The 115,343-nt window shown below is 41.2% G+C and carries 107 protein-coding genes, 1 other RNA gene and 9 pseudogenes (2 of these 117 only partly in view); 94 read left to right on the top strand and 23 right to left on the bottom strand.

The window, feature by feature from the left end; translation table 11 throughout:
- Nucleotides 1-640 carry the 5' portion of an integrase core domain-containing protein gene (locus VZF35_RS07740; RefSeq protein ID WP_407312498.1) on the bottom strand. The gene continues 92 nt to the left of window position 1, outside the view, so 640 of the gene's 732 nt are visible here — the first part of the coding sequence; the start codon lies at nucleotides 638-640; its stop codon lies off the left edge, out of view.
- A gap of 63 nt (nucleotides 641-703) precedes the next feature.
- Between VZF35_RS07740 and VZF35_RS07735 the strand changes: the two are divergent.
- The 12 genes and pseudogenes from VZF35_RS07735 to VZF35_RS07680 form a co-directional block, all read left to right on the top strand.
- Nucleotides 704-832 (top strand): annotated as a pseudogene (locus VZF35_RS07735) (YwbE family protein); the annotation flags it as partial.
- Nucleotides 833-1,031: 199 nt separating this feature from the next.
- Nucleotides 1,032-1,462 (top strand): annotated as a pseudogene (locus tag VZF35_RS07730) (GNAT family N-acetyltransferase).
- A 53-nt stretch (nucleotides 1,463-1,515) separates the two neighbouring features.
- Nucleotides 1,516-1,968, top strand: a complete 453-nt coding sequence (locus tag VZF35_RS07725; RefSeq protein WP_407312496.1) for a DinB family protein — start codon at nucleotides 1,516-1,518, stop codon at nucleotides 1,966-1,968.
- A 223-nt stretch (nucleotides 1,969-2,191) separates the two neighbouring features.
- On the top strand, nucleotides 2,192-2,563 hold the full coding sequence (locus tag VZF35_RS07720) for a RidA family protein (RefSeq protein WP_407312494.1): 372 nt from the start codon (nucleotides 2,192-2,194) through the stop codon (nucleotides 2,561-2,563).
- A gap of 634 nt (nucleotides 2,564-3,197) precedes the next feature.
- On the top strand, nucleotides 3,198-3,758 hold the full coding sequence (locus VZF35_RS07715; RefSeq protein WP_407312492.1) for a GNAT family N-acetyltransferase: 561 nt from the start codon (nucleotides 3,198-3,200) through the stop codon (nucleotides 3,756-3,758).
- A gap of 239 nt (nucleotides 3,759-3,997) precedes the next feature.
- A complete protein-coding gene (locus VZF35_RS07710; protein WP_407312490.1) occupies nucleotides 3,998-4,486 on the top strand; it encodes a GNAT family N-acetyltransferase in 489 nt (162 codons plus the stop codon).
- Nucleotides 4,487-4,637: 151 nt separating this feature from the next.
- Nucleotides 4,638-5,252 carry an SGNH/GDSL hydrolase family protein gene (locus VZF35_RS07705; protein ID WP_407312488.1) on the top strand — a complete coding sequence of 205 codons (615 nt, stop codon included), beginning with the start codon at nucleotides 4,638-4,640 and terminating at the stop codon, nucleotides 5,250-5,252.
- A 182-nt stretch (nucleotides 5,253-5,434) separates the two neighbouring features.
- Nucleotides 5,435-6,061 (top strand): CatB-related O-acetyltransferase, encoded by a 627-nt coding sequence (locus VZF35_RS07700; protein ID WP_407312486.1) that lies wholly within the window; start codon nucleotides 5,435-5,437, stop codon nucleotides 6,059-6,061.
- Nucleotides 6,062-6,506: 445 nt separating this feature from the next.
- Complete coding sequence (locus VZF35_RS07695) at nucleotides 6,507-7,265, top strand: alpha/beta fold hydrolase (protein ID WP_407312484.1); 759 nt, start codon at nucleotides 6,507-6,509, stop codon at nucleotides 7,263-7,265.
- Nucleotides 7,266-7,713: 448 nt separating this feature from the next.
- Complete coding sequence (locus tag VZF35_RS07690; protein ID WP_407312482.1) at nucleotides 7,714-8,301, top strand: DJ-1/PfpI family protein; 588 nt, start codon at nucleotides 7,714-7,716, stop codon at nucleotides 8,299-8,301.
- Between the two features lie 1,099 nt (nucleotides 8,302-9,400).
- The gene (locus VZF35_RS07685; RefSeq protein ID WP_407312480.1) at nucleotides 9,401-10,180 is read left to right on the top strand and encodes a hypothetical protein; all 780 of its coding nucleotides are present in this window, start codon (nucleotides 9,401-9,403) and stop codon (nucleotides 10,178-10,180) included.
- A 17-nt stretch (nucleotides 10,181-10,197) separates the two neighbouring features.
- A complete protein-coding gene (locus VZF35_RS07680; RefSeq protein ID WP_407312479.1) occupies nucleotides 10,198-10,461 on the top strand; it encodes a hypothetical protein in 264 nt (87 codons plus the stop codon).
- 227 nt (nucleotides 10,462-10,688) lie between these two features.
- On the opposite strand, the gene VZF35_RS07675 is transcribed toward VZF35_RS07680, so the two are convergent.
- From VZF35_RS07675 to VZF35_RS07665, 3 genes are all read right to left on the bottom strand, one after another.
- Nucleotides 10,689-10,778: a putative holin-like toxin gene (locus VZF35_RS07675; protein WP_407312477.1), complete on the bottom strand. Its 90-nt coding sequence runs from the start codon at nucleotides 10,776-10,778 to the stop codon at nucleotides 10,689-10,691.
- A gap of 187 nt (nucleotides 10,779-10,965) precedes the next feature.
- The gene (locus VZF35_RS07670; protein ID WP_407312475.1) at nucleotides 10,966-11,277 is read right to left on the bottom strand and encodes a hypothetical protein; all 312 of its coding nucleotides are present in this window, start codon (nucleotides 11,275-11,277) and stop codon (nucleotides 10,966-10,968) included.
- 173 nt (nucleotides 11,278-11,450) lie between these two features.
- Entirely contained in the window at nucleotides 11,451-12,011 is a 561-nt protein-coding gene (locus tag VZF35_RS07665) for a phospholipase D family protein (RefSeq protein WP_407312473.1), read from the bottom strand.
- Nucleotides 12,012-12,571: 560 nt separating this feature from the next.
- Between VZF35_RS07665 and VZF35_RS07660 the strand changes: the two genes are divergently transcribed.
- The 12 genes from VZF35_RS07660 to VZF35_RS07605 all read left to right on the top strand — a co-directional run bounded on the left by VZF35_RS07660 (nucleotide 12,572) and on the right by VZF35_RS07605 (nucleotide 23,782).
- Nucleotides 12,572-13,474: a hypothetical protein gene (locus VZF35_RS07660; protein ID WP_407312471.1), complete on the top strand. Its 903-nt coding sequence runs from the start codon at nucleotides 12,572-12,574 to the stop codon at nucleotides 13,472-13,474.
- A gap of 458 nt (nucleotides 13,475-13,932) precedes the next feature.
- Nucleotides 13,933-14,724, top strand: a complete 792-nt coding sequence (locus tag VZF35_RS07655) for a hypothetical protein (RefSeq protein WP_407312469.1) — start codon at nucleotides 13,933-13,935, stop codon at nucleotides 14,722-14,724.
- An 80-nt stretch (nucleotides 14,725-14,804) separates the two neighbouring features.
- A complete protein-coding gene (locus tag VZF35_RS07650; RefSeq protein ID WP_407312467.1) occupies nucleotides 14,805-15,149 on the top strand; it encodes a transposase in 345 nt (114 codons plus the stop codon).
- Between the two features lie 759 nt (nucleotides 15,150-15,908).
- Nucleotides 15,909-16,823 (top strand): polyprenyl synthetase family protein, encoded by a 915-nt coding sequence (locus VZF35_RS07645; RefSeq protein WP_407312465.1) that lies wholly within the window; start codon nucleotides 15,909-15,911, stop codon nucleotides 16,821-16,823.
- A gap of 110 nt (nucleotides 16,824-16,933) precedes the next feature.
- Complete coding sequence (gene comX / locus VZF35_RS07640) at nucleotides 16,934-17,095, top strand: competence pheromone ComX (protein WP_407312463.1); 162 nt, start codon at nucleotides 16,934-16,936, stop codon at nucleotides 17,093-17,095.
- A gap of 212 nt (nucleotides 17,096-17,307) precedes the next feature.
- On the top strand, nucleotides 17,308-19,503 hold the full coding sequence (locus tag VZF35_RS07635; RefSeq protein WP_407312461.1) for a sensor histidine kinase: 2,196 nt from the start codon (nucleotides 17,308-17,310) through the stop codon (nucleotides 19,501-19,503).
- A 15-nt stretch (nucleotides 19,504-19,518) separates the two neighbouring features.
- The gene (locus VZF35_RS07630; protein ID WP_407312459.1) at nucleotides 19,519-20,178 is read left to right on the top strand and encodes a response regulator; all 660 of its coding nucleotides are present in this window, start codon (nucleotides 19,519-19,521) and stop codon (nucleotides 20,176-20,178) included.
- Nucleotides 20,179-20,701: 523 nt separating this feature from the next.
- Complete coding sequence (locus VZF35_RS07625) at nucleotides 20,702-21,145, top strand: hypothetical protein (RefSeq protein WP_407312457.1); 444 nt, start codon at nucleotides 20,702-20,704, stop codon at nucleotides 21,143-21,145.
- Nucleotides 21,146-21,147: 2 nt separating this feature from the next.
- The gene (locus tag VZF35_RS07620) at nucleotides 21,148-21,519 is read left to right on the top strand and encodes a hypothetical protein (RefSeq protein WP_407312455.1); all 372 of its coding nucleotides are present in this window, start codon (nucleotides 21,148-21,150) and stop codon (nucleotides 21,517-21,519) included.
- A gap of 415 nt (nucleotides 21,520-21,934) precedes the next feature.
- Complete coding sequence (locus VZF35_RS07615; protein ID WP_407312453.1) at nucleotides 21,935-22,282, top strand: hypothetical protein; 348 nt, start codon at nucleotides 21,935-21,937, stop codon at nucleotides 22,280-22,282.
- 47 nt (nucleotides 22,283-22,329) lie between these two features.
- The gene (locus VZF35_RS07610; protein WP_407312451.1) at nucleotides 22,330-23,124 is read left to right on the top strand and encodes a transposase; all 795 of its coding nucleotides are present in this window, start codon (nucleotides 22,330-22,332) and stop codon (nucleotides 23,122-23,124) included.
- 145 nt (nucleotides 23,125-23,269) lie between these two features.
- Complete coding sequence (locus VZF35_RS07605; RefSeq protein ID WP_407312449.1) at nucleotides 23,270-23,782, top strand: permease; 513 nt, start codon at nucleotides 23,270-23,272, stop codon at nucleotides 23,780-23,782.
- Nucleotides 23,783-23,907: 125 nt separating this feature from the next.
- Here the strand turns inward: VZF35_RS07605 and VZF35_RS07600 are convergent, their stop codons facing one another.
- The gene (locus tag VZF35_RS07600; protein ID WP_407312447.1) at nucleotides 23,908-24,375 is read right to left on the bottom strand and encodes a ferritin-like domain-containing protein; all 468 of its coding nucleotides are present in this window, start codon (nucleotides 24,373-24,375) and stop codon (nucleotides 23,908-23,910) included.
- A gap of 516 nt (nucleotides 24,376-24,891) precedes the next feature.
- Nucleotides 24,892-25,134 (bottom strand): DUF2249 domain-containing protein, encoded by a 243-nt coding sequence (locus tag VZF35_RS07595; protein ID WP_407312445.1) that lies wholly within the window; start codon nucleotides 25,132-25,134, stop codon nucleotides 24,892-24,894.
- 341 nt (nucleotides 25,135-25,475) lie between these two features.
- Between VZF35_RS07595 and VZF35_RS07590 the strand changes: the two genes are divergently transcribed.
- From VZF35_RS07590 to VZF35_RS07570, 5 genes are all read left to right on the top strand, one after another.
- Nucleotides 25,476-26,378, top strand: a complete 903-nt coding sequence (locus VZF35_RS07590) for a PhzF family isomerase (RefSeq protein ID WP_407312443.1) — start codon at nucleotides 25,476-25,478, stop codon at nucleotides 26,376-26,378.
- A 345-nt stretch (nucleotides 26,379-26,723) separates the two neighbouring features.
- Nucleotides 26,724-27,074, top strand: a complete 351-nt coding sequence (locus tag VZF35_RS07585) for a hypothetical protein (protein WP_407312441.1) — start codon at nucleotides 26,724-26,726, stop codon at nucleotides 27,072-27,074.
- A gap of 203 nt (nucleotides 27,075-27,277) precedes the next feature.
- On the top strand, nucleotides 27,278-27,616 hold the full coding sequence (locus VZF35_RS07580; protein ID WP_407312439.1) for a hypothetical protein: 339 nt from the start codon (nucleotides 27,278-27,280) through the stop codon (nucleotides 27,614-27,616).
- 64 nt (nucleotides 27,617-27,680) lie between these two features.
- A complete protein-coding gene (locus tag VZF35_RS07575; RefSeq protein WP_407312437.1) occupies nucleotides 27,681-28,907 on the top strand; it encodes an anion transporter in 1,227 nt (408 codons plus the stop codon).
- 368 nt (nucleotides 28,908-29,275) lie between these two features.
- Entirely contained in the window at nucleotides 29,276-29,422 is a 147-nt protein-coding gene (locus tag VZF35_RS07570; protein ID WP_407312435.1) for a hypothetical protein, read from the top strand.
- Between the two features lie 58 nt (nucleotides 29,423-29,480).
- Here VZF35_RS07570 and VZF35_RS07565 read toward each other — a convergent pair whose 3' ends face one another.
- On the bottom strand, nucleotides 29,481-30,107 hold the full coding sequence (locus VZF35_RS07565) for a TetR/AcrR family transcriptional regulator (protein WP_407314522.1): 627 nt from the start codon (nucleotides 30,105-30,107) through the stop codon (nucleotides 29,481-29,483).
- Nucleotides 30,108-30,261: 154 nt separating this feature from the next.
- Between VZF35_RS07565 and VZF35_RS07560 the strand changes: the two genes are divergently transcribed.
- From VZF35_RS07560 to VZF35_RS07550, 3 genes are all read left to right on the top strand, one after another.
- Nucleotides 30,262-31,506 (top strand): macrolide family glycosyltransferase, encoded by a 1,245-nt coding sequence (locus VZF35_RS07560; RefSeq protein ID WP_407312433.1) that lies wholly within the window; start codon nucleotides 30,262-30,264, stop codon nucleotides 31,504-31,506.
- 306 nt (nucleotides 31,507-31,812) lie between these two features.
- Nucleotides 31,813-31,968, top strand: a complete 156-nt coding sequence (locus VZF35_RS07555; protein ID WP_407312431.1) for a hypothetical protein — start codon at nucleotides 31,813-31,815, stop codon at nucleotides 31,966-31,968.
- Between the two features lie 668 nt (nucleotides 31,969-32,636).
- Entirely contained in the window at nucleotides 32,637-33,575 is a 939-nt protein-coding gene (locus VZF35_RS07550; RefSeq protein WP_407312429.1) for a DUF2935 domain-containing protein, read from the top strand.
- Between the two features lie 210 nt (nucleotides 33,576-33,785).
- Here the strand turns inward: VZF35_RS07550 and VZF35_RS07545 are convergent, their stop codons facing one another.
- The 3 genes from VZF35_RS07545 to VZF35_RS07535 form a co-directional block, all read right to left on the bottom strand.
- Nucleotides 33,786-34,049, bottom strand: coding sequence for a cupin domain-containing protein (locus VZF35_RS07545; protein ID WP_407312427.1), 264 nt, complete (start codon nucleotides 34,047-34,049; stop codon nucleotides 33,786-33,788).
- 182 nt (nucleotides 34,050-34,231) lie between these two features.
- Entirely contained in the window at nucleotides 34,232-34,873 is a 642-nt protein-coding gene (locus tag VZF35_RS07540; protein ID WP_407312425.1) for an MBL fold metallo-hydrolase, read from the bottom strand.
- A 141-nt stretch (nucleotides 34,874-35,014) separates the two neighbouring features.
- Nucleotides 35,015-35,248: a hypothetical protein gene (locus VZF35_RS07535; RefSeq protein WP_407312424.1), complete on the bottom strand. Its 234-nt coding sequence runs from the start codon at nucleotides 35,246-35,248 to the stop codon at nucleotides 35,015-35,017.
- Nucleotides 35,249-35,463: 215 nt separating this feature from the next.
- Here VZF35_RS07535 and VZF35_RS07530 point away from each other — a divergent pair, with 215 nt between their 5' ends.
- From VZF35_RS07530 to VZF35_RS07445, 18 genes and pseudogenes are all read left to right on the top strand, one after another.
- Complete coding sequence (locus VZF35_RS07530) at nucleotides 35,464-36,168, top strand: alpha/beta fold hydrolase (RefSeq protein ID WP_407312422.1); 705 nt, start codon at nucleotides 35,464-35,466, stop codon at nucleotides 36,166-36,168.
- Nucleotides 36,169-36,390: 222 nt separating this feature from the next.
- Nucleotides 36,391-36,659: pseudogene (locus tag VZF35_RS07525) on the top strand (Ku protein).
- The gene (locus tag VZF35_RS07520; protein ID WP_407312420.1) at nucleotides 36,656-36,880 is read left to right on the top strand and encodes a DUF1801 domain-containing protein; all 225 of its coding nucleotides are present in this window, start codon (nucleotides 36,656-36,658) and stop codon (nucleotides 36,878-36,880) included. Before VZF35_RS07525 ends, VZF35_RS07520 begins: the two are co-directional and overlap by 4 nt.
- 10 nt (nucleotides 36,881-36,890) lie before the next feature.
- A complete protein-coding gene (locus VZF35_RS07515; RefSeq protein ID WP_407312418.1) occupies nucleotides 36,891-37,136 on the top strand; it encodes a YdeI/OmpD-associated family protein in 246 nt (81 codons plus the stop codon).
- A 266-nt stretch (nucleotides 37,137-37,402) separates the two neighbouring features.
- A pseudogene (locus tag VZF35_RS07510) lies at nucleotides 37,403-37,561 on the top strand (SDR family NAD(P)-dependent oxidoreductase); the annotation flags it as partial.
- A gap of 12 nt (nucleotides 37,562-37,573) precedes the next feature.
- Nucleotides 37,574-38,746: a twin-arginine translocation signal domain-containing protein gene (locus VZF35_RS07505; RefSeq protein WP_407312416.1), complete on the top strand. Its 1,173-nt coding sequence runs from the start codon at nucleotides 37,574-37,576 to the stop codon at nucleotides 38,744-38,746.
- 393 nt (nucleotides 38,747-39,139) lie between these two features.
- Complete coding sequence (locus VZF35_RS07500) at nucleotides 39,140-41,113, top strand: histidine kinase (RefSeq protein WP_407312414.1); 1,974 nt, start codon at nucleotides 39,140-39,142, stop codon at nucleotides 41,111-41,113.
- Entirely contained in the window at nucleotides 41,110-41,970 is an 861-nt protein-coding gene (locus tag VZF35_RS07495) for a response regulator (RefSeq protein WP_407312412.1), read from the top strand. The genes VZF35_RS07500 and VZF35_RS07495 overlap by 4 nt, the downstream gene beginning before the upstream one ends.
- A gap of 258 nt (nucleotides 41,971-42,228) precedes the next feature.
- Entirely contained in the window at nucleotides 42,229-42,444 is a 216-nt protein-coding gene (locus tag VZF35_RS07490) for a carbon storage regulator (protein WP_407312410.1), read from the top strand.
- Nucleotides 42,445-42,693: 249 nt separating this feature from the next.
- Nucleotides 42,694-42,870 (top strand): carbon storage regulator, encoded by a 177-nt coding sequence (locus tag VZF35_RS07485; RefSeq protein WP_407312408.1) that lies wholly within the window; start codon nucleotides 42,694-42,696, stop codon nucleotides 42,868-42,870.
- Between the two features lie 86 nt (nucleotides 42,871-42,956).
- The gene (locus VZF35_RS07480; protein ID WP_407312406.1) at nucleotides 42,957-43,913 is read left to right on the top strand and encodes a flagellin; all 957 of its coding nucleotides are present in this window, start codon (nucleotides 42,957-42,959) and stop codon (nucleotides 43,911-43,913) included.
- A gap of 3,229 nt (nucleotides 43,914-47,142) precedes the next feature.
- Nucleotides 47,143-47,424: pseudogene (locus VZF35_RS07475) on the top strand (flagellin); the annotation flags it as partial.
- Nucleotides 47,425-47,596: 172 nt separating this feature from the next.
- A complete protein-coding gene (fliB, locus tag VZF35_RS07470) occupies nucleotides 47,597-48,820 on the top strand; it encodes a flagellin lysine-N-methylase (protein WP_407314520.1) in 1,224 nt (407 codons plus the stop codon).
- Between the two features lie 7 nt (nucleotides 48,821-48,827).
- A complete protein-coding gene (locus VZF35_RS07465; RefSeq protein WP_407312404.1) occupies nucleotides 48,828-49,211 on the top strand; it encodes a hypothetical protein in 384 nt (127 codons plus the stop codon).
- 93 nt (nucleotides 49,212-49,304) lie between these two features.
- Nucleotides 49,305-49,457 carry a hypothetical protein gene (locus tag VZF35_RS07460; protein WP_407312402.1) on the top strand — a complete coding sequence of 51 codons (153 nt, stop codon included), beginning with the start codon at nucleotides 49,305-49,307 and terminating at the stop codon, nucleotides 49,455-49,457.
- 481 nt (nucleotides 49,458-49,938) lie between these two features.
- Nucleotides 49,939-50,448: a hypothetical protein gene (locus VZF35_RS07455; protein WP_407312400.1), complete on the top strand. Its 510-nt coding sequence runs from the start codon at nucleotides 49,939-49,941 to the stop codon at nucleotides 50,446-50,448.
- Nucleotides 50,449-51,110: 662 nt separating this feature from the next.
- The gene (locus VZF35_RS07450; RefSeq protein ID WP_407312398.1) at nucleotides 51,111-51,557 is read left to right on the top strand and encodes a DUF523 domain-containing protein; all 447 of its coding nucleotides are present in this window, start codon (nucleotides 51,111-51,113) and stop codon (nucleotides 51,555-51,557) included.
- 144 nt (nucleotides 51,558-51,701) lie between these two features.
- On the top strand, nucleotides 51,702-52,244 hold the full coding sequence (locus tag VZF35_RS07445) for a YfiT family bacillithiol transferase (protein WP_407312396.1): 543 nt from the start codon (nucleotides 51,702-51,704) through the stop codon (nucleotides 52,242-52,244).
- 32 nt (nucleotides 52,245-52,276) lie between these two features.
- Here VZF35_RS07445 and VZF35_RS07440 read toward each other — a convergent pair whose 3' ends face one another.
- The gene (locus VZF35_RS07440; protein WP_407312394.1) at nucleotides 52,277-52,879 is read right to left on the bottom strand and encodes a class I SAM-dependent methyltransferase; all 603 of its coding nucleotides are present in this window, start codon (nucleotides 52,877-52,879) and stop codon (nucleotides 52,277-52,279) included.
- Nucleotides 52,880-53,078: 199 nt separating this feature from the next.
- Between VZF35_RS07440 and VZF35_RS07435 the strand changes: the two genes are divergently transcribed.
- Nucleotides 53,079-53,780, top strand: a complete 702-nt coding sequence (locus tag VZF35_RS07435; protein ID WP_407312392.1) for a protein-L-isoaspartate(D-aspartate) O-methyltransferase — start codon at nucleotides 53,079-53,081, stop codon at nucleotides 53,778-53,780.
- 88 nt (nucleotides 53,781-53,868) lie between these two features.
- Here the strand turns inward: VZF35_RS07435 and VZF35_RS07430 are convergent, their stop codons facing one another.
- Nucleotides 53,869-55,041: a YCF48-related protein gene (locus VZF35_RS07430; RefSeq protein WP_407312390.1), complete on the bottom strand. Its 1,173-nt coding sequence runs from the start codon at nucleotides 55,039-55,041 to the stop codon at nucleotides 53,869-53,871.
- Between the two features lie 254 nt (nucleotides 55,042-55,295).
- On the opposite strand from VZF35_RS07430, the gene VZF35_RS07425 reads away from it, so the two are divergent.
- Nucleotides 55,296-55,502: a helix-turn-helix domain-containing protein gene (locus VZF35_RS07425; RefSeq protein ID WP_407312388.1), complete on the top strand. Its 207-nt coding sequence runs from the start codon at nucleotides 55,296-55,298 to the stop codon at nucleotides 55,500-55,502.
- 146 nt (nucleotides 55,503-55,648) lie between these two features.
- Here the strand turns inward: VZF35_RS07425 and VZF35_RS07420 are convergent, their stop codons facing one another.
- The 5 genes from VZF35_RS07420 to VZF35_RS07400 form a co-directional block, all read right to left on the bottom strand.
- The gene (locus VZF35_RS07420) at nucleotides 55,649-56,149 is read right to left on the bottom strand and encodes a hypothetical protein (protein WP_407312386.1); all 501 of its coding nucleotides are present in this window, start codon (nucleotides 56,147-56,149) and stop codon (nucleotides 55,649-55,651) included.
- Between the two features lie 139 nt (nucleotides 56,150-56,288).
- On the bottom strand, nucleotides 56,289-56,594 hold the full coding sequence (locus VZF35_RS07415) for a zinc-ribbon domain containing protein (protein ID WP_407312384.1): 306 nt from the start codon (nucleotides 56,592-56,594) through the stop codon (nucleotides 56,289-56,291).
- Nucleotides 56,595-56,830: 236 nt separating this feature from the next.
- On the bottom strand, nucleotides 56,831-58,444 hold the full coding sequence (locus tag VZF35_RS07410; protein WP_407312382.1) for an ABC-F family ATP-binding cassette domain-containing protein: 1,614 nt from the start codon (nucleotides 58,442-58,444) through the stop codon (nucleotides 56,831-56,833).
- A gap of 230 nt (nucleotides 58,445-58,674) precedes the next feature.
- Nucleotides 58,675-59,031 carry a carboxymuconolactone decarboxylase family protein gene (locus VZF35_RS07405; protein WP_407312380.1) on the bottom strand — a complete coding sequence of 119 codons (357 nt, stop codon included), beginning with the start codon at nucleotides 59,029-59,031 and terminating at the stop codon, nucleotides 58,675-58,677.
- 72 nt (nucleotides 59,032-59,103) lie between these two features.
- On the bottom strand, nucleotides 59,104-60,489 hold the full coding sequence (locus tag VZF35_RS07400) for an ATP-binding protein (RefSeq protein ID WP_407312378.1): 1,386 nt from the start codon (nucleotides 60,487-60,489) through the stop codon (nucleotides 59,104-59,106).
- Between the two features lie 230 nt (nucleotides 60,490-60,719).
- On the opposite strand from VZF35_RS07400, the gene VZF35_RS07395 reads away from it, so the two are divergent.
- From VZF35_RS07395 to ssrA, 34 genes and pseudogenes are all read left to right on the top strand, one after another.
- Entirely contained in the window at nucleotides 60,720-62,540 is a 1,821-nt protein-coding gene (locus tag VZF35_RS07395) for a MutS-related protein (RefSeq protein ID WP_407312376.1), read from the top strand.
- 347 nt (nucleotides 62,541-62,887) lie between these two features.
- Nucleotides 62,888-64,903, top strand: a complete 2,016-nt coding sequence (locus tag VZF35_RS07390) for a methyl-accepting chemotaxis protein (RefSeq protein ID WP_407312374.1) — start codon at nucleotides 62,888-62,890, stop codon at nucleotides 64,901-64,903.
- A 103-nt stretch (nucleotides 64,904-65,006) separates the two neighbouring features.
- On the top strand, nucleotides 65,007-66,398 hold the full coding sequence (gene asnS, locus VZF35_RS07385; protein ID WP_407312372.1) for an asparagine--tRNA ligase: 1,392 nt from the start codon (nucleotides 65,007-65,009) through the stop codon (nucleotides 66,396-66,398).
- A gap of 398 nt (nucleotides 66,399-66,796) precedes the next feature.
- Nucleotides 66,797-67,552 (top strand): GntR family transcriptional regulator, encoded by a 756-nt coding sequence (locus VZF35_RS07380; protein WP_407314517.1) that lies wholly within the window; start codon nucleotides 66,797-66,799, stop codon nucleotides 67,550-67,552.
- A 20-nt stretch (nucleotides 67,553-67,572) separates the two neighbouring features.
- Nucleotides 67,573-68,208 carry a B12-binding domain-containing protein gene (locus tag VZF35_RS07375; RefSeq protein WP_407312370.1) on the top strand — a complete coding sequence of 212 codons (636 nt, stop codon included), beginning with the start codon at nucleotides 67,573-67,575 and terminating at the stop codon, nucleotides 68,206-68,208.
- 439 nt (nucleotides 68,209-68,647) lie between these two features.
- Nucleotides 68,648-69,856 (top strand): MFS transporter, encoded by a 1,209-nt coding sequence (locus tag VZF35_RS07370; RefSeq protein WP_407312368.1) that lies wholly within the window; start codon nucleotides 68,648-68,650, stop codon nucleotides 69,854-69,856.
- 96 nt (nucleotides 69,857-69,952) lie between these two features.
- On the top strand, nucleotides 69,953-71,314 hold the full coding sequence (locus tag VZF35_RS07365; RefSeq protein ID WP_407312366.1) for a uroporphyrinogen decarboxylase family protein: 1,362 nt from the start codon (nucleotides 69,953-69,955) through the stop codon (nucleotides 71,312-71,314).
- A 136-nt stretch (nucleotides 71,315-71,450) separates the two neighbouring features.
- Complete coding sequence (locus tag VZF35_RS07360) at nucleotides 71,451-72,083, top strand: B12-binding domain-containing protein (protein WP_407312364.1); 633 nt, start codon at nucleotides 71,451-71,453, stop codon at nucleotides 72,081-72,083.
- Between the two features lie 97 nt (nucleotides 72,084-72,180).
- Nucleotides 72,181-73,026 (top strand): dihydropteroate synthase, encoded by an 846-nt coding sequence (locus VZF35_RS07355; RefSeq protein ID WP_407312362.1) that lies wholly within the window; start codon nucleotides 72,181-72,183, stop codon nucleotides 73,024-73,026.
- A 31-nt stretch (nucleotides 73,027-73,057) separates the two neighbouring features.
- Nucleotides 73,058-74,887: an ASKHA domain-containing protein gene (locus tag VZF35_RS07350; protein WP_407312360.1), complete on the top strand. Its 1,830-nt coding sequence runs from the start codon at nucleotides 73,058-73,060 to the stop codon at nucleotides 74,885-74,887.
- 321 nt (nucleotides 74,888-75,208) lie between these two features.
- Nucleotides 75,209-75,856 (top strand): DUF2284 domain-containing protein, encoded by a 648-nt coding sequence (locus tag VZF35_RS07345; RefSeq protein ID WP_407312358.1) that lies wholly within the window; start codon nucleotides 75,209-75,211, stop codon nucleotides 75,854-75,856.
- Nucleotides 75,850-76,647, top strand: a complete 798-nt coding sequence (locus VZF35_RS07340) for a dihydropteroate synthase (RefSeq protein WP_407312356.1) — start codon at nucleotides 75,850-75,852, stop codon at nucleotides 76,645-76,647. Before VZF35_RS07345 ends, VZF35_RS07340 begins: the two co-directional genes overlap by 7 nt.
- A 62-nt stretch (nucleotides 76,648-76,709) precedes the next feature.
- Nucleotides 76,710-77,882 carry a uroporphyrinogen decarboxylase family protein gene (locus tag VZF35_RS07335; RefSeq protein WP_407312354.1) on the top strand — a complete coding sequence of 391 codons (1,173 nt, stop codon included), beginning with the start codon at nucleotides 76,710-76,712 and terminating at the stop codon, nucleotides 77,880-77,882.
- Between the two features lie 20 nt (nucleotides 77,883-77,902).
- The gene (locus VZF35_RS07330; protein WP_407312352.1) at nucleotides 77,903-78,076 is read left to right on the top strand and encodes a hypothetical protein; all 174 of its coding nucleotides are present in this window, start codon (nucleotides 77,903-77,905) and stop codon (nucleotides 78,074-78,076) included.
- A gap of 48 nt (nucleotides 78,077-78,124) precedes the next feature.
- On the top strand, nucleotides 78,125-78,751 hold the full coding sequence (locus tag VZF35_RS07325) for a B12-binding domain-containing protein (protein WP_407312350.1): 627 nt from the start codon (nucleotides 78,125-78,127) through the stop codon (nucleotides 78,749-78,751).
- Between the two features lie 500 nt (nucleotides 78,752-79,251).
- Nucleotides 79,252-81,528 carry a DNA helicase PcrA gene (gene pcrA / locus VZF35_RS07320; RefSeq protein ID WP_407312348.1) on the top strand — a complete coding sequence of 759 codons (2,277 nt, stop codon included), beginning with the start codon at nucleotides 79,252-79,254 and terminating at the stop codon, nucleotides 81,526-81,528.
- Nucleotides 81,529-81,572: 44 nt separating this feature from the next.
- The gene (locus VZF35_RS07315) at nucleotides 81,573-82,502 is read left to right on the top strand and encodes a putative manganese-dependent inorganic diphosphatase (protein ID WP_407312346.1); all 930 of its coding nucleotides are present in this window, start codon (nucleotides 81,573-81,575) and stop codon (nucleotides 82,500-82,502) included.
- 60 nt (nucleotides 82,503-82,562) lie between these two features.
- Complete coding sequence (gene ligA, locus VZF35_RS07310) at nucleotides 82,563-84,536, top strand: NAD-dependent DNA ligase LigA (protein ID WP_407314515.1); 1,974 nt, start codon at nucleotides 82,563-82,565, stop codon at nucleotides 84,534-84,536.
- A gap of 162 nt (nucleotides 84,537-84,698) precedes the next feature.
- Nucleotides 84,699-84,989, top strand: a complete 291-nt coding sequence (gatC, locus tag VZF35_RS07305) for an Asp-tRNA(Asn)/Glu-tRNA(Gln) amidotransferase subunit GatC (protein WP_407312344.1) — start codon at nucleotides 84,699-84,701, stop codon at nucleotides 84,987-84,989.
- A 19-nt stretch (nucleotides 84,990-85,008) separates the two neighbouring features.
- Nucleotides 85,009-86,490 (top strand): Asp-tRNA(Asn)/Glu-tRNA(Gln) amidotransferase subunit GatA, encoded by a 1,482-nt coding sequence (gatA, locus tag VZF35_RS07300; protein WP_407312342.1) that lies wholly within the window; start codon nucleotides 85,009-85,011, stop codon nucleotides 86,488-86,490.
- A gap of 10 nt (nucleotides 86,491-86,500) precedes the next feature.
- A pseudogene (gatB, locus tag VZF35_RS07295) lies at nucleotides 86,501-87,930 on the top strand (Asp-tRNA(Asn)/Glu-tRNA(Gln) amidotransferase subunit GatB).
- Between the two features lie 416 nt (nucleotides 87,931-88,346).
- Nucleotides 88,347-89,480 carry a homocitrate synthase gene (gene nifV, locus VZF35_RS07290; protein WP_407312340.1) on the top strand — a complete coding sequence of 378 codons (1,134 nt, stop codon included), beginning with the start codon at nucleotides 88,347-88,349 and terminating at the stop codon, nucleotides 89,478-89,480.
- Between the two features lie 62 nt (nucleotides 89,481-89,542).
- Nucleotides 89,543-90,544: an isocitrate/isopropylmalate dehydrogenase family protein gene (locus tag VZF35_RS07285; protein ID WP_407312338.1), complete on the top strand. Its 1,002-nt coding sequence runs from the start codon at nucleotides 89,543-89,545 to the stop codon at nucleotides 90,542-90,544.
- A gap of 632 nt (nucleotides 90,545-91,176) precedes the next feature.
- On the top strand, nucleotides 91,177-92,505 hold the full coding sequence (locus tag VZF35_RS07280) for an acetyl-CoA hydrolase/transferase family protein (protein WP_407312336.1): 1,329 nt from the start codon (nucleotides 91,177-91,179) through the stop codon (nucleotides 92,503-92,505).
- 172 nt (nucleotides 92,506-92,677) lie between these two features.
- Entirely contained in the window at nucleotides 92,678-93,403 is a 726-nt protein-coding gene (locus tag VZF35_RS07275; protein ID WP_407312334.1) for a CPBP family intramembrane glutamic endopeptidase, read from the top strand.
- A gap of 268 nt (nucleotides 93,404-93,671) precedes the next feature.
- Entirely contained in the window at nucleotides 93,672-95,042 is a 1,371-nt protein-coding gene (gene rlmD, locus VZF35_RS07270; protein ID WP_407312332.1) for a 23S rRNA (uracil(1939)-C(5))-methyltransferase RlmD, read from the top strand.
- Between the two features lie 133 nt (nucleotides 95,043-95,175).
- Nucleotides 95,176-96,039, top strand: a complete 864-nt coding sequence (locus tag VZF35_RS07265; protein ID WP_407312330.1) for an RCC1 domain-containing protein — start codon at nucleotides 95,176-95,178, stop codon at nucleotides 96,037-96,039.
- Nucleotides 96,040-96,108: 69 nt separating this feature from the next.
- Nucleotides 96,109-96,711, top strand: coding sequence for a putative immunity protein (locus VZF35_RS07260; protein ID WP_407312328.1), 603 nt, complete (start codon nucleotides 96,109-96,111; stop codon nucleotides 96,709-96,711).
- Between the two features lie 56 nt (nucleotides 96,712-96,767).
- Nucleotides 96,768-97,133 carry a hypothetical protein gene (locus tag VZF35_RS07255; RefSeq protein WP_407312326.1) on the top strand — a complete coding sequence of 122 codons (366 nt, stop codon included), beginning with the start codon at nucleotides 96,768-96,770 and terminating at the stop codon, nucleotides 97,131-97,133.
- Nucleotides 97,134-97,162: 29 nt separating this feature from the next.
- Nucleotides 97,163-97,630: pseudogene (locus VZF35_RS07250) on the top strand (flavodoxin).
- A gap of 226 nt (nucleotides 97,631-97,856) precedes the next feature.
- Nucleotides 97,857-98,105, top strand: a complete 249-nt coding sequence (locus VZF35_RS07245; protein ID WP_407312324.1) for a VOC family protein — start codon at nucleotides 97,857-97,859, stop codon at nucleotides 98,103-98,105.
- A 647-nt stretch (nucleotides 98,106-98,752) separates the two neighbouring features.
- The gene (locus VZF35_RS07240; RefSeq protein WP_407312322.1) at nucleotides 98,753-99,958 is read left to right on the top strand and encodes an RtcB family protein; all 1,206 of its coding nucleotides are present in this window, start codon (nucleotides 98,753-98,755) and stop codon (nucleotides 99,956-99,958) included.
- Between the two features lie 141 nt (nucleotides 99,959-100,099).
- Nucleotides 100,100-100,417: a CGGC domain-containing protein gene (locus tag VZF35_RS07235; protein ID WP_407312320.1), complete on the top strand. Its 318-nt coding sequence runs from the start codon at nucleotides 100,100-100,102 to the stop codon at nucleotides 100,415-100,417.
- Between the two features lie 164 nt (nucleotides 100,418-100,581).
- Nucleotides 100,582-100,933: a transfer-messenger RNA gene (ssrA, locus tag VZF35_RS07230) on the top strand.
- 226 nt (nucleotides 100,934-101,159) lie between these two features.
- Here ssrA and VZF35_RS07225 read toward each other — a convergent pair.
- From VZF35_RS07225 to VZF35_RS07205, 5 genes are all read right to left on the bottom strand, one after another.
- Entirely contained in the window at nucleotides 101,160-101,846 is a 687-nt protein-coding gene (locus VZF35_RS07225) for an alpha/beta fold hydrolase (protein ID WP_407312318.1), read from the bottom strand.
- 856 nt (nucleotides 101,847-102,702) lie between these two features.
- Complete coding sequence (locus VZF35_RS07220) at nucleotides 102,703-103,254, bottom strand: SDR family NAD(P)-dependent oxidoreductase (RefSeq protein WP_407312316.1); 552 nt, start codon at nucleotides 103,252-103,254, stop codon at nucleotides 102,703-102,705.
- A gap of 649 nt (nucleotides 103,255-103,903) precedes the next feature.
- On the bottom strand, nucleotides 103,904-104,833 hold the full coding sequence (locus VZF35_RS07215) for a DUF2935 domain-containing protein (protein WP_407312314.1): 930 nt from the start codon (nucleotides 104,831-104,833) through the stop codon (nucleotides 103,904-103,906).
- Nucleotides 104,834-105,025: 192 nt separating this feature from the next.
- Nucleotides 105,026-105,910, bottom strand: coding sequence for a hypothetical protein (locus tag VZF35_RS07210; protein WP_407312312.1), 885 nt, complete (start codon nucleotides 105,908-105,910; stop codon nucleotides 105,026-105,028).
- 137 nt (nucleotides 105,911-106,047) lie between these two features.
- The gene (locus VZF35_RS07205) at nucleotides 106,048-106,590 is read right to left on the bottom strand and encodes a CBO0543 family protein (protein WP_407312310.1); all 543 of its coding nucleotides are present in this window, start codon (nucleotides 106,588-106,590) and stop codon (nucleotides 106,048-106,050) included.
- Between the two features lie 416 nt (nucleotides 106,591-107,006).
- Between VZF35_RS07205 and VZF35_RS07200 the strand changes: the two are divergent.
- From VZF35_RS07200 to VZF35_RS07180, 5 genes and pseudogenes are all read left to right on the top strand, one after another.
- Nucleotides 107,007-107,588: pseudogene (locus VZF35_RS07200) on the top strand (transposase); the annotation flags it as partial.
- A 680-nt stretch (nucleotides 107,589-108,268) separates the two neighbouring features.
- Nucleotides 108,269-108,928, top strand: coding sequence for a hypothetical protein (locus VZF35_RS07195; protein ID WP_407312308.1), 660 nt, complete (start codon nucleotides 108,269-108,271; stop codon nucleotides 108,926-108,928).
- Between the two features lie 126 nt (nucleotides 108,929-109,054).
- The gene (locus tag VZF35_RS07190; RefSeq protein WP_407312306.1) at nucleotides 109,055-109,441 is read left to right on the top strand and encodes a hypothetical protein; all 387 of its coding nucleotides are present in this window, start codon (nucleotides 109,055-109,057) and stop codon (nucleotides 109,439-109,441) included.
- Nucleotides 109,438-110,052, top strand: coding sequence for a hypothetical protein (locus tag VZF35_RS07185; RefSeq protein WP_407312304.1), 615 nt, complete (start codon nucleotides 109,438-109,440; stop codon nucleotides 110,050-110,052). Before VZF35_RS07190 ends, VZF35_RS07185 begins: the two co-directional genes overlap by 4 nt.
- Nucleotides 110,053-111,170: 1,118 nt before the next feature.
- Nucleotides 111,171-111,554 (top strand): hypothetical protein, encoded by a 384-nt coding sequence (locus VZF35_RS07180; protein WP_407312302.1) that lies wholly within the window; start codon nucleotides 111,171-111,173, stop codon nucleotides 111,552-111,554.
- A gap of 101 nt (nucleotides 111,555-111,655) precedes the next feature.
- Here the strand turns inward: VZF35_RS07180 and VZF35_RS07175 are convergent.
- Nucleotides 111,656-112,806: pseudogene (locus tag VZF35_RS07175) on the bottom strand (IS3 family transposase).
- Nucleotides 112,807-113,112: 306 nt separating this feature from the next.
- Here VZF35_RS07175 and VZF35_RS07170 point away from each other — a divergent pair.
- The 3 genes in view from VZF35_RS07170 to VZF35_RS07160 are tightly spaced (each overlapping or abutting the next) and all read left to right on the top strand, a layout consistent with a single transcriptional unit that may run on beyond the window.
- Nucleotides 113,113-113,496, top strand: coding sequence for a GntR family transcriptional regulator (locus VZF35_RS07170; RefSeq protein ID WP_407312300.1), 384 nt, complete (start codon nucleotides 113,113-113,115; stop codon nucleotides 113,494-113,496).
- The gene (locus tag VZF35_RS07165) at nucleotides 113,489-114,352 is read left to right on the top strand and encodes an ABC transporter ATP-binding protein (protein WP_407312298.1); all 864 of its coding nucleotides are present in this window, start codon (nucleotides 113,489-113,491) and stop codon (nucleotides 114,350-114,352) included. The genes VZF35_RS07170 and VZF35_RS07165 overlap by 8 nt, the downstream gene beginning before the upstream one ends.
- Nucleotides 114,345-115,343, top strand: partial view of an acyltransferase family protein gene (locus VZF35_RS07160; RefSeq protein ID WP_407312296.1) — the 5' portion only. Its footprint extends 705 nt past the window's final position; 999 of the gene's 1,704 nt are visible here — the first part of the coding sequence; it begins with the start codon at nucleotides 114,345-114,347; its stop codon lies beyond the right edge, outside the window. The genes VZF35_RS07165 and VZF35_RS07160 overlap by 8 nt, the downstream gene beginning before the upstream one ends.

Below are 115,343 nucleotides of genomic sequence, written 5' to 3'. Positions count from 1 at the left end.
GGTTTCGATTATAGTGCTTTATGAATTCAGATACAATTTTATAGGCTTCTTCATAAGACTGAAACACATAACGAGATAAGCATTCATCTTCCAAAATAGAGTTAAAAGATTCGATATGAGCATTTTTATTAGGTGTTTTAACAGGAATTCGCTCATGCTCCAAGTTGTGTGCTGCACAGAATTCACCAAATGCCCTGCTTATAAACTGCGGTCCATTATCCGTTCGAATGATTAATTTTTCCACTTGTTTATAGAGTTTCCGTCGAAGCAACGAACTGGAAATTGTTGTAGCAACATCTTGAGCCGTAAGTGTGGGTTCGTTTTTTTTTAGCAAATCTTTAAGAATAGCAATTTCAAGATCCTTTTCTCCAATAATCTTTTTTAGCCGTTCATTCTCTTGAGATTCACTTAATTGTTCAAGTGAGGCTGCGTTCGTACCAGATGAATTATTGGCAGTATCTTTATCTGAAGAATTTTTGCTATTCTTTGTTGTTTTATGTGCTCTTACCCAGTCCCTAACTGTGTATTCAGCAATTTCATGCCTTCTTGCTACGAGAGCACAGTTACCTGTTTCAAGAGCCTCCTTAATTACTTTGTCTTTCAATTTTGATGAATAATTATGCCTAGTCACCCAAACCATCCTCTCTAAAATAATTTTATCAATAGAGAGTTGATCTGTCCAAGTTCATTAAGGGGCTAAAGAGAAAGAACAGGAAAACTGACAGAAGGAATAGTTAAAGATATTCTAACGAATTCTTCTACACATCCACATGGAATAAAAGTTCGACTTATTAATGGGATTGTTGGCCGAGTAAAACAAATTCTTCCTTAAGATTCGAATAAGGGCTGGTGTTTTGCCTGAGAAACGGTGCAGTCCTTCTACCCACTCGCTTCCGGTGTGTCATGAAGGAATTTAAATCCCCCGATTTCCAAAAGAAGGCCCCTTTCGGGAGTTGATTTGTAGGTGGGAGTGAAGGGATACTGGTGGAAAACTTTTTATATCTATTCGGACAGAAAGGATTAAAGATAAGATGATAGTCCGTGAAATGGTTATTGGGGACATCCCTCAATTGGCTAATTTATATAAGCAATTTTGGAATGAAGACTCTTGTGTTGATACAATGTATCAAAAATATAACCAATTCCTAAAAGAAGGTTCGCACATTTTGCTCAGTGCTGTTGAAAATAATCAGCTAATTGGTTCAGTAATGGGGGTTATCTGTGGGGAACTATATGGGGATTGTAGACCATTTTTAGTTCTTGAGAATATGATCGTTAATAAGGATTATAGGAATAAAGGGGTAGGAAAAGAATTAATATCCAAGCTTGAGGAGATTGCTACTAAAAGAAATTGTACTCAAGTGATACTTGTAACGGAAACAAATAGAACTGACGCCTGTAAATTCTATGAATCGGCAGGATATAGCAGTCTCATAAAGGGTTTAAAAAGAAGCTCAAGTAGTTTTACTGGTTGAAGGCCCTTTTCGAAGAATATTTATATGTGAGGAATAAGGAATGAAAAAGATTATCGAAAGGTTAAATTACTTAATCGAAGTACTTCCAATTAAGGCAAATCGGTTTTCGGAAGAAGAATTTTCATCTAAGCCAATGGACAAATGGTCTAAGAAAGAAATTCTTGGGCATTTATGTGATTCTGCAACAAACAATTACCATAGATTTATCAGGATTCAATTTGAGGAGCAACCGTTTGTTGTTGTGTCATATAAACAAAATGAATGGGTATTAATTAATGACTATCAGAATATGCCAACGGATGATGTCGTTGGATTTTGGATTGTTATAAATAGACAAATTGTTAGAATTATATCAAAGATTCCAGAAGAGAAATTGTCGTACCTATGTGATGATGGGGATAATAAATTCTTTACTTTTTCGGAGCTGATTGAAGATTATCTGAGGCATATGGATCATCATTTGGTTCAAATCTTTGGAACAGTTGAATTATAGACGGCCACCTCATCGATTTCCCAACCCTGCCCACTTCTGCCCCCCTTGCCAAGTTCAAGAAGCCGTCTTGATAAAGCCTAGGTAGCAGTTGAGTACCGCAAGTCTTGCGTGGTGCGGGGGATTCTGATGGTGGGGGCGCTTGGGACATGAGGGTAAAAAGTCAGGATGAATAATAATAGTAAATGAAGGGAACGTGCGTTCTTTAATTAATGGAGGTATTTAAGTGATTAGAAGAGTAGTAATTCCGCCTTACGATGGATATGAGTTGTCAACATTTGTAATTAATAACGATACAGTATATATAGGCCATTTTGGAGGAGTTGTGGACAAAGATGGTAATTTGCTAACCACAATTGAACAGCAAATTGAGCAAACATTAATGAATCTTTCCGAGTCATTAGAAAAAATAGAACTTACTCTCAAGAATATCGTCAAATTAACTGTGATACTAAGAGATATCAAAGATTTTCATAACATGCATAGCGTGTGGACCAAATATTTTAAGACAGATAATTACCCAGTAAGAACCGTAATTACTTCTGATTTTGTCAGTGAAAATTGCTTAGTGCAAATTGAGGGTATTGCTTGTTATTAATTGAAAGTGCGCCTTGCTAAGTTCAGGCATTTTATTTCCATATTGTTGTAAGAGAGAAGGGTTAAACATGTGGGAATCCTTTGTTGCGAAACTAACCATATTGGTAACTTTATGCCTAGGAACTTTGTTAATAGTCTTGTTCCCTATTATTAAGAAAGATAGCATTATTTTTGCAAGGATCAGTTTGGCTATTGGTTCGTCTGTGCTTATTATTTTAGGTTACTTTATTTTAAGTAATCCGGTCATTATGGACCAAATTATAAGATATGGTTTTCGTTAGCATCTCATAATCTCCAATCTTGATAGACAATTTCCCGAGGGCATTACCCGTTCACGCCGTGCGATTTTGCCCGCAATACTCTAACCAACTCTCATCCGGTGACGGTTTTCCTGATAATAACATGGACACCGGCAACGACGGGGTTTGGCAGCGTTAGTGTCGCAAAAGAGTTAAACCCAGCCAAGCCCCCTCGCCAAGTTCAAGAAGCCGACTTGTTTAAAGGGTAGCTGGTGGTCAATGGGTGTGGAGTTACAGAAGGTGGCACTTCTAGCCGGAACATTGAGGTGTGGAACGGTGAGTTAGTAAAGACTTGTATTTATAGATCAACCGAAAGAAATTTTCGAAGGAGACAAAATGACAAAGCCGATTAATATAATTCTAAGGGAATTGGAAATTAAGGATTTAGAGGATTATTTTTACTGGAATCTTCCGTCGCGTGAATTTCATAAATTCAATGGTCCATATTACGGAAAGAGTAACGAAGAAGAACTAAGCAAACAGATCGAAGATTATAAAACACGGTTACTAAAAGGGGAAAGAAACGTTCTCAAGAATAAGAAGATAATAGTGAATAAAGATACGGATGAAATAATCGGTCAAGTAAATTGGTATTGGAAATCACAAGAAACTCTCTGGATGGAGGTTGGAATTGTAATTTTTAATGAGAATTATTGGGGAAATGGTATAGGCTATAAAGCCTTAAAAATGTGGATTGATGAAGTGTTTGCAGACAATCCAAAACTCGTAAGACTTGGATTGTCAACTTGGTCTGGAAACGAAAGAATGATGAAACTGGCGGAGAAATTAGGGTTAATAAAGGAAGCTGTTTATAGGAAGGCAAGGATTGTTGATAATCAATATTACGATTCCGTGAGTTATGGTGTATTGAAGGAAGAATGGCTACCACAGCCATAAAAACGCTTGCTTATTCCGGCCACTTGCCCCCCTTGCCAAGTTCAAGAAGCCGCCATTGTGTAAAGGTTAGCTGGTTGTCAAGTGCCGAGTCGATTTCACCGGTTTCTCAAAAGAAGGTCCCTTTCGAAGATTGGTATGGTTGGGGTGAAGGGATACTGGGTGACTTCGAAAAGAGGTAGGGTGATAAGGACGGGAATTGAGAAAAGCTGGGTATAAAAAATACACGAAGGGATTGTTTAATGAACATATCTTTAACTATAGCAGAGTTGAAAGATGCAGAAGCCATTCATGAGATGCAGATAAAATCATTTGTGCCATTATTAGTAAAATATCAAGACTTTGAGACTAGTCCTGCAAATGAGCTAATAGAGAAAATAATTACCCGAATTAATCAGCCTTTTACAGACTATTATGTTATAGAAAATGACGGTGTTACTGTTGGCGGTATTAGAATAGTAAAAATGGGTAACCAACGCTATCGTGTCAGTCCTATTTTTATCTTACCTGAATACCAAGGAAAAGGGATTGCTCAGAAAGTTTTTGAACTAATAGAAAAGGTATATTGTGATGCAAGAGTTTGGGAACTAGAAACTCTATTGCAGGAAGCTGGAAATCGTCATCTTTACGAGAAATTAGGTTACAAACAAACCGGTAAAATGGAACCTGTTAACAGCAAAGTGACGTTAGTATTCTATGAAAAGTATCTGGCTACTCCAGAAGAAATTTAATCCCCCCGTATTCCAAAAGAAGGCCACTTTCGGAGGTTGATTAGGTCGGTGGGGGTAAAAGGATACTGCGAGATTTAAAGATAATACTGCAAAAGAATATTTATTTCATGAGAAGAAATGTCGTTATCGGCAATATGGTATGGAGATAGTAATGGAGAAAAGAACAGTATTTGTCCTCGGAGATAGCATCTCGATACATTATAACCCTTTTTTGAAGAATATGATTAGCAGTAAGTTTAAGTACCAACAAAAAGGGCAGGTTGGTGAAGCTCTTGAGGATTTGGATCAACCTAACGGGGCTAATGCTGGTGACAGTAATATGGTTCTGGAGTATTTAAGAGATGAAAATAAAAAAGGTATAAGCTATGATATCTTGCTCATGAATTGTGGTTTACATGATATAAGGGTAGACCGAAGCACTAATCAAATTCAAACCGAGAAAAAGCGGTATGAAGATAATTTAAACCAAATTTGCGAAGCCGCTTCGAAAATGTCACAAAGAGTGTTTTGGATCTCTACTACTCCAGTTGTTGATAGAATCCATAATCATAGACTGGAAGGATTTTTAAGATATAGCAAAGATGTCCTAATCTATAACAATTTGGCAGGAAAAGTAATGGATAATTATCAAATACCTATCTTTGATTTATATTCATTTACTAATAGTCTGGGTTACGATATCTATTATGATCATGTACACTTTACAGAAGAAGTAAGGGCATTACAAGCCGCTTTTATTTCAGGATGTTTATTAAGTATTGGATAAGAAAGTAGATGTATTCGGAATACAATACCGGTCATATCCGGGGTTCGGACAAACATTCCGTCAAAATCTGGACTAATAGCCGAGTTACTATTCACCTCGTCTTGAGCGTTGGGGGGACTAATTCATGTTGCACATTTACCAGGAAAATGCGAAAGAGAAGCATTTACATTTCAGGGGGAATTATGAACAGTAAAAAAATATATCCACGAACTGGTGATAAAGAAACAATTTATTTAAAGCCTGCGATCACAAATTCTAATATTATAGTTGGGGATTATACTATGTACAATGATTTCATAAATGACCCAACTAAATTTGAAAACAACAATGTTTTATATCATTATTCTTTAAACAACGATAAATTAATTATTGGAAAATATTGTTCTATTGCTTGTGGAGCTAAATTTATGTTTACATCTGGAAATCATAGATTGAATTCTCTTTCAACCTACCCGTTTCCGCTATTTTATGAGGAATGGGGCTTAGATAGTGCCCAAATAACAGATGCTTGGGATAATAATGGTGATATCGTAATAGGAAATGATGTTTGGATTGGATATGAGTCAGTTATCATGCAAGGAGTCCATATAGGTGATGGTGCAATTGTAGGAACAAGAGCAGTTGTAACTAAGGACGTTCCTCCGTATACAATTGTTGGTGGAATACCAGCTAAAGAAATTAGAAAACGCTTCTCTCAAGATGTAATAGCAAAATTAATAGAATTGCAATGGTGGAATTGGGACGAACAAAAAGTTCAAAAGAATTTGCCTAATATTATGCGGGGAAATATCGGATCATTAGAAAACTAGGTACCGTCTAAAACGAATGAACACCTATCTGGGGTCTCTAAATAAGCTGTTTTGTTGATAATTCATTCCACCTCATTGATCCCAAATCAACCCGCCACTTGCGCCTTGCTAAGTTAAAGAAGAACATGCGGTTTGAAATAGCCGTCTTGATAAAGCATAGCCAGCAGTTATGTGCCGAGTCTTGCAATCCGGCGGGATTGGATGTCCTTACCTATCCAAAGGCGCTCACCGAACTGGGAAGCTGGAGGGATGCGTCATTTTAAGTATATTAAGAGGAATTATCAAAAACATGTAGAACATTTAAATTTGAACTGCGATGTGATAATTTGCGGTATCCAATATGGATAGAAGACAATGAAGGAGGCTTCGTAATGGGGATTTGGTAGACCGTCTTCACATATAAAAATTTGTTTTTTTTAAAATTGATAGTGAAGAGGGGATACTTATGTCCTTTTTTAGATACGAAGGCGTCAATGTTTATTACAAAGTAGTTGGGAAGGGTAACACACCCTTGTTGTTCTTACATGGTAATACCGCTTCTTCAAAGATGTTTACACAAAAAGTCAAATTCTACGCCGAACGATTCCGAGTTGTCTTAATAGATTATCCTGGGCATGGTAAATCAGAAATGTTGCAGGAGTTCCCAGTAGATTATTGGTGTTATAATGCCAGGGTTGCCATTAAGTTATGTCAAAAGTTGAAGTTTAATGAAGTAAACCTAATCGGTACGAGTGGGGGAGCTATGGTTGCCTTAAATATGGCTCTATTAGAACCATGGCTTATTGGTAAAATCATTGCGGATAGTTTTGCGGGTGATTCACTAAAGAATGAAGATGTTGCTACTCTGAGAGACCAGCGTGAAAAAGCGAAGGGGAATATTCGATCAATACTATTTTGGCTTCTGATGCATGGGTTGAGATGGAAAAGAGTAATAGATGCTGATACTGAAATGATCGAACAGGCTAGTCTATCCAGAAAGGGATTCTATTGCGGTGATTTATCAGAAATAACTGTGCCAGTATTAATAACCGGAAGTCTTCAAGATGAATTGACCAGAGATATAGAAATTCGTCTGAAAACGTTTTCCAATATGTTGAGAAATTCGAAATTGGTTTTCTACCCAACTGGTTCACATCCCGCTATGTTCAGTAATAGTAGAGAATTTGACAAGCTAGCTCTTGAGTTTCTAGAAAATAATCACTAGTTTTTATAATTTTTGAAATACCCTTCAGATACCTTTATTGGCTTTGGGAGGGTATTTCAATTTAAGTCGACTGTAACAAAGAATTAGCAAAAGTTATGGTTTGAGAAAAATGCAGATACGTCATTAATATCAATCACCCACCGCCAACCTCGCTCCCTCGCTAAGTTCAAGAAGAAATAACTGCCATGATAAAGCCTAGCCAGCAGTCAAGTACAGAGTCTTGCATGTGGATTACCAGAGGTGCCCTTTGTCCGGAGGGCGTTGGAGGTAAAATTAACTGAGTGTTTTTGGACGCTCTTTTTGCCTTCTTATTGCAGGAAGTTGAGGATAATTGTGGAATTAATACGAGGAAAGTCTTCATGAATTAACAACCTAGCAAGCTTATACCATACAGAACATCGAAGTGCTTACTAATGGAATTATGGACTAACCATATGGAGGTATGATGATGAAAAAGGTACTATTATTACTGGCAAAGGGTTTTGAGAGTTATGAAGCTAGTGTTTTTATCGATGTAATGGGCTGGAATTTTGATGATGAGGACGGAACGACAAAGCTGGTTACTTGCGGACTCCGAAAAGAGGTTGAAGGTTCGTGGGGCATAAAGATCCTGACAGATATAACGGTTGATCAAGTTGTTGTCAGTGAATATGATGCTTTAGCTATTCCTGGCGGGTCTAATAAATACGGCTTTTATGAGGATGCTTATAATGAGATGTTCCTTGATCTTATTAGAGCATTTCATAATGAAGGCAAAATAGTTGCAACCATTTGTGTAGCAGCATTGCCCGTTGGCAAAAGTGGAATACTAAATGGGAAAAATGGTACTACCTATAACATGGGTAATGGGACTAGGCAGGTCCAACTGCGGGAATTTGGTGTTAATGTTGTGAATAAACCAATTGTTGTTGAAGGTAACATAATCACCTCTTGGAATCCATCTACAGCCATTGACGTAGCATTGAAACTGCTTGAATTATTGACCTCTAGGGAAAATGCTGATCATATTAGAAAGATCATGGGATTTACTAAATAATAGTTTCCGGAAGTCCTACAATATAGTTTCTAATTGGATTATCCTTCAAATAGGATTCAAAAACCTTAAGTCCTTACTCTGTCTTCGATCCCCGATACAAACTCCCCACACGTCACCTCGTGCCCCGCTAACCTCAAGAAGAAATAGCCGTTTGATAAAGGTTAGCTGGTGGTCTTGTGCCAAGAACGTGTTCGAAGAACACGATGCTGTATCCGTGATGAAGGTAGCCCCTTCGAAGCCGGTTTGTAGGAGCAGGCTTCAAACAGCCGTAAGCTGCTTCAGTCCGAAAGGCTGCGGTGGTGAACGTTACGGTTAAAAGCCGAGAATAATCTCGGCATGTGTGGATTAGAAAGTCGAACGAAAGTGAACCCCTGAAGAAGCATCGAAAACCTGCTCTAGACGACATCAAAACCGGAGTCTTCACCCTACTCCGGGATAAACATGAAGGAAACCTACTTACTGTTCATGTGGTGTCCGGTGTATAGGGGGCGGGGTTCTAATCTGGGCTTGGGTACGGAACTTGGGAACTCTTCATGCGATGTTAAGGGAAAACCTTATAAGTGCTGACCACGAAGGGGGAAAGTACCAATGCGCATGAAGGGGACGGAACATCCTGTAGTAGTGATGAAGCCCTTGTAATGAGAGTGGAGCGAAGGGGATGTATCAGCTCAAGGAAAGTTTTTGCCAACCGGGAAACTGGGAGGAGCGTTGACTTTCTGCGTCGTTTTGTAGCCATGAGGTTACAAAAGAAAGGCTGGTACGAGCCGTGTAAATTGAGAGGGTGCGCCATGTCATTTAAGACTTGGAATTGTCTGAGTAACGGACCAAAGCCCTTGGAAATGCTTTGAGAACAACCTCCTAATTCCTCCGGCCGACCCGGCAAGTATACTGGTTTGCTGGTCAAAAATATCCTCGAACTATTTGATTGCCTAATAGCGACGGATAATGGGGTATCGATACAAGAATTGGTTTGAATACACTAAGGGTCCATACTTTTCAGTAGAGGCCTTTTTATTTTTGGAGACAGGTTTCCCCTTACTTCGCGAGAAAGAAGTGAGATGATAAGTTATCTATAATTAATAGCTATGGGGGTGCACTCTTGATCTTAAACAATTTTATTCGTCGATACTGGTGGATAATATTAATATTATTATTGATACCATTAGCTGCAATCGCTGGTTTTTTAATTGCTAAATATTGCTTTAATAAGGCATTAACTTCGAAAGAGTTATTTGGATTAATTGGTACTATATTAGGATACGTTGGTACCATATTCCTTGGACTTTTAGCTCTTTGGCAAAATGAAAGAGCCAATGACCTCAATGGCAGATTATTAAAACTTGAAGAATCACAGGGGTTACCATATATCTCTATAAACAGCAATCTAGTAAACGTAGTTAAATATAAAAAGAGACAACCTCATGATACTTATAATAATATTTCTTGCTCTTTTGAAAATCCAAACGTCACTTTTATATTTTCGGTAAAAAACATAACTGAAAATTTTATTAGTCGAATATATGTTGAAGAAATTGAGATTTCCGGGAGGTATCTTGATAGCAATAAAATTTTGCAATCAGATGTCTTCTTAGACGAAAAGAAAGAAAACCTAATGCTAAATTCATTCTTAGAACCTAATATTGAAAAATACTTATGTATCTCAATAAATACTGATAAAAATCCTTGGTTTTATAATCAACTTTGGGTAATAATGAAATTAAAATTGATTTACTTAAATAATAGCGGAGCAAATGAGCAACACTTAAACTTTGTTGCGCTCAGAGATCCTGAAGATGATAATTTATACATTGTTACAAAAGAAGTAATGAATAAAATAACTATTGAACAGTTGTTCGATACAAGATCAGATACAAAATAACAGTGATTATCTTAGACTTGGAGCAACCACCCATGAAAATCCTCTCAACCCCCATCTCCGTCCTCGCCTGGTTTGAACTAAACGGCAAACCCCATCCGGTACGCTTTAAGCTCGACGGTAAAGAGATCAAGATTGAGCAGATTATCTCCATGACCGAGGAGAAGATAGCCGGCAATTGGGTGCTTCTCTTCAAATGCCAGAGTAATATCGATGGAGAGTTGAAGCCGTTTGAGCTGAAGCATGAACTGAATACGTGTAAGTGGTACCTTTGGAAAATGTAACACATGGGACAGCTTGGCATATGATGTATTGGGCATTTGTGATTACTGGCATTTTTTCACGTTAGGTCCCTCATCGGTAACGGTGGGGGATTTTTGTTTGCTTAAATTATTTATATTTACTTACGTAGGTATCTTTTGTTTGGGAATTTACATACGATACATATGTAAATATAAATAATATTGGCCAAGGACATTAAAGGCCTCGGCCAAAGCATCAAACGAATACCTTATCTCGTAAACATGGCAGAAATTGTAATTATCCCTAAAACTAACGTCGAAAATGATATCATGAGAATTAGCGCTTGATAAATAGTCATTCCTTTTCAACCCCCATTATTTTTAATAAAGAGTAAGAGGAGCTCTTCGTCAAAAGTCTTTCCTTCACTCTTTATTATGTTATTCAAAAAGTAGAAAAGAGAGCTTAATCGCTCTCCTTTTTGGTTATCCGCATATTTAGTTCTATAACTGACTTTTCGATCTGCCTTACCGAATCGGGCTCACAGCTTAATTACTGATACCTTTTTTAATTGATATGTCAAAACTATTAGAATTACGAATATCCTTTAGGTGCTTATTATATTTTAGAACCTTGATGAGAGTATCGATTATAAACCAAATCAGTGCAGGAATTAACGGCAATAACGGTAAAGGCCACAAAGGAGTTACACATGATACAAGGCAAACCGCCACGGATATCATTGACTTTTTATTATAGCCTCCAGTAAACTCTCGCCACCCTTGAGTGTATTCTTTTGAAAACATTGAATGCCCGTTCGCTTTGGAACTTGTAGAGTTAGCGCCATTTTTTCCGCCCATGAGTTCACACCCTTTTCATTCAGATAATCGATAGACTTTCCACACTTTAATGTTTTTTCCTGCTATGCGACAGGATTAATGGTTTTTCGACTTAGATACAAAATGGAGAGGGGATCATCCTATAAGTGAAATTGCCTCCCGGCTTAAACTAAAAGCTGAGGACAATTATGGATCTATTTTACATCAGTATAATTCTTCGTATCATCCCACATCTGTTGAAACTCATCGGCCCACTTCGAGGTAATAGCCGGATCGTGGATCACAACTAGAACTTCATCGTTCTCGGTAGAAGCGTTTTGAGTGTAGTTATAGGATCCGGTAGTAACCGTGACTTTATCTATGATCGAAATCTTGAGATGCATCAAGCCCGGATGTGTGTTTTCCTTTATAGGGATACCAGCGTTTTTGAGTAGTATCAATTCCGCTGCTTGAGTTTTTGATTTAGCTTCTATGTGGTCAGTGATAATTCGTACATTCACTCCGCGCTTCTTGGCAGCTATGATGGATTCCACGATGTCCTTTTTCGTTAAGCTATAAATAGCGATATCGAGGGCTGACTTAGCTGTATTGATCTGGGATTCGAGAGCTTGCTCGGGGTGTTGAAGTGCTTTGGTGAAGAAATACTCAACTTGGGGGCTGGATGAAGATTGAGCGTTGGTTATTGGCGTAGAGGCGGAGCAACCAGCGAGGACAAGTGAGACAGTAAGTATTAAGGGTATTATAATTCTTTTCATATGATTCCTCCTCAATGTTCCCTTATCAACCAGTATACAATAGCCACTGGGAAAAAGACCACAAGCCAAAAGATAAACCAAAACCTATTTAACTTTGACTCAAAAATAAGAAGAATTGGACTGCTGTTGAAGCTAAAGTAGTAGGAGATTCTAAACGTGATCGGACAAAAACAAGACTCTGGTCATCCGATCATGCGGGCGTGTATGCAAAATTACTATTAAATATAAATAATTGCTAAATATGTTTTTTGTCCCGTGGACAAGGCACGTTGAGACGGTAATAGTGCTATATCGGGGTTGAGTGAAAGCCTTGGTATGAGCGGGTTTATGGGAGCGATTATCTTTTTATAGTGACAGGCGTATGGAGAACTACATTTGCTAGGTCGTCTTAAATTATGGCGATCTAGCTTTTTTGTATTTTCTTGGATTATTTCCGCGATCTTGGGAGGAAATGCAAAAAAGATGTGGAAAGAGTAAAAGTGAATTACTGAGGATTTCGATACCCCATACTCTTGAATCGAAAGTTTTTAGTAAACTATTTTTTTAGGAAGGTGACATGAGTGAACGGACAACTATCAGCAGTCGCAATTCAGGCATTGCAGGAAGCTTTATCAGTAATTTATTGGTTCAAACGTGATTTGAAAAGGTTCCTGCGAAATTGTATTGCCGATGAATCAGTGATAGCGGCAATAGACTGGGATAATTATTATAAGAGACAGATTGCGGCAGAAGTAGTTGATATTCTATGCTCGGAACAGGCCAAATACCTAGGTGACATTCAAAAACTGATGCACGAAGTGTGTAAAATGACAAATTTTAGTCATCTTGAGCAATTAGAGGATGGAAAACGTAAGGCTCAGGAAGCAAAAATGGCTGTCCAAGCCCTTAAAGATATTGTACATGAAAATAATAAGCAGATTGAAGAAGCAAAAGAGGTTTCAACGAAGCGTAGAGCGACTATGGAAAGAATAGCGGCAACTAAAGCCATGTCAGATAAGCTTGACGCAATTAAGAATGATTATTTTGCTCTAGTAACCTCCCAAGAACACCAAAAAAGGGGATTTAAGCTGGAAAAGGTTATGTATGATTTATTTAACCTTTTCGATCTTGACCCTAAGGCGTCTTTTAAAAACGTCGGTGAACAAATTGATGGTGCATTCTCACTTGAAGGAACGGATTACCTGTTTGAGGCCAAGTGGCAAAACCATTTAACCGATATTTCCGATTTAGATGCTTTTGGCAGTAAGGTCAAACGGAAGCTTGATAATACATTAGGTTTATTCCTGTCTATTATCGGTTTTTCGCCTGACGGGGTTAAAGCTCATTCAATAGGACGTAGTTCAATATTGTTGATGGATGGAATTGATCTTATGTCTGTATTGGAAGGTCAAATAGATTTTGTTTCTCTTATTGTTCGGAAACGCCGCCATGCTGCCCAAACTGGTGAGATATTTTATCGGTAAACTAAGAGACGGTTGTTGAATAGCGTACTCTTATTTCATCCTTCCACCAACATCTTGCTACCCTCGCAATAAACAATCTTTAGTCGCCTTTTTGCCGTATTCCGGACACTTCCCCGATAGCAAATCACGCGCCGGTTGCCCCTCGCATGGTCAAGAAGAAATAACCGCCTTTATAAAGCCAAGCCAGCGCAAGTACCGAGTATTGCGTGTGGGGTCAGCGGAGGTGGCACTTCTACCCGGAGGAGCCTTGGGGAGCTGGTTGAGTGATGGGGTACGAATGTTTGTAAATTATCATTGGTGACAGTATAGTAGAGAGGCAGCAATTTAGCCTCTGTCATAGTCAAACCATTGATTTCACAGGTATTTTTACCGATTACAAAAGTGCATCAAATTCGGAGATTTTCAAGCTTCTGTCAGACCTCCCTTTCTGCTAAAATCAGTGGGGAAGAGAGGCTAAGATGAGAAATAACTACTTTGAAAAATTGGTAAGGTATATGAAGAATGTCTACCACGTTGATTGTGGTTTGAATAAACTGTCTGACGGAAGAGTTAACCCCACCTATTGCACAGGTCAAGTAATTCTGCCTGTGCTTTTTGGCTTTTTGCTTAGGATAAGAAGCTTTAATGAACTGAATTTGATGATAAAGAATCATGAATTTAGTAAACTATTTCCCGAAGGAACAAAGCTGCCGCAGATTGATGCAATCAGAGATACACTTAAAGTAATTGATATAGACGGACTAAAACAAATCAATCAACACATCATAAAAAAGTCTGCTGAAAATAAGGTTTTTGATAACGGAACAATTGATGGTTATACTGTGGTCGCTATCGATGGCACAAAATTCTTCGGGAGTAATAAGAAAAGTTGTCCAGAATGCTTGAAGAATACCAAAGGTGAAATGACTCATTGTTTTCATAGTGGCGCTGTCATGTCAACAGTAGGGATGGGTCCCAAATTGGTTATTGGCTTTGAGATGTACAAGCCCGGACAAGATGCTGTTGCAAAGGATGAAGGGGAGTTGAGCGTAGGGAAAAGGCTGATTTCAAGCGCTGTGAAGTCATATAGAAAATTGATGGATGTTGTAGTTTATGATGCTCTCGCCTGTAATTCCGTTTGGATTAACCACTGTAGAAATCTTGGTATTGATGCAATTGTCAGGGCAAAAAACAATAATAATAATAGTTTGCGGTTAGTAAAAAGAGGACAAATAAGTCGGAGGCAGTTGATGTTTGGGAAGATGAAATAGGATTTGAGAAAGTTGAAGTTTACCAGTCAACATTCTCAATGGACAACGTAGAGCAACCGTTACGATTTGTGAAATTTGCAATGAAACATAAGGACAAGAAGCGCACACAGATTATGATCGTGACAACTTGTATGGATATGGCGCTGAAAACATTGTTTAAAATAATAAGAGCACGCTGGAATATTGAGAATTCGATTTTCAATAACTTGAAACGTGAATGTAGCTTAGAGCATTGCTTTGTGCATGGAGGGAAGGCCGTAGAAGCAGTGCTCTATTTGATCTTTATTGCATCGAATATCATGCAGCTATTCTTGGTAAAGCGACTGAGAAACCATTTCACAACTCAACGAGAAATGGTAAGGCTTTTATTGAAAGGACTATATCTGATGAAGTATAGATCTGAATTGGTTTTTAGCAGCTCATAGAAATTGTGCAATTGAATAAGAGTCTAAAATTATGGGGTAGGGGAAGGTGTATCCTTTTTTAGCTAGAACTAAGCAAATGGGAACCTAAAACACAAAATATTTGAGATTTACACTAAAAGCCTGCAAAATTAATATAGAGGCTAAATTGCTGTAACAGGAGTGGTAACACCAGATAACGGAACAACTTATTTATTAAACGCATCATTGAGTCCAGGCCAATCCTATTCGATCGCGGTCATTAAGAACGGTTATGACTTCGGGTTACCGAAAACTTTCACTGTCCCTATGTAATCGAATTTGAACCCATCGGTAGAACGCATACATAAACATAATGTTTTATGTATGTGTTTTCTATCGAGCCGTTTTGGCAACTCCAGGCACGTTGAGACCGTGACTTGTCTTAGAAAACAGACACTCTAAACCAGCCTGTGGTGCGGGCTGTAGGGTTTAGAATATTCGGAATTAAAAACAGGCGCAATGTTTTCTATCTACGCACACGGGAACATCTCGCCTGTTTTATTTTACAAAATATAGTGGTGTAGGTAATAAGTTGTTGTCGTAGTTTATAATTCGACCACTTATGACACGTTTTATATGAATAATATGTGATAATAGAAAATGAATGTAAGGATATAGTAGGTCGTGTTAAAAATAGCCAAATCGTTAAAAGGCTGTCAAAACTAATCGGATATTTATCCCTTGTAATACAGCTTTCGCTTGGTTATTTTCACCTTTTGCGGGAATTAGGAGGTAGCTTTTTTGCAAGATAATTGGGCCATGATAGAACAAGTGATGTTACAGTTAATACATGACTATTTCCCAATTCAAGAACTTGAAAAGTATATGTCAGAATTCGTTAGATACAAAATGGAAGGTCACTTTCCTTTCGGTCAGCTTGTTATTTTGCATTATCAGATGTTTGATGGTCAGTCAACAGATATTTTTCGAGCTGCAGCTGCGGTGGAGCTAATGATTCTTTCACTGGATATATTTGATGATTTGCAGGATAATGACAATTTTTCAGTACCCTGGAATAATATTGATCATGCAATAGTTATGAACATAGCTACGGGTCTATTAATGCTAAGTACAAAAAGTCTAGAACATACTTCATTTGAACTAAATAAAAAAGCAATGGCGACCAATTACCTCAATTCGTGTGTAATAAAAGCAATTAATGGACAACATATTGATCTTGTGAATTTGATTGAATCCGAGAAGGATTATATTGAAATGGTAAGATCAAAGTCAGGCTCTCTCATGGCTTCTGCATGTCTCGTAGGAACGGCTTTAGCAAGTGAAAATCATCATGATGTAGTGAACAAATATGCAGAGCATTTAGGAATTATCGCTCAAATTAAAAACGACGTTAATGATATCTGTCGATTGGACCCCAAAAATGATCTTCTTAATAAAAGAAAAACTCTCCCTACTTTGTATTTACTAAATCTTCAACAACCCCAGTATCAGTTTGTCAGGGACTATTTTGACAGTAAGACTATGAAAAAAGCATTACTAAACGATCGTGTAGAACTTGAAGAGATAATTAGGAAATCAGGTGTTCTTGAATATGCTCGAATCATTATTAGGATAAATCAGCTTCAGGCGATTGAACTGATAGATAAAATGAGTGTCCAAAAAGAATGGAAAAATAAATTATTACACTACTTTTAAATAGTTGCGGTTTACCACAAAAAAGTTACGGAAAGCTGCATTATATTTACGGTGTTAAAAGGTAAATTTTGTGTTATTATTTGGATAAATTTATAAAGGGGGAAAAGGTATTGTTACAAAAAGTCGTTGAATATCTAGTACAAAATCCTGATGAAAAAGAAAAATTAATTGAGGGTAAACTAAACTTAATCGGCTTAACGAAAATTGAACAAAAGGCTGTCCTCGATGTTCTCCAAAGTCCAGATGTTTTCTCACCATTATTGTATTGGTAAAGAAAAGAAGATTCACGATGAGTCAGGATAGCTCCTGGCTCTTTTTTAGGAAGGGATTTTACATGGGAGACTTAAAAAAGGTTTTCGCGTTCTCAGCTTCTGCAATTATGATACTATTTTTGCTATACTACTTACTGTCGGTAATAATCAATATCCCATATATTGGCATAAGCGTCGAAAAGAATCCATCAGGTATATGGCAGATAACTAATATGGATGACTTAGGATGGGCGGAACAACAAGGCATCAAAACTGGAGATACTGTTTCATTAATTGACGAAATCCAACCAAGTAATTATCCAACAATCTTACAATATGATGCTATTGAACGAGCAAAAACATTAGTTATAAGTAAAAACCATGAATCTATGGTATATAAAGTGACCAACAATATGACTCCTAAGCAAGTTCAGTATGATATAGTAATGCCATTATTTTTGTTTGGTATATTGTCATCATTTTCCTTTTTCTTGTATCTTAAAAAAGGAAATGATATATCCGCACGTATACTAATTCTTTTTTTCCTTACTATTGGATTAAGTTATATTAGTGCTGGAGCATCCTCAAGGATGGATATTCCGGGAATAGCGATTAATAGGATTACATTCTCATTAATACCCCTTTTATTTGTGGAATTTTTAATTGCTTACTTTAAAAGATATGGATTTATTTTATATAATAGAAGATATTTGTATATATTTTACATAGGTAATGGGTTACTTTTTAGTGTTAACTTGTTGTTTCAAATCTTTGGACTATATTTATTAGATATTAGGTATTGTTTCCTTGTTAACTTTATAATAGAGACGTTCCTTTGTTTTTACATCTTAGCAACCCGTTATATTCGTTATAGGAATACTATACATGGATCGATTTTTACTATCATTATTGTCGGTGTAATACTTGCGTTTTTCCCATTCATCTTTTTAGTTGGTTTCCCAAGCATAGTTTTTGGTGTGGAACTTATACCCGGAGCTTTAGGCGCAGCTTTTTTAGTCTTTATTCCTATTGTATTTTTCTATTTAATCACTGCAAACAGTCTGTTCGATATTGACTTTATCATTAACCGGATACGTTATTATTGTATTATAAGCCTCATACCGACTTCAGGTTACCTTTGGTTCTTATTCTATCTTGCCAAGGGATTTACGTTCGCCCAGAGAGTTCGGGTTGGTCTTGTAACTTATATTGGAATTATAGCCTTTCTTTATGCCAAAGAAGAACTTGATTTGAGCCTTCGTTCTAAACTATTTAGAGAAAAATTTAACTTTCAAGCGAGTTTAAATCGGTTTTCTCAGAATATTACTAAAGTAATGAAGATATCCGATTTAGAAGAACAATTAATAGCGGAAGTAAGAGAAGTTTTATCCGTCAAATCTATTTCCTTATTAGAACTGGATTTAACGGACTCGGACTACTCATTATTAATAAAAACAGGAACTCAGGATGTGCCGGAACTAACTATCCTTGACTGGTTAAAAAACAATGTCAACTTAATTTTGGTAGGAGATTTGATAGATATAGACAATGGGGTCTTACTAACAGTGAGTCAAGAGAAGAACAAATATCACCTTCTATGGATTAGGGGGAAAATAAATAGAACTCATTATAACCAAGACGAAAGGGTATGGCTTAAAACCATCTCTTTTTATGTTAGCGTTGTTTATGAAAACCTACACATGATTGAGGGTTTAATCGATAAATTAGAGGAGGCGGTCAGCCAAAAAGACACTGCACGTCCTTGGGTTTCCCGCCTTCTCTTTAACTTATCGGAAAAGGAAAGACGCCGACTTGCCTCAGACCTGCACGATTCTGTACTTCAAGAGCAAATATTGTGGTATCGCAAACTACAAATAATATCGTCGGATGATCGATTACCTCAAGATCTAAGGGTAGAATTAAATAAGATTGCCGAAGGGCTGCTCGATGTAACCCATGAAATTCGGATCACTTGCAATGATCTATTTCCGCCTTTATTAAATGAGTCTGGGCTTGTAGAAGCAATAAGGAACTTAATCGCTGATGCTCAGTTGCGAACGGATTATGTTGTGAATTTCAATGCCACAGATTTTAGTTTGGATTTAGATTATGAACATATATTGTCTATTTATCGAATTATACAAGAGCTCCTGGCAAATGCAGCAAAACATTCAAAAGCAACAGAAATTAATATTACATTAGATAATAGTAATGGTCTATTAGCATTAAATTACCAAGATAACGGTATTGGCATGGATCTCCAATCCATGGAATTTACATCTAATCATATGGGCTTATCTGGAATCAAAGAGCGAGTTTCAAGCCTTGGAGGCGAAACACGTTTATATTCAACTTTAGGTGAAGGGTTTGAAGTTTCAATAGGGTTGGATCTTGATGCGAATTCCGTGGTAACAGAAAAAGTGATTTAGAAAGGAAAGATAAAGATGATTCACATATTATTAGTCGATGATCATCCTTCTGTTGGTGAAGGTACCAAAAGCATGATTGAACAAGAAGAAGATATGAAAGTAACGATTGTCACTTCAAGTTCGGAAGCCCTAGAGGTATTGAAAAGTCAGACTTTTGATGTGCTGATGTTTGATTTGAACTTGCCAGAAATCAATGGATTAGAATTAACTCGTAGAGTCATTGAAATTGATTCGAATACGCCCATAATAATTTATACAGGATATGAGATTACACCTTACTTTAATATATTGGTAGAAGCACAAGCCTCAGGATTTATCAGTAAGACTGCTTCCAGAGAGCAACTTGTCACTGCGGTTCGATGTGCTTTGCGTGGTGAAACGGTTATCCCCGTATCCCTTTTACGTCAGCTAAGGCGTCAAGATGTACGGATTAAGGCAACGGGAAATAATGAAATCCTAAAAGGAGTATCATTCGATGAGAAGGAGCTATCGATTCTTAAAGAAGTTGCCAGAGGTAAGGGCAATAAGGAAATTGCGGAGTATTTGTTAATAAGTCAGCGTGCTGTTGAATATAATTTAACTCGGATTTTTGAGAAATTGAATGTTCGCTCGAGATCAGAAGCAATATTTGAAGCTAAACAACTTGGGGTTATTCCAAATGAGGACTTCATATAGATAACGTAAAAATATTCAAGAGCCGCGAGGCTCTTTTTAAGTGCAAGCGCTTATAAATTCGATTGCGGTTTACCGCAAAAATAATTGTGGTATCCCGCAACATTTTTTCGGTGCAAAAAAATTGGGGTTATAGTAAAGTAATTATTAGATATAAGGTTTAATATCCCAAATGAGGTCTAAATTGGTGGTGATCTATTTGCATAAACATCCAAAAAAGTTTAATTTAGAAAATGATATGTGAAATCTTTTATCTTCTTAAATACCTCTATATAGTAGAGGACTACTATTGTATTTAAATGCTACCGCATTTAAATTAAGACGCCCTCAGATCATCTATACCGGCAAAGTAACAAATGATCTGGAGGCGTTCGCCCCTACACAAAATAGTAGGTCTTTATATTGTAAACCTACTTTGGGATGTTTGTGAAGGGAGATTCGCATGGTGGGAGGTGTAATGAGATATATAAGCTATATAAACATATAACTTGAAAGAAGTTTAATTTGAAAGGTCGTGTAATGATAAATGAATAAAAAGAGTATTCTAAAATGGGTTACAACAGGTGTATTGGGTGTAGGAGTATTAACTTCAGTTATGCTATTTGGGAATATTAATCATGCTAATTCTGAAACTATTCATTCATCTAGGGAAATTGATATTAAAGATTTAGCTGTCAAAAATTTTAATATTGACACAACAAAAGTTAAACAATTTTATAGGAGCGATTTACATGATGATAGTAATGTTGTGTCTAAAGAAGTAAAAAATAAAGCGTTGGTTGCTTTTACAGAACTAATTCAAGATGGAGGTTTCAAAGTAGGTGATTATACCCCAATTTATTTCTTGGAAGGTAACAATCTTTCAATAGCAATCAAGCATGCTGATGGCTCTATGACAATGACGGAATTTAACATATCAGAAAACGGAGTACCTTCTAAAATTCATGAAAGTTCTAAGGAGGCAAAATGATTATGAGAGGTAAAAAAATTACTTTAATTCTATTGACATTAAGCCTAATATGTGCACTTGCGATTCCTGTGTATGCGACTGTCTGGCAAAATGAGGCGTTCACCAACACTGGCACATATATAGGGGGATATTCAACTATAAGTTTAAGTTTTAATGCCACTAAACTTTATGAATATGGTAACCTTTACGAAAATGATCAATGTGTAGACGCTAAAGTTGACGACGATCAAAATAATCTAACTTATGCACAAGCTAATGTAGGTATTAATAATCCATCAGGCAATCAAAATTGGTATATTGAAGGAATAGGTGTCGTTTGGCAGGGAAATGTATATAATGCCTACTCTGGAACTACAGATGTTATATCGAAGTAATATAAATTTCAGTGATTTAAAATGTCCATACTCTAATAATTACCTGAGCTAGTAATCCAGCGAAAACGCGAGAAAAACGAAGTTTGTTATTTTTGTAAATAGCCCGTTTTTAGAAACAGGGTGTGAAATAAAAAGGGGCTGTCTCAAAATGATATCTACGACATCACGAAGAGGCAGCCCCTCTTCAATATTTGGGGGAAAATGAATAAAGAGTGTGAAATCAAAAGGAAGTACTCCTGATTTCACACAGCACTTTAGCCCCAACCACAGTCAAACTATTGAATTCACTGGTATTTTTACCGATTACAAAAGTGTATCAAATTCGGAGTTTTTTGAGCTTTTGTCAGACCTTTCCTTCTGCTAAAATCAGAAGGAGAGAGAGGATAAAATGCGAAAAAATTACTTTATAAAATTTGTGAGATATATGAAGAATGTATACCACGTTGATCATGGATTGAATAAACTGTCTGACGGAAGAGTTAACCCCACTTATAGAACAGGCCAAGTTATTCTACCTGTGCTTTTTGGTTTTCTGCTTAGGATAAAAAGCTTTAATGAGCTAAATTTTATAATTAGGAATAATGAGTTTAGTAAACTGTTTTCCCGAGGAACAAAGATGCCTCAGATTGATGCGATCAGAGATACACTTAAAGTCATGGATATCGACGGACTAAAACAAATCAATCAACACATAGTAAAAACGGCAGTTGAGAATAAGACTTTTGAAAACGGAACCATTGACGGATATAGGTGGCCGCTATAGATGGAACAAAATTCTTCGGAAGCAATAAGAAAAGCTGTTCAGAATGCTTGAAAAATACCGAAGGTAAGACCACTCATTGTTTCCATAGTGGCGCTGTCATGTCTACGGTAGGGATGGGCCCCAAATTGGTTATTGGCTTTGAGATGTACAAGCCCGGAAAAGATGCTGTTGCAAAGGATGAAGGGGAGTTGAGCGTTGGGAAAAGGCTGATTTCAAGCGTTGTGAAGAGTCATAGAAAATTGATTGACGTTGTAGTTTATGATGCCCTAGCTTGTAATTCCATCTGGATTAACCACTGCAAAAATCTTGGTATTGATGCAATTGTCCGAGCAAAGAACAATAATAACAACAGTTTGCGGTCAGCAAAAAAGAGGGTAAATAAGTCGGAGGCAGTTGATATTTGGGAAGATGAAAAAGGATTTGAGAAAGTAGAAGTTTACGAGTCAACTTTTACAATGGACAACGTAGATCAGCCGTTACGGTATGTGAAATTTGCCATTAAACATACTAACCAGCAACGTACACAGATTATGATGGTAACGACTAGTATGGATATGGCGGTTAAGACATTGTTTAAAATAATAAGAGCACGTTGGGATATTGAGAACTCGATTTTCAATAACTTGAAACGTGAATGTGGCTTAGAGCACTGCTTTGTGCATGGAGGGAAGGCAGTAGAGGCGGTGCTTTATTTGATATTTATAGCATCTAATATCATGCAATTGTTTTTATTAAGACGACTGAGGAACCATTCTACAACTCAACGAGAAATGGTGAGACTTTTATTGAAAGGACTATATCTGCTGAAGTATCGAGCTGAATTGGTTTTTAGCAGCTCGTAGAAATTAGCCAATTTAATAAGGAACTATAACTTTGGGGTGGGGGAAGGTATATCCCTTTTTAAGGAAAATTAGCTAAATGGGAGGATAATTCGTAAAGAAATTGAATTATGCAATTAGAGGCTACACGATTCATACATAGGCTAAATTGCTGGCCATAGTGGGAGTTAACATAATTCTGCTGATGGTGAGGCCGGAATTGGGATTAAAGGCATTTAAGATGACTGAAAGCAATTCAATAGAAATCCTGATGAATATTCCGGCCATATTTGTTTTACTTGGTCTCCTCGATACCTGGACAAAGAAAGAAACGATGATAAGGGTCCTAGGAGAAAAGTCTGGACTATTGGGAATTGCCGTAGTCTTCCTCCTGGGTTCTGTTGCTGCGGGACCAATGTATGCGACCTTTCCCATCGCCGGAACGCTGATGAATAAGGGGGCTAGGTTTTTTAACATAATAGTTTTCGTTGGAGCCTGGTCCACCACAAAGTTACCTATGTTGTTCTTTGAGGCATCTGCGATGGGTTGGCGATTTATGCTTACAAGATTCGTTATAGATATACCTGTAATATTGCTGATTGCTTTTATTACTGAAAAGATGGTTCATGGGGACGAGAAGGAATTGATATATGCAGATGTTAGTGAAATAGCCAACTCTTAGTCCAATGAACGGGAACTGTTTAGACGAACTGGGCCAGGGAAGTCTCGTAATCTGCGAGTGAGTAAACATGGCAAATGTGTCGTTAATACATCATATACTTGCTGGAGCGTTTTGGGCGTTTCGTTCTAATTGGCTGTGGTCTGGTTTTGAGTTTTATTCAGTTTGTCTTCGAGCCATAAATGTTGTAATTGAGCTTCTAATTGATTTACAGCAGTTATCTCCGCAATGAACTGATACATATTGTCATTTTCCCGTTCTAACTTTGAAATGAAATCTGAATAACCTTGATGTGATTTCTGTTCAATAAAATCATAAACCTTTAAAACCTCTCGGTCACCTGTTACCTGAAAACTAACACCAAATAACTTACCGAGTATATCGCCACTTTCCACAATGAGAGAAGGTTTTTCACCTAGATTTCTAATAACGCTCTGTATTCTATTAATGTGCTCCATTTCTAGTTCCATAAATCTTCTAAAAGTTCTGCGCATATCCTTATCCTGGTAGGTACCATAATTTTCGTACATACCTAAGTGACCATGTTCTAGCGTCAAAATCTTATTAAGTTCTGTAATAAGTTGCTTATCATCCATTTCTATTACCTTTCTCCTATTGGGGATTGGGTATAGTCTTTTCCAAGCAATAATTATTATTCTCTTTATCAATGTAGAATGTTAAATTGGTTCGTAGTATTTCCAGCATCTCCTATCTACCCCGCTATATTCCAACGAGGGCGAACGTAGGCTAATGGCCTTGCGATCCTCGCCAACGAGCCGTACTCGATACATATCTTGGCGAACCACGCCGGGGAAATGATTATCTTAAAGAAACCTTGGGGTATGTTCGGGGAAGAAGTTCTAAACAAAGAATGTAAGTCAAGGATGGGGGGCTTCTAATACTTTGAATATGGATATGAAAAAGCTTAAAGCCGCATTAACAATATTAATATTTGGTTATTTTGTTTATAGAATTGCAAGAGGCTATTAAGCACCCCAATAGCCTACTATTATAATTCCCCCCGCTTTCCAAAAGAAGGTCCCTTTCGAAGGTTGGTGGGCGGTTGGGAATGAAAGTATATTACCGTCGAGAGCGTTGGAGTGGCTTGAATTTTATTTTATTCTAGTTACTACAGCTCGCCAAACCTCAGGACCTTCCTCTAAATATGACCATTCATACTGCTCAGGGAAATCTAAAGGGAACTTGTATGCAAAAATAGGGTGAAAATCGTGATCGTTAAGAAGTTCCATTTTTTCACCAAGATTTAAAGATTCAAAAGTTTTATGTACCGTTGGATATTTATCTTTATGGGGTACAATTTCTCGTATATCAACCCTTCCTGAAAATCCTGACATACATATAACCTCCTTGTAATCATTAAAGAATGTTAATGTATATTGTGAAGAAGAAAAGGCCTATTTATTCGATTATCTAAATCAATCTGTCATGTATTTTTGCTTAACGTTTTAATAGAGCACCCCTTCAACACTACCTAAAGCTGCTTATTAATTCCTTACTCATCGTCGAAGGAAAATCACCACGCCGGGAGCGTTGGGGCGTAACGGTGAGGTTGTACATGTCGGGAAACATGAATGGCCTTTAATTTTGAATGGACTATTTTGACGGATCATTAGCAAGCTGCGTCGATATTATAGCAATACCGCATCTGTGATAGGGAAAGAGGAGGGAAAACTGGTTGAGAACTATAAAGATTTATCAAGTCGATTCATTTACTACGGAGAAATTCAAGGGTAACCCGGCAGGTGTAGTCTTAAACGCAGATGGACTTTCCGAGCAAGAAATGAAGCAAATTGCCAGAGAACTGAACAATTCGGAAACAGCATTTATTCTTTCGCCAGATGGTGAAGATCATGATGTTAGGCTTAGATACTTTACACCCAATGCGGAAGTCCCGGTTTGTGGGCATGCTACTATTGCAGCTCATTATGTACGTGCTTTGGAACTACAACTGGATTCTTCAACTATTACTCATAAAATTAAAATCGGAATTTTACCCGTCGAAATAATTAGTGATGGGAACGATTATTCAATAGTAATGACTCAAGGTGGTATAGAATTTTTCCCACCACTTGCAATGCATGAAAAAGATCAAATAATTAAAGCTTTGGGTTTATACGAAGATGAATTAGACCAACGATGCCCGATTCAAATTGTTTCTACTGGACATTCTAAAGTCATGATTGGAATTAAAACAAGGGATAAATTGAATTCGTTGACTCCGAGCATGCTTGCTCTGGCCCAAATAAGTAAAACGATAAACTGCAATGGATATTTTGTTTTTACAATGGATTCAGGGGAAAGCGAAATTTTAACCCATGGGAGAATGTTTGCGCCAGCTATTGGCATTAATGAGGATCCGGTAACCGGCAATGCCAATGGTCCACTTGGGGCATATTTAGTCGAACATGGTTTGGTTGAACAAAATGGTTCTATATACTCGTTCAAAGCAGAACAAGGATATGCTATAGGCCGGAGTGGCATTGTTGAAGTGACTGTTAAATTAAATAATGGTAAACCGGTGCAAGTTAAAGTTGGTGGAAAAGCTGTTATTGTGTTTAAGACCGAAATTAGAATTTAAATACATTAATTAAACCATTCAAACAAATCACCACGCCGGTTGCGCCTTGCTAAGCTCAAGAAGAAATAACCGCCTTGATAAAGGCTAGCCAGTAGTCAAGTACTGAGTAGAATGGGGAACTATTAAAGCCTTACTATTGCTATAGCATCGGAATTACGAATATTGAGCACTGACATTTAATTAAGGTACCAACTGCCAGATCATTGGATGATTTGGTTCTTTGCTTCTTTATAAGCTCTCTGGAAAAAGAGGAATCTAAGGAATAATGTGGAATAGGGCAATTGTCAGTGAATCTAGACGGGTAAAATAAGTTAATAATTAACTTGGTACAAGGAGATGATTCATTTGTCGGTGGGTGAAGCTTTTAGACAAATGAATATGGAGGGTATTAGAGGGATTTGTATAATTGCTCTTGGAGTTCTAATTATGGCAATTATACAGAAATTTAAACCTAAATTTTCAATGACTTATAATGGTAAACCTTCCTATATAAAAGCCAATTATATTTCTAAGTTACTTACATCAGCTACTTTGTTTATAGGTGTTCTCTACTCATATTATTTTACAGACTTAAGTAAACCATCAATGTTTTATATTTACGTTTATGGTTTTGGAGTTCTTGTATATCACGTATCTAGATGGGGTTTGACAAAAGTGTTTGATAATAATAATGAAGATAAACAGGAAACACCGTAATCCTTGCGTGGTGTAATAGTAACAAGTGCTGCGAAGCGTAGACAGGAAGATAGGAGACCGGAATAACGTGAATTGGATAATTAGCCCCGAAATTATCATGCAGGGAGCGTTGTGGGTAATTGTGTGATTTTACTGGAGATATAACACCCTAATAGCCTCATTATGTGTTTGTGGATGAAATAAGTTAAAGAGGTGGAGGAGCTTTGGCTGATACCGGATTTTTAATTAATTTTATTGTCAATGAGGCCACAAAGGATGATGTTCAGAGTTTAGTTCGGATGAGACTTTTACTCCAACAACATATGGAAGTGGTTAATCCACAAATCTTAAAACACAATAAAAAGCGGGAAAATGATTTACCCAACTTTTATGCCGATTTAATTGATGACCCAAAGTCTCTGGTACTTGTAGCATTGGATAATAATAATGGTCGAAACGCAATGTTTCGAATTGAATGGTTGTTAGAACTGTTGGCATCAGTATTTATAGAAGAACAAAACTGTTTTTTGATGAATCGGAGGGATTTTAGGAAAACATGTTGAATTTTAATATTAGTCGATAAACGGGTCAAAGATAGTACGTTACAGAGAAAGTTGTGATTAGATTTTGCTTATTTCAGCTCTAATACTATTGCTTTGTTTGATTGTTTTTGCTCTTGGTAAAAGTCCGGTATTTAGAGTTGATCGCGCTGGTGCAGCAATTATTGGTGCATCCCTTACTATTGGTACAGGAGTAATCAGCTTCGATCAAGCAGTCCAGGCAATAGATTATCGGACAATAGTTCTCTTGTTTTCAATGATGATAATGGTATCATACCTAAACTTATCAGGATTCTTCCATATGGCCGGGAACTATTTTTTAAATCATTTGCGTACCAAAAAGCAATTGTTGATTATGGTGATTATCACAACGGGTATTTTATCCGCCTTTTTTATAAATGACATTGTTTGTTTGCTTTTTACCCCAATTGTTATCATGATCTGTCGGCAGACCAAATTAAATCCTGTTCCTTATCTACTTGGGGTAGCTACCGCTTCGAATATTGGAAGCGCGGCTACATTGATTGGAAATCCGCAGAATATCTTGATTGGCAGCCTCTCCCGAATCCATTTTAACTGGTATATGGCAGTAGCCGTGCCGCTAACGGTAGTCGGGCTGTCACTTATTTATTTTACTATTGTTTGGGTGTACCCCATGGAACTAAACGGTCCGCTTCCGGAGACACAACTTTTGATCGGTGTTGTACATCTGTACTTGGTTAAGAAGGGTTTAGTCGTTGTATTTCTGGTCTTAATAGGATTCTTAGCTGGATTCGATCCAACTATTGTGGCTAGCTTGGGCGCTTCTTTCCTACTGATGACTCGGCGGATTAAACCTAATAAGTTGTATGCTGGAATTGATTTTAATCTTTTAGTGATTTTTATCGGTTTATTCGTAATAATCGGTGGGGTGGAACTGAGTGGACTGCTCAGACTCCTTATTAATGTGACATGGATAAAAAATATCCAAAGCCTACCTGTATTTTCGATTTTGACTGTGGTGCTTTCTAATATAATAAGTAATGTTCCGGCTGTAATGCTGTTGAAATTCTTAATCCCCGTGGGAAACGGAGTGATCTGGTGGACTAGCATGGCCATTTTTAGTACGTTAGCTGGTAATCTTACCTTAACTGGTTCAATAGCAAATTTGATTGTAGTGGAACTTGCAAAAAAGCAGAATGTCGAAATTGGTTTTTCAACTTATATTAAAATTGGGCTTCCTTTAACTGTAAGTATGGTATCGATTGCACTTGTATATTTTGAAATGTTGATAAGGGTTTTTCATGTATTTTAAAAAGGGTATCAAGCTAGATTTTACCCCATAGTGAAAAAGTAAATCCCTCGGTTTCGGTTTGTCGTAAAGGAATTAAGGTCAAATCTATTTTGCGTTTGAGTGGTTTTGTTGACATATTTCAGATACCTCATCGACAGTAAATCACCTGCCATGAGCGTTGGGGGCGTAGTGGGAGCAGGGACGAACACCAATACTAGCAATTATCCGGACAACTTTACGAGGCAACAACCAGTCACTTCATCGATAGCAAATCACCCGCCGGTTGCGCCTTGCTAGGTTCAAGAAGAACATGCAGTTTGAAATAACCGTCTTGATAAAGCCTAGCTAGCAGTCAAGTACTGAGTCTTGCGTGGTGCGGGGGGATTCGGGTGGCGGTGTTAGGTCGTAGGACGGTGGACTTTCTTACCGTAAAGCGTTGGGGAATGTTGGAAGCGGGAAATGAAAAGTATGCGATACCGGAGCATATCAAAATAATGCTCCGGTTTTACTTTTTTGACTATTTGTGCAGGAAATAAAGGATATAGTAGATTAAAGTAATTATCTTTAAAGCCGCAATTAGAAGACCAAGACATATTAATAGAATAAAAATTTATAGATAGCATCTATCCCAGTTTTAATAATTCGTTCTTTATCAATATTGTTTTGGCCAAAGACCACTCGGTCTACTATTGATGTGGCAAAATCAAATGCTAGAGTAGCGGCTGCCTCGATATCTTCAACTTGAATATCTTCTTTATGCAGAAAAATATAATCCAGGGTAGCTTGACGTGATTCTTCTCTTTGTTTATCCAGTATGGCTGCTACCTGCGGGTTGACATAATACAAAACATTTAATTCCCTAATTAATTCTTTTGAAGCTTCGTGAGCTTTTATAAAAGAGTCAATCAAGAGGCGAAACCATACTTTCTTATCCTCTTTAAAAATATCCGCCTGAGCCAATACTTCTTCTTTTATCGTGATAAATTGTTGGTTGTAAAGCTCTAGTATCTCCAGCAAAATCGTGTCTTTGTCCTTGTAATAGGAATAGAGACTTCCGATGGAAACCTCGGCTTGCTTGGCAATTTCATTGGTCGTTGTATTGTAATATCCTTTTTTACAAAATAAAGAAAAAGCAACTTCGAGGATTTTTTCTTTGGTATTTATGCTTCTTAATTGTTTAGGTTTGCGTACTCTTTTATTGATATTACTGACTTTATCCATTTTCAATCCAACACCTTCCATTATAATTTTATTATCCGTAATAAATTAAGTCAATAAAATTATGAGTATTTGCTCATATTATTATTGACAGACCTTGCTTTCTTGAATATAATGTGAGCAAATACTCATATTAATTTCGGGGAAGGTGACGATTATGGCACGCGTTCTACTGATCAATGCAGGCGCTGAGGGGCATATCAACCCAACACTCGGTGTGGTACAAGAACTTATTGGTCGTCATGAAGAGGTGGTATACGTAGCGACAGAGCAATTTCGTGATCGTATCGAAAGGATAGGCGCAAAGGTGATCACGTATGATGCCGATAAATTTTTAAAGACATTCCTTGCCGGAGGACGCAATCCCTGGGCTCGTGCAGGTGGACTTCTGCGTACCGCCGACGTGGTCATTCCCAGTGTTTTGAAGCAAACTAAAGGAGAACGATTTGATTATATCATTCATGACTCCATGTTCGGCTGTGGGTATCTGCTTGCACAAATATTGGGTCTGCCGGCCGTCAACTCGTGTGCGAGTTTTGCAATGCAAAAAAACAGCTTTGACAATAGGCAAGACCGTCGTTCACTCCAATTTCCAGCAGATGTGAATGAACTAGCACAACAGGAGTTTCAACAGTCGGTAAGGCAGGTGCAAGAGAAATACAATGTGCAGATCGGCTCCGCCTATGAGGTTTTCTGCAATCCAGCGCCATTGACCATCGTCTATACGTCGAAGCACTTTCAACCAGGTGGAGAAAGCTTCGATGAATCGTACAAATTTGTAGGACCGTCTGTTGTTCCGCGTTCCAACGACGAATTTGACTGGTCTCATGTAGATACAGATAACCTGATTTACATCTCACTCGGTACCGTGTTCAATCAAGTCGTTGATTTTTACAAGCTCTGCTTTGAGGCGTTTGCGAACACGAAGTACACGGTCATGCTAACCGTCGGAAGGCAAACCCGGATTGCGGAATTGGGAGACATTCCCGAGAATTTCATGGTTCGGAATTACATGCCTCAGCTCGAAGTGCTGCAGCACGCCAGACTATTTATCACACACGGTGGTATGAATAGTACAAGCGAAGGGCTTTATTATGGCGTTCCGCTGATTGTGCTTCCGCAAAGTGCCGACCAGCCCATTATTGCACGACGTGTGGCTGAGGTCGGCGCCGGCATCCAACTGAATCATGAAGGACTAACGGCGGGAAATTTTATAGAGACGGCGGAACGCGTGCTCAAGGATGCGTCATTCCGAAAGTCGTGCGAGGAAATCGGAAATTCGTTCCGAGCCTCAGGAGGATATCATCGGGCCGTCGAGGAAATCTTCGCGTATAAACGAAGTCTCGGCATCGAGGGATGGACCGGATCGCGTAGTAAGGATAGCTCAATAACCCACCTCTGAAAAGGAGGGTTATTGAGCTATAGTTTCGAAGATACGCAGCACGACAACAAACTTGCTTCTGATGCGGAAATGTATTTTAGACTCGCAATATTCTTATATTGTGCATCCTTAACCTGAGGGAGGTCGAGTCCAAATCTATCTTATGCCCCTGAATAGATGTAAGCGTAAAATAAAGGGGCTGTCTTACTGCGACAGCCCCTTTTGTTTATTCGCATATTTAGTTCTATGAGTGAAATAACATTGGGTCTTTTTGAAATACTAGGAACGCTGCCATTCAAGCATTCAACACCTCGTGAGTATTGCCTGATGCAGACTGCGTCAAGTTTTGTTTTACGAGACTCCGAACAATCCGATCACCATGAGGGCAACGGACACGAACTGAATTACAGCGCGAAATCTATTCCTGGTCTGCAGCTTCCGGCGCCACTCCCTCAGCCCGGCCTTATCGCTGCTTTCAAGTGAATTATAAATCTTTTTGTAAGTGGGTAAGATGATGGGCTTGCTGACAAACGTCGAGGCAGCAACAGAGACGATAGCGCCTGCTGTGAACCACCACCAATAAACGTAAATTTAAGGAGGGCAGTCTATTAAACAAGTCAGACTGTCAGCTTTATGCAGGGTATTGACTGGACATTCTTGAGATGTGATTAAAAGAGCAATCCGATATCCGGTTGCCTGGAATTAGAAAAAATGAAGCAAGTGACTTTTGCTCACCAGCTTCATTTTTTTAGACCCTAGATAATTTCGTGGATGTTTCTTGTGATCCGGGGACGTTGGCACGGGATCTGGGGATACTGCAGAGCGAGAGATATCGGGTGGCTGAGTTGTAGTCGGTGGATATGTTTCCGTGGACGGAATGCTGTGCAGAGTAAAATGCATAAGCAGTTTAAAAAAAGAGACGGCAAAATGACGTGGTAGATTTGCCTTCCTATTCATCGTCCGACACAGGACAGTAGTAGAAACAATCTATCACCTTTTTGGTGATGGCCTTTATTATCTCTGTTTTTTCAAAATAACGACAATATAAATCTATACTATAGCTAATATACATGGAGGAAATTTTTCTCGATAATTTAATTAGTCATACAACAAAACGTTTTAGCATAAGAGCCAATGAAGGAGGGATTCACATGAATTCACTTTTATCCCCGAGAGATTTTGTTCGGGAATCACTGGAACTACACCTCTTTTTCGGACGAATTATGAAAGAACATTCAATATTTCTCGAAGCTGGTTTTGTAGCAAAAGATGCTGCATACGCGCAACAGGCAGAAATGTTTAAGTGTCAATTTGCTGTAGTTTTACAGGAGGCAGTAGTTCTTGCTAACGGGGTTGTCAGTATGGAAACATTAAATTCGGGGGAATCGATAACTGATAAAACTTTACGAGCAGAACAAATTACTCAGGAACTTTCCGGTATTAATATTGAATCAGCAATAACTACAGAAGAACTCAGACTGACCCCGAATGCAGGGATAGATCAACCACAACTTGAAGCTCAAGTAACTGCCTTAAACCAGAAGGCTATTGATTTAACTAAAGCCTTAGTACTATTTAAGACCAAGATACTCGAAGGGATGCTACAACTAAAATTGTTCACTTTCAATTTTCCTTTATTAATAATTCATATCCGGAGAGAAGCACTTTTTTACATTCAACATTTGGAACGATTGCAAAGGCGTATGGTCGTTGATTTTGTTCAAGAAGCTAACGAAGAAGAAAAGTTTTGGAACAGGCAAATGGCTGAGCACGCAAAGTTTATTAGTCATTTATTAGATCCAACTGAATCCGATTTAATTGTTAAAGCGAATAATTTTGCGGTACAGTTTGATAGGCTTGAGCTTTTAACACAGGGTGGGGAAGAGGGTACTAAAACTCTTGGGCAGTTAACACAGGAAACTATCATGTCAACCCGCGCCTTCAGGGATTTTAAAGCAGCCGGTACAGAAGGGTTACTAACATGTAAAATAAAATCGATAATCATTCCACTCTTAGCAGATCACGTGTTAAGAGAAGCTAATCATTACTTAAGAATATTAAACAGATCAAAACGGGATTTGCAGTTATAACATAATGTAACTCTTAAGATGAGTAATTTTAGCGGGGAAGAATTGAATGGAGAATCGATCCTAGATCTTGGATTCTGGTAATTTGAAGAAGAGGGAAGAGGATTTTGCTGGGGTTAATGTAACAGGGGTTGTGAAATTCTCATCTCACAACCCCTAGATGTTTAGTGTCTTTAGTATACGGCATTCGATCCGTGTTTTTAGCACGGTTATTTATTCTCTAACCACAGGTACCAAAAATGATGTTACATAGAGATTGTCTTCTGACCTTAAAGCATGCATTACTTTCGCAGGAACAATAAAAGCTTTGCCTGGAATTAACGGAACCTCGGAATCTTCAAGCACCCCAAATCCGGAGCCACTAATGCAATAAAAGATCTCATCATGTTGAGGGTGCTTATGCAAAGCTACCTTTTTCTCATTGGGAATATGATAAACGTTAACATTGATCTGCTCTTTGATTAATTGCAAGTCCAATTCGATCCCTCCTAAAAATACAAGCTTTCTATTGCTTTTTCGTAAACACTCCGACTTTATCATATTTCAATTAAAGAGACTAGGTAAAGGTTAAGAAAACGAGTGATTACACTACCGATATGGATACCAGCAGAACGGCAAATTTGAAGTATTAAAATTCAGGTTCTTGGCTCCCTTAATCATTAAGTTAATTTCAGGCAGGGGCCATGGCCGGTCGCAACAAACCTAGGATTTAATTGCCTCAAAGTTTGCTGCAACTTGGCCCGTCGCTCAGGATCTGGCACTTGCTCAGGGTGTATATTATTTATTTCAGTAAGCCAATTGGATTCAATGACGGTACCGCTCGCTTCACCGAACCTCATCATTAGGTCGCTACTAAAGAAAATCCTGCGCTGAGTTTCCATGGCTAATAATCCTTCCCAAAGATGCATTTCGGAGGGGTAACTAAGAAATTCCAGTTCGTAGTCATCCGTCGTCAGTTTCTCACCAGGTTTCTTAATAATAAACTCGTTGGCAAGTCCGAATCCACTAAATTGACGGGCTGTCACTTCGGAACAAATTGGTTTGGCATCAGGAAAGTTTTCGAGGATGTGAGACAATCCACCACATTCGTCTGCTTCAAAGTGAGAAATGAAAAGATACTTCAAAATTTTTCCATCAAGAATAGCTTTCAGCTGGGGTACAAAGGCGGTTGCTTGTTGGATATTACCTGTATGAAGCAAGAGTGGATCACCAGTTGAAAGTAAATACTGGTGGAATGAAAGTTTGATTGGCTGAATGTAGGTACTAAATTGATATAAATCTTGATCAATGACGTTTGACATGCTAGTAGCTCCTTCATTTGAGGTTATCAACATAGACTCGACAACATATAGTAATTCCCAAAAAGGTCAATTTAATAGGGAGAAGATTATGCCCCATATAAAAGCTAATGGCGCCAATGACACCTTGACCAGCAGCAACCATTAGAGCGCCAGCTCCTGCGGTTGCCCACCATATAAACCAATAAGGGTTTGACGCAGTAATAGTAAGCCCCGCCACCCAGGGACGGAGACTTTTTTCGTTACCTCGCCTGAAAGTTCAAGGGCAGCCGAATGAATAGAATCCTTCAAAATTCCATAGGCCATCCAAAAGAGGAATAAACCACCTACTATTCCGATCGTTCCCTTCACAGAAGGCCAAGTGATATAAGTTCCCATACCCAAAAAAATTGCAACTACTAGGCAAGTTCTAAGAGTGCATGGCCTGAGGCAATTTGCGGTCCTTGGTCGTGACAATTTGACTATGAAAAATATAGCTCTTTTATCGTGACAAGGCACGTTGAGGCAGAATAACTCGCTAAACTGCTTAGCAAACTATAGAAAACTTTGACTAGGAGGACTGTTGCTCTCCGTTTGAGCATGAGAAATTTTTCTTGGAAAACGGTTATCGCCTGGTTATTCCATCGCGTCCCGGATACGGAAGGACGCCTTCAGCTTCAGGTAGAACAGCCGAAGAATTTGCACATACTCTATCGTCTTTATTGGATGTATTATTGATTGATCAGGTAATTGTCATAGGTATATCGGCAGCAGGCCGGACGGCATTGCATTTCGCCAAGAACTATCCCAAAAGGGTAACGAAGCTGATTCTTGAAAGCGCTGTGACTTGTGAAGTTTGGCCTGATTCACACACCCGGAGAGGTGCGCTGATCATATTTAACAGATTCAATGAAAAATTTACTTGGGCGCTACTCCGGCAGGTGGGACGATTCGCCCCTGATTTTTTCCTTAAATTACTGCTTCCTTCACTGAGCTCACTAAAAACTGAAGAAGTAATAAAAAGCTGGGATGAAAAGGAACGTCGTGCAGTCCTCAAATTTCTTTTGGCTTCGAGGTCCGGAGAAGGATTTCTAAACGACATAAAACATACATTTAATGAGTTTAATCTTATCACTGTTCCAACCTTGATTATTGCAAGTACCTACGATAAATCTGTAAGTCCTGAAAATTCGATAAAAGCAGCAGAGCAAATAACAGGCGCTGAACTCATGATGATTCCTGCACAAAGCCACTTAATTTGGTTTAGTAAATATAAAACGGAAATAGAGAATAAAATTGCTGATTTCATACAGAACTAAGTGTACGCCCCGATGCTATGGAGATATTATGGAGGAATCTATACTAATGAAGAGGGAGATGAAGCCTTATAAACACAAAATTCATAGCTGAAAACCAAAGGCATCAGAACAAAAGAATTTCGAATGATTTACATTTCACCGCCAATACTATTGTCGAGATGATATTATGGCAGTGGCGCACAAAACAACTATCAGTTTTCTCTCGTTTCTATCCCTGTGTCCATGTACACAACCACGCAAGACAATAACATCAGCTTCAACCAGCTTCATGAAGAGACCATCAGCGCATCCACTACAAAAAAATCTGCGGGCATTGCGGTGCAGAAGTTTCGGGCAAGTACATTGTTAAAGGATATGAATATGACAAAGATAAATATGTCATTGTGACCGATAATGACATTGAGAAAATCAAGTCTGAAAAGGACAAGACCATTCAAATCCTAAGGTTGATGTATAATCAAGTAAAGACAAAAAGTGGCAGAAAGAATTGAAGTGGGGTAAACCTTGTTACAAGTTTCAGGAAAGAAACATAGTTTTAATACATGGATTTAAAGAATACTGTGCACTTCTGTTTTTCAATGGTGCCTTGTTAAAGGATACCCATGGTATTCTAATCCAACAAACGGAGAATGTGCAGGCGGGGCGCCAGATTCGGTTCACCGGTGTTCAAGAAATAGTTGAGATGGAAGCCATCTTGAAAGCCTATATATGAAACCATTGAAGTGGAAAAAGCCGGCTTGAAAGTGAATTTTAAGAAGAGTACAGAACTCATAATTCCTGAAGAATTTCAAAATAAATTAGATGGAATCCCTGCCTTGAAAGCTGCTTTTGATGCATTGACGCCGGGACGGCAAAGAGCATACATTTTTTATTTTTCTGAACCCAAACAATCCAAAACTCGAGACTCAAGGGTTGAAAAATGTATGCAGCAAATTCTCAATGGAAGGGGATTAAATGATTATAATTGAGCTGGGCCTATCCGGGAAACCTCATTGACGGTCACCGCCGGGAGCTCGGGTGGCGGGATGGGTACGAGGCATAACCAACGAAATCTAATTCTAAGAGTAAAGTAGTTTAATTGAAGTTAGGTTTAATTATGGTAGAATTAAAGCTAAAGAATAAAGTAACTCTAATAACGGGTGGCAACAGCTAGATTGTTTATAGAAAATGGTGCCAAACTTGTTATTGTTGATCGGGATGTAAAGACACTTGAAAGTGGAACAATGAACTTGGTGAAAATGCTATTGCAATCAAAGCAGATGTATCTAAACTCTCAGATATTGAGAATGTAGTGGCTCAAGTCCGCTACAAGTTTGGAAAAATAGATGTTTTATTTGCGAATGCTGGTATTTCTGAGTGTCCGCCGATACTGCTAAAAAATGAGGAGAACTGAGGTGAGACTGAAATGGGGAATATAGCATTAATCAACAGGCGTAACTTCTTAAAAGGTTCTGCAATAATCGGAAGCGTGGTGGTAGCGGGAGGCTTCTGGAGGGCTGCTGAAAACGGGGTATTCAGTACCGGTAAAGGCCCTGCTTATACGGCCTGGGAAACAAGTCCCAATGGTTTAGACGGATTAGTCAATGCTGCACTTTTAGCTGCTAATGCTCACAATGCCCAACCCTGGCTTTTTAAATTAGGAAACTCATCAATAGAGCTCAAAGCAGATACAGGTAGGAATCTCGGCCCCGTTGACCCCTATTTAAGAGAGATGTATATCAGTTTAGGCTGTGCCTTGGAAAACTTGATTATTGCCGCAAAAGAAAATGGTTATTCGCCTATAATAACCTATTTTCCAGATCAGCAAGACATTAATTATATAGCCAAGATAGATTTAACGACTATGAAACCACTCCATATGGAGCTTTATGATGCCATCCCAAAACGCCATATGAACCGTGGGCCTTATGATACAACCCGGGATATTACACAAGAAATAATTGTATCCTTAATGAACCTAAACATCGATAACTCAGAAGTTAAATTATTCATGTTCGATTCTCAACAGGATAAACTAAAAATAGGGCAAGCAATGATTGAAGCAACCCAGACTCTAATTTCTGATAAGGAACAGATCGGTGTTGATCCCAAATGGACGAGGCAATCGTGGCAAGATATCGAAAAATACAAAGATGGTATAACTACCGATGCCCAGGGCCTACCAACACTCACTCGCATGATAGCTAAAATCTTACCGCCACTCTCCCCAGAACAAAATAACCAATTCTGGCTAAATACCTTAAAAAACAAACACGTAGCAACGGCTGCTGCTTTTGGCTTTGTTACCGTCCGCGATCCACAGGATTATCTGCAAGTCGTTAAAGCAGGGCAATTGTGGCAAAGGCTCCATCTGTGGGCTACCACCAAGGGACTTGGCATGCAGATCATGAACCAGTTGTCAGAACGCCGAGATAGGGAAGTATCACTCAACTTGACACCAGTTTTCGGAGAAAAGCTACGTGAAATCTTAGGGACTTCAGAATGGCACAGTATCATTCAGTTCCGAATGGGTTATCCAACGATAGAAGCCCTTCCAAGTCCGAGAAGACCTGTCAAAGATGTATTGGTTTCCATTTAGTCAGACTTATTTATACCAAAACCTATGACCGAAGTATACTCGGTCAGGTGAATAATATGGTTTTCATGGCAACTAATGCTTTCTTTAAGGATGAGGACTTTAACCAGATTGAATTGGATTACTAGTGCAACTAGGGAATTTAAGGTGAGGTCAATAGTTTGATTTGGTGTAATTTCAATCTACATAGTGGAAAATTTAAAAAACAAATATTAATTTGTTGTTGGCTTTGGTCAAATAATAGAGGAATTAAGCGAAACCTAACGAATTAATATAGACGAATGACGCAATATTTAACTTATTTTATTAAAATAATTTTGTGGACTCAAAGATGTTTGAGGGTACCTGCTAGGGAAAACTGCAAGATAATAATAGAAGCCAGGGTGTGAAGAAATCTTGAAGAACACCGGACTTACTTGGAGAATCGTACTCATCCTATCCTGGATTGCTTTGATATTTTTCGGTGCAATCAGGGTGTTTTCATCGAGTTCTGATCTTGTTGATCACGGCAGGGCGGATTTATCGAGTTTTGATTTTAAGCAAAGTAACAATAAATCAGTCGTCCTTAAAGGAGACTGGGAATTCTATTGGAATCGATTATTGACGCCAGACGATTTTATAAATGAGCCCACGCCCCCCATGGATTCGTTCCTGAAAGTGCCAGGCAGTTGGGATGAACAAACGGCAGGAACAAAGGGTTATCCTCATCATGGGTTCGCCACCTATCGCCTGCACCTGATCTATCCAACGACGCTTAAAGACCCCGCTCTGAGCATTCGAAATGTTGCCAATGCCTATCGGCTCTATGTTAATGGACGGTTTATTGCAGAAGTTGGTAAGGTATCGGATAGACTTTCGGATTTCAAGAATGGCGAGAAATCGCTCATTTTAGAGTTGCCAAAAGATACGCAAGAGCTTGAGTTGATTTTTCAGGTGGCCAATCTGGATTATACCAAGGGAGGACTCCACGAAGCGCCAGTCTTTGGATCCAAACAAGTCATAGAGCGCCAGGAGATGATCCTCTCAGCGCTACAGCTTTTATTCATTGGCGGCGTTTTTATCTTTAGCCTTTACTATTTCTTACTCTTTATTTTGCAAACTAGAAATAAAACAGCCCTGTTTTTCAGCCTGCTTTGTTTCATCACGGCCCTGCGCTCCTCAATATGGGGTTTAGAACCTATCGGAATTTTATTCCCTAATGTTTCTTTTGATGGAGTAGCCTATATAAATTATTTGACAGGTTATAATTTGCTGCCGTTGATGATTTTGTTTGTCCATAGTCTTTACCCGTTTGGAAGTAAAGTAAAGTACACTTATGCCACCCGAAGCGTTTATTATTTGACTTGGTGCAAAAAATTGATATTGGCTTTAGTCCTACTGCCTACTCTGTTTTTTGATGGTTTACTCCTGTTCAAAACTCCTCAATTTATGTCGTCCATTACGAATTACCTTTACTTGTTGGTGCTGCTGCAAATGATTTACGTCATGAGTGTCCTCATAATAGCAGTGCTTCAGAAAAGGGACAACGCTAGACTAATGTTTATTGCCTTTGGCATTTTCGTTATGACGATTCTGGCAGATATCCTTCATTATCTGGGAATTGGCGGTATCAATATATCCTATATGTTTTTATATGGAAATTTTGCGGTTATCTTAGCAATGTCGTTTGTTCAATCTCAACAACAAGCCCTTACTCATAAAAAACTTATTTTATACAATCAAAAGTTAGTGGAAGCAGACAAACTCAAGGATAAAATAATGGCTACAGAGATGTCCTTCTTACAAGCTCAGATAAAGCCGCATTTCCTCTATAATGCCTTGAGTGCCATTGCCAATATTTGCGAAAATGATGGGACAAAGGCCAGCAAGCTCATTATTGATTTAGCCATCTATTTAAGGGGAAGTCTGGAATTTAATCACCTGGATAAAAGGGTGACGATCGAAAAAGAACTGGAATTCATCGAAACCTATTTCAACATTGAACAAGCACGTTTTGGTCAAAAGATCCAGCTGCTTAAAGAGCTTAGTATTTCTTCAAACGTGCAAATACCTGTTCTTATCCTCCAACCCCTAGTGGAAAATGCCGTACGTCATGGAATATCTAAAAAGCAAGAGGGAGGAAGGGTGACTGTCAGATTGATGACGTATGAGAAAGGAATCAGGATAGAGATTGAAGATGATGGTATTGGAATGGAAGAAGAAAGATTAATTCCCCTCCTGAGTGAACGAAGAAACGGTCAAGGCGTTGGTCTCCTGAATATCCATCACCGACTCCTTAGATTGTATGGCAGAGGCCTTGATATCAGCAGCGAGGTGGGACGTGGCACCTGCGTGAGACTGGTGATACCGGAAGGGAGAAAACCATTATGATACGGATTGCGGCAGTAGACGATGAGATGCATGTTTTAGAACGATTTAAAAGAATGGCTTTGGAAATTAAGGAAATTGAGTTATGTGGTTTGTTTGAAACAGGAGAACAGTTATTATCTTACTTGAAAATTCATCCGCTGGATGCGGTTTTTCTAGATATTGAAATGCTGGGGGTTAACGGTCTTCAACTGTCCGAGCAGATATTAGACCTGGATAAAGATATAGATATTATTTTTGTGACGGCCTTTAATCAATACGCAGTAGATGCCTTCGAATTACAGGCAATGGATTATATTATGAAACCTATGACACAAGAAAGACTGGAGAAAACATTAAGGCGATTGTCGAAAAACAATGATACAGCTGGAGGATCAGGAAAACCTTTTATTCAATGTTTCGGCGACTTCGAAGTATTTTTAGATGGAGAAGCGCTGGCCTGGAAAAATTCTAAGGCCAAAGAAATTTTGGCATTTTTAGTACATAAAAGGGGTGTGCCGGTAAATTGGGAAAAGATAGCGGATGCAGTTTGGCCTGACTATAACGCCGAAAAAGCTCATACTAATTTCCATGCCACCACCTATTTACTGCGAAAAAGATTGGCAGAAGCAGGCATCTCACAGATACTTGAAAATGGCCGTGGGAATTATAGACTGGCGACAAACCAAGTTAACTGTGAACTTTATCAGCTGGACGAGTTGCTTAAGGGCAATCAGATCAGAAGAGGAAATTTAGATTTACTTAAACAGTTGAAACAGAGAGGATATATGGAATTGAGCGGGTATGCCTGGGCACATTCAAGAGCTGCTGAACTTGATGAGATGCTCAAGAGGGTGATGCGGGATTTGAAGAAAGAATAAAAATCTTGACAAATTTTTTAATTTAGTGGAGAAGCACGGAACCATTGGTTTATAAAGTTTTCACAATGTGCCCTATAGGAGTATTAATCCTATAGGGCACATCCTATTTAGGGTTCATTTAGGGTAAATGTTTTATTATCAGAGTAATGTAATAAATGGGAGGCGAACTGAAATCATTATTGAAGTTTTTTAAACATCTTGAAAAAAGCCCTAAAGTTCTGAGACAATATTACGATATAGTGATTAGGAGGAGCAATCGTGCTGGTGTTAGGAAGAAAACCTGGCGAATATGTAATGATTGGCGAAGACATCATGGTCAAAGTTGTAAGAAGTGACACAGGAGATTTAAGACTTGCCATCAATGCCCCTAAGAGCACAGTTATTACACGTGGAGAACTATATGAAACTAAAGACAACTCTCTCACGATCAATACGCTTAAAGATCAGATTAATATAAATAGTACAGGGAACTGAATACCATCGCAGGGACGGGCAAACAAGCCAAATCACCCTTACAGGACGTAGGGAAGGTTTGGAATGTTTGCTCGTTTTTTTATTTAATCGGATTCAGTAATGCCATTTCATAGTATAGAGTAGGAACCAAAATTAATTCAGTTACAGGGACGAGTGAATAAACCAAATCATCCTTACAGGACGTAGGGAGGATATTGGATATTTTGCTCGTTTTTTTAATGAATCTATCCAATCAAGGAGGAGAAAATTATGCTGGTGTTAGGAAGGAAGCCAGGCGAATATGTGATGATCGGTGACAACATTATGGTCAAAGTCATTAGAAGTGAATTTGGTGATTTGAGACTGGCAATCGAAGCCCCTAAGAACACTCTTATTATTCGCGGAGAAATATATGAAGAGCAAAACAAGCCTCCTAAGACCAGTTAGTTAGGCAAATCGAAGTTGGCATAGAATCTTATATAAATAATTCAAGGACGACGACTATTGCTCATTCCTGGCAGGACGTCAATTTGATGAAGCAATACTCGTCTTTTTTTATTTTCCTAAAAATTAATCTTATGATAATAAGCCGAGTTGGCCATCAGGCTTGTTATAAAAAATGTGAAAAAGGAAGTTCACATTACGCAAAAACAAGGAGGTTTTCCATCATGATTATCAATACTAATATGGCATCACTTAATACTATTCGCCAGTTGGGTATCAATGAGAAGGCTACCCAAAGTTCTTTGGCAAAATTGTCCTCAGGTCTACGGATCAACAGCGCGGCTGATGATGCAGCAGGTCTATCAATCTCCGAAAAAATCCGTGGACAGATCAGTGGGTTAAACCAGGCTTCTAGTAATGCTCAAACTGGTATTAACATGGTATCTACTGCTGAAGGTGCTCTGAACGAAACCACGAGCATCCTGCAACGTATGCGTGAGCTTGCAGTCCAAGCTGGTAGTGATACCAACACCACTACTGACCGTGGCGCAATGCAGACTGAAATGAATCAGTTAACCTCTGAAATAAACAGGATTGGTAATACGACTCAGTTCAACACTCAGAACCTTCTTAAGGGTACCAATGTGGCTGCGACGACAACGACTGCAGGAAACACCGCCGTCATCAATGGACAGGTCGGGGTAGCGGTTGGAACCGCATCACAGCTAATTACCAACGCGAATAGCGTGGCGGGCGTGAACTCAACGGCTTCAGTGCAGGCGTCCACCTCAGCAGCGACTGGTGCCTTGTCGAACATGGTTGAGACCCTCCCCAGCACCAAGGGAGTGGCTGCGTCTGTTACCCTTACTAATGGCATTGCCTTCAATGGTGTGGATACGGTCAACGGCAACTCATTGAATGGCACGACAGTCAATATAGTGCAGGGGAACGCTGCAGGTTCGGCCACCACTCTCAGCTATGATAGCGTTAACAAGGCCTACACCTTCACGATCGGCGAAAACGCAGGGGAACCTCTCAGCCACTGATCGCGGCTCGCTGTACAACGAGATTAATAATGCCATTAAGAACAGCAGCTATGCGGGTGCGATTTCTGTTAACAATGTCACAGACACGAGCGAGTCCGTCGACAGTGTTGCAGCTAGCGGTGTATTTGCGGGTGGTATAAAGGAGGTTGACGGCTCATACAATTTCAGCATTACCAGTGCCTTTAAGGAAGCCGGCGATACGATATCCATTGGTGGACAGACATTCACAGCCGTGATGTCCGGTGCGGATGCGACCAAGGGTCAGTTTAACGTAGGACCCTCAGTTCCGACGGTAACAGGTGCCGTTGGTGCTGTTGAGACGACTGACTTATCAGCTATTGGCGCTGCGGGGAAAGTGACTATTAATGTTGGTGGCACTAACTTCTATATATCTAACACCACGTTGAAGACGTTAGCAGGTGCCCAAAATGATGCCAATGTTACAGCTGCGATTTCGGGCGCGGACACTTATGGGGATGGAACCGGAACGTTGTTAAGTTCCGTGGCCAATGTCAGCATTGATGCCACCACGAAAAAAATTACGATCACGGCCAAAAACCCTCAGCAGGCTCCAATATTATGGAATACAAGTGGTACTACAGTAGAAGATCAGACATCAATTAACAATGCTTTCGGGATGAACACTTATGCTCAAGTCACGGGAGCAAATGCAGCTACTATAGGAACGAACCTTAAAAATACCGCAGCAGTGTGGGATACTGGTGCTATTACTGCAGCAAGCGCTAATGGTGCGGCGACGTTTAGATTTAATGGTGTTACCGTAAACATGAACGTTACCAGTAATGGTGGGTCCAATGTAGGCACAAGTAGCTATACAGATAAAACACAGAACTTGACCATTGATGACTCTGTCGATAGCACTGCCGGTAATCAAGCAACTCAAATAGTTGCAGCACTAAATCAATACAAAGCAACTGCCAACGGTGGCAATAACGAACTGAGCAACTTTACGTTTGCCGTAGACACTACCGGAACTGGAATTGATATTACGGATACCCAGGCGGACGGTGCTTTAAATAACGCTTTGGCTGCAGTAGCGACTGACCCGGGTTCAACAAACTTTGCTATTACAAACGTAGGTTCAGGAGCTCAGCTAGGTGGGACTGATGGTGTAACTGGAGTCACTAAAACTGCTGCAGATACATCTGTCACGATTAATCTCGACGGTACGAATTACACCTTGGATAGCACAGCCCTACAAACTCTTGATGGAACTCAAAGCTTAGCCTCAACGAAAACTTTGATTGGTAACGCAGTTGACAGTAGTGGTAATAAGTTATCCAGTGTTGCGAGTATTACTTCTAATGCCGGCGGTGACATAATCATCACCTCAAAAACAGCGGGCTCGACTTCAAACGGGGCTGCGTCAAATGTAAAAGTTACCATCAATGGAACCAATGCCGCTTCCGTGACTAATGCAAAAACTGCTTTGGGAATAAGTTCGGGTCAGAGCAATACAGGAGCCATAGCTGTGTCGCAGAGTAATTCCACTGCTGACCAAGCGGCTAGCTTGCAGCAAGCAATCGCGGCCAACGCGGTGCTGGGGGCGAGATTCGGTTCTCCAACAGTTGCTTACGGTTCCTCCACAATTACCTTAAATGAAACTGCAGGCAGTGCGGCTGGTGTCACCCTTGGTAATGCCGTGGTCGCTGGAGCCGGCACAAATGACAAGTTACTCATTACCAACACAGGCGGTCAGAACCTTAAGACGGTAACAATCCTGCAGGGGTTGGCAACTGCAGGAGCGCAGGCCAAGACTGGTACAGTCGACACGTCTTTCCAAGTACAGGCTCAAACTAAAGGAACTGAGCTGAACGGTGTCACAGTTGCCTTCTCCGGTCTGACAAACACTGCGAATGCTAATGCCCTAACCAGTACTTGGGATGCTGATTCAAAAACCTTAACAGTCAGCGGAAACATTAATAATGCGGTAGGTAACACTGCTGCTACCATATCAACCGCGATGCGAAATACCATTTCAAGTGGACTTCAAGCTGCTGGATATAGCACCGGAGGCGCACTCAATGCCACCAATTCTACCACTAACGGTAACGCACTCAATATTCTTGATGTTTGGAATGGTAATTCCATTACCTTTGGCTCGGGTACTGGCTCCGTAGCGGGTGCAACGACTGTTAACAATGATACACTCACGGTTGATCAGAATAACGGCAACCTGACAATTTATCTGGCTAATACCTCTGCCTATAAAAATACTGCCGCCAATATTCAAGCAGCGGTTAATGCGTTGGGCAACAATGGAGCAACCGGCGGGATAGACTTCTCAAAGTACCAGTTTGCAGCCCAGGGCAATTGGGATACCAGCACGTTGGGCAATGATATCGCCAAAGGGACCTCAACAATGGTTGGAGGGACAGTTGCGGTCGATGGTTCATACAGCTTTGGCATCGATAAAGCGTTCGCTGCCGGCGATGTGGTAAACATTAAGGGCCAGAACTTTACTGCTGTTGATAGCGGCGCTAATGCAAGCAAGGGCGAGTTTAACGTGGCGGGCGGTGATCTTGTTGCACAGGCCGCAGGACTAAATGACGCCATTTCCCTGAACTCTGTTCTAAAGGCCAATTACTCGGCTACCGTCAGTGGCTCGACGATCACAATGACGGAGAAGGCCGCCACAGGCGTTGACATGCAGACATCCGATGTCGGTGTGACTGGGACCGGTACTCAGGGGCAATATTCGGTTGCCGCCAGCCAGCTGCTCACCGACGGGGCATCCTTCAGCATTGATGGACAGAATATCTCTGTTTCTTCCAAAACAAACAATGTTGGTTATGCTAACGGAACTGCCATCCAGCAGGCTTCCACCCTTGCCCAACAGACATCAGAGTTATCGGACGCTATCAACACCAACAGCACCTTGAACCAGAAGTACACTGCTTCTGTCGACACCGATGGCAACCTGCTGCTAACTCAGAAAGTCGGTAGCTCTGATGCACCCAGTGTGCAGATGACCACCTCTACTAAGGGCGACTTTACTGCTAAACTACAAATTGGCGCCAACTCTGGTCAAACTATGACAGTTAATATCTCAGATATGAGATCCTTAGCGTTGGGGATCTCTGGAGATGGTTCGACAAGTACTGTCGAGGCCAAAGATGGCTCGGTTGCCTCGTATGTGGCGACTGCTGACGTCAGCAATGGTACCGATAATACCAATGTCGAATATGGACTGGACATTTCTACGGCGGATAAAGCGACGGCTGCCATCAGCGTTATCGATGATGCCACTAATGCTGTATCTGCTGAACGCTCAAATCTTGGTGCTTTCCAAAACCGTTTGGAACACACCATCAACAACTTGGGAACTGCTTCACAGAACATTACCACTGCTGAAGCCAACATCCGTGACGTGGATATGGCCTCAGAGATGACCAACTTCCAGAAAAACAACATTCTCCAACAGGCTGCTCAAGCCATGCTGGCGCAAGCTAACCAACAGCCTCAAGGCGTTCTCCAATTACTCCGTTAATTGATTAGCAACCTATCGAGCAGTTTGAATATCACACATTTACTTGTTAAGAGCCAGGGACGCTTGTCTCTGGCTCTTAACTCATTAATCCTCACCTTTCGTTTCTCATAAAAGTGGGTTGTAAGTATTAGTCATAGATAGGAGCGTGGTCCTCTTGGCAAAAACATGAGAGATACTCCAGCCTCAATACGTCGGGAATTTCCAGTGCATTGGTCCGGCTTGTGAAGATAGTTGCTGTATTGGCTGGCGAGTTCAGATAGATAAAGATACCTACCAAAATTACCGACACTGCTCGGATGAACAAATGCGCTTACAAATGGATGAGAAGGTTACCCGCAACCGCACGAATGCGAGTACAGGAAACTATGCAAAAATCAAGCTCAATGCGGATAGCGTTTGCCCCTTTATCGATGGAGACAAGCTTTGCGCAATTCAGCGTAAGCTAGGGGAAACGTTGCTTTCCGTCACCTGTACAACCTACCCGCGTATGTCCAACACTATCAATGGTGTCTTGGAAAAGTCGCTCACCATGTCATGCTCAGAGGCTGCAAGACGGGCCTTATTGAATCCCAACCTCATGGAATTTGATGCAATGGAAGAAGACACTGCTACCCGCCACAATGACGGCGTAGTGTTAGATACTAATGACATGAAGTTAGCCCAGCGTCCCCAAAAATATTTCTGGGATCTGCGGATCTTTATCATCTCCTTACTGCAAGATCGTACCTACCAACTCTGGCAGCGACTGGTCATACTTGGTCTATTTTGCAATAAATTAACCCAGTTGGTGAGCGCTTGTGAAGTTCATGAGATTCCCAAGCTGATTGCTACCTACAGGAATAACTTGGAACAGGACATCTACCGCAGCGAACTAGACACCATCCCTAACGAGTTGACGATTCAAATGGAACTCATGAAAGAATTGGCAGATGAACGTTTCCTCACCAATATTAACAACTCACGCTTCTTGGAGTGCTTTGCGGAGTTTCTTCATGGTGTTCAGTACACAGCCGAAGCTAAGAAAGAAGAGATAGGTGCACGGTACGCTGAGGCTCACAATACATACTATCAGCCTTTTATGGCGCAACATGAATACATCTTGGAAAACTATCTGGTCAATTACGTTTTCAAGAACCTATTCCCCGTCAATGGGGAAAAGTATATTTTAGACAACTACGTCCTTTTGATCGTCCACTATGCTATGATTAAAATGTTGCTCATTGGCATAGCGGGTTTCCATAAGGAAAACTTCGGAACTGACCAAGTGATCAAGCTCATTCAGTCTTTCTCAAAAGTTATCGAACACAACAATGCCTATGTGAAACAAGCTTTCAAGCTCCTTAAAGATAACAATATGAACACGTTGGCCTACATGGCTATCCTGATCAAGAACTAGCGGAGGAATGATGACGCTATATAGTAATCCAAACCATGAGGTCATATATCGCATCATGGAGTTGTTGCCGACAGTTGAAGAGGGGCTGGAGCACATGATCGGACAACTCGAAGAGCTACGCCTCGAAGAATCGGCAGTTCTGTTCCAGGATGTTTCCGAAGCCATCAGTAGCATCGCAAATAACCTCGTACGGCTGATACCCGAGCAAGATGGAGCGGAAACATTGCAATCTACTGGTCAGATCCGGGAAGCTATCGGGGCTATGATTGATGGCTATGAGGTCAGCAACCTGGTGTTAATCTATACAGCACTTGTGAATCACTTACTTCCTGCTTTCAACGTGTGGCGGCAGCATGTGGAACACCTCTTAGGGCCATCAATCATGTCATAAAGCAATAAACTTTACATTTTGAGTTTCAGTGTTGAAAAAGTTTAGTTACAAAATACCGAAAGTCAGAAATATACAAGGCAGAAGGATACCGTTATGACAATAACAGAGATCGATGAAAACTACTTGAAGCAAAAACTAGAATGGGTGAAGTACCGACTCGAAATGTTAGACCTGATTGAGGAGAAGCTAGGCTTGTGGCTGAGAAGGTTGGCTTCACTACTTATCGGGAAATGGCAAATTATATGAAGGAGAAGGGTTACGTTTGGGATGCGCTGCAGAACAATTATACCATTTCAGTTGAGCAAGCGCCCGGAGATTCCCGTGAAGCCTGTCAGTCGCGGCCGTTGCGGCAAATTGGAGATTCAACAGGAACAACGGAGTCACGTAGCAATCCGGACTGGTGGCAGTACCTGCCAAGCTTACAGTAGTTGGAAGAAAACATCGAATCATTGGAAGACTTGATGGCCACCACTGATAGCAATCAGGGAAATGGCGGGGGAATTATTCCTCGTTATGCCGTTCCGGGTGTCTTTGTCACAAAATCCGTGCACATGAGCAACTGACTAGCGCTGCAACTGGTAAAGTCGGCAATTACGTTCAAAATACGGCCAGCGTGAAAGGGCAAGAAGCATCCGTAACCTTGGCTAACGGAATTACCTTTACTATCGACGACAGCAAAGTAAGCTTAAATAACGCTGAATCCATGAACGGTAAGACTATCAGCATTGTGCAGGGTAGTACTGCCGGTGCTGACTCAGCTGTGGCTTATAATTCTTCAACAGAGACCTACACCTTTACAATTGGACAGAATTCAGATGGAAGCTCCAGGGCTACCAATCGTGGCGAACTTTACAACGAAATCTCTTCTGCGCTTACAAACTATTCTGGCTCAGATACTACAGCAGTCGCAAAACTGAAAGTAAATGTGCCAGCCGGAACCTCTACCAGTCTATCCAGTATTGCGACCTCCGGTCAACTCGCTGGTGGCGTAAACGAGCAAGAAGGATCCTACAGTTTTGATATTACTGGTGCCATCAAAGAGGCAGGCGATACCATCACCGTTGGTGGGCAGACCTTTACCGTTGTACAAGGCTCAGCCGATGCAACCAAAGACCAATTTAGCATCTCAGGTACCTCCGCTACTATTACTGGTGGATCTGAAGCAATGTTGGCACAAGCCAACCAACAACCGCAAGGTGTTAGACTCTGGGCACCCCAGAGTCTCTTTATAACGTAACTCCTTCTAAAGGTGCTGAAATGATCTATGGATCCAATGGATGAAACCTATCTTGAACAAAAGCTGAAATGTATTGGTTTCCATTTAGTCAGACTTTAACGGAGGGATCTGTTTGTGAAATTGCACATATTACAAACCGGTTATACGAACTATCTAAAGCCTTTTTTCTAAGGCTGTATTTTACCTAAGGAAGAATTAGATCATATACAGGTTTTTGAGAAACAAGTTTTCACGAGTAATTATATCCTGAGTAAAGAATATAAGCCTCAATTTATTCTATAACCAGATGGCGGAAAAGTCGGAACTGTTAAATACATTAATGAATGGATTGTTAGGGAGTGTCCAGCCAGAACGTATCTCATGCTCTGGCTTTTGGCATTTAGGTAACCCTTTTGGAAGGAATTTGGGGATATTTGTGGAATGCTTGATGGGAGTAGCTGATTAATCAGATAGCTTAATATTAATGCCAATTCTATAGCTGATGTATGAGGGCGTTTTTTTGCATGAAAGTGATGATATCTTAAGCTGCCGTTGGCTTATTTCATACAACATCGGCAAGGGTGAATTAGGTGCCGGTGCTTACGAAGCGAGGTTGGGAGACTTCTGAATTTGACTACGATACGAGTGTAAACAACTAACTACTGGTAAATGGGGGTTGTTATGTGTATCTAGTAAGCGCTTGCCTTGCGGGAATTAATTGTAGATATGATGGCAAAAATACTAAAATTGCGGAGATAGAAGAGCTCGTTAAAGACGGTAAGGCAATTTCAATATGTCCAGAAGTAATTGCTGGTCTAAATACTCCGAGAGATAGTTGTGAAATTGTAATCACCGATGATGGTACGAAAAAGGTTATCAGTAAAGATAACAAAGATTTTACTTTGGCGTATCGAGACGGAGCGCAAAAAACATTAAATATTGCAAAAATTATTGGAATAAATACAGCCATATTAAAAGCAAAGAGTCCTTCCTGTGGATGTGGCCAGGTTTATGATGGGAAATTTAGCGGAAATTTGATAAATGGTAATGGTATTACTGCTGAGCTTCTCTTAATCAACAATATTAAAATATATACCGAAGAAAACTTTAAAGAAATATACCCATTCTAGTGTGTAGTAAAACCATACAGTAGTGGCGCGAAGATTGGCGTCTCAATAGTTGATTCTATAGATGAACTTGAAAAAGCGCTTATAGTCGCAGACCCCATTCGGACTGGGTGAGACGAATAACCTTAAAGGAGGCCTATTTAAACTATGGATAAACTAAGGTATCCAATTGGACAATTTAATATGGCTGAAGATGTTGCAGTGGATCAAATTGAAAACTTGATTCGTCAAATTGAGTCTCTTCCTGGGTTACTTATTGAATCGGTCAGAGATTTGTCTAACGAGCAATTAGATTCTCCCTATAGACCCGGAGGGTGGACAATTCGGCAAGTTGTACATCATATAGCAGATAGTCATATGAATGCTTACATTAGATTTAAACTCGCATTGACTGAGGATATCCCCACAATAAAACCTTTCAATGAAGCATTATGGGCAGAACTTGAAGATGCACGAACCTTACCAGTTGACGTTTCCCTGAAGCTCATAGAAACTCTCCATAATCGATGGGTTGTTTTATTGAGGTCGTTATCCACTACGGAACTCAATCGTGAATTTCGACACCCAGATGCAGGAGTTCTTAGTCTTAAAAAGACAATAGGGTTATACGCATGGCATGGTCATCACCATTTGGCACACATCAAGAATTTTAGAAAGAGCATAGGAATGGTAAACAGTGAAACTAAATAATTAGAGCTTTATGCCAACCGAAAGGTTCGGTATTACACAAGATTCCGTTTTCGCATTAGGCAAACCCAGGCTCTGGGTGGGTTAGGGCGATTAGCTCCAAAATGGCTTGAAACGAGTGAAAGAATTTCGAAGTAGGGTTCAACAGAGTTAACAATTTCTCTGGCAGTGCGTTGCGGTGGACCTGGCATATTACGTTGTTCATCGGCGTTACCGATTAGACTCAACCACAGGCCATCTTTTTCTAAAGAGAAAGCTACATTTTCAGCGAAAATTTTTCGTTCTTCATTCGAGTCAAATGAATGAAAACAGCCTCTATCAAATGCAAAGTCAAATGGTGCTTGTTCAAGTCTGTTTGTAAGGAAGTCATTTGCAAAAAATGTACATTTGACATTAGCTTTTGCAGCTTCCTCTAAAGCCTTTTGTATTGCAATCTCCGAAGCATCAATACCTATTACATCAAAGTTATTTTGAGAAAGCCATATTGAGTTATTACCTGATCCGCATCCAATATCCAGTGCTTTACAAGGTTTAATTGCCATTGTGGTTACAGTCTGAATAAGATTGAAATCGGGTTTGCCAATATCCCAAGGAGTATTGCCTGCTTTATATCTTTCCTTGTATTGATCTTCAATCATTTTGTTTTAACCTCCTAAAAGCATTTATCGCTTACGGTGCACCTTCTGGAACAATTTGTTAGGTCATTAACTCTTATTATATATTCTTTTAAGTTCAACACAACATCATAAGACTAAAATTATATCTGGCGTCTATCGCAATAATATTCTTCTGAGATACGGAGAAAATATAAAAAATTAAAAGTGGGTGAAATATGTTTTGATTAACGTAAATTTGAACGAGCGACTGCCGGAACGTGAGTTGATGGTTCAAACTCAACTCATAGGGCGAGATATCACAGACGAGGTTATCATAAATGCAATGCTTACAGTTCCCCGCCATAAGTTTGTAAGCGAAGATCAACAAGAGTACGCGTACGATGATAGCCCATTGAAAATCGAAGTTGGGCAGACGATCAGTCAGCCGTATATTGTGGCCCTTATGGCTCAAACATTAGGGTTAAAAGCAAGCGACAAAGTCTTAGAAATTGGTACCGGTTCCGGTTATTCAGCAGCTATTTTATCTCGTATTGCCCAGAATATCTATACAATTGAACGCCATGAAGTTTTGGCGTATCTTGCCAAGGAACGATTTAAAGAACTGGGTTATAAAAATATAGATTTACATATCGGGGATGGTACTTTAGGGTGGCTGGAAAAAGCGCCATTTGAAGCCATTCTGGTCACGGCTGGTGGCCCCATGATTCCGGATTCCTTAATTGAACAATTAGCTGTAAATGGTCGCTTGGTTATCCCAGTTGGGGATAAAGCAGAACAGAAACTTATGCGCGTTACGAAAACAGAGACTTGTGAGCTCAAAGAAGAAAACCTTGGGTTAGTGCGTTTTGTCCCACTTATTGGATCAGAAGGCTGGGATGGATCAAAAATTATAACTAGCAGTAACGAATCAATCAGAAAATAGGAATTAATTCTAAAGCAAAATTTAAGACAAAGAAATTAACAAAACCGGGTTAGAGGAAATACTTTACCGGCCTTTTTCAGTGCACGCGTTATTTTTGCATTACAACTCTCCAGATTGCTCCACCATCTTCGGTTCTTACAATATTTAGAGAATTGCTTGATGCGGATCTATTAACAACAACACCCCATGCAAGTTGCTCATTGACAAAATCAATTCTGGCAAGGTCTCCGGCAATCATCGGAGGAAAACCTTTTGGCCGGGATTCATTCATTATTTTTGACCAGCTCTTGCCTTGATCGTTTGTTTTGAGCACGGCAATAGGGTAAGTAGATGGTAAATAAGCAACAAAGAAAGCACTTGTATTGCTTCTAGGTAAGAGATCCCCCGTTTCAAAAGGAGCAGGTTTTCCGGAGAAGGGTGGTTCAGCCATGTAATAGCCACTTTCAATTGTCCAACTATTAGATTTATCCTTATGCAATATTATCTTTGAGGATTGAGACATTGTACTCTCACTGGAAAATTGAGCCCATCCCTCCAAAGTAGAGTTAATAGTAACCTTACTATTAACTGGTTCAAGGGTTTTTCTAATGTTATCGGGGACTGACCATTCCTTATTCCATGTATTACCACCATCAGAGGTGTGCCAGAGAGAATCTGTACTTGACGCCCAACCTTCCTTATTGTTTTCGAAATCGACTGACATAAGGTTTTCCATGTTGAAAATTTGTTTCCAAGATTGACCAGAGTCAGTTGTATAGAGAAGGTTATTATTCAATTTAGCAAATCCTTCATTGGCATTTAAAAATTGAATTTGACAAGGGGATATTCTTGAAACCTGTTCAGTTTCAAATTGCTTTGTCCAATTTTCTCCTCCATCTGAGGTTGATAAGATAGAATAGACCCTTTTGGCAGATTGGGGATCAGTAATCCCGATGGCCCAACCATGTTCTCGATCAATAAACTGCATGGTTATAATATGATAGTTGTTCAACCGAGAAGACGACCATGTTTGCCCCTGATCAGAGGAATATAATATTTCGGTAAATAATGGGTCATGGATGTCAATGTTTAATCCTATCCAAACATATTTATCACCAAGGAAAGAAAAATTGGCATTTGCAATTTCAGTACTGGAAAGTGTTGAAGTATTTTGGGGAGATTGATTTGACGGGGCGGTTTTATTTAATGCGTTATTACAACCGCTTAATAAAAGAACTATAAGACATACTGTTGTGAAAGAATAAATTTTTTTAGTACACATTCATTAACATCCTCCATTTTCCGTGAGATGAGGAGAGACTTGTCGTTTACTCAATTTTTACAATTTCAATGTACAAGGTTTAAATCTCTCCCTTTTCAGGCGGAAGGGTTTTTAACGATTAAGTTTTCAGTCCTAATATTTATCCATTTTTACCCAAATTCCTGCTTGAGAACAGACCAAAAGGAGGATCCACGAATCGCGTGGATCCTCCTTCGTTAAGTTTTATCACAAAAACTTAAGCATAGGTTATACGTTTGCATGGAGAGGAGCTTCGGAAGTTCGAAATATCTGCCTCTCTGGAAAAAGGATGGAATCTGGAGAATGCCCATCAGTATTTAGATAAAGAAGCTTTGGAAAATGCTTTACATAGGATGAACGGCAATAAATTGGAAGTCGCCCGGCTGTTGGGAATCTCAAGATCTTGGCTCTATAAGAAAATGAGGCGGTATAACATGAATTGAGGAGTACCTAGCTGTACTTGGTAAAGGTTAGAACTGACTAATGGAGATGATGCGGTTCTGATTGGTTAAATAGGTTGGTATGATTAGTGATTTTCGGATAATCAGTCTCTTGAATTAGCTGTTGTGAGGTTTCTTTCTCGGTGGTTTTAGACGGCATAAAAAATGTCGGGTCGGCTAACTATACCATAGCTTTTGCTGAGGATAGTCCATAAATGATATGGTTGAGCACTGAGGCATAATAAGTTTTCAGAAAGCAAGGTTTTTAATAGGCCCATTTTCTGTCCACCGTTATAGAGAATAATCCAAGTTAATAGGGAAGCAACGAGACCTTTACTTAAATAATGATCTTTACCGGTTCTCTTAAGGATATATTGCAAGGGGATTCCAAGAACTGAACCAACTGCTAAATGTAACAACTCACCCAAAAATAGTCGTTTCCTTTTTCTAACTGATGTAGGAGTGACAAAAAATTGAGCTGCTATTTGCCCGAAGGTTGCTTCTGTCTTTTTAGCCTTATAGAGTAATAAGTTGGAAAGGTCAATCGTTATAGCGCCAATTAAACCTCCTAGAAGGCCAATCCTAATTGAATCCTTCATTTTACCGATTTTATGTACGGAATCTGTGAATTTTAGAAGAGAATTAAGCATCTTAGATTCCTCCAATAGTTGTTCAAATTCAATTATATGTTGCTCATAATTCAACAATTTAAATTTGTAATTATAACCAAAATGTAAATGTAAAAAAACCTCCGAGGCAATCAAGCCTTGGAGGTTTTTTATAAACGATTTACCAGTTGCTGCGTGTACGTGGTTGATAGCAATCGCGGCAATACACGGGTTTGTTGCCGGAAGGTTGGAAGGGTACTGTTGTTTCCTTCCCGCAATTTGCGCAAACAGCAGGGAACATTTCACGTTGGCGAGAAAAACCGCCGCCGCCATTGTTTCTGTTTTGAGCCTTTTTAGCTGCACGGCACTCAGGGCAACGACCAGGTTCGTTAGTGAATCCCTTTTCAGCATAGAATTCTTGTTCAGATGCTGTGAATTCGAAATCCCGTCCGCAATCTCTACAATTAAGCACTTTGTCATTAAACATTTCAAAAAACCTCCACTATAGTTTACCCGCTACATGGTAAGTTCAGCAGCCTCTTCCCAGAGCCGTAGCAATAGAGAAGGTTCGTGTAAATCCATTAAATTAACGAGTTTATATTAATATAGCTTAAAATAAGATATATGTCAAATAATTAGGACCATGAGTGTATTAAAATACACATATTGGGGTATTAAGAAAGTTCGAAATTTTATGATTCGAAAAACAAAATCTTAGGTTTTCTAGCGATACATGGTTTCTAACAAAGCCTGAACATCCTGATTTTCAAGATACTCATCGAATGACATTCTGCGGTCAAGAATTCCCTGAGGAGTAATTTCGATGATACGATTGGCGATGGTTTGGACAAATTGGTGGTCCTGAGATACGAAGAGAATATTTCCATCCAGGTTTGTTAATGAATTATTCAGAGCCGTAATAGATTCCATATCAAGGTGATTGGTTGGTTCATCGAAAAGAAGAACATTGGCCCCACTGAGCATCATTCTAGAGAGCATGCAGCGTACCTTTTCCCCTCCAGAGAGAACTTGAGCGGATTTCAAAGATTCATCTCCAGAAAATAGCATTCGCCCTAAAAAACCTCGGACAAAAGATTCGTCAGGATCTCTGGAGAATTGGCGGAGCCAATCCACTAAATTAAGATCTGTATCGAAGTAAGTAGAGTTATCTTTAGGGAAATAAGCTTGAGTGGTCGTAATACCCCAGCTGAATTCTCCCTCATCCGGAAGGATTTCCCCCATTAACACCTTGAACAATGTGGTTTTGGCAGTGCTGTTCGGTCCTACCAAAGCAATCTTATCTCCTTTATTCATCATAAAGGAGAGGTTGTCAAGAACTTTTTCGCCATTGATGTGGACGGTTAAGTCTTTAACAGTCAAGATATTGTTACCTGCTTCTCGATCAGGAGTAAAGGCGATGTAGGGATATTTGCGTGAAGACGGCTTAATATCTTCGAGAGTCAATTTCTCAAGCTGCTTTTTACGCGAAGTGGCTTGTTTCGCTTTAGAAGCATTGGAACTAAAACGTTGGATAAACTTCTGCAGTTCCTCGATTTTATCTTCTTTCTTCTTGTTGGCCTCACGCATCAACCGCAGCGCTAATTGACTGGATTCGTACCAGAAATCGTAATTTCCGACATAAAGCTGGATCTTCCCAAAATCAATATCGGCAATATGAGTGCAAACTTTGTTTAAGAAATGTCGGTCGTGGGAGACGACAATGACAGTATTCTCATAATTATATAGGAAGTTTTCCAGCCAGGTAATGGATTGGAGATCTAAATGGTTCGTAGGTTCATCCAATAAGAGGATGTTCGGGTTGCCAAAGAGGGCCTGGGCCAGTAAAACACGCACTTTTTCATTACCGGTGAGGTCTTTCATCATTTTGCTTTGCAGGTCTTTAGGAATGCCTAACCCCATAAGCATTTCGGAGGCTTCAGATTCTGCTTGCCAGCCGTTGAGTTCGGCAAATTCTCCTTCTAAAACGGAGGCTTTCATTCCGTCTTCCTCAGAAAAGTCCGGCTTAGAATAGAGGGCATCTTTTTCTTCCATAATTTCATAGAGTCTGGCGTGCCCCATGATGACGGTCTTCAGCACTTCAAAGTCTTCGAATTGAAAGTGATCCTGTTTTAAAACTCCAATTCGCTCTCCTGGAGTCAGTATGACCTCGCCACTTGTAGAGTCCAGCTCTCCGGAAAGAATTTTCAAAAACGTTGATTTACCGGCACCGTTGGCTCCGATCAAACCATAACAGTTCCCGGGAAGAAACTTAACATTAACATCTTCGAATAAGGCTCGTTTTCCAAATCTAAGGGTGATTCCACTGGTACTAATCATTAAAAATCGTTCCTTTATTAAGAATTTGTTCCAAAAATATATTATAGCATTATATGTCAAAAAGATATAGTTCAAGATAAATCCCCTTTAAGGAAAGAAATAGGTTGGTTTTCAACGTTCTTTCCAAAAGGGGATTCTGGGCAATAATCTTAAGATATGAGTTAGCACACTTGAAGTATAATATTAGGCGATAATTTTAGCGCCTAGTTCGTGAAAAAGCAGTGTTATAGTTAGTGAATTGAGGTGACTGCAGTTTCTTCTAATATTTTTCTAAGAATCAAAATTCCGGCCATAGTTTTGGGAAATCCAGCACTTGGAGCAACTAATAATATGGCGTGTTCAATCTCTTCTTCGGTGCAGCCACTTTTTAAGGCTTTCAAAATATGAGTCTGCAAAGCCCGAGGATATTGACATTCAGTAGATAAGGCTACTTTTATTAGCCAGCAGGTTTTTTGGTCCAATGGCCCGCCCTCTGTGTGAACCAAATGCCCATAGGTTTCGTAAGCTTTATATATGTCTCCATGATGTTCGGTAAAATATTTTAGATTAATTTCCGTAGCGTCAAGATTGTCGAAATAGTCATCCATGATGTCAGCTCCTTTACTGTTTCTTACATTGTTTGCCACAGTATGGATGACTATGCATCAAAATCGTAACACTTATTTATTTAAAGCAAGATGTCCCTCGATCCAATCAACAAACTGTCTTGCTGTGCGGGCTGAACGTCCGTTATACCACAACGCCCATTGTAAGGCTTCTTTGTGCAAAACATTTTGATCAATGGTTAAATTCCTATGCGAGGCAATCCCCTCGACAATCTTGAGGTATTGTTTTTGATCTGGAGATGAGAATACAACGTTAATCCCAAATCGATCAGCGAGGGATAACTTTTCTTGGATACTGTCCCCGGCATGCACTTCTTCATCGCGATTACTGGAGTGCAAGCCCGCTCTTTCACTAAAGTATTCTTTTACCAGATGGCGACGATTAGAAGTTGCATAAATAAGGATATTGGAAGTTTTGCTTTCTAAGCCGCCTTCGAGAACTGCCTTAAGTGATGTATAGTTTTCTTCGTTGTCACCAAAAACGAGATCGTCGACAAAGAGAATAAACTTTTGAGCCCGATTATTTAGAAGCCGGATAATTCGTGGAAAATCAGCCAGGAAGGCCTTGGGAATTTCAATCATGCGCAGTCCTTGATGATGGTAAGCGTTAAGGATTGCCTTGACCGTCGAGGATTTGCCGGTACCACGGTCACCGTAGAGAAGTACGTTGTTGGCTGGGTACCCCTTTAAGAATTGTGAGGTATTCTCTAAGATCTTGGAGCGCTCGTCTTGATAATCAACCAACTCGTTAAGAGTGATGGGATCAGGTCGCTCAACACTTTTGAGGTAGCCCTGGCCTTCAAGTCTCTCCCAAATAAAGGCGATACTTCGAGCAAAGATGCCACAGCCAAATTGCTGATGAAACCGTTTAAGCTCAGGAAGACAATCGTTCCAGTGCTGGCTTGCCAGAAACGTTTCTTTGAGATTGTGAAGATGCTCAGGCTCATGATCAGCTAACTTGCCAGGACAGGGTTCCCATTCGGGAAGCCCTTGGACAAAGGGTTTAAGGATGGTGTCGAAGTCACTGTCGGAACTGCTGCTATCGTCTCTGGAGTTAAAACGAGCAGCTATCTCAGCTTTCAGAGCTGCTGCATCGAGTTTTGCCACAGATTCTAAATTCCTTAAATCACAGGAAGCAGCCTTCTCAAGGGCATCCTCCATTGTAAGAGGGCTAATAGCTTGGGCATTAAACGAAAAGGAATTTTCATCAAAAATGATTAGATTAAGGATATGATTGGTCAGTGATAGTTGAGGGCATTTGGCTAAGTGATAATAGAAATCGTTGTACAAATTGACAATCTCACGTAATTGAATATCCTCTTTATCTAGAGCAATGAGCAGCTCTCTTAGCCGCCGCAGGACTGAATCTTCTAAAAGCCCTCGATAAACGGAAAGGGAATCTAGTGCTAATAATTCAGGAGCAGTTCTAGTTCGTCTCATATCCGGTTCCTCCAATAAGCGTCCTAATCAAAACACCCCCTCGGCCCGATTAGGGATAAGGGGGCGATAGGTCAAAACAGGTTTTAGCTTAGTATAACACTCAGAAAAACAGAAAGAAAGAATGAATGAAGTCGAAAAGGAATTACCCTTCCCAAAATGTGGTTATGAGGAGTTAGTTAGTGTATAATGCTTTTATATGTTTCTTGGGTAAGGTGTTGGAGGATAGTAATTTGAGAGAATTAGTAAACGCTAAAAGTCCGGAAGAGCAATATCAAAAACGGAAATCGTATTATGCACGAAGGTATGAAACGATAACTCAATTCATTAATCGCTTAAGCAACCTTCGACTGCTGACATTTCTCATCGGTGCAGTGATGGCGGTTGTCTTCTATATGCAGGAAAAGTCTGCTTGGGCTTATGGCATCCTTCTGCTTACGGTGGTCGCATTCATAGCCCTGGTCTTTTGGCACCAGACTTTAAAAACAAAACAAACGTATCTTCACGTTCTTTACGAGAATTACGATCAAGCCTTGAAGCGTTTAGTTGGAGAGTGGAAATTGTTCTCTGATCAAGGGGAAGACTTTAAAAATCCTGAGCACCCCTACGCAGAAGATCTGGATATCTTTGGCATAGGATCGCTTTATCAATGGATTACTACAGCGAAGACGTTTAGAGGCAGAGAAACGTTACGTGAAATTTTGATACACCCTCCTGAAGACTACGAAGTTATTAAAAAAAGACAGGTCGCTATCCTTGAACTGTCTAAAAATTTGGCCTGGAGACAGCGGTTTTTAGCGGAAGCAAGGTTAGCAAAACGTCCTATGAGATCGCCTGCAGGAATTATAGATTGGGCTAAGACGTATGATCCCATCTACCTGCGCCGGGATGTTCTTATTTTAGCCCGTGCTCTCCCGTTGGTTACCATCACGTTTTTGCTGTTATATTTCTTCACGGCGACAGTCTCATATTGGTTCCCCCTTTTAGGACTTCTTATTCAAGCAGGTATCCTTTTAATAGGAAAGCAAAGAGGTAAAACTCTCAATGCAGTGTATGAGTTTAAAGAAACGATACGCATCTATGAGAAAATGCTGGAAAGGTTTGAAAAGCGTTCCTTTCACTCGGATTATCTGCAAACCCTTAAACGTAATTTATGGGATCGAGATGGAAGGGCAGCCTTTGAACAGATTAGAAAATTGTCGGGTTTGGCTGATCTGATTGCTAATCGAGGAAATGCCATGTTTCTGATCGTAAATATCGTGACGCTTTGGGATATTCAGTGCATGATCTCTTTAGAAGCCTGGAAGGAGAAATCGGGCCGCTCATTAGGGCAATGGATTGATACCATCGCTGAATTAGAAGCGTTAAATAGTTTAGCCATTATTGCTGCAGATCACCCAGAATGGAGTTTGCCGGTCATAATTCCCGAAACGCCGGGTGTTATGGCTGTTGAAATGGGTCACCCCCTCTTAAAAAACCCAGTATGTAACGACCTATCAATGGACAAAGATTCTGGGGTTCTGTTAATAACTGGTTCAAATATGTCCGGTAAAAGTACTTTGTTAAGGACTGTCGGTATCAATCTTGTGATGGCCTATGCCGGAGTTCCAGTCTGCGCCAAGGTGTTTCGTTGTTCTATCCAACAGCTTTTTACCTGTATGCGGGTGCGTGATAATTTAGAGGAGAATATTTCTTCCTTCTATGCAGAATTACTGAGGATTAAGCGAATTGTAGAGGCCTCAAAGCAGGAAAAGCGAATTTTCTTTCTCCTCGATGAAATCTTTAAAGGAACAAATTCCGAAGATCGTCACGCCGGGGCCAGAGTCCTTATACGGCAACTAAGTAAAGCTGGGGCTATGGGCATGGTGTCAACCCATGATTTAGAATTGGGTGACCTGGAGCGTGAAACGAATCGAAACATCCGCAATTATCATTTCCGAGAGTTTTATCAAAATGGTCAAATCCATTTTGACTATAAACTTAGACCAGGGATCTCCACCACGCGCAACGCCATGTACTTAATTAAAATGGCCGGTATTGATGTGGAGGGGTAAGCATAAACTATAGTTTCTGCTGAATGTATCGGTTCTTTAGCGTTCCAATGTAATGGAAGTATCCGACGAGGGGAACTTCTCAAGTAAAAGAATAAATAATGAATAAATGAACGGATTGAAATCCAGATGACATTATTTCTGTCATCTGGATTTCATTTGTTTTGTTGTAGATGGTGTAAAATTGTTCGAAAAAACTAATAAACTATGTTTGTTTTGTAATCACCTCGAAAGGAGTAACAGTTAACCATTAACTATTAAGGCTGCATAATAACAACCTTTGAACAAAGGCCGAGAACATACCTCTTTGGAATAAAAACTTGCGATTAGAGCTTGGGGAGAGTTAATTGATGAATATGATGAAACGTACAATGTCGGTCAGAACACGGGTTACGCTTTTGATGGGAATCGTGATCATTGCCGTTGTAACACTTTTATCTGCGGCAAGTTTTTGGAATGCAGAGAGACTGCTTAAAATGAACGAATTGCAAACAGAAAAACTTGTGGAGCAAGGAATTCAAGATGAATTTGGCAACCGCCTAGATCGTGCTAAGTCTTCAGTGCTGTCTATGACGATGAACCCTGATGTGGCTAAAGCTTTGGCAGAACGTGATCGAGCTGCCCTGGCACGTTTGGTTCAACCTGTTTTTAATGAGATAAAAAAGGAGGGTTTTAGTCAGCTCCAGTTTCATCTGGCACCAGCCACTTCTTTCTATCGTGCACATTCTCCCAGTAAATTTGGCGATGACCTTACGAAACTTCGTCCTACAGTGGTGACCGCCAATAAAGAACACAGGATAGTGGAAGGACTGGAAGAAGGAGTAGAAGGGTATGGATTTCGAGTTGTGGTACCGGTCAACTATCAAGATCAATGGGTCGGCAGTGCTGAATATGGAATGGATTTCGGCGAAGATTTTTTACAAACTCTCCAGAAGAAGAATCCTGGAGATTACTTTATTTACCTGCTTGACCCCTCTGCCTCTCTGGTCAAAAATGTTAAGGAGAATGGAGGTCTGTTGGCCGGCACTGGTAAGGATAATTACCCGGTTCCGGAAAGTATGGTAAAAGCACTTGTGAATGGACAAACCCAGCTGACCGTGAGCAAAGATGGGCACTATAATGTTTTACTCATTCCCTTCAAAGATTATAAAGGTGAAGTGAAAGGGTATATTAAAACCATCCTTTCACGGGAAGGGGTATTGCAAGAGGTAAATGGCTTAAAACAATGGGTCTTGTTGGTCGGATTACTGGTTCTATTCTTAGGCGTCGTGACAGGATATTTGTTTTCGTTGAAAATTTCCCGCCCTCTGGCTGCATTAGCGGAAAATGCAGAGGTCTTAGCCACAGGTAATTTAAAAATTACTATCAGGACTGATTGGTACGGAGAATTGGGAACCCTAGCCCTGGCTATGAAGAAAATGCTGGAAAACACGAAGGATATCTGTTTTTCCATAAATCAAGCGCTAAGGCGTGTAGAGGATTCCACAAAGGAAATTTTAGTTGCCACAGATCAAACATCGCGAGGAACAGATCAAGTGGCCGCAAGCATTAATCAGGTAGCCGTTGGTGCTCAAAAGATTGCTCAACATACCAGTGAAATTGGCATACAAAGTGACGGCATTAATCAAAGCGTTCTATCCCTGGCCCAACATGTGGAGCGTATTTCAAGCAGTACCTCTGACGTAACTGAACGCACACAGCGTGGAGAAGACATGATGAAAGGCTTAGCGGAGAAGATGGGTATCTTTGCCGCTAAAGTGGAAGAAATTCAGACGGGAAGTCACCTTCTTAAAGATCAGACGGGGCAAATCCGTGGGATTACCAAAATCATTTCCGGAATTTCAGAACAGACGAATCTTCTGGCTCTTAATGCTGCGATTGAGGCAGCACGAGCCGGAGAAACCGGGCGAGGATTTGCCGTCGTGGCCGAGGAGGTCCGAAAATTAGCAGAAGGGTCTAAGCAAAGCGCCTCCCAGATCGCGGAGCTGATCGATCAAGTAACTCACAGCGTGGAAAATTCAGCCCAGGCCGCGGAAGAAGCATTCTCATTGATACAGGAACAATCGGGGATCGGGGATCGGGCACTGCAAGAATTTATGGAAATTTCCCAAGGAACGCAAACAGTCTCACGTCTATTGGGGGTAATGGTGGAAGAGGTTCAGCAAGTGGTCCGGATGGGTCAGGCGGTTTCCGGTTCAATCAAAGAGATTGCGGATATGTCCCATGATGATGCAGGCTCAGCCGAGGAAATCGCTGCCTCAACCGAGGAAATGAGTGCAACGGCTGTTACAATTCGCGATAGTGTTGGACAATTAGTCTTATTAATGAAGGAATTGAGAGCTCAAAGTACGCGATTTGTCAGTTAAGTTTAGCCTGGCAGCTTATCATTTGAAGTTAAGATTCTAATCAGGTATAATTGTAAATTAGAAAATTCTTAACCCTCAGGGGATCTTTTTGAGGAGGAAGGCTATGCAATCGGTTACCGTTAAACAAATTTTCCGAGAGACGGAGAAGTATCTCAATCAAAATATCGAGATATCCGGATGGGTTCGTACCATTCGCACATCCAAAGCGTTCGGCTTTATTGAAATTAATGATGGCAGTTTTTTTGAGAACATTCAGGTGGTCTTCGAAGAAAGCCTGACTAATTTTGCCGAAATTGGGAAGCTGACAATCAGTTCTGCTCTTCGCATCCAGGGCACCCTCGTCCCATCGCCGGGAGCGAAACAACCTTTTGAATTAAAGGCTGAGCAGATAGAGGTTCTTGCCCTATCAACAGCAGATTACCCCTTACAAAAGAAACGTCATACGTTTGAATACTTACGGACGATCGCTCATTTGCGGCCTAGAACGAATACCTTTGCAGCGGTCTTTCGAGTTCGGTCGGTGGTTGCTTACGCAATCCACAAGTTCTTTCAAGAGAAAGGGTATGTCTATGTACATACACCGATCATAACAGGAAGTGACGCCGAAGGCGCTGGGGAAATGTTCAGGGTTACGGCCTTAGATCTAGCAAATCCCCCCAAGAATGACGCTGGAGCTATCAATTTCGGCGAAGATTTTTTCGGGAAAGAAACGAGTCTGACCGTGAGTGGCCAGCTCAATGTAGAGACCTATTGTATGGCTTTTCGCAATGTCTATACCTTTGGACCCACCTTTCGTGCGGAAAACTCAAATACTGCGCGGCATGCCGCAGAGTTCTGGATGATCGAACCGGAGATTGCCTTTGCTGAACTTGCCGATAATATGAATTTAGCGGAAGAAATGATGAAATACATCATTCAGTACGCTTTAGATCATGCTCCTGAGGAAATGGCGTTTTTTAATAATTTTGTGGATAAAACGCTGTTTGAACGACTGGAAAATATCTTAAATTCCGATTTTGGACATATCACCTATACTGAAGCTGTTGAACTTCTGGAGAAAGAAAATGCTCACTTTGACTATCCGGTACACTGGGGTACGGACCTCCAAACGGAGCATGAACGCTTCTTGACCGAAAAGATTTTCAAAAAACCTGTGTTCGTATCGGATTATCCAAAGGATATTAAAGCTTTCTACATGCGGATAAACGATGACAACAAGACCGTTGCCGCTATGGATCTGCTGGTTCCCGGAGTTGGAGAAATCATCGGAGGGAGTCAACGTGAAGAACGTCTTGAGGTTCTCCAAAGAAGGATGGAAGAATTCGGACTTAAGGAAGAGGATTATAACTGGTATCTGGATCTTCGCAAATATGGCGGTGTGAAGCATGCCGGTTATGGGCTGGGCTTTGAACGGGTTATTATGTACTTAACAGGAATGTCGAATATTCGAGATGTCATATCTTTCCCCAGAACGGCCAACACGTGTGAGTTTTAAAGGTTATCTCCCCTGCAATTTCCTTGATCTAAATGATAATAACTGTTCTCAAGGTGGCGGGATCAATTCCCTCCACCTTTATTCGTATCTCAGAAAGTATAAGTTTTTGGGGTACCATAGGGTACCCTTTTACTTGTTGCTTAGGAAAGTATATAATCTAGGGCTTGTGGATATCTCGTTAAGTGCGTGCGTTAGCACGCTTTTTTCACTAAGAGAGCGGCCATGCCTGTCCCAGAATCGTATGCGCGTACGATTCTGCACCAGGAAGGCTTGGCGTCAGCCGATTTTTCTGAATTCCGCCGAGCTTTAAATAAGGTTGACACCCTAATTCGGTCATGCTAGAATGAGAAAAATTCAAATGTATAGACAATTTACAATAGGAATAGGTGTTTTTGGTGATTCAAGAAGAGATGCCCATCGATAAGAACTCAGTTATTCCCATTTATTATCAGCTATTTAAGCTGCTTGAAGGACAAATTCGGCGGGGAGAACTTAAACCAGGAGAATCTTTGCCAACGGAAAATGATATCGCGATGCGCTATGAAATTAGCCGTATGACGGTACGAAGAGCAATTTCCGAACTGGTAACTGCAGGAATGGTTTATGCTCAGCAGGGTAAAGGCACTTTTGTTGCTACGCCTAAACTAAATAACATAGTCTTTGAATTAAATGATTTTAATGAAGAAATTAAAAAGAGAGGATTAGATTATAAAACCACTTTGTTGGAAGCTAAGATTATTAGGGCAGATGAGGAACTGAGAGCTAAGTTTCAAATCGAGGAAGAAAACAAGCGGTTCTTATATTTTCGAACGGTATTGTCGGCTGAGAGTGAACGGTTATCTTATGAGGTAAAATATACAATCTATAGTAAGAGTAAACCGATTCTGGAAACGGAACTTAAAGATCCGAGTTTACCGGGTCTGATAGCGGCGCACACGGAATACGTTCCTGTAAGTTCTAAAAAGGTTTTACAGGTTGCGGCATGTACTAAGGAAGAAGCCTTAATCCTTGGGATTGCTCCCCAAGCTCCGGTTTTTCTCATTGAACAGACAATCTTTGATGCAGAACTTAAAACAGTGGGGTGGAGTAAGGCTGTTTATAGAGGAGATCGGTACAAATTAACCAGCTATGATGGTTGGTATAAAAACGATTAAGCTAATTGGGGGTTCATGAGGTGGAAGACGAACTACAAATAGCGATGGCGGACCTTGATGAGGAAAAAACCTTAAGGCTGGTAAAAGAAAGAATTCAGGCTGGTTATACCTCAGTGGATATCATCGAAAGCTGCCGGCGAGGCGTGGAAATCGTTGGGGAGAAATATAGTGACAATGACTATTTCTTGTCAGACCTTATTATGTCTGAAGAGATTCTCAAAGAAGTAATGCGGATTTTAGAACCACATATCTTGGTGAATGATTCTAAAAACGGATCAATGGCTACTCCTATCGTTATGGGGACTATTGAAGGAGATATTCATGATCTCGGTAAAAATATTATTATTTATCTATTGCGTTCGTCCGGCTACCGTGTTTATGATTTGGGCGTTGATGTGACGCCTGAGAGATTTGTTCAGGCCGTGAGCGAAACGAATGCCTCTGTTTTAGGAATTAGTGTTTTACTTTCATTCTGTATAAGTTCCATCAAGAAAGTCGTCGATCTGCTCGCAGATGCTGGCTTAAGAGATAAGGTTAAGATCGTGGTGGGTGGTTATCCTGTTAATCAGAAGGTCAAAGAATTTACCGGTGCGGATTTTTATGCAAACGACGTAACCGAAGCTCTAAAGATTTATCGTGAAATCTTAGAACAATAAAGATAAAGAAAGGTTCAGTCTAAGGGTATAGACGGAACCTTTCTTTTATTATCAGAATAGTAAATAATGTTTGACTGCAGATATAAGCTATGTTATTATTTGATCACAAGGAATTTGTCTATACATTCTAACAAGTATCAATTTATGAAATATTATTTTTTTGATCTTTTAAATGTATAGACAACTATACATTTAGAGAAAAAACTCACAAACTTATAATTTCTGAGCGGGTTATTAATCTTTCGTCAACCCTTATTCTCTTATACACATCTAGGAAATCTAAGATGTTATTTATAAATTTTTTTCACAAAAGTTTTTAAGGGGGGATGCCAAGGAAACATTTGGAATTTTTTCAAACAAGGAAATTCAATTGAGGACTTATACCGATCAGATTATTGGAATTTTTACCGCACTTATTAATGAAAGGATGATTAACGTTATGGCAATACTTGATGAGAGCGGATCAGAAAGCTCGTCCCCTAACAGTTATCGGTGGGTCATCTTAGCTCTGATGGTCGCCAGCTTTTTGCTTACCTTTATCAGCCGTATGGCTTGGCCGCCGCTTATTCCGGTCGTTGCACCAGTTCTGCACATGACCAATGTCCAAGCTGGTGCCTTGATGACGGCCTTTTATTTTGGCTATATTATTACTCAAATTCCAGCAGGCGTTTTAACAGACCGTCTAGGTGTTAAGGCCATCTTAACCATAAGTCTTGTCTTGGAGGGGATTGCTACTTTCGGGATGCGTTATATGAACAACTATGACACAGGCTTCTGGCTTCGGGTCATTGTAGGTTTAGGTGCGGGAGCAGTGATGTCAGCATGTACCCGTGCCGTAACGGAATGGTTTCCGCCTAAGGAAAGAGGTACGGCTTTCGGCATTCTGTTAGCGGCACCATCCGCTGGAATTGTGTTATCAAACTATATTGCCCCAGCCTTGAATAGCGTCTTAGGCTGGAGAGGAGTTTTTGAGGTTATTGGGGTTTTCACTATAATAATTGGAATACTTATCGTACTCTTAGTGCGTACGACATCCGAACAAACCCCCAAAAGCGGCAATCCTTTGGGTGGATTCAAGGTCATCTTTTCGAGCAGGGAATTGATTCTTGCCGCCCTGGCCGGTTTTTGCCTGCTCTGGTCCGAATTGGGGATTGCGACCTGGGCTAATGCCTATGTTAAAAATTTAGGATATTCGGTAGCAGCCGCAGGATTAGTGATGATCTTCTATGGTATCGGCGGTGTTATCGCACCATTATTCTCAGGATATCTTTCCGATAAGATTGGCAAACGCAAGAGTATCCTTATTTTCGCCTATGCCGCTCAAATTCCTGCCACCATCATTTTCGGCTATATGCATTCGATTGGCTTATTATATCTTTTGGGATTCTTGGTCGGATTTTTATCCTACTTGGCTAATCCGCATCTCAGTGTTTTAGTGACCCAGTTTGCCGGCAAAGAATGGGCTGCCACAGCTACAGGGACAACGAATTTTGTCTGGCAGTTAGCCTCCATGATTGGTCCGGTTGTCCTGGGCTGGTCGATCGATGTAAGCGGGAGTTTTTCCTCAGTTTGGTATATCCTGTCTGCCGGTCCGCTGCTCGGGATTTTCTTGCTCATGGGTATTAACGAGAAGGTTAAACGGGCCTAGATAGTTGTTTCTAAGATAGGTTTGGTGACGTAGATCTTTAAGAGAATCATCTGAGGTCTGCGTCACTGTAAATTAGAATTTTCAGGAGGATACGTTATGACGAAGTCAGTTGAGGAGCTTTATGCAGAGAGGCTGGGACGATATCAGGCGGCCATAGCCCTAGAACCGGTAGATCGGATGCCAGTAGCCTCTGGAAGTAATTACTTTTCCGAAGTTTATTCCGGAAATACGAATCAGGAGACGATTTATGATCCGGAAAAATGGCTGCAAGCGGAAGAAGCCTTTATCAAGGATTTTCCAGAGGTTGATGTGCTGCGGAATAATCGGGTTTGGGCTCCCTTGTATGATTCTGTAAACTTAAAAACCTACAAGCTTCCAGGTCGGGATTTACCTGTCCATGGTCAGATTCAATTTGTCGAAAACGAGTATATGAAAGCTGACGAATATGATCTGCTGATTAATAACAGAATGGAATTTATGATGGGCCGCTACCTTCCTCGAGTACTCGGGGACATGGCCGAAATGGGTTCTATTCGCTCCAATATGGCCTATCTCAAAGGTGGGATTGCTCAAGTTCTGACGTCTCAAGTTATGCGTAACCGATCCATTGCCCTGCAAACGAAATGCGGTATGCCTCAGCCTATGACCGGGGCTTTCGTAGCGCCGTTTGACGCTTTGTCTGATTGTATGCGTGGGCTCAGGTCCGTGTTAATTGACATGTATCGCCAGCCGGATAAAGTCGTTGCAGCCTGTGACGTTTTAGTTGACGAGATGGTGAACTTTGCTTTGTCTACGGCCGATCCTCTTAAACGTTACCCGATTTTTGTGCCAACCCATAAACCTCATTTCCTGTCACCGAAACAATTCGAGAAATTTTATTGGCCGTCCTTCAAAAGAACCATGCAGAAATTGATTGATGCCGGTTATTCGATAAGGGCTTACCTGGAGGGAGATTGGGGCAAGCACTGGAATCATCTTCTGGAGCTGCCGAAAGGCCGAGTCCTATGTGATATTGATAATCAAGGCGACATTTTTCAGGCTAAGAAGGACATCGGTCATCACTTCTGTATTACCGGTGGCGTACCTGATTCTTTGTTGATTCTTGGGGCACCACAGGAAGTGCGGGAGCGAGTCAAGATGCTGTGTGAAACTTTGGGAAAAGATGGCGGCTTTATAGTCAATGGTGGATGCAATATTCCTTATGATGCTAAACCGGAAAACTACCGGGCGATGGTTGATGCCATCATCGAGTTTGGGACGTACGATACCAGTTTGAAAATGAAGCCGAAAGCCGCTCCTGAAGTGGTTGGAGAATTGCCCGAGCGGAAAGTTCTGACACCCTGGGATATTCGTGTTGAAGAGTGGGGTGGGGTGCAAGGAGATGTGGGCTTAATTCGCCGTCCGTGGGAAATGTTAGAGAGCATGAGTTATGCCTGGATTTGGCAGTGGGTTATGTAATCCTTGGGAAACCAAACTAAACAGAATCGGAAAATTTTCGAGCACATGACCTTAAACCGATGATATTCATGGTTGTGGCAATTAAATGATGTATAAGATATGTACAAAATAATGGGAGCAGATGGAGGTATTTAAAATGGCTACGGAACTAACGAAAGCAATGGTGGGACTCGACGAGGACAAAGTTTATGAAATTGTGGATCAGCTCATCGCAGCAGGGAGCAATCCTGGAGATATCATTGCGCAATGTAATGAGGGTATGGTGGATATCGGAAAACTGTTTGAAAAGAACGAGTATTACCTTAGCGAACTGATCATGGCCGGAGAAATCTTCAAGAATATTATGTCCAAGCTGGAACCTATGCTTATTGGCAATGACCAAGCTTCCCAAACGATGAAAGGTACCGTTGTCATGGGTACAGTTAAAGATGACATTCATGATATTGGTAAGGATATTGTAGTTTCCATGCTGAAAGGGACTGGTTTTGAAGTTGTAGACTTGGGGGTAGATGTTCCACCCGAGAAATTTGTCCAGGCAGTGAAGGAAACAGGGGCCAAGATTGTTGGGGTGAGTTGTTTGCTGAACTTCACCTTCCCTGAAATCAAAAAGGTTGTGGACGAGTTAACTGCTGCCGGTTTGCGCGATCAGGTTAAGGTGATGATTGGCGGCGCTCCAATCAATGAAGATGTACGTGTTTACGCGGCAGCCGACTTTTATGGTAAAGATGCTGCCTCGGCCGTTAGTATTTGTAAACAAGTCTATCAATAATTTCCTTCTCAAGAGCAGTCTCTGCTTTATGATCGGTCCTGCTTAACGGATCTCGCAAGGAACCTTATAATTTTGACAAGGGGAAGAGGCATAAATTATGGAAACACGATTGTCTAGCTCAACGAAAGAAGTGATTATCAGTGAAAAACGGACCACTTTAATTGGCGAACGGATAAATCCTACAGGCAAAAAAAAGTTGGCCGAGGCTTTAAAGATTGGAGATCTTGAGATCATTCGTCAGGAAGCGCGCAATCAAGTATTAGCCGGCGCCGACATTTTGGATGTCAATGTCGGGGCAGGCGGGGTCGATGAAGTTGCGATGCTGCCTCAGGTTGTAAAACTATTAATGGCCGAGACTGATATGCCGCTATGTTTAGACAGCGGGGATGGAAACGCCATAGAAGCGGCCCTTAAGGTTTATCAAGGAAAGGCTCTGATTAACTCTGTCAAAGGAACTGAGCATTCTCTGGGGCAGGTGCTGCCCTTAGTAAAAGATTATGGCGCTGCGGTTATTATCTTACCTGCAGACGAACGTGGGATTCCGCGCGATGTTGAAACACGGATGGAGATTATTGATCGGGTCATTGAACGGTCTGCTAAGCTTGGCATTTCCCTCAATGATCTTGTCGTGGATTGTTTAGTGCTGTCCGTCGGCGTCGATGGTCATGGTGGAGTGGTGACATTAGAAACGATTCGTCGTGTCAAAGAAACCTATGGAGTCAACATAACCTTGGGTGCCAGTAATATTTCCTATGGACTCCCCGGACGGGAGGTTATCAACGGAGTGTTTCTAGGGATGGCTATCGCGGCAGGGTGTACCTGTCCGGTAGTTGACGCAGCTAAGGTGCGCAAATATATTATGGCCGCCGACTTGATTTTGGGAAATGACAGATTTTCCAAACAATATCTAAAATACTTCAGAGCCAATGAGAATCTGTTCTAAAGGAGCAGGTGATTGAAGGAAGGAATTTGGAATGACCGACCCATTGGTTACGGTAACTTTTCTTCCCAGTGGGGAAAGGGTTCAGGTCCCTGTTGGCACCGGTTTGCTGGAGGCAGCGCATCAGGCCGGCTTACAAGTCAATTCAATATGCGGAGGGAAAGGCAGTTGTGGAAAGTGCCGGGGCCGTTTGCTGAGCGGCGTTCTTCGTTCGCGAAGCTCAAGAACCCTTGAAAAAAGTGATGCCCAACAAACGATGCCAGAGATTATCCTGCTCTGCCAAAGCAACGTGTTTGAAGATGCTTCAATCGAGGTGTTAATGCCAGACAAGTCTGGCTTTGAGTATACCCCTGGCAAAGGGAGCGTTTTAGAACAGGAGTTGGAGCTTAACCCTGCCGTAAATAAAACATTTCACGTCTTGGCACTTCCTTCGATTCAGGATCAGAAAGCAGATGTCGATCGGGTTTTGGAAGCTTTACCAGGCTCCAGAGAACTGGACCTTGAGGCTGTTGCCGCTATCCCCAATGTGCTTAGAGAAGCTGAATATAAGGTAACCTCGGTCGTGGTCAATGATCGTTTGGTCACTGTGGAAGCTGGGGACACCGCCAAGGAAAGCTATGGAATTGCTTTTGACATTGGCACAACGAGTGTAGCCGGCTATCTCGTCAGCTTGACGGACGGCAAAGTCATTCAAACGGCTTCCGCTGCCAATAGCCAAAAAACCTATGGTGCCGATGTTATTTCCCGCATCGCCTATTCGGTAGAACAGCAAGATGGTCAAGCTCGTTTAAAACACTCAATTCTTAAAACGGTGGATAGTCTGATCGAGAAGTTGTTGCGGGAATCTGGGATAAACCGCAGGCGCATCTATTCCCTGGTATTTATCGGAAATACTGTGATGAGTCATCTGCTGCTTGGGGTGTCAGCGGTCGGAGTAGCTTCCTCACCCTTTGTTCCTGCTTTTAGCCGCAGCATTGAAGGGAGGACCAGCGAATTAGGCTTGGAAAATTTGCCGCCCTATACGAGGTTTACCTTGCTCCCCAATGTGGCAGGGTATGTAGGCTCGGATACCGTTGGCGTGATGTTGGCCACTAAAATTTATAATTTGGAAGGTAATTGGCTGGCCGTTGATATCGGTACCAATGGGGAAATTGTTCTGAGTTCCGGAGGACGTTTAGTAACCTGTTCAACGGCGGCCGGTCCGGCCTTTGAGGGTGCGAGTATAAGTCAGGGTATGCGGGCGGAACCGGGTGCTATTTACTGGGTGGAGTTTCAGGAGGATGTGCAACTCAAGGTGGTGGACGATGCACCAGCTCAAGGCATCTGTGGGTCCGGATTAATTGATTGTGTTTCGGAGATGTATCGTTTAGGAATGTTGCGGTTTAATGGGCGTATAAAGGGACCTGAGGAATGTCCTCCCCAGGTTTCGGTACAGATACGCAGCCGCATTAGACCGGATGGACAGGGATGGAAATTCGTATTGGCTGAAGGAGAGACCGAGGTAGCACTTACCCAGAGGGACATTAGCGAATTGCAGTTGGGAAAAGGTGCAGTGCGCGCCGGAATTGAAATTTTGTTGGAGCATCTGAGGATTACGTCCCACCAACTTGACGGCATCCTTTTGGCAGGGGCTTTCGGCAGCAATCTGCGGCCGGAATCCATCCAAGGAATCGGGATGTTTCCTCCCCTTGAATTAACAAAGATTAAAGCAGTCGGCAATGCAGCAGGGACCGGAGCTGTGATGGCTTTGTTGTCAAGAGAAATAATGCAGACTGCGCAGACCTTGCCTGGACGAGTGGAGCATATTGAGCTTTCTTTGTACGAGGGATTTTCCCGCAAGTTTGCCCAAGGGATACGGTTTTAATAGAGACAGACCAAATAAGGCGAAGGGGGAAAACAAATCCCCCATCGCCTTATTTGGTCTATCAGACGGACCACAACGACCCGGTGCATCGCAGATTGTTGCTCCCTCGGGAAGCACCCAGGGCAGAATGCCCCTTATTGGTTGTTGCACCAGCCTTAAATAACCACTCCAGGTCATGATAAAAGCATACTTAGCAACATTTGGTATGCTGAAGTTTCGTAAATACATTTTTACATAAAAATAAGCAAAAAAGGAATTTTTCAAATCATGCTTGTATATACATCTATACAGTACTACACAATTTTCTTGGAGGATTAGTGTATGTGTGCAGAATTCGATCATTTTGTCAGGGATGCTTTAGATTTCGGTGCGAAATATGCCGCTATTGCCAGCGTTGCGGACATAATCTTTAACGAAGAGTTTAGGGGCATGTGCGAACAGAATACCTGTGGAAGTTACAATAAGAACTGGATGTGTCCCCCTGCCGTTCCGCCTATCAATACATTCAAAGAAAACGTCTTAAACTTTAAACAGGGCTTATTAGTTCAGACGGTACATAACATAAAAAGTTCCTTTGACTGGGAGGGGATGATGATGGCTGCTGAAACTCATACGGCAATATTTAGGCTTATTCTAGACAGGCTTGAAAAAGATTCCAACTGTCAAGAAATATTGCCGTTAAATGCGGGCCCCTGTACGTATTGCAAACGATGCACGTTTCTTGACAGTGAGCCTTGCCGATTTCCGGACAAGGCCTTAACCTCTGTTGAAGCGAGTGGAATTGACGTGATGGCTCTGGAAAAAGTTGTGGAATACCCTACTACAATGGCAAAAATTCTGTTTCCTATGTTGGGCTCATCCTATTCAGAGTTTAACATCTTGTTACAAGGAGGTGATAAAAGAAACCTTAGGACAGACAACCTGGATAGATTCCCAATCAGACTCAAGGAGGGTTGCCAAAGATGTTGATCATCGGCGAAAAGTTAAATAGCTCGATTCCTAGTGTTCGGCAGTTCATTAATGACAAAGACACCGCTGCTATTCAGGATCTGGCCCTAAAACAAGCGGCTGCGGGAGCTGAATATTTAGATTTAAATACAGCTCAAGGGGATGAAGTGCCAAACATGGAGTGGCTTGTCCGAACGGTTCAAGAGGTAACCGATGTACCTTTATGTATTGACAGCACCTCGGCAGTGGCCATTAAAAAGGGCCTAGATACAGTCCAAGGGGATAAGAGCCGGGTTTTAATCAACTCTATATCCTTGGAAAGAAATCGTCTTGAAGAAGTACTTCCGTTAGTTCTGGAATATCAGTGCTCAGTCATTGGACTGACCCTAGACGACAATGGGATTCCCAAAACTGCCGAAGAAAGAATTGCACTTTCCGAGCGACTTATTGAGACTTTAACAAAAAATCATTACGACATTGATCGTCTCTATATAGACCCCCTGGTCCTTCCTTTAGCTGTAGATTACCTGAATGCCACGATGTTCTTCAAGTGTCTTACGGAAATCAAACATTTATTTAAGGTCAAAACGGTCTCTGGGTTAAGCAACATATCTTATAATTCGCCGAAACGTAAAATTGTAAATCGCCACTTTTTAACCCTTTGTATGGCATTTGACATGGACGCTGCAATTCTTGATCCACTCGACAGAAAAATTATGACCTCAGTCATTACCAATGATTTCCTGCTGGGAAAAGATCGCTTCGGCAAAAAGTATTTAAAAGCCTATCGCAGCGAGGTTCTGGATGATTAGATAAGTCTCTGAATAAATACTTGAACATTGAATAGTTCGAAAAGGGGAAGGGGTAAGCAACTATGAGCGAGAAGGAAATCCTTTACCAAAAAAGGTTGGATCGTTACATGACCGCTATGGCTTGTGGAAAGCCGGACATGGTTCCAGTGGCTTTCGGAGTCGGGGAATGGGTTGTCAAATACAAAGGTACGACCTTTCAAGAGGTCTATTATGATCTGGATAAAAGCAACGGCATTGTATCGGAGATGCTGCCTGGCCTGGATTTCGATGTCTTTAAAGGCGGACCTTCGCTATGGTGGCCTCCGATGTTTGATGCCATGGGTTCAAAATTATATAAGTTTCCCGGTATTGGTGTGGATGAGAATTCCACCTTTCAATACAATGAGGAAGAATACATGAAAGCAGAGGATTACGACGAATTTACTGCCAGTCCAACCGAGTGGCTTGTTAACCACTTTTTGCCGAATATCAGCACTGAATTAGCGAGTCCGGGGTCCTATAGATCAACGGTAGCCTTAATCAAAGGTGCAGCTGCTTTTGCTATGTCCGGAGGTATAACGGCGGCCGCCTACGGGAAATGGACGGTGGAACACGGAATTGTCGGGCAGGGTACAGGATTTACCAAAGCCCCCTTTGATACTTTGGGGGATGCTTTGCGCGGCATGAAAGGGATTCTTTTAGATCTACGCCGCCGGCCGGAGAAGGTTTTAGCTGCTTGTGAAGCTATTACCCCCCATAATATCAATTGCGGTCTGGCCGGTGCCGGAGCGGATACGCGTTTCCCCTGTTTTGCCCCTCTTCACCGCGGAGCCTATCCCTTCCTTAATCCGCATCAATGGGAAACCTTCTATTGGCCTTCCTTAAAAGCGACGATTGAAGGTCTGTGGGCCAAAGGAAAACGAATGTTATTTTACGCTGAAGGAGACTGGACTCCGTATCTTGAGAAAATCGCTGAGTTGCCCGAAAAGAGCATTATCTTCCAAATTGATACCACCGATCCTAAAAAGGCCAAAGAAATCCTAGGCGGTAAGTTCTGTCTTCAAGGTGGTGTTCCTACGACCCTTTTAACCTATGGCACTCCGGATAAAGTCAGAGAGCAGGTTAAGAGATCTATTGATGAATTAGGACGTGATGGCGGGTTTATTTTGGACACCGGCGGGGTTGTCATGGGAGATGCTAAACAGGAAAATGTTATGGCGATGATTGAAGCAGGCCGTGAATTCGGTGTTTATTAGAAAGATAGGGGGGAAAATCAATGTCTGAAAAGGAAAAACAGTTGTTAAATCCTAATCCCGGTGTTTGTGTGCCCTGGGATGTAAAACTAGAAGAAGTTGGAGATTTTCCTGGGAATGAGGAAATTGTCAAAAAAGAATGGGAGAAGTTGGATGACTTTGCCTATAACTTTATTTGGTTTTGGGTACAGCGTTAGAAGCGAAAGTGAGGCCTTGTCAAGTTAATACAGAAGGAGTGGTATAACATGCTAACAGATGCTTTATCGAAGGCAATTGCGGAATTAGAAGAACAACAGGTGGCGGAGCTGGTCAAGGAACGTTTAGCAAGCGGTGTAACTCCCCTGGAAATTGTCAATTCATTGCAGCAAGGTATGGCTGAAGCCGGCTCTCGATTTGAGACAGGGGAATATTTCTTAGGTGAACTGATTATGTGTGGGGAAATTATGCAGGATTCGATGGTAGTCTTAGAACCTCTGCTAAGCGGAAGTAATGCTGAATACAAAGGAAATATCGTCATGGGCACCGTTAAAGGGGATATCCATGATTTAGGCAAAAATATCGTTGTTATGCTTCTTAAAGGATCAGGTTATAACGTGATAGATTTAGGAGTGGACGTGCCGAAAGAGAAGTTTATTGACGCCATTAAGGAATACAAGGCTCCTCTGGTGGGGATGAGTGTTCTCTTAACCGGTTGTCAGGAATCCATGAAAGAAACCATTGCGGCTATCCGGGCAGCGGGTTTAGAGACAAAGGTTCTTATCGGCGGCAACTATATCGATGATGTCGTCAAGAACTATGTAGGAGCGGATTTCAGTGCTCAGGCAGCGACGGATGGAGTTAAGGTGGCCGATGGAATCTTCGGTGCGGCGTAGCATGTTTGATCTCCCAAAAGCCTTTCGTTCAAAAGGTCGCTAATTGATACAGATTATAGTGCTCTGACCAATCAGTCTCGGATGTCTTGTGAGCTATTGCCATTATGTAACTAATCTAATCGACAGCGAACTCAAATAAGGTTAATGGAAGAAGGATGTCTCCATTAACCTTATTTATATTCCACTGGAAATATTTGCGATAGAGAACTGGGTGATTTTGCTGCGAATTCGGCATGATTCTTTGCATTATGGATAATTTTTAGCTATCTTCCTCAAAAAGACAGAGATTTAGAGTTTCCTTCGCAATTCAGCCGAAAATATGTTCCAAAATATTGGTATAATAACATGGTAATATGGGGTGTACGATAATAATCACTGCTCTTAGATATAGGGAAAAATTATCGTGGCATCTCTTTACTGAGGGAACGGCTCGTAAATCGCGCAACAGCAGAACCTACAGTATGTTATAATATGTACAAGAAGTGAGGTGGAGTGGTTAAATGTATCGGTTGGACGATTTAAATCCAGTGCAACGGGAAGCTGCTGTACATCAGGAGGGGCCGCTTCTTATTCTGGCCGGTGCAGGATCAGGGAAGACTCGCGTGCTCACTTATCGCATAGCTCATTTGATTGCCGGTGGAGCAGAACCCAGTGAGATATTAGCGATTACCTTTACGAATAAAGCGGCCAAAGAAATGCGTGATCGGGTAACTACCCTTGTCGGCAGTGAAGGACATGGGCTTTGGGTTAGCACATTTCACTCGGCTTGTGTGCGCATTTTGCGGCGGGATATTGAGCATATGCCGGGCTTTACCCGGAATTTTGTGATCTACGATGCCGGAGATCAACAGTCTTTACTTAAAGCATGCTTGAAAGAAAAAAATCTGGACGAGAAGAAATTTTCTCCACGCAGCGTGGCGGCAGTTATCAGCGATGCCAAAAACAAACTTCTTGATCCCGAAGGATTTTCCAATCAGGCCAACGATTACTTCCAGAGTAAAGTGGCAGACATCTATCGAGAGTATCAGAAAAAACTCAGAATGAATAATGCTCTGGATTTTGACGATATTATTATGCTTACCGTGAAACTGTTTCGGGAGAACGAACCTGTTTTGCGTTATTATCAGGAGAAATTCCACTACATTATGGTGGACGAGTATCAAGATACGAATCATGCCCAGTATACCCTGGTTAAGTTATTGGCCAGCCGGTACCGCAATCTCTGTGTCGTAGGGGATGATGACCAGTCCGTCTATGGGTGGCGCGGGGCGGATATCCAGAATATCCTCGATTTCGAGCGGGATTATCCTGAAGCCAGGGTTATCAAACTCGAACAAAATTATCGTTCCACACAAAAGATTTTGGATGCAGCCAATGCTGTGGTTAAGAATAATGAAGGGCGTAAAGAAAAATCCCTTTGGACGGAAAACTCCTCAGGACAGCCTTTAGTCTGGTATGTGGGTAATGATGAACGGGATGAGGCCAGCTACGTAGTAGAGCGGATTCGACGCTTACATGAGCTGGAAGGCCGTCCGTACAGTGACTTTACGGTTCTTTACCGAACAAATGCCCAGTCCCGGACTCTTGAGGAACAGCTTATGAAGGCTGCCCTGCCCTATCGCGTGTTTTCAGGTTTGAAATTCTACCAGCGCTTAGAGATCAAAGATATTTTAGCTTATTTAAGGGTGATCTATAATCCTTCCGATCAAGTAAGCTTTGCCCGTATACTTAATGTGCCGAAACGAGGTCTGGGAGAGAGCACTCTGGAAAAGGTTTTGGAATATGCCAATGAACAGGAGATGCCTGTACTTGACGCCATCCTGGAGGCGGACTATATTCCGGAATTGACGAACCGTGCTAAGAAACCCTTACTTGCTTTTGCCCATTTGATGCAAGGCCTTGTGGAGTTTTCGCAAAATGCTGCCGTTACCGAATTGGTACAAGAGATTTTGAACAAAACAGGCTACCGAGTGCTTCTTGAAGCTGAAGGCACACCTGAAGCGGAGGCCCGTTTGGAAAACTTGTTAGAGTTTCTTTCAGTGACGACAGAGTATGATGACAAGTCGGCCCAAGCTGCTCAAAATGAACAAGATAACGGGATGGAAACAGAGGACATGCGCAGTGGGGTCAGTGGCTTTTTAGAACAAGTATCTTTAGTCGCGGATATTGATGAACTCGATCCCAACGAAGAATCCATCGCTTTAATGACCATGCATAGTGCCAAAGGCCTGGAGTTTCCGGTTGTTTTTCTGGTGGGCATGGAGGAAGGGATTTTCCCCAGCGGTCGCTCCTTTCTTGATCCTTCGGAACTTGAGGAAGAACGACGATTATGTTATGTAGCCATCACTCGGGCGCGGGAAAAACTCTACTTATGTAATTCGGAAATGCGGATGCTTTATGGCAAAACCCAGTATAATCCACCTTCGCGGTTTTTAGAGGAAATTCCGTCGGAACTCATGACGGATATCGATCCGCTCGATCCGCCAAAACTGCGTTCTAATACTTCACCCAGATCATTCCAGAGACAGGAGACTAAGCCGGAGCGAAGGATTCCCTTAGGTTCCGGTGCCTGGGAAAAGGATTTTGGCAGCCCGGTAGTCAATAAAGGAGGTGAGGCGCACCACGTAGGAGAAAAGGTTGAACATGCTTCGTTTGGTCGCGGTATTATTGTCTCAATCAAGGGTGAGGGAAATCAAGCAGAATTGACGATTGTGTTTGATGGTGGAATTGGAATTAAAAAACTCCTGGCGGAATATGCCAAACTCACAAAACTCTAAATTCAATTTAGAGAATTCATGAAGAGAAAGGTTTAGGTGTCATTATGGATAAAATTTATATCGTTGGTCATAAGAACCCTGATACTGATTCAGTTTGCTCAGCCATTGCTTTAGCACGGTTTAAAGAACTTACCGGTTCAGATAATGTCGTTCCTGTTACGGCCGGTAAAATCAACAAAGAAACCGAATTTGTTCTTAACTATTATGGAGTTGCTGTCCCTGATGTATTAGAGTCCGTTGAAGCTAAACAAAAAATGATTCTTGTTGACCACAATGAATACGGTCAAGCAGTTGCAGGTACAGACCAAGCTCAGCTGGTACAAATCGTTGACCACCACAAAGTGGGTGGATTCCAAACTGCAGAGCCCCTTTATGTACGTATCGAGCCAGTTGGTTCAACATGTACGATTGTAGCTGAGGCTTACAAAGAAAAAGGTCTGGTTCCTGAAAAACCAATCGCCGGCATTTTACTGGCCGCTATTCTTTCCGATACCGTTATTTTCAAATCCCCAACCTGCACCGAGCTGGATAAGACCATCGCTGCTGAACTCGCAGCTATTGCTGGAGTTGATCCCCAAACCTTCGGAGTTGATATGTTCAAAGCCGGTTCCAACATTGCTGAGCGCACCCCACAAAGCATGATTGAAGAAGACTTCAAAGCCTTCACCATGGGCTCCAACAAGGTTGGTGTTGGCCAAGTAAGCCTGATGGGTATGGATGGATTTGAAGACGTTCGGGCAAACTTAACAGCAGCGCTGGAAAACTATCGTGCTGCTCAAGGCTTGCGTTATATCTGTCTGATGGTTACCGACATTTTAACAGACTATACCGAACTGATTGTGAAAGGTGACACCCCTGAAGAAGTCGCTAAAGCCTTCGGCAAGGAATTAGTCAATGGCAGCGTTGCGCTTCCAGGTGTTCTGTCCCGTAAAAAGCAAGTCGTTCCACAAATGACAACCTATTTTTCAGCTTAATTAACCGACAAAATGTATTGGGAGACGGGAGGAATACTGGTGCAGGATGAATTCGAGCGTATGAGATGGTTACGGGGGGAGATCGAAGCTGCGAATCAGGAGTACTATATACTTGACCACCCCACCTTGACCGATGCGGACTATGATGCCCTCATGCGCGAATTGTTAGACTTGGAAGCGAACCATCCGGACTGGGTTACTCCCGATTCTCCAACGCTGCGAGTTGGGGGAGAGGTGGCCAAAGAGTACTCCAAAGTACGACATCTGGAACCTCTCCTTAGTTTAGATAACGCCTTTTCAGCAGAAGACCTGCGGGAGTTCGATCGACGTGTGCGCCAAGCAGCGGCCTTTGTGGAATATGTCGTAGAACTTAAGATTGATGGATTGACCGTTGCTTTAACTTACGAAAATGGTCTGATGGTGCGGGGAGCAACCCGGGGCGACGGCGAAGTAGGTGAGGATATCACCGCCAATGTTAAGACTGTGAAATCGATTCCTTTACGGACAAAAGACGAAGTGCCGAGGTTAAGTGTCCGGGGAGAAGGCTATATGCCTAAAGCTTCTTTTGCTCGCTTGAACCAAGAGCGAGAAGAAGAAGGTCTCTCTACCTTTGCCAATCCGCGCAATGCAGCGGCAGGCTCGCTGCGCCAATTGAATTCCAAGATTACGGCACAACGGAAGCTCGATTATTTCGCCTATCAAGTGTTAGGTGCGAACGAGTTAGGCTTGCATAACCAAACGGATGTCCTTACCTATTTAAGACAACAAGGATTTATTGTAAATCCTGAATATAAGGTTTTTGAGACCATCGACGAAGTGATTGAGTTTTGCGAAAAAATGGCTTCGGAACGTCACCAGTTCCCCTATGATATTGACGGACTGGTCATTAAAGTGAATGAGTTTGCCGTACAACAGGAATTGGGCTTTACGGCCAAAAGCCCACGTTGGGCAATTGCTTATAAATTTCCTGCTGAACAAGTAGAAACCGTCGTCGAAGAGATACTCATTCGTGTGGGGCGAACAGGAGTGTTAACTCCCACGGCAATTTTGCAGCCCGTTTTAGTGGCAGGGTCGACGGTGAGCAGGGCAACCCTACATAATCTTGATAATATTAGGGACAAGGATATTCGCATCGGAGATCATGTTCTCCTCCACAAGGCTGGGGACGTTATTCCGGAGGTTGTGCGGATGTTGCCGGAGAAACGAACCGGAGAGGAAAGGATCTTTGAAATGCCGGAATTCTGTCCGGAATGTCAGAGTCCTGTTCGACAAGAGGAAGGGGAAGTAGCCTATCGCTGCCAGAGTATCACTTGTCCGGCCAGACAGCGGGAAGGAATCATCCATTTCGTCTCCCGTGATGCTATGGCGATTGACGGCCTGGGTCCGGCAGTGATCCAGCAGCTTCTTGATGCCGGTCTGATTTCGGATGCTGCGGATTTGTATTCCTTAACCTTCGAAGCTTTAACTCCTTTGGAACGCATGGGGAAAAAATCAGCCGAAAATCTCTTGAAGGCAATCGAGGAGAGTAAGTCGCGAGGGTTGGGACCTTTGATTTTTGCTTTAGGGATTCGCCATACAGGGGAAAAGGCCGGCAAGGTTCTGGCTCAGAAGTTTGGCATGATGGATCAGCTGATGGAGGCTTCCCTGGAGGATTTGCAAGGAATTCCCGACATCGGACCGACGATGGCAGAAAACCTCGTGCATTTTTTCCAACTGGAGAGTACCCGGCACTTTATCGTAAAATTGCGAGAGGCCGGGGTGGTCATGACGGCCGAAGTGTCCTCAAAGCCTCAGATTTTTGCCGGTAAAAGTATTGTGGTGACGGGTTCTTTAGAACGTTGGGACCGGCGTGAGATTGAGAAAGTCATCGAAGATCATGGCGGAAAAGCGGCAAGTTCAGTGAGTAAAAAAACGGCTTTCATTGTTGCGGGAGAAAAAGCCGGTTCCAAGCTCACTAAAGCTCAAGAACTTGGCGTGCAAGTATTCACGGAAGAAGAGTTTGAATCGTTGCTGACGCAAGAAGTCCAGATCTAGCCAAGAATCCGGAAAAGAACAGGGATGGTTCTTTAGCGTATGTTTTCAGGCATACAAAAAAGGGCTGTCCCTGTTTGCATACATTTGCATATGTTGCCCCAATCTTCCAGATTTGCTATTATAGAAGGATAGCGAAAAAGTAGTCAAAGGAAGGTGAATTTGATGGCAATTTCTCGTGAAGATGTTATATATGTCGCCGGATTGGCACGTTTAGAGTTAACGGAACAAGAAATCCAGGAATATACCGTGCAGCTGAATTCTATTTTGGATTATGCAGCTATGCTGGAACAATTGGACACGGAAGATGTTGTACCGACAGCTCATGCTGTTCCCTTGCATAATGTATTGCGCGAAGACGAGGTAAAAGCCTCTATTCAGCACGATAAAGCGTTAAGAAATGCTCCGGATGCTGAAGAAGGATTCTTCAGAGTTCCTAGAATTAGTCTCACTTAGAAAGGAGGGGCTGGCAACCATGATATTTGAGAAATCTGTAAGTGAGCTTCATGAGCTCCTCGTTCAAAAAGAGGTTAGTGCCACCGAACTGACCAACGCCTACATAGAACGGATAGAGGCTTTGGATCAGGATTTGCAGGCCTATTTAACCGTCTTGGGGAAAGAGGCTCAAGCCCAAGCCTCTGAGATCGATCGCAAGATCGCCCAGGGAGCAGACCTGGGTATTTTAGAAGGAATTCCAATGGCCATGAAGGATAACATGTGCACGGAAGGAGTGCGCACAAGCTGCGCTTCTAAAATGCTGGATGAGTTTTATCCGCCGTACAATGCTACCGTGACAGCGCGCCTGAAGGATGTGGGCAGCATCCTCCTTGGCAAATTAAATATGGATGAGTTTGCGATGGGCTCTTCAACAGAGAATTCGGCCTATATGAAGACGCGGAATCCTTGGGATTTGGCCTGTGTCCCCGGAGGGTCCTCAGGCGGCGCAGCTGTTTCAGTCGCAGCTGATTTGGCAGCCTTCTCTTTGGGTTCCGATACCGGAGGATCAATCCGCCAACCGGCGGCATTTTGCGGGGTTGTTGGTCTCAAGCCAACCTATGGAGCAGTTTCCCGCTTTGGGCTTATTGCCTATGCTTCATCCCTTGATCAGATAGGCCCCCTCACGAAAACAGTGCGAGATAATGCTTTGGTGATGAATGCCATTGCCGGCTATGATGCTTTGGACTCGACCTCCGTTCGTTATGATAAACCGGATTATACTAAATTCCTGGTCAATGACATCAAGGGCTTAAAAGTCGGTATTCCCAAAGAGTATTTCGGCGAGGGAATTGATCCCGATGTGGCCAAAGGAATTCAAGCGAGCATCGAAACTTTGAGTGCTTTAGGGGCTGAAATCAGGGAGTGTTCTTTACCTCATACTGAGTATGCTATCCCGGCCTATTATTTGATTGCTACGGCTGAAGCCAGTTCCAACCTGGCTCGTTACGATGGTGTTCGCTATGGATATCGAGCAGAGGCTGAGGATGTTCTGGGGATGTTCAGGAAAACTCGGGCAGCAGGATTCGGACAAGAAGTCAAGCGCAGAATCATGCTTGGCACCTATGCCTTAAGTTCCGGATATTATGATGCTTATTATCTTAAAGCTCAAAAGGTCAGAACTTTAATCAAACAAGATTTTGATAAGGCCTTTGAGACGTATGATGTTTTACTCGCTCCCACTGCACCGACGCCTGCCTTCAAATTTGGGGAAAAATCTGCAAATCCTTTGACCATGTACCTGTCAGACATTACGACGGTACCGATTAACTTAGCGGGGATTCCGGCCATATCCCTTCCCGCGGGCTTCGTCAATGGTTTGCCGATTGGTATGCAATTGATGGGCAAGGCATTTAATGAAGGGACACTCTATCGAGTGGCCTACACCTTTGAGCAAAATACGAATTATCACACGTTAAAACCGAATCTGTCGAAGGAGGTGCTTGCGCGTGGTAGTCGCTGATCGTTATGAAATGGTTTGTGGTTTAGAAGTACACGTTGAACTTCAAACCAAAACGAAAATATTCTGTGGCTGTACAACTGAGTTTGGGGAGAGCAAAATACCCATGTCTGCCCGGTATGCCTAGGCATGCCCGGGACGCTTCCGGTTCTGAACCGTGACGTTGTCAATTATGCGATTAAAGCCGGTCTGGCTTTAAACTGCGAGATTGCGGATTTCTCCAAATTTGATCGTAAAAATTACTATTACCCGGATTTGACGAAGAACTACCAGACCTCGCAATTCGATCTGCCCATTTGTAAAAAGGGTGGTTTGGAGATTGAGGTTGATGGCGTGAAAAAGCGGATCGGGATCACCAGAGCTCATATGGAGGAAGACGCCGGTAAGCTTGTCCACAGTGGAGAGACCATCACAACCTCCGATTCCTCTTCCGTCGATTACAACCGCGCCGGGGTACCCCTCCTGGAGATCGTATCTGAGCCCGATATGCGCTCTATTCCTGAGGTTTTGGCCTATCTGGAACAACTGGTTCAAATTCTGGAATATACCGAAGTGTCGGATTGCCGTATGGAGCAAGGTTCAGTCCGCTTCGATGTCAATGTCTCTCTGAGACCTGTCGGCTCAGCAACCTTTGGCACTAGAACCGAGACAAAAAACCTTAATTCATTCAGCTCTGTAAGGCGCTGTATGGAATATGAAGTTGCTCGTCAGGCGCGTGTCCTTGATGCCGGAGAAGAAGTCATTCAAGAAACTCGGACTTGGGATGAGGGCAGAGGGATTACCCTGGCCTTGCGTTCCAAAGAAGAGGCCCATGATTATCGCTATTTCCCCGAGCCGGATCTTGTTCCCCTTGTGATTGAACGGGAGTGGGTGGAAAGGATTCGCCAGACCTTGCCGGAACTTCCTGCCGAACGACGGGCTCGCCTGCAAGGCTTAGACCTGTCGGCTTATGATGCCGCAGTGATTACCCAAACAAAAGCTATGGCGGATTATTTTGATTTGGGTCTGGCTTGCGGTGGAGATGCTAAGAGCTTAGCGAACTGGGTTATGGGGGATTTGACTCGTCTTCTGAACAGTAATCAGTGTCGGGTTGCGGATTCGCCGATTTCAGCGAAACAGTTAGTGGAACTCCTCAAACTCATTGATAAGGGGACTCTGAGCGGGAAAATTGCCAAATCTGTCCTCGAAGAGATGTATACATCGGGTAAGGACCCTGAACAGATTGTCAAGGAGAAAGGGCTCGCCCAAATCAGTGATGAGGGAGCATTGCACGGAATTATCGATGGGGTGATTGCAGCTAATCCTCAATCGGTAGAGGATTATCGCGCGGGCAAAGAACGGGCCATTGGCTTCTTAGTTGGTCAAATTATGAAAGCAACGAAGGGGCAGGCCAATCCGGGTCTTGTCAATCAATTGCTTAAAGAGACATTAGCAAATCATTAGAAGACAACCTTTGAGGGTTTACATTTCTTTAGAGTTTAAAATATCGTTCAGAATTTAATCACTCAGACCTATAGAAGGAAGGTACCCTGAATTGTTTTTCGATTTAAGGCACCTTCCTTCAGGTTATAACTGCAAGTCTTCACCTTCATTCAGGTTAAAACAGCTGCAAGTCTAAATGAACAATAAATCGAGAAAAAATATGTTCCTCTTGGACGAGAGACGAGAGACAGCGAGAATGGTCAGGAGAATGTCGCAAGGCTTAAGAATATGATCTTGAGCGTTTGAAGTCTACTAAGTATACAGTATAAGCATTTCGATCTCCTTCAAACTTCGGGGGTATTGTGCTAGTATAGAGAATAAATATGCACTGGAAAGTATAATATAGTTCCGAGTTGAAGAAGAGGGGTGTGTCTGATTTGAGACATTTAACGATTGTAGATACAACGTTGCGGGATGGAGAGCAAACAGCTGGAGTAGTTTTTTCCAACCAAGAAAAATTGCGCATCGCTCGCTTACTCGATGAAGTTGGGGTTCAGCAAATTGAAGCCGGAGTCGCAGTGATGGGCGGAGACGAGAAAAAAGCCATCAGCGAGATAGCAAAGCTTGGTTTAAAAGCAAGTATCATGGGCTGGAATCGGGCGGTCATCTCGGACATCGAAACTTCCCTGGCCTGTGGAGTTGATGCTGTGGCGATTTCAATTTCCACCTCAGATATTCATATTGAGCATAAACTCAAAACGACCCGTGAGGATGTTCTGGAACGAATGATTAAAGCTGCAACCTTCGCCAAACGCGAAGGAGTGTATATTTCTGTTAATGCGGAAGATGCCTCACGTTCGGATATGGATTTTTTGGTCCAATTCGCAAAAGAGGCAAAAAAGGCAGGGGCTGACCGTTTGCGTTATTGCGATACGGTTGGGATACTTGATCCCTTTACGACGTATGATAATATTAAAACGTTAATCGAAAAAGCGGGGATTGACGTAGAAATGCATACCCATGATGATTTTGGGATGGCCACCGCCAATGCTTTAGCCGGCGTTAAGGCGGGTGCTTCACACGTTGGGGTGACAGTTAATGGTCTAGGTGAACGAGCCGGTAATGCTGCGTTAGAAGAAGTTGTCATGGCTCTTAAGTATTTGCTGGATACGGATTTAAGTTTTACCACCGAGCGTTTTGTCGAGCTATCCGAATATGTTGCCCGAGCTTCAGGCCGGATGCTCCCCCCATGGAAATCAATCGTGGGCAGCAACATGTTTGCCCATGAATCAGGGATTCATGCCGATGGAGCTTTGAAGAACCCTAGAACCTACGAAGCCTTCAGTCCGGAAGATGTAGGCCTGGAGCGCCAGATTGTCATCGGCAAACACTCGGGGACGGCATCCATTAGAGCTAAGTTCAAAGAATATGGCAAAGAAATTACGGAAGAAGAAGCTGTTGAAATGCTGGCTAGGGTGCGATCGATAGCAGTCGATATGAAACGTTCGCTTTTCGATAAAGAGCTGGCTTATATCTATGCGGATATGATAAAACAACAAGGTCAACAATAATAGGCCAAAGTCAAAAGAGGCGGCGCGGAGCCGTCTCTTTGAGTGAAAGGAAGTATAACATCATGACAATCAAGGTTACATTAATTCCTGGTGACGGCATAGGTCCTGAGGTGAGTGCTGCTACCCAAAAAGTTATTTCCGCCAGTCAAGCTCCGCTGGATTGGGAAATTGCCGAAGCCGGAGAGTCCTGTATTGCCAAGTATGGAACACCCTTGCCGGATCATGTCTTAGAGACAATTCGCCGCAACAAAGTGGCCATAAAAGGGCCCATTACCACTCCCGTCGGGAAAGGGTTTCGCAGCGTTAATGTGGCCTTGCGTCAACAATTGCAGTTATTTGCCAATGTCCGGCATTTGCGCAACTTGCCGAACGTCCCCTCGAAATATCAGGGAGTCGATATTGTAGTTGTTCGAGAAAACACAGAGGATCTTTACGCCGGCATTGAACATATGGTGGGAAGGCATGCAGCCGAAAGTATTAAAGTAATCACCCGTGAAGCTTCCGAGCGAATTGGCCGATATGCCTTTGAGCTGGCCCGGCGGGAAGGACGCAAACGTGTGACCATTGTTCATAAAGCCAATATCATGAAACTAAGCGATGGGCTTTTCCTGGAAAGCATTCGCGGTGTGGCCCGAGAATTTCCGGAGATTGAATGTGAAGATCGGATTGTCGATGCTTTATGTATGAATTTGGTTCAAGTTCCTGAACAACTGGATGTCTTAGTATTGCCGAACCTTTACGGAGACATTGTGTCTGACCTAGTCGCAGGCTTAGTGGGGGGCTTAGGGGTTGCCCCAGGTGCCAACATCGGAGAAATGGGGGCAGTCTTTGAGGCAGTTCATGGCAGCGCTCCTCAGATTGCCGGTAAAAATGTCGCGAACCCCTTGGCTATGATCCTTTCCGGGGTTGAAATGCTTAAATATCTGGGATTCGAAAAGGAAGCCCAAAGGGTAGAGCAGGGAATTGATCATGTTTTAAGACATAAGGACTACATTACTCCGGATCTTGGAGGGAACTCCGGGACTCAGGAGATGGCACAGGCCATTATCGAAGGTATGAGATAACACCCTTGAATCAACCCCCCTTATTTATTGCAACTATAGCAGAGAAGTATTGGAATGCAGTTTGCAAAATAGGCAAAATTTAGCGTTAAATAAGCAGGCTTTGGGATTAACCCGTTGCCTGCTTTTTTGTACTGGACTCTTATGCCGTTAAAATGATACCATGGAGAATAAAGGTGACTACTTTTCTGGATAGCCAAGAAGTATCTTACCTTGAATAAGTATATCAGTATAACTTAGGTGACAGACGGCGGCTAATGTCTGACATATACTGGATACTGTGATGAAAGGTTAGACAAGTTTCCAAAATTGTAAACAATTAAATACATGTATCGATTAGTAGACATGGCTTTAAAGCGAGTTCTGGCCTACAGTTATACATTATTGAATGATTTTGTGTCAATAATTGTATACATGTCTTGTTTGAGTTTCTTGATAAAAATAAGCATTAGACATGCTCTCCAAGACTTGGTGCAGCTGTAAACGAAAGATTCCGAATCCATTGAATACTCAATTGGCACGAAAATTGCAAATATAAATAATACTCTCTATGTATTTAAACTAGAGCAGATAGTTGAAGCTTAGCTATTCTTAAAAGCATAGGAGTTCTGGAATAAAGTAAGGGGGATGCAGCAATGATTAGGGAAGAGTATCTAAAGAAATGCGTTTCAGCAGACGAAGCAGTAAAAGCAATTCGAAGCGGAGATTGGGTAGAATTTGCCTGGGCCGCGAGCATGCCTGCTCTATTAGATGAAGCCTTGGCTCGGCGTAAAGACGAGCTCCACGATGTAAATCTGCGCGGAGGCGTGATATTAAGCCCATTGGCGTGCATTGAGAGTGATCCAACAGGAGAACATTTTACCTGGAACAGTTGGCACCTTGGTGGACGTGAGCGTAAACTGGCTCAAAAAGGATTAGCTTATTATATTCCTCTGAAATATTCGGAGCTGCCTCGTTACATACGTGAAAATTTGCAAACAGATGTCGTGGCCATTCAGGTAGCTCCTATGGATGAGCATGGATATTTCAGCTTTGGCGTCACTGTATCACACTATGCCGCGGCGATTGAAAAAGCGCGCACAGTGATCGTTGAAGTCAATGAAGATATGCCGAGAGTTCACGGAGGATATGACCACATGGTGCATATTTCCAAAGTGGATTATGTCGTTGAAGGTGGGCATCGAGGCCTTCCAATCTTACCATCGGCTCCAGCTTCCGAGATCGATAAACAAATCGCTGCCTTTGTCCTTCCGGAAATTAGTGATGGGGCGTGTATCCAACTTGGAATTGGCGGGATGCCCAATGCTTTAGGCCAGATGATCGCTGAGTCGGATCTCAAGGATTTAGGAATTCACACAGAAATGTTGGTCGACGGATTTGTGGACATGGTGGAAGCAGGTAAGGTTACAGGAAAATGTAAAAAATTAGACCGCGGCAGGATTGTTTATTCCTTTGCGGCAGGTACGCAAAAACTCTATGATTTTATGCGTGATAACCCGTCCTTAGCCGGTTACCCTGTAGACTATTCCAACTTGCCTTTTGTCGCTTCTCAAATCGACCAACTCATTTCAATCAATAGTGCCTTGGAAATCGATCTGACGGGTCAAGTTTGCTCGGAATCTACCGGATCCAGCATGATCAGCGGTGCCGGCGGTCAACTGGACTTTGTGGAGGCGGCCTATCATTCCAAGGGAGGAAAAAGCTTCATTTGCTTGCCAGCCACCTACAAAGATAAAGAAGGCAAGGTTCACTCCCGGATTAAAGGAACTATGACCCTTGGCTCAGTCATCACCGATACAAGACCAACGGTACAATATGTCGTAACCGAATTCGGAAAAGTTAATTTAAAAGGTCTCTCCACTTGGCAGAGAGCAGAAGCCTTAATTTCTATTGCTCACCCTGATTTTAGAGAAGGACTCATTGAAGAGGCCAAACAATTAAAAATTTGGCGTAAAAAGTCTTAGTTTAAAATCGTCTGCTGAATAGGAGAAAATATAACGGAATAAAGCAACTACCTTGGGTAATTTGGAGAAGGGAGTCCCTATAGAGAGACCCCTTCTTTTCGCGTCTCTGGACATTAACAGGGGGAACCATTAAAATTGGAAAAGGAAAGGCTTGACTACTAAGAAATTGAGGATGAGTGAGATGCCTACACGACGCAAAAGCAAAGAGTCTCGTATTCCACCAAGACGGCCAACCTGGAACATTTGGCAGGGATTGTTTATCATAGCTTTCGTTACAATCCTGGAATTTCCCCTGGGATGGCTGGAAACCCCTAAAGATCTCGTCACAGTGTCCGGAATACTAAGGTTTTTGGGAGTCGGACTGGGAGATGTATTTCTTTATGTTGCCGCCATTTGGATTTTTATGCACCTTATTCGCCGTCCCTTCTCAGATCTGGGTTTTGTGAGACCGCAAAAACGCTTTCTCCTTTTAGGATTCGCAGTTGGTTGCTTCTTATTTGTCAGTATTGGCCTGTTAGGGAATGAACTGACAAAGATTTTAGGGATTCCCGCGCCGCAAAGTTTTGCCATCGCAGTTAAAGGGGCAAACTATCCTTGGGAATTTATGCTTCTTATCTTATTAGGAGGAATTATTGCACCCATTAAGGAAGAAATGCTTTTTCGCGGCTTAATCTACCCGCCGCTGCGAGAGGCTCATGGCAGAGGCAAAGGAATCCTCCTGACAGGGATCTTTTTCGCCCTGCTGCATTTTGACTTAATTCGCTTACTGCCGCTGTTCCTGGGAGGGCTTGTCCTTACTTGGCTCTATGAGCGTTCTTCCAGCATATGGCCGTCCGTTGTCGCTCACGGAACCTGGAATATTTTGATGGCTTTAGCCCTCTGGATACAGCGCTATTAGCTTAAGAGATTAAGGGAGTCTTGGGGACTGCGAAGGGAAGGATTTATTAAACTTTATCAAGACTTGCCGGGCGGTGCGCCGGAGGTCTTTTGGAGATTGCCAGGGATTGCCTGAGGTAGTCTGCGGGAGCTTACTAGAGGTGTGCTAGAGGCGTGCGGGTGGTTACTGTTGCTGGAGATTATGATAGTTCGCTTGAGATATGCCCTGTTTATTGGAGTTATTTAAGGTTTGCTAGGTTAGTTTAGAGATATCTTTTAGGGAGATTAATATGAATTCTAAAAGTTTAAATCAGAAAAAGATTCGAGATAGTTTCCAAATGGACTGTCTCAGGCTTCTCTCGGATGGTTCCGGGATCGGGTATCAAGAAGGCTTAGCTACCTTTGTACCGAGACTGCTTCCCGGAGAAACCGGGCTGGTAGAAGTTATAGAGAGCAAGAAGAAATTTCAGCGTGCCCGTTTACTGACAGTTATCCGGCATTCGCCGGAAAGAGTTGATCCCCCTTGTCATGTCTTTGAAGAATGCGGCGGATGCCAGCTTCAGCATATGACTTATACGGAGACCCTTAAGTGGAAACAACGCTGGGTTGAGGATGCCTTGTTAAGAATCGGCAAACTTAACATTCCGGTGAGACCAACCATTGGGATGGCAGCACCCTGGCGCTATCGCAATAAGGTGCGTTTGCACAGAGATCAGACGGGACAATTGGGATATTTCAAAGAAAAGTCCCGGGTCCTTGTCCGTTTCCAGGACTGTCTCTTACTTAGCGAGCGAATGAATCGTTGGATTCGGCGAACTGAAGAGTTTTTAACCGGAAAAGACGGACAAGGGCAAGGGGGAACTTCAACGGAAAGCCTTTCTCAGGAATTAGCGGAAATTCATACTTTGACATTTCGGGAAAATACTCAGCAGGAAGGACTCTTATTATTAGAAGGAGGAAACTATCCGGCAGTTGCAGCGGAGGTCAAAAACAATCCGGGATTTCTCAACGCCCTTGCCAAAGACAGGCTTCGCTCTATTTGGTGGGCGGATTCCCAGGGAGATCTGAAATTAGTATGGGGAGACGAAACATTCTGCCATACCATTCTTGGCAACTCCTTTAAAGTAACACCACTATCCTTTCTGCAAGTTAATTCCCTACAAACCGAAATTCTCTATGAACTCGTCAGGACGGCTGCCGAATTGAGCGGAGAAGAGCAGGTGTGGGACCTTTATACGGGCATAGGAACCTTGGCATTGACCTTGGCCCCTAATGCAAAGAAAGTCTTGGGTATAGAAGAAAACCCCTTTGCAGTTCAGGATGCCCGTATAAATGCTGCTAATCATGGAAACTCCGCAAAGGTTGATTTCTTAGTTGGGAAAGTTGAAGACGTTATGATCAGCAGCGAAGATAAACCAGATGTGGTAATTCTCGATCCGCCGCGGGCGGGTATGCATCCTAACGTTATTAAGCGTTTATTGGAAATTGAGCCTAAGCGTATTGTTTATGTATCCTGTGATCCGGGGACACTTGCCAGGGACTTGGGTATTTTGGCTGCGGGGAAATATAGGGTGGAGAGTGTGCAGTCGGTGGATATGTTTCCTTGGACGGGGCACGTTGAGACGGTAGTTCTCCTGCAAAGAAAACACACCACTATATAGGGCATAAACCCAGTGAGAGAGCCACTATATGTTGTGGCTTAGACCCGAAAATGATGTGTTTCCTCGTACTGCAATGTTAGTTTGGGGAAACATTTTTTGCATTTTTTCATCCACGCGCACTGGAGGTAGTGGAATGGTCTTATTTAAGGACAAATATACTTTAGCTGCGGGCCGTCGTCATACAATTGGTCTTAAGTTGGACGGCACGGTGACGGCTGTGGGTGATAATAATTACGGCCAATGTGATGTCAGTGGTTGGTGCGATATTGTGGCAGTCGCAGCTGGTAATGTTCATATGGCGACGAACACGGGTAATGCTCATACGATCGGACTAAAATCGGACGGTACCGTGTCGGCAGTGGGTTGGAATAAGCATGGCCAATGCGATGTAAACGACTGGTGTGATATTAAAGCGGTTGCGGCGGGTTGGCGGCGCACCATTGGGCTTAAATCGGATGGCACAGTGGTGGCTGTGGGCCGCAACACTTACGGCGAATGCGATGTAGGCGACTGGCGTGATATTATGGCGGTCGCGGCGGGTGACTGGCATACCGTCGGACTTAAATCGGACGGCACGGTGACGAGTGTGGGTATCAATCGTTACGGCCAATGCAATGTAAGCGTCTGGCACGATATTGTGGCAGTCGCGGCGGGTTACCTTCATACCGTTGGGCTTAAATCGGATAGTACTGTGATGGCTGTGGGCTTCAACAGAGAAGGACAATGTGATGTAAGTGGCTGGCGTGGCATTGCGTCGATAGCGGTGGGAAGTAGTCATACGATCGGACTAAAATCGGACGGTACCGTGTCGGCAGTGGGTTGGAATAAGCATGGCCAATGTAATGTAAGTGGCTGGCGCGACATCGTGGCAGTTGCGGCGGGTTGCGCTCATACTCTCGGTCTTAAATCGGATGGTACGGTGGTTGCCGTGGGTGATAATGAATATGGCCAATGCGATGCAAGCGGTTGGCTCGGCATCCAACTGCCCGGCAATTAGTTTTGAATGCGTGATAGTCGACAAATTCCAATTTAGCGAAGAGATATTTTTCTTTCGTAACAGGACGGATTGCAAATTGAAATTGATAAAGAGTATTTGACTTTTCACACCAATATAAACGAACAGGTAATGGGGAGGATGGGTATGCCAAAAGCAAGAAAGATGCTAAGCGACTGGAAAGCACCGTATATTCAGTCGCTTATGAAATTAATAGAAACGCAGAGTAAGGTAACGCTAGCGAATTGGGCAGTTGACTATTCCCAGCGAGTTATATTGCCGCTGTGGTGCAAGTACTATCCAGATGACCTACGTCCACAAAATGCGGTGAACGCAGCTCGGGAGTGGCTGTCGGGAGCTATTAAACTGCCGCAGGCAAAAGCGGAAATACTTGAGTGCCATGCGGCTGCCCGCGAAACAGACGGAAATCCTGTTGCACAAGCTTCCGCAAGGGCGATAGGTCAATGCGCGTCGACCATCCATTCCGCACGGCATTGCATAGGGCTTGCCTTTTATGGAGCGCTTGCGGTCGCCTATGACCGTCTCGGGACTGATGCTCCGTGGGGACAAATCGAGAAATGTGCTGCTGAAGAGTGCGAGCGTATGGAAGCTGCCCTGCGTGCCGTTGCCGTGGAGAACGAGCCAAACCCATCAAAAATCGATTGGAAATGCTGATTGTGACCCGCTGAAGACCAGGACATATTGTTTGAAAATTATCAGGGGGTGGTGTTATGGATAATTACACAAGGGAAGAATTAGAAGAAGCCCTGCAAATTGTTTCTTCAACTATCAGTAGATGTGAAAAAACACAGCCAAAATTTTTGGAGGGTACCTCTCAGCATACACTCCTTAAGAACAGGATAAAAGCATTGTATATATCAAAGTCATTGATTACAGAAGAAAATGTTACGGAAAAGTATACAAAAGAAGAATTGATAGAAGCGCTACGACCTGTATCTTCAATTATCAGCAAATGTGAAAAAGCACAGCAAAAACATGCGGAGGGTACTTCTTATCATACCCGCTTCAAGAACATGATAAAAGCAATGTATATCTCTAAATCATTGATAATAGCTGAGATAAGCAAAAGAGGTTAAGTTTAAATTTTACGAAGGAAATAACATATATGAACAATACACTGATAGTTTATTATTCATTATTCAAATCCACAGAGAATTTAGCATTGGAAATAGCAGTACAGACTGGTGGAACATTAAGAGAATTGATTCCAGATAAGAATTATTCCTTTGACTATAATTCAGCTGCTAAAGAAGTAAGAAATCAGATTTTCCGAGGATTTTGCCCCAAATTAATATAAGGGAATGAGCCAATAGAAGATTATCAAACAATATTTATAGGATCACCCAACTGGTTTAAAACAGTAGCTCCACCAGTTATGAGTTTTCTTAGGCAGCATGACTTTACAGGTAAAACAATAATTCCCTTTTGCACTCATGGCGGTGGTGGGTTTGGCCAAATTGAAAATGATATAACAAAAGAGTGCTCGAAATCCATTATTCTACCTGGCGTTGCTGTAAATGGTACTGTTTCATCAGGAGAGGTTGCAAATTGGCTTAAGATAATAGGATATTAATATTACAAAAAAGCAGGAACACAGAAGGTATGAGATATGAAGATCAATAGAATAGATCATGTGGGTATAATCGTAAATGATCTTTCAGAGGCTAAAGTGTTTTTCTTGATTTAGGACTTGAAGTGCAAGCGGAATGGGAATTGGATGGAGATCAGTTGGACCGAATAGTTGGGCTTAGTGACGTTAAAGTAGCATGTGTAGGATTGGGGATGCCAAACGGTCAGACATGGATAGAGAGCTAAGCAAATTTTATACGCCGTCAGATGAAAAAGATATTCAGCAACCTTTTGCAAATACACTGGGTATCCGACATATTTGCTTTGCTGTTGAAGATATTGAAGCTATTGTTGCAAAATTGAAAAAGAAGGGCACAGAAATCTTTAGTGAGATAGAGCAATATGAAGAAAGTTATAAGTTATGCTACGTTCGTGGTCCAGAGGGAATTATTTTAGAGTTGGCGGAGGAAATCAAATAAATATTAAGTGTGACTTTGTTTACAATAACACCGATCAGGGATATAGGTGACTGGTATACTAGTAAGTACCTAAATTTACTGTTATTCTTAATTTGTACCGGTAATTTCCTGATGATTACCTCCGAAAATTTAATTAATGCCTAAGCGGAAATGGGACTCCTTCAGTATGAATTGTTCATACAGGGGGTATATGTTATTTTGATTCGCGCAAAGATAAGTTGAAGGGGGTATGCGCGAATTAAATTATGGGGATTCAGAATCTTTGCGTGGAACAATAAAGCCTAGTAAAATGGGCAACTTCAAAATTCTAGCCTATAAATAATTTTGCGAAAATGTATAAACTCACGACCCTCGACCCCCTATAAAGACCCCCTGGGTATGAGCATTATAATTACGCGTTACAGTATCACTGCTTTGCCCAAACACACATAGAGACGGTAGTTCTCCTCAATAAAAAACACACCACTATATAGTGTGTAAATCCAGGCATACCATCACTAGATGTTGTGTTTTTGGTGAAAATGGTTATGTTTCCGTAGACATAAGCGGTAGAGTGGGGAAACATGTTTTTTCAAGACAATCTCTTGGGGAAGACTAATGGAATCGCTGAACCTAGTGTATTTTTTATTCAGATCGGATGGTAAATGATGTTAGAAATTAAAGGGAAACATAATATAGCCAAGGTATTTACAGAGGTTCTGGAAGAAGGTGCCTCTTCTCAAATAGAAACACTTTGCAACCAGGAGTTTGTAAGAGATAGCAAAATCCGAATTATGCCAGACGTTCATGCCGGGGCAGGTTGTACGATTGGGACCACCATGACCATTACAAACAAGGTGGTTCCTAATTTAGTTGGCGTGGATATTGGTTGCGGTATGGAAACTATATCAATCAGCAATAAACGGCTCGAACTGCAAAAGCTGGATAAGTTAATTTATGAGAAAATACCGTCAGGCTTTGAGGTGCGAAAGATTCCACATCGCTATAATGAACAAATTGATTTGACGCAGCTTCGTTGTCTTAAAGCGTTACAATTGGACAGGGCAGAAAAGAGTATCGGGACATTGGGAGGCGGCAATCATTTTATTGAAGTAAATAAGGATGAGGAAGGCTATCTATATATTGTCGTTCATTCAGGTAGCCGTCACTTAGGACTTGAAGTGGCTAAATACTATCAGGAAGCTGGGTATAAGCGGTTAAACCATAATGACAAATCTGAAATGGACGCTCTTATCGCCCGTTATAAGTCTGAAGGCCGTGATAAAGAAATTCGGAATGCAATCCAAGAATTCAAAAATCAGGTGCTGACAGATATTCCATTTTCTCTTGCTTATGTAACTGGAAGTCTGTTTGAGGATTATATTTATGATATGAAAATAGTCCAACGTTTTGCTGAGATAAACCGTAAAGCGATGATTACTGAAATCGTAAAAGGCATGAAATTAGATGTAGTAGAGCAATTTACTACAACTCATAATTACATTGATACCGATACGATGATTTTACGAAAAGGCGCAGTTTCTGCTAAGAAAGCGGAGAAGCTTCTAGTTCCTATCAATATGAGGGACGGCAGTCTCATTTGTGTTGGAAAAGGCAATGAGGACTGGAACTGCTCAGCTCCCCATGGTGCCGGTAGGCTCATGAGTAGAAGCAAGGCAAAACAAAGCTTTACTGTGTCGGAATTTAAGAAACAGATGAAAGATATCTTTACGACATCTGTCAATAAAGAAACCCTGGATGAATGTCCGATGGCTTATAAGAACATGGACGACATTGTAAATAATATCGGGCCGACGGCAGATATCGTGAAAGTAATAAAGCCGATTTATAACTTTAAGGCGGGTGGAGATTAGACTTAGCCACCTTTTAGCAATGGTCTTGAGATTTACCCCACCCTATGAGGATTAAAAATGTTGGCTAGTGACTCAAAACGATGTGAAGCATGTCACACCTTATTCATTTGAAAAGTAGTATAATGATTTAGGGTGTATTTTATGAAGATTGGAATTTTGGTTCGAGAAGAAACCATGCAGATTTGTACGGGAAAGGGCTGCCTTAGTGCTCTTTTTCAAAGAAAGGATTCCTTTGCCCGATATGCTGAGGAACTAGAATTGCTAACGTTTACTCACACTGGCGGTGATTTAAATCGTAAGATTAAAAATATGATTCAAGCTGGGATAGAATCTGTACACCTTTCTTCCTGCCTGAGAGCAAGGTCACCAGACTATGACTCTTTGGTTGAACGTCTATCGGAGCATTTTACAGTTGTGGGATATACACACGGACCAGAGGTAAGGATACTCAAGAAGTGATAATTATTGTTAAGAATTTCTTGTTGATAGCTAAAATGTCTAGTGTGGGTTCTGCGTAAACTTATAAAAGAGGTTTTAAATTTCCATAAAAATTCTCTTAAACCATTAACATCAACTTGGCATTAAACTTAAATGTGCTATACTGTGCAAGTAACATTTCAAACGGGGGCGTTTTAGACTCGCTCGGGGAAGCGGTGGCAAAAGTTGCGCGTCGAGATTCCACCTGGTCTCGTTAAACGGTGGACAAAAATAGTTAACGAAAATAATTACGCCCTAGCGGCCTAAGAACCGCTAGCATCCTGCCTTCAGGACCTACGATGAAGGGTCAGGGTGTCAAATTAGTAGGACGCTCTAATGTCAATGCTCGGAGACATTAGCTAAGATCATCGAGCTAGCCTGAAATGAATCCTTGCCTTTAGGAGTCACGACCGGCGAAACTCAAATTAAAGGACACACGCGTAGATGCTTTTGTGGCAACTCTTCGATACAGGGGTGCAATTCCCCTCGTCTCCACCAAATAAGTACTCAATAATTGATACAATTAATAAACATAAAAAGTCCAGCATTGCTGGGCTTTTTCGCTTTTCATGCGGTTTTCAGGAGTTTTTTAAAGCGACTTTAAAATTACGAAAGAGCTAAAATGCAGCCCCCCTTGGGCGGCACCACTCCCAATACACCGCACAAATAGAATGAACACCCACTTTAAGAGGTGTATAACCCTTATGTAAATTATTGGGGATAGTTAACGCATTAAAAACTCGAACACTGCATCGACAAACTTTTTATTTTCCCACAGAAAAAATAGATGTCCACCATTAAAAACAACTAGGTTAGCTTCATTTATCCCATATTTCATTTCTTCGGCTTGAGTGCTTTTAACTAGTTTATCATTCCGGCCATGGAGAATTAATGTAGGGACCTTAATCTCATTCAAACGACTACTACAGTCGTAACTGCGAGATGCATAGAGTTGACGCTTAAAGGCATAGTAAGGTTGATTGTCCTTACTTATCTTCGACCTTATCCATTTTAGTGCCTTGTGGATGTATGGCAATTTACTTTTTACATTTGCTGCCGTGGAAACAAGGATCAAACTCTTTACTTTACCTGGATACCTTAAAGTAAGTGACATTGCGACTCTGCCGCCCATAGAAATGCCAAGAATATGCGCAAATTCAATGCCAACAGCGTCCATCAGGGCTGCTGTGTCATTTGATAACATATCAATGCTATAAGGAATGTCAGGTTTGTCAGTTTGCCCAGATCCGCGATTATCGAAGATTAAGACTTTGAATTTCTGAGAAAATCGGCTCAAACATAACTTAAAAATAGATTGATCTGTGCCTAGCCCACCGATAAGTACTAGCGGCTCCCCCTCCCCGTGTATTTCATAGTGTATATTGATGTCGTTAACTTTTATTGTCGGCATTTTATATCTCCACTTGTAAGTATATTATGACAAATTTGGTTGGACAGGAATGCTACGCACTTATTCATAGGGTTCAAATTCATCATAAACACAATCTAAAATGATATCTAGGTCGATAATGATATCCAAATAAATCCCTAACCTTTGTATAATTAAGCACAGAATCCACTCGGACTAGTCTGTCCTGTGTTATTAATTTTTAAAATAACCCACACGAATTTTACAAGAAATTCGAACAAGTTTTTGTGTTAATGTGAAATTCTGAAATATCTCGTTTTAATATTTCGGCTTCAGTATTCTATTTTTTTATTTGATACTTTAAAATATACTCCATAGAATGGAAACCAAAGACAAGTTGCCGACGGTTGCCGATAAATATTGTAAAAATATTAATAATAGATATACATGGTAGGTAGGGCATCATGGGGGAGAATCACCACATATTCAAAAGTTTAAAAACCATCGGCAACCGGCAACCTCGGCAACCGAGATGTGTGTAGGAGAGTAAGAAAACTTGGTATGCAATAAAATTGGTGGAGATAATTTCATTATACTTTACGTGGTTAATATGTTCCCATGGACGCACGTTGAGACCGTCGTCGTGATAGAGCGGAAGTAGCTTGGTATCAGCGGTTTTCATGGTTTTGGGAAAATATGATAGTGTGTTATATGTTTCCTTGGACGTATGTTCTAAGGGAACTTTTTATTTTAGGGGGTCGTACTTTTACGTGGAAATAAACAATTACGCAGAGATATTGAGGTTTTTGCGTAATTGTTTATTTGATAAGGGGAAACGCCCCCCTATGAACAGATATGTTTAGGTAGTTGTCCATTGTAAAGAAGGTATTTCTGGAAATTAATCACCAACATTAAATTTATTAAGCCACTCAGAAAATTCTATAGCAATTATTCTTTCAGCCGTTATGCCATCAGACTTACTTGAAGCTAAGAAAATAATTGGTTCTACCATAACTCTTGGGCGTAGCAGCGGAAATTTAATTTGGCTCTTGAGTTCTTCTGGAATCATTCCGGTATCCGTTGCTCCACCGGGTAGTAGCAAATTAACTGTAATTCCATATGGGCGGAGATCTTCAGCCATGATGTATGAGAGCGACTCGGTTCCAGCACGGGATGGTCCATATGGGATAAAACCTTTACGTTTCATTGTTTCATAATTCATAGAAATATTAATAATTTTTCCGTGCCCCTGATTAATCATGAGCGGTGTGAATCCTCGGGCTACAAGAAAATAGCCTGTAAGATTTGTGGCAATTAAGTTTCGGAACTCGTCAGGAGTAACCTGGAAAAACGGCTGTGGTTCTATCATAAACCGAGAATTCACCGTACGCATACCGATTCCGGCGTTGTTTACTAAAACATCGAGCTTTCCCATGTTCTTCGAACCCATTTAACTGAATCTTCAATTGAAGTTTCTGATCGAACATCCATAGGCAATCCGTATACTTTTAAACCAGCCGATTTAAGTCGGTTAACTTGATTATCTAATTTTACTCCTGGCTTTGATGCTAAGGCTACAGTAGCCCCGCACGGAGTAGACCTTCAGCCATTGCAAGACCAAGGCCGCTTGAAGCACCAGTCACAACAATATAAGTTCCCGATAAATCAATTTCTGCCATTTTAGTACCTCCATAAAATATGTACTTATACTTGGATATTATAACATTGAAAAAGTCCATTTTAGCCCTTCAACAGCTAACCCATATTGATTTAGGGTGGAAGGGACATATATTTTTTCGTAGATGTACCCATGAACGCAGCACGTTGAGACGGTCGTAAGTTTGAAAACAGACACAGATTAGAAAGTCGCTTGTGGTGCTGGTTTCGGAAATAGGGCTTGAATTGTATAAAAGTTTACATAGGACTACCCTTGAGAGTGTTATTGATTTAGAAAACAGAGGGGAGTGAAGTTTCACCAGATCGTCGATTTGACCGTAATTAGTCATCCTTTGATTGAAAAACACGCTATTAATGCGGTTAAAGGTTCGAAAATATTCAAGTTAGAGCGTTTGCTGTCTAGGATAAGTTAAAGCAGAGAATTACCGTAACCGCCCACTGAAGGTATTGAGGATTCTTAAATAATGATTTGCTTCCCGGAGTGCGTGATCAGTTAATAAAGGCAGGCCCATGACTTTTATTTTACATCGAAGTGAGTCTCCGGTGGCTGCGTATTTAAAATCCCGAAAATTAGCCGTAGCCATTATGGCTTTGTTAGTCAGCTGCGGCAATATAGTCGTTTGTTCTGTCATGGTTGTGGCTTGCTTAGTAAGTTCATCGAACACTTTACCAAACCGGTTGGCAGTTTCAAAAAGGATATCTTCTGTAGGGTCTACCAAACTCCGAATAAGTTTAGCATGCTCTGCCATAGACTGATTCCAGAATATTTCTTGTTCAATGATATCCCTTACAATATTAATAGCCTGGCGATTTTGTAACTGATAAAGCAACTTTAAGTAAAAACTTGCTTCCTTCAGAATATGGTCGATCATCAATGGGTGGTTAAAGGTAAAAACCTTACAGCTTAACATATCTTGAAGAAGTTTAGATTTATAGTCCACTATGACAGACGTAGCTTTTATAGCCTTTTGGTTGAGGTAAGAGACTTGATCGACTAACATTGGGCTTATAATGGGGCTTATATTCTGACTTAAGGAGATTTCTATACTAGTAATTTCCTGATCGATCCGGATGCCGGTATGGTATTCTGTGGTTCGCTCAGCATCACAAGTGAATTTAGTGACTAATTCTTCTGAAGTGAGAATTTCAGGACTAATAACCCCATCAGAAAGGTTTATTATCTCTGTGAGCAACTTAGTAAATTCACACTTGAGGTAATCGGCCTGTTGGGCTAGGGATTGGTAATGAGGACTGAAGGTGGCTTCCATGAAAATAGCATGTTCTTTCATGATCCGCACATAGAACAGGTTTAGTTCTAGGGACCGCCGAATGAACTCCTCATTAGACAACATATGAAATACCCCCTCTGCATCAAGTCTATAGTAATAAACTATGCAAAAGTCTATAAAATTGGAAATAACCATTTTGGTAGATTGTTCCTAATCAAATAGGGGACGATTTTTGATATATCTTTTGCCGAAGTAATAATAAAATCATTGGGTATGTCTGTGGGATAGATAATCATGTACTATACGAAAAGAGCTTTAGTTTTTACCATCGCCCGTTGGTTTATTATTTGAAAATAATAGGTAGTCAAAGACGGCAATCAGAAAATAGCAACCAATTAAATCTAAAGATGTAACTATAAAAAATAACCCTTTGTGAATATAAATAAAACCAGCTCTATATGCCAGATATTGAGCAAGAAATAAATAGGAAAGAGCTATCGTTTTTAATACCCAGTGCAACTTCGATTTATATAATGGTATTAAATAGTTAAATATAATAAATTGGTACAAAAATCCGGTTGACGTATTATTTTTGTTCATATCTGTAAAAAATACATTGCTCTTATAGATTTGGATACCTAATAAACGTTGACCCAGAAAAATAGTGAATGTACTAAAAGAAGCAACGCTAAAGTAAAGTGTAATATAATTGATAAATTTACTCGTATACTTCTTAGCTATCTTATACCATTTTTTGGCTATCCGTGAAAAAAGAATAAAACCGAAGAAGGTATAATAAGACTTATACCAAAAATGTTCATATATGCCTAACTTTAAAAAAATTACTTCAATAAAATAGTATATCAATCCAAAAGCACCATACCAAATGAATGAAAGATTCTTACTGGCAAGCAATAATGCCGTTGTAGAGACTGATATTTGTGAAAAATAGTTCCCAAAAATTATGTCCAGGTAGGTATCGCGGAATATTTTCGGATAATAACTATAGGCATTTAAACGGAGTACTAGACCAGCCTCAAATATGAATGAAAGGCCTATTATGGAAAAAAGAAAAGCTAAATCAAATTTAAAATTATTAGATTTCTTTAATATTATTACGTTAGTTATGATGCTGGTCAGAAATAACAATATGAACCATATCGTATTAGTCCAAAAAGTCGTCCAAAACGTTGGATTCATTGAGGGCCTCCTAGAAAGTTATTAGACAGGAACAAATCTCAAGTATTTACCCTCCAACCCGAATAATGGACATGATATTCAGGATCTTGTTGGATAAAACCACTTCCAGTATTGGCCGAGAGTCTAGCCTTTAACATTTATTTAAATATGGTAAATGGAAAATGAAACAGATATATCATCAGAGAAGCAAAAAAAATTGATGGAATCCAAACCCAAAGTGGTTTTTTAAAATGTAGTAGAAGGAGTCCGTTCGTAATATAATTAAACCCAAAAGACCAATAGAGATTCCAACCATTATGGTAAGAAATGGACCCTAATTTAAATGAAAGCCATTCGGCAAAGGTATATATAGATGAACCAAATAGGAAGAAGAGGGTATAGGCTATTCCTTTCCATTTGATTTTTATTTTAATTTTATTTACTTTCGCGTAGATTTGAAAAAAAACTAAACATGAACACGGGAAAACAATAAAGGCAATAAGACATTCTATAAAATCGCTGCTAAAAACTGGCGATTCATATTTCCAAAGAGGTTTGTCATTTGACAAAATAATATAACATAAGTCACCAATTATAAAATATAATATTGTTGGGTAATATAATTTCCAATTTCGCCAATCTCCCCATTTCCAAGCAATAAGTATTGATATGAGTGATAGTATTAAATGAAAATCAAGCATTATTGCAAAACTCCAAATTCTTTAGTTATTTATAGTCTTAATCTTTATTCTACTGTTAATTTCGGACTACTTGAGAAAACCACAATGTTGCCTTTCTTTCACGATGGCTACAAAAACATATAGTGATTTTTTACCATACTTTGATAAAATATGTAAAAGGGAACACGATAAAATTACCAGATTGTTTCTTTGCAAGTTAGTGTAGTCAAACTTATTTAAATGGTTACTCCTTGTGGTATTCGCCCACCGGTTGCGTCTTGCTAAGCTCAAGGAGGGAATATACGGAAAAATTAGGTAATAATTATCTTAAACGCCATGTGACGGGAAACTGTCATGCGCGATTTGGAACGGAGGAAAAGGCAGAGAAAATATCAAAGCCTTACCTATCGTTATTGTTTAGGGGAAAACCGGTTATAGCGTTCATAGACACAAAAATTAAATTTCATATTGACGGGATCGACCATATGCAAGCAAGCTTAAAGGGACTTGAAGCACAGATTAAAACAATGATTGGGTCTAAGGAGTTCCCCGCTAAAGCACGACGAAATATTGAGCTCCTTGACGAAATACCCGGGATTGGCTTTTTGACAGCCGCTACGCTTATCGCTGAGATCGGGGACTTCAGTCTTTTCAACTCCCCTAAAGCTCTCACGGCCTTCTTTGGTCTTGATCCTTCGGTCAATCAGTCTGGTAAATTCAATGGGGACCGAAACAAGATCTCTAAACGTGGCACACGAATTGGGAGAAGGATTCTTTTTACAATCGCTATGGCTTCCATTAGAACCACTCGGAATGGCAAGGAGATCAACCCTGTTCTAAAAGAGTTCTACACGTCAAAATGCGTCAGCAAGAAGAAAAAGGCGGCTCTTGTAGCAGTCATGCACAAACTTCTCCACTATATCTTTGCCGTTCTTCGTGATCAAAAGCCCTTTGAGATTAGAAAACCTGATGATCATCAAACTTGGAGAACAACAAAGCCTCAACCAGCTGCTGCTTAAAGAAATAAGTTGACAGATGTTCGGATCAGTGTCAAGGGTGATGCGAGGAATACCGGAGGGCGTTAGACCGAGGATATGCTCGTCATTATCCCATTGACACGTGCACAACACCCAAACGCTTGAAGACTGCAAAGTCTCTTTTACTCCAGAGAGTTACCCGGATTAAAAGAGACTTTGCTTGGCCAGCGCCGAGCGTCCCGTTTCCTCTAGGTTATGTCTTCCACTAATTAACGTTTAGGTCATTGTTCGGATTTTTCAATGGCTTAGTTTGCAATACCCAATGTTCGGAATCGAATAACAAAGGAATTAATCAAACAAACCCTTGACTTTTATTAGCTGGTCTTTTTGTAGATAGTCCATACTATGTTGAAAATAGTAAGGACCATTGAACAAGTATATTATGAATAGGCTGTGTTAAACTCCAGTATTGATTTTTTTGGTAGTAATGAAGTACACCTACTGGGGATATTTGTGAAGGGAGATCTTAAAAAGGGGGATAGAAAATATTATTGCTTATACTATTTGATATGTCATAATTGTGTTAATAACGAAATTATGGTTTTAGATTATATCGGCATCAACTTAATTTTAAATATCACAATTTCAGAGTAGTATGAAACATTAGTAAGTAAGAAGAATCTTGTTAATTTATTGAGTATGTTGAAAGGTGGAAAACAATTTTGAAAAAATCAATTCCTATTGTAACATTCATTACAATGGCATGTCTTTTATCTACGATATTCTATTCGACACATATAGTTAAAGGTGATACTATTCTGCCAGACAAAAATGAGATTCAAATACAGAAACACATGAAGAAAATTGATGAATTAACTAAGACGCTGGCCAAAAATGAACAAGCATCTACAGTTAACGATTATTTAGCAACACTAAATGCTAAAGATTTACTTGAAACAGCTGCTGAATATAGTAGTTACGTCAACAGTGAACAGGATAGGAATGATTATCTGAGTATTATTGCGCCACATTTAGCAAGAGCATGGCAACAAGGTGTTCCATATGGAGATGTATCAAATATCATAAAAGATAAAACCTATGATAACATTTTCAGAATGTTTACCGTTGATATTGCAACTACGTTAAATCAAAATAAAGGTCAGAGTGATGCAGAATTAATAAATTCTATTTATACTATTGCACTGGATAACAACGAAAATACTGAACTAAGACGACATGTACTCCTTGATCTTACTGAACCCGGTGCTTATAAATCACCCGATGACATGAATGGAAAATCAAAGTTAGAGGAGATATTTAAAGAGCCTAATTTAGCCCCAGAGGTAAAGAGCGCTGTTATTACTGCGATGAGACGAACATAGGATCCAAAATTCGAAGAAACAGTTACCCCTATTCTTAATGATCTAAAATCTTATCCCTCAATAATTATAAGGCATGCTGTTGTAGAATCTGCAACAGCGGGATATTCTACACCATATATTAAACAAATGACTGATTTAGTTGCATCTACAAATGATAAAGAAGTATATGGGAGCACTATTTTAGCCTTAGGAATTAATGGGGGAATTGAAGCAATTAAATCTATTGTTTCAAATTATGGAAGATTCGATAATCAAGATATATGTAATTATTCACTTGAAAGAAATCATAAAACAGTAATGGGACTGTTAAATTTAAACCAATCATCCGATAAGATTCAACTGGGAATTTCTGTAGCTAAACTTACTAAGGTAGATTCTTACATTACTCCTTTAGAGCAAATTCACGAGAATATCAAAGACCCTATCTTATTAACTGAGGCAGATCAGGTGTTAAAGGCATTGAATAGTGATTCGATACCGAGTAATCCAAAATCTGAGGAGGCTTCTAAATGAAGAAATCCATGAGTAAATTATTAATATTATTAATAACTTTATTAATGTGTTTTAATGCACTACCTGTTTTTGCAGCAAATGGAAGTAATGGAGACGCTGTATACCGTGATGGCGTATATCTGATTTATGATCATGCAGCAATATTAAAATATGGTTCTGACGGAAGCAACATGGTTATTGAAACTGTAGGCAATGGACCTGTTACTTATGATAACTGGACAACTTTTCTGGGTGGTCATAATTATTTGGGAGCATTTTATAATCCTAGTTATCAACCTGCAAGCTCTATTCTTGCCACTGCTGCTTCTTTAGAAGCTGTCCCAGGGTTGCAATATAGCTGGCAAGGCCAGATGTATGTTGATTCAACTGCAGGATCTTTAATTACCCCGGAACATATTACTACACTTCGGTGTGACGGATTAGTGGAGTACTGTTATGAGTACAATAATTCTAGAATTTGGGGCTGTGCTTCGGCTGCAGATTCAAATTGGGATATTTCTTTAAAAAGTAATGTTTCTGTTCACCAGAGCCTTGGTACTAACGGCTATTATTATATAAGCCCAAACGTTCAATGTTCGCAAACTTCTTACACTAAATTAATTAAAAGATGATATAACAACAAATAGGAAATGGAATGTAAATGTATACTCATATCGTTAATTTATTACTAGTTTGAATCACTAGGAACTAGGATTAATGTTCCTAGTGATTTATTTGGTTTGTTTCATTCTTCCGAAAAAAATTCAATTTCGGAATTTATAAGTTGAAAGACGGTATATCTATGGAAAATGAGCTTAATATTCCTTATATGTAAAAATGCGTGCGTACCACATTTCGTGGAGCGATGTCGTTCGGTTCCAGCTTGCAGTCGATCTTCTCAGTTTATTTGAGCGTTCAATGGATGTTCGGTGTTTGTAAAATTACTTTCCACTTTCTTTTCGCGCGGAATTGGTAAACAGTCGAAAGTTAACCTTAGAGTGGGTGTGAAAATGTACGACACCATTGTCTTAAGAACAAGGGGTTTTACGGAGATTTTTTGTCCCGCAGGATATTGCACTTATCCAATTACCTCGGAGTTGTAGATTATCGTGGTCATTAGAAGAAGTCGTAGAAAGCTCCTACAACAGGAATGCCCCCGGGTCGAAACTGCTGGGGTGAACAAGGTAGGGAATTCATTTCTTTAATCGACTCGGTAACGCAGACTTGCGATGCGTCTAATAGAGAGAAGGTTAGAGTATAGAAGCTGGATCACGAGGCCACGAACATTTTACATCATAACTATCCTAAAGCATAAGTGTAAGGTAGGACTAATCAGTCGTCCAAAGTTTTACATTTAGATGCCAGTCATCGTTGACAATGAAGACGACCCTGCCAGAATAATACAGACTTTCACGATTGAGATCATAACCCAGAAACATTTCATGGGCAATCATTACTCGTTTCAATCAAAATACCCAGAATCTCTTTAGTAAAGGAATCAAATCCCTTTCGTTGCGATTATTGGGGTGTTTTGAAGAAGTCAAGTGTTTATTTTAGAGGTTTTTAAATAATTGTTGTTTATGAAGTCCAGTTAATCTTGATGAAAAATAAAAATCCTCCAATAAAAGGTATAAGGAATGCCACAAGGCAGGTTCAAGGAACTCTTGTTCGACAGGCTCAGTGAATACTGAGACTATATTAAAATAAGGCGGTGAAAGAAATAAAATCTAAATATTTTAGTTTTATTTTTTTGAACATTTTTGAGTTGTTAATCTTATTGTTTTTATTTTTTATATACACATCTCCTTTCAAAAATTCTCCATGGTACGAGCCTGACCCTTTAGGGTTTATATTAATAATTCCATTATCTTTACTATTACTAGTAATAGGAGTAGTTGCAATATTTGCTTTATCTGATTTCTGTAAATCTCATTACATATTAAAAATAAATAAACTACTACCCTTTATTTCATTTGTTGGACTAGCTACACCCGTTTATTTCACACATGAAACCAATGCAGAGAAGACCTACAATATGGCGATTTATGGTACTATAGGCAGCTGTATATTATTTAGTGGAGTGGCTATTACAACAATCATAATCTCGATTAGTGACCCTGTCCCAGACCGTTAGACACCCAAAACATCAAGAAACCTTCTTGTGACGTAATTATGCTTATTTTTTCAGTCTTCTGTAAATTTTTGAAGTGTAATGGAGCGTAGCGGAATGGAACTTCAAAAATTTGCGGCGAGCTTCGTATACTCCTCCGGAGTTTTGTATCCGTTGCCGGCATGAAGCCTTTTTCTTCTGTAGTAAACCTCAATATACCAGAATATTTCGGATTTTGCCTGCTCTCGTGTCCTGAAGTACTGGTCGTTAAGTCATTCTTGTTTCAGTTTACCCCAAAAGCTTTCCATCGGCGCATTATCCCAGCAGTTTCCTTTCCGGCTCATTGAGCAGGTGAAGTGAGTTTCTTTTAATAGATTTTGGTATTCATGGCTGCAATATTGCGATCCTCTGTCTGAATGTATCAATACGTTTTTGGGGTTGCCACGCCTTCCTAAGGCTTGATTAAAGCATCTTATTACTAAATCTTTGGTCATTCTTTCATCCATGGCCCAGCCGGCAATTTCTTTTCCAAATAGATCCAGTATTCCCGCAACGTATAACCAGCCTTCATCTGTCGGCACATAGGTTATATCGCTTACCCATTTTTGATTGGGTTTTTCCGCAGTAAAATCTCTGTTTAGTATGTTTTCAGCAACCGGCAGGTTATGATTGGAATTGGTTGTCGCCTTATATTTCTTTACTACTTTTGACTTTAGTCCGTTCTCTTTCATGATTTTTGCTACAAGTTTTCGATTCACCGGCGTTTCGGGTTTGCTTAGGTTTTCTGCAATTTTTGACGAACCTGGGATTCTTTTATTTTCATAGAAATTGTTCTTTACTGCTTCGGTCAGTTCTTTCCTACGTATGCTTCTTTTGCTTTCTGGTCGTTTATCCCATGCATAATATGTGCTTCTTGGAACATGAAGTATTCTGCATAGCTTCGCTATTTTATAATTTACGGATTCAGCTTTGATAAACTTATATTTTTCTATTTCTGATTCTTGGCGAAGTAAGCTGCCGCTTTTTTTAATATTTCTATTTCTTCTTTAAGTTCTTTGTTTTCTTTTAGGAGTCGCTTCATTTCCTCATCTTCTGGTTTGATATGTCCGCTGCCGACAAAGGGCTTGCTGCTGTTCTGATGGTATCTCTCTACCCACCCGTAAATTGTGTTTGCATGAATCCCTACTTCTCGGGCTACTACCGCCACTGATTCTTTGTTTTCTACCACTCTTTTACAGATTTCCAGCTTATACGCTTGATCAAAGTTTTTGGCCAATTACAAACACCTCTTATTTTTATTGTACTTGGTGTTTAGGGTGTCTGTAAAATGGGGGATGGGTCATAGTAGTTTTGGAGCAAAAATCGGGCTGAAAAAATGCATTTTCGGCCCGATTTTTTTTACCCCCGTTTATAGATGACATCGGAGATATAGAGGGTAATAACCATCATTTCACAGAAACGTATAGAACCAAAAGTAATTGACATACTATAATGTGAGTGTTATTATGCAATATATACAGCGAATACACTAAGGACAATAAACCAATAAAAATACTTTCGGCGTGATGAGGGTGATTTTGTATTGCGGGTTATTATTAGAAATACATCAGGAAAACCTATATATGAGCAGATTAAAGAACAAATTAAGGAAGCCATACTCAGCGATGAATTAAATGAAGGAGATATACTTCCTTCCATCCGGCAACTTGCCAGCGAATTAAAAATCAGTGTCGTTACGACAACCAGAGCTTATTCTGATTTGGAGCAGGAGGGTTTTATTGTCAACATCCAGGGCAAAGGCTGTTTTGTTTCTCCGAAAGACAATGAGCTGGTGCGCGAACAGCTGCTTCGTAAAATTGAAGATGGTTTTGCGGCTGCTATAAATGCCGCCAAGATTGCAAAATTGTCTCAAGAAGAATTGCTGCAGATATTCAAATCTATGTTGGAGGGAAATCCCAATGAATAATGCTCTTGAAATCCAAAAGCTATGTAAAAGCTATAAAGATTTTTCCCTGAATAATATCTCTTTTTCTTTGCCGATAGGTTATATCATGGGTTTTGTCGGTCAAAACGGCGCCGGGAAGACTACCACAATCCGCCTGATCCTTAATATGATTAACCGGGAAAGCGGTGAAATAAAACTATTCGGCCTGGATAATGTGCAGGACGAGCAGAAAATCAAGCAGGACGTTGCGGTGGTTTTTGATGATACCTATTTTGTCGACAGCTGGAAAGTCCGGGAAGTGGAAAAAGCCGTTAAACCTTTTTACAGTAACTGGAGCAGTAAGTTATTCAATCAATATATAAGCAGCTTTCATCTGCCTCCGGACAAGAAGGTGAAAGATTTATCCCGTGGGATGAAAATGAAGCTGATGCTCGCCGTTGCCATGTCCCATGAGGCAAAGCTGCTGATCCTTGACGAGCCGACGAGTGGGCTTGATCCCGTTGCCCGGGAGGAACTGCTCGAAATATTGAGCAAGTATATCACCGACGGGCAGAAAAGCATTCTTTTTTCAACCCATATCACCTCGGATCTGGAAAAAATCGCCGATTATATTACGCTGATTGATCACGGGAGTATTTTTTATTCCGGATCCAAAGATGATCTGCTGGAAAGCTTTTGCATCGTCAGGGGCGGCCCCCATGACCTGACGGATTCACTAAAGGAAAAAATCATTGGGCTCACTATAAATATCGCCGGTTTTGCCGGACTGCTGCCGACCTCCGAGGCAAACCATCTGGCTCCGGAAATCGTGACAGAAACGCCTTCTATAGACGAGATCTTAATCTCAATCAGCAAAGGAGGCAGTAACAATGATTAATAATATTCTCAAATCGGTAAAGCTCGATCACGAAATAATGAAGTCGCATTATTTGATGTTCATGATTGACCTTATCGGGGTTTTCTTCGCTGTGATGACAAAAATACCCATGTATGGCGCCCTGATTATCATGGTCGTTTCGACGCCCATTGCCGGTCAGTACTTTTCCGCCTATGAAAAGAACAACCTCGAAAAATTGTATGGAGTATTGCCGCTCAGGAAATCCGAAGTCGTCATCGGCAGATACCTATTTGCCTTGTGCATCGTCGTCATAAACGGTATCATTGCGGCGGCGGTGGCCTATATCGTTTCAACTTTGACCAATAAGGGAGTAAACAGCCTTGAATTCCTGACCTATTTGTCCTGCGGCTTCCTTTATGCCTGTCTGATGGTTGCGGTGATATTTCCGCTGTATTTTAAATTTTCGTTCTCCAAAGTATATATCTTTTCCAACTTGCCGTTCTATTTGATTTTCGTCATCCTCTTCCTTCTTACCCGAAAAACGAACGTTCTGCAGCAGACGGGCCTGACGTCCCATTATCTCGCTTCCCACTTCGGTATGATAGCGGCGATCGGGTTTGGCCTGGGACTTACACTGCTGGCTCTTTCATGCCTTTTGTCCAGCGCTCTTATTGAGGGGAACCGGGCGGCACACCTTCCGGCGCAAGAACCCGGGAAACGCCTGTACTTCGCCGACAACCTGCGCACCTGGATGGTGATTCTCGTGGTGCTGCAGCACCTGGCCGAGATTTTCAGCATGTATTTGTTCCTGATGCTGAACCAGGCGTATTTCATGGGTCTGCTTTTCCTGCTTTCGGGGTATTTCACGCCCGGGTCGTTCGAACGCAGAGGACCCGGGACCTTCTTAAAGGACAGGCTGCTGCGGCTCGGCCTCCCCACACTCATTTATGTATTCATACTCAACCCAATTGCTAGAATTGGCACGCATGGTCTTGCGGGCAATACAGCGGCCAGCCTGTTTGCCCTGGGG

The organism is Desulfosporosinus paludis, assembly GCF_045689965.1.
GTDB classification, from domain to species: domain Bacteria; phylum Bacillota; class Desulfitobacteriia; order Desulfitobacteriales; family Desulfitobacteriaceae; genus Desulfosporosinus; species Desulfosporosinus paludis.
The sequence above is the reverse complement of the archived record's forward strand: the minus strand, read 5'-3'. Positions and strand labels throughout refer to the sequence as shown.

What these genes read in the sequence shown, in the direction of transcription:
- VZF35_RS07215 (WP_407312314.1), bottom strand. Translation starts at nt 104,833, where the DNA reads ATGTTGTCTAATGAGGAGTTCATTCGGCGGTCCCTAGAACTAAACCTG.
- VZF35_RS07355 (WP_407312362.1), top strand. Translation starts at nt 72,181, where the DNA reads ATGGAAACACGATTGTCTAGCTCAACGAAAGAAGTGATTATCAGTGAA.
- VZF35_RS07220 (WP_407312316.1), bottom strand. Translation starts at nt 103,254, where the DNA reads ATGGGTTCGAAGAACATGGGAAAGCTCGATGTTTTAGTAAACAACGCC.
- VZF35_RS07325 (WP_407312350.1), top strand. Translation starts at nt 78,125, where the DNA reads ATGCTAACAGATGCTTTATCGAAGGCAATTGCGGAATTAGAAGAACAA.
- VZF35_RS07205 (WP_407312310.1), bottom strand. Translation starts at nt 106,590, where the DNA reads ATGCTTGATTTTCATTTAATACTATCACTCATATCAATACTTATTGCT.
- VZF35_RS07360 (WP_407312364.1), top strand. Translation starts at nt 71,451, where the DNA reads ATGGCTACGGAACTAACGAAAGCAATGGTGGGACTCGACGAGGACAAA.
- VZF35_RS07695 (WP_407312484.1), top strand. Translation starts at nt 6,507, where the DNA reads ATGTCCTTTTTTAGATACGAAGGCGTCAATGTTTATTACAAAGTAGTT.
- VZF35_RS07560 (WP_407312433.1), top strand. Translation starts at nt 30,262, where the DNA reads ATGGCACGCGTTCTACTGATCAATGCAGGCGCTGAGGGGCATATCAAC.
- pcrA (WP_407312348.1), top strand. Translation starts at nt 79,252, where the DNA reads ATGTATCGGTTGGACGATTTAAATCCAGTGCAACGGGAAGCTGCTGTA.
- VZF35_RS07460 (WP_407312402.1), top strand. Translation starts at nt 49,305, where the DNA reads ATGACAATAACAGAGATCGATGAAAACTACTTGAAGCAAAAACTAGAA.
- VZF35_RS07665 (WP_407312473.1), bottom strand. Translation starts at nt 12,011, where the DNA reads ATGAAAAGAATTATAATACCCTTAATACTTACTGTCTCACTTGTCCTC.
- VZF35_RS07495 (WP_407312412.1), top strand. Translation starts at nt 41,110, where the DNA reads ATGATACGGATTGCGGCAGTAGACGATGAGATGCATGTTTTAGAACGA.
- VZF35_RS07690 (WP_407312482.1), top strand. Translation starts at nt 7,714, where the DNA reads ATGAAAAAGGTACTATTATTACTGGCAAAGGGTTTTGAGAGTTATGAA.
- VZF35_RS07700 (WP_407312486.1), top strand. Translation starts at nt 5,435, where the DNA reads ATGAACAGTAAAAAAATATATCCACGAACTGGTGATAAAGAAACAATT.
- VZF35_RS07210 (WP_407312312.1), bottom strand. Translation starts at nt 105,910, where the DNA reads ATGAATCCAACGTTTTGGACGACTTTTTGGACTAATACGATATGGTTC.
- VZF35_RS07235 (WP_407312320.1), top strand. Translation starts at nt 100,100, where the DNA reads ATGAAGATTGGAATTTTGGTTCGAGAAGAAACCATGCAGATTTGTACG.
- VZF35_RS07280 (WP_407312336.1), top strand. Translation starts at nt 91,177, where the DNA reads ATGATTAGGGAAGAGTATCTAAAGAAATGCGTTTCAGCAGACGAAGCA.
- VZF35_RS07415 (WP_407312384.1), bottom strand. Translation starts at nt 56,594, where the DNA reads ATGTTTAATGACAAAGTGCTTAATTGTAGAGATTGCGGACGGGATTTC.
- VZF35_RS07540 (WP_407312425.1), bottom strand. Translation starts at nt 34,873, where the DNA reads ATGTCAAACGTCATTGATCAAGATTTATATCAATTTAGTACCTACATT.
- VZF35_RS07255 (WP_407312326.1), top strand. Translation starts at nt 96,768, where the DNA reads ATGGATAATTACACAAGGGAAGAATTAGAAGAAGCCCTGCAAATTGTT.
- VZF35_RS07430 (WP_407312390.1), bottom strand. Translation starts at nt 55,041, where the DNA reads ATGTGTACTAAAAAAATTTATTCTTTCACAACAGTATGTCTTATAGTT.
- VZF35_RS07565 (WP_407314522.1), bottom strand. Translation starts at nt 30,107, where the DNA reads ATGGATAAAGTCAGTAATATCAATAAAAGAGTACGCAAACCTAAACAA.
- VZF35_RS07635 (WP_407312461.1), top strand. Translation starts at nt 17,308, where the DNA reads ATGGATGACTTAGGATGGGCGGAACAACAAGGCATCAAAACTGGAGAT.
- VZF35_RS07335 (WP_407312354.1), top strand. Translation starts at nt 76,710, where the DNA reads ATGAGCGAGAAGGAAATCCTTTACCAAAAAAGGTTGGATCGTTACATG.
- VZF35_RS07620 (WP_407312455.1), top strand. Translation starts at nt 21,148, where the DNA reads ATGAGAGGTAAAAAAATTACTTTAATTCTATTGACATTAAGCCTAATA.
- gatA (WP_407312342.1), top strand. Translation starts at nt 85,009, where the DNA reads ATGATATTTGAGAAATCTGTAAGTGAGCTTCATGAGCTCCTCGTTCAA.
- gatC (WP_407312344.1), top strand. Translation starts at nt 84,699, where the DNA reads ATGGCAATTTCTCGTGAAGATGTTATATATGTCGCCGGATTGGCACGT.
- VZF35_RS07370 (WP_407312368.1), top strand. Translation starts at nt 68,648, where the DNA reads ATGGCAATACTTGATGAGAGCGGATCAGAAAGCTCGTCCCCTAACAGT.
- VZF35_RS07365 (WP_407312366.1), top strand. Translation starts at nt 69,953, where the DNA reads ATGACGAAGTCAGTTGAGGAGCTTTATGCAGAGAGGCTGGGACGATAT.
- VZF35_RS07725 (WP_407312496.1), top strand. Translation starts at nt 1,516, where the DNA reads ATGAAAAAGATTATCGAAAGGTTAAATTACTTAATCGAAGTACTTCCA.
- VZF35_RS07705 (WP_407312488.1), top strand. Translation starts at nt 4,638, where the DNA reads ATGGAGAAAAGAACAGTATTTGTCCTCGGAGATAGCATCTCGATACAT.
- VZF35_RS07330 (WP_407312352.1), top strand. Translation starts at nt 77,903, where the DNA reads ATGTCTGAAAAGGAAAAACAGTTGTTAAATCCTAATCCCGGTGTTTGT.
- VZF35_RS07650 (WP_407312467.1), top strand. Translation starts at nt 14,805, where the DNA reads ATGAAACATAAGGACAAGAAGCGCACACAGATTATGATCGTGACAACT.
- VZF35_RS07340 (WP_407312356.1), top strand. Translation starts at nt 75,850, where the DNA reads ATGTTGATCATCGGCGAAAAGTTAAATAGCTCGATTCCTAGTGTTCGG.
- rlmD (WP_407312332.1), top strand. Translation starts at nt 93,672, where the DNA reads ATGAATTCTAAAAGTTTAAATCAGAAAAAGATTCGAGATAGTTTCCAA.
- VZF35_RS07625 (WP_407312457.1), top strand. Translation starts at nt 20,702, where the DNA reads ATGAATAAAAAGAGTATTCTAAAATGGGTTACAACAGGTGTATTGGGT.
- VZF35_RS07715 (WP_407312492.1), top strand. Translation starts at nt 3,198, where the DNA reads ATGACAAAGCCGATTAATATAATTCTAAGGGAATTGGAAATTAAGGAT.
- VZF35_RS07225 (WP_407312318.1), bottom strand. Translation starts at nt 101,846, where the DNA reads ATGCCGACAATAAAAGTTAACGACATCAATATACACTATGAAATACAC.
- VZF35_RS07485 (WP_407312408.1), top strand. Translation starts at nt 42,694, where the DNA reads ATGCTGGTGTTAGGAAGGAAGCCAGGCGAATATGTGATGATCGGTGAC.
- VZF35_RS07555 (WP_407312431.1), top strand. Translation starts at nt 31,813, where the DNA reads ATGCAGACTGCGTCAAGTTTTGTTTTACGAGACTCCGAACAATCCGAT.
- VZF35_RS07285 (WP_407312338.1), top strand. Translation starts at nt 89,543, where the DNA reads ATGACAATCAAGGTTACATTAATTCCTGGTGACGGCATAGGTCCTGAG.
- VZF35_RS07240 (WP_407312322.1), top strand. Translation starts at nt 98,753, where the DNA reads ATGTTAGAAATTAAAGGGAAACATAATATAGCCAAGGTATTTACAGAG.
- VZF35_RS07405 (WP_407312380.1), bottom strand. Translation starts at nt 59,031, where the DNA reads ATGGATGACTATTTCGACAATCTTGACGCTACGGAAATTAATCTAAAA.
- VZF35_RS07410 (WP_407312382.1), bottom strand. Translation starts at nt 58,444, where the DNA reads ATGATTAGTACCAGTGGAATCACCCTTAGATTTGGAAAACGAGCCTTA.
- VZF35_RS07165 (WP_407312298.1), top strand. Translation starts at nt 113,489, where the DNA reads ATGAATAATGCTCTTGAAATCCAAAAGCTATGTAAAAGCTATAAAGAT.
- VZF35_RS07630 (WP_407312459.1), top strand. Translation starts at nt 19,519, where the DNA reads ATGATTCACATATTATTAGTCGATGATCATCCTTCTGTTGGTGAAGGT.
- VZF35_RS07350 (WP_407312360.1), top strand. Translation starts at nt 73,058, where the DNA reads ATGACCGACCCATTGGTTACGGTAACTTTTCTTCCCAGTGGGGAAAGG.
- VZF35_RS07550 (WP_407312429.1), top strand. Translation starts at nt 32,637, where the DNA reads ATGAATTCACTTTTATCCCCGAGAGATTTTGTTCGGGAATCACTGGAA.
- asnS (WP_407312372.1), top strand. Translation starts at nt 65,007, where the DNA reads ATGCAATCGGTTACCGTTAAACAAATTTTCCGAGAGACGGAGAAGTAT.
- VZF35_RS07190 (WP_407312306.1), top strand. Translation starts at nt 109,055, where the DNA reads ATGACTGATTTAGTTGCATCTACAAATGATAAAGAAGTATATGGGAGC.
- VZF35_RS07505 (WP_407312416.1), top strand. Translation starts at nt 37,574, where the DNA reads ATGGGGAATATAGCATTAATCAACAGGCGTAACTTCTTAAAAGGTTCT.
- VZF35_RS07675 (WP_407312477.1), bottom strand. Translation starts at nt 10,778, where the DNA reads ATGACTATTTATCAAGCGCTAATTCTCATGATATCATTTTCGACGTTA.
- ligA (WP_407314515.1), top strand. Translation starts at nt 82,563, where the DNA reads ATGAGATGGTTACGGGGGGAGATCGAAGCTGCGAATCAGGAGTACTAT.
- VZF35_RS07535 (WP_407312424.1), bottom strand. Translation starts at nt 35,248, where the DNA reads ATGGGAACTTATATCACTTGGCCTTCTGTGAAGGGAACGATCGGAATA.
- VZF35_RS07445 (WP_407312396.1), top strand. Translation starts at nt 51,702, where the DNA reads ATGGATAAACTAAGGTATCCAATTGGACAATTTAATATGGCTGAAGAT.
- VZF35_RS07315 (WP_407312346.1), top strand. Translation starts at nt 81,573, where the DNA reads ATGGATAAAATTTATATCGTTGGTCATAAGAACCCTGATACTGATTCA.
- VZF35_RS07600 (WP_407312447.1), bottom strand. Translation starts at nt 24,375, where the DNA reads ATGGATGATAAGCAACTTATTACAGAACTTAATAAGATTTTGACGCTA.
- VZF35_RS07670 (WP_407312475.1), bottom strand. Translation starts at nt 11,277, where the DNA reads ATGGGCGGAAAAAATGGCGCTAACTCTACAAGTTCCAAAGCGAACGGG.
- VZF35_RS07710 (WP_407312490.1), top strand. Translation starts at nt 3,998, where the DNA reads ATGAACATATCTTTAACTATAGCAGAGTTGAAAGATGCAGAAGCCATT.
- VZF35_RS07245 (WP_407312324.1), top strand. Translation starts at nt 97,857, where the DNA reads ATGGATAGAGAGCTAAGCAAATTTTATACGCCGTCAGATGAAAAAGAT.
- VZF35_RS07655 (WP_407312469.1), top strand. Translation starts at nt 13,933, where the DNA reads ATGAGAAATAACTACTTTGAAAAATTGGTAAGGTATATGAAGAATGTC.
- VZF35_RS07440 (WP_407312394.1), bottom strand. Translation starts at nt 52,879, where the DNA reads ATGATTGAAGATCAATACAAGGAAAGATATAAAGCAGGCAATACTCCT.
- VZF35_RS07390 (WP_407312374.1), top strand. Translation starts at nt 62,888, where the DNA reads ATGAATATGATGAAACGTACAATGTCGGTCAGAACACGGGTTACGCTT.
- VZF35_RS07400 (WP_407312378.1), bottom strand. Translation starts at nt 60,489, where the DNA reads ATGAGACGAACTAGAACTGCTCCTGAATTATTAGCACTAGATTCCCTT.
- VZF35_RS07275 (WP_407312334.1), top strand. Translation starts at nt 92,678, where the DNA reads ATGAGTGAGATGCCTACACGACGCAAAAGCAAAGAGTCTCGTATTCCA.
- VZF35_RS07265 (WP_407312330.1), top strand. Translation starts at nt 95,176, where the DNA reads ATGGTCTTATTTAAGGACAAATATACTTTAGCTGCGGGCCGTCGTCAT.
- VZF35_RS07595 (WP_407312445.1), bottom strand. Translation starts at nt 25,134, where the DNA reads ATGTCAGGATTTTCAGGAAGGGTTGATATACGAGAAATTGTACCCCAT.
- VZF35_RS07185 (WP_407312304.1), top strand. Translation starts at nt 109,438, where the DNA reads ATGAAGAAATCCATGAGTAAATTATTAATATTATTAATAACTTTATTA.
- VZF35_RS07345 (WP_407312358.1), top strand. Translation starts at nt 75,209, where the DNA reads ATGTGTGCAGAATTCGATCATTTTGTCAGGGATGCTTTAGATTTCGGT.
- VZF35_RS07480 (WP_407312406.1), top strand. Translation starts at nt 42,957, where the DNA reads ATGAAGCAATACTCGTCTTTTTTTATTTTCCTAAAAATTAATCTTATG.
- VZF35_RS07420 (WP_407312386.1), bottom strand. Translation starts at nt 56,149, where the DNA reads ATGCTTAATTCTCTTCTAAAATTCACAGATTCCGTACATAAAATCGGT.
- VZF35_RS07465 (WP_407312404.1), top strand. Translation starts at nt 48,828, where the DNA reads ATGATGACGCTATATAGTAATCCAAACCATGAGGTCATATATCGCATC.